The 115,343-nt window shown below is 55.6% G+C and carries 96 protein-coding genes and 2 pseudogenes (2 of these 98 running past the window's edge); 31 read left to right on the top strand and 67 right to left on the bottom strand.

The window, feature by feature from the left end; all coding sequences use genetic code 11:
- The 7 genes from srtB to NYE69_RS08250 form a co-directional block, all read right to left on the bottom strand.
- On the bottom strand, positions 1–282 hold the 5' portion of the coding sequence (gene srtB / locus NYE69_RS08280; RefSeq protein WP_340925764.1) for a class B sortase. It extends 576 nt beyond the left edge of the window; only the first 282 of its 858 coding nucleotides appear in the window; the start codon lies at positions 280–282; the stop codon falls past the left edge of the window.
- Positions 206–976: an ABC transporter ATP-binding protein gene (locus tag NYE69_RS08275; RefSeq protein ID WP_340925763.1), complete on the bottom strand. Its 771-nt coding sequence runs from the start codon at positions 974–976 to the stop codon at positions 206–208. Before NYE69_RS08275 ends, srtB begins: the two co-directional genes overlap by 77 nt.
- Positions 966–1,958 (bottom strand): FecCD family ABC transporter permease, encoded by a 993-nt coding sequence (locus tag NYE69_RS08270; protein WP_340925762.1) that lies wholly within the window; start codon positions 1,956–1,958, stop codon positions 966–968. Before NYE69_RS08270 ends, NYE69_RS08275 begins: the two co-directional genes overlap by 11 nt.
- Before the next feature lie 44 nt (positions 1,959–2,002).
- Positions 2,003–2,908: a heme ABC transporter substrate-binding protein IsdE gene (gene isdE / locus NYE69_RS08265; protein WP_340925761.1), complete on the bottom strand. Its 906-nt coding sequence runs from the start codon at positions 2,906–2,908 to the stop codon at positions 2,003–2,005.
- Between the two features lie 176 nt (positions 2,909–3,084).
- Complete coding sequence (locus NYE69_RS08260) at positions 3,085–5,544, bottom strand: NEAT domain-containing protein (RefSeq protein ID WP_340925760.1); 2,460 nt, start codon at positions 5,542–5,544, stop codon at positions 3,085–3,087.
- 36 nt (positions 5,545–5,580) lie between these two features.
- On the bottom strand, positions 5,581–6,354 hold the full coding sequence (gene isdC / locus NYE69_RS08255) for a heme uptake protein IsdC (protein ID WP_155620822.1): 774 nt from the start codon (positions 6,352–6,354) through the stop codon (positions 5,581–5,583).
- A gap of 34 nt (positions 6,355–6,388) precedes the next feature.
- Complete coding sequence (locus NYE69_RS08250; protein ID WP_340925758.1) at positions 6,389–6,850, bottom strand: NEAT domain-containing protein; 462 nt, start codon at positions 6,848–6,850, stop codon at positions 6,389–6,391.
- A gap of 386 nt (positions 6,851–7,236) precedes the next feature.
- Between NYE69_RS08250 and NYE69_RS08245 the strand changes: the two genes are divergently transcribed.
- The 5 genes from NYE69_RS08245 (at position 7,237) to NYE69_RS08225 (ending at position 11,676) form a co-directional block, all read left to right on the top strand.
- Positions 7,237–8,193: an ABC transporter substrate-binding protein gene (locus NYE69_RS08245; RefSeq protein WP_124333280.1), complete on the top strand. Its 957-nt coding sequence runs from the start codon at positions 7,237–7,239 to the stop codon at positions 8,191–8,193.
- Positions 8,193–9,188, top strand: coding sequence for a FecCD family ABC transporter permease (locus NYE69_RS08240; protein WP_340925756.1), 996 nt, complete (start codon positions 8,193–8,195; stop codon positions 9,186–9,188). Before NYE69_RS08245 ends, NYE69_RS08240 begins: the two co-directional genes overlap by 1 nt.
- Positions 9,188–9,988 carry an ABC transporter ATP-binding protein gene (locus NYE69_RS08235; RefSeq protein WP_340925755.1) on the top strand — a complete coding sequence of 267 codons (801 nt, stop codon included), beginning with the start codon at positions 9,188–9,190 and terminating at the stop codon, positions 9,986–9,988. The genes NYE69_RS08240 and NYE69_RS08235 overlap by 1 nt, the downstream gene beginning before the upstream one ends.
- The gene (gene isdG / locus NYE69_RS08230; RefSeq protein ID WP_124333246.1) at positions 9,985–10,305 is read left to right on the top strand and encodes a heme oxygenase; all 321 of its coding nucleotides are present in this window, start codon (positions 9,985–9,987) and stop codon (positions 10,303–10,305) included. Before NYE69_RS08235 ends, isdG begins: the two co-directional genes overlap by 4 nt.
- 96 nt (positions 10,306–10,401) lie before the next feature.
- A complete protein-coding gene (locus tag NYE69_RS08225; protein ID WP_340925754.1) occupies positions 10,402–11,676 on the top strand; it encodes a vWA domain-containing protein in 1,275 nt (424 codons plus the stop codon).
- Positions 11,677–11,755: 79 nt separating this feature from the next.
- On the opposite strand, the gene NYE69_RS08220 is transcribed toward NYE69_RS08225, so the two are convergent.
- From NYE69_RS08220 to NYE69_RS08210, 3 genes are all read right to left on the bottom strand, one after another.
- Entirely contained in the window at positions 11,756–12,601 is an 846-nt protein-coding gene (locus NYE69_RS08220) for a hypothetical protein (protein WP_340925753.1), read from the bottom strand.
- The gene (locus NYE69_RS08215; RefSeq protein ID WP_124333249.1) at positions 12,598–13,173 is read right to left on the bottom strand and encodes a sigma-70 family RNA polymerase sigma factor; all 576 of its coding nucleotides are present in this window, start codon (positions 13,171–13,173) and stop codon (positions 12,598–12,600) included. Before NYE69_RS08215 ends, NYE69_RS08220 begins: the two co-directional genes overlap by 4 nt.
- 692 nt (positions 13,174–13,865) lie before the next feature.
- A complete protein-coding gene (locus tag NYE69_RS08210) occupies positions 13,866–14,087 on the bottom strand; it encodes a transposase (protein ID WP_340925752.1) in 222 nt (73 codons plus the stop codon).
- Between the two features lie 422 nt (positions 14,088–14,509).
- Here NYE69_RS08210 and NYE69_RS08205 point away from each other — a divergent pair, with 422 nt between their 5' ends.
- Together NYE69_RS08205 and NYE69_RS08200 are read left to right on the top strand one after the other, a co-directional pair.
- On the top strand, positions 14,510–14,866 hold the full coding sequence (locus NYE69_RS08205) for a hypothetical protein (protein WP_340925751.1): 357 nt from the start codon (positions 14,510–14,512) through the stop codon (positions 14,864–14,866).
- A 227-nt stretch (positions 14,867–15,093) separates the two neighbouring features.
- Positions 15,094–15,747, top strand: a complete 654-nt coding sequence (locus tag NYE69_RS08200; RefSeq protein WP_340925750.1) for a metallophosphoesterase — start codon at positions 15,094–15,096, stop codon at positions 15,745–15,747.
- A gap of 91 nt (positions 15,748–15,838) precedes the next feature.
- Here NYE69_RS08200 and guaA read toward each other — a convergent pair whose 3' ends face one another.
- From guaA to bcp, 7 genes are all read right to left on the bottom strand, one after another.
- The gene (gene guaA, locus NYE69_RS08195; RefSeq protein WP_340925749.1) at positions 15,839–17,377 is read right to left on the bottom strand and encodes a glutamine-hydrolyzing GMP synthase; all 1,539 of its coding nucleotides are present in this window, start codon (positions 17,375–17,377) and stop codon (positions 15,839–15,841) included.
- 77 nt (positions 17,378–17,454) lie between these two features.
- The gene (locus NYE69_RS08190) at positions 17,455–19,839 is read right to left on the bottom strand and encodes a DUF4129 domain-containing transglutaminase family protein (RefSeq protein WP_316560610.1); all 2,385 of its coding nucleotides are present in this window, start codon (positions 19,837–19,839) and stop codon (positions 17,455–17,457) included.
- Positions 19,826–21,133, bottom strand: a complete 1,308-nt coding sequence (locus NYE69_RS08185) for a DUF58 domain-containing protein (RefSeq protein ID WP_316560609.1) — start codon at positions 21,131–21,133, stop codon at positions 19,826–19,828. Before NYE69_RS08185 ends, NYE69_RS08190 begins: the two co-directional genes overlap by 14 nt.
- The gene (locus tag NYE69_RS08180; protein WP_316560608.1) at positions 21,130–22,098 is read right to left on the bottom strand and encodes an AAA family ATPase; all 969 of its coding nucleotides are present in this window, start codon (positions 22,096–22,098) and stop codon (positions 21,130–21,132) included. Before NYE69_RS08180 ends, NYE69_RS08185 begins: the two co-directional genes overlap by 4 nt.
- Before the next feature lie 133 nt (positions 22,099–22,231).
- A complete protein-coding gene (locus NYE69_RS08175; RefSeq protein ID WP_340925747.1) occupies positions 22,232–23,788 on the bottom strand; it encodes a polysaccharide deacetylase family protein in 1,557 nt (518 codons plus the stop codon).
- A 379-nt stretch (positions 23,789–24,167) separates the two neighbouring features.
- Positions 24,168–24,476 (bottom strand): hypothetical protein, encoded by a 309-nt coding sequence (locus NYE69_RS08170; protein ID WP_340925746.1) that lies wholly within the window; start codon positions 24,474–24,476, stop codon positions 24,168–24,170.
- A gap of 110 nt (positions 24,477–24,586) precedes the next feature.
- Positions 24,587–25,096 (bottom strand): thioredoxin-dependent thiol peroxidase, encoded by a 510-nt coding sequence (bcp, locus tag NYE69_RS08165; protein ID WP_340925745.1) that lies wholly within the window; start codon positions 25,094–25,096, stop codon positions 24,587–24,589.
- 130 nt (positions 25,097–25,226) lie between these two features.
- On the opposite strand from bcp, the gene NYE69_RS08160 reads away from it, so the two are divergent.
- The 4 genes from NYE69_RS08160 to NYE69_RS08145 all read left to right on the top strand — a co-directional run bounded on the left by NYE69_RS08160 (position 25,227) and on the right by NYE69_RS08145 (position 31,282).
- Complete coding sequence (locus NYE69_RS08160; RefSeq protein WP_340925744.1) at positions 25,227–26,351, top strand: LCP family protein; 1,125 nt, start codon at positions 25,227–25,229, stop codon at positions 26,349–26,351.
- Between the two features lie 404 nt (positions 26,352–26,755).
- The gene (locus NYE69_RS08155; RefSeq protein ID WP_340925743.1) at positions 26,756–28,069 is read left to right on the top strand and encodes a glutamate-1-semialdehyde 2,1-aminomutase; all 1,314 of its coding nucleotides are present in this window, start codon (positions 26,756–26,758) and stop codon (positions 28,067–28,069) included.
- A gap of 526 nt (positions 28,070–28,595) precedes the next feature.
- The gene (locus tag NYE69_RS08150; protein WP_340930324.1) at positions 28,596–29,564 is read left to right on the top strand and encodes a bile acid:sodium symporter family protein; all 969 of its coding nucleotides are present in this window, start codon (positions 28,596–28,598) and stop codon (positions 29,562–29,564) included.
- A 596-nt stretch (positions 29,565–30,160) separates the two neighbouring features.
- On the top strand, positions 30,161–31,282 hold the full coding sequence (locus NYE69_RS08145) for a 5-methyltetrahydropteroyltriglutamate--homocysteine S-methyltransferase (protein WP_340925742.1): 1,122 nt from the start codon (positions 30,161–30,163) through the stop codon (positions 31,280–31,282).
- Between the two features lie 157 nt (positions 31,283–31,439).
- On the opposite strand, the gene NYE69_RS08140 is transcribed toward NYE69_RS08145, so the two are convergent.
- The 5 genes from NYE69_RS08140 to NYE69_RS08120 all read right to left on the bottom strand — a co-directional run bounded on the left by NYE69_RS08140 (position 31,440) and on the right by NYE69_RS08120 (position 38,141).
- Positions 31,440–32,897 (bottom strand): ABC transporter substrate-binding protein, encoded by a 1,458-nt coding sequence (locus NYE69_RS08140; RefSeq protein ID WP_340925741.1) that lies wholly within the window; start codon positions 32,895–32,897, stop codon positions 31,440–31,442.
- Between the two features lie 140 nt (positions 32,898–33,037).
- Complete coding sequence (locus NYE69_RS08135) at positions 33,038–33,904, bottom strand: carbohydrate ABC transporter permease (RefSeq protein ID WP_036626133.1); 867 nt, start codon at positions 33,902–33,904, stop codon at positions 33,038–33,040.
- 1 nt (position 33,905) lies between these two features.
- A complete protein-coding gene (locus NYE69_RS08130) occupies positions 33,906–34,856 on the bottom strand; it encodes a carbohydrate ABC transporter permease (protein ID WP_445744761.1) in 951 nt (316 codons plus the stop codon).
- Positions 34,857–34,950: 94 nt separating this feature from the next.
- Positions 34,951–36,276 carry a response regulator gene (locus tag NYE69_RS08125; protein ID WP_340925740.1) on the bottom strand — a complete coding sequence of 442 codons (1,326 nt, stop codon included), beginning with the start codon at positions 36,274–36,276 and terminating at the stop codon, positions 34,951–34,953.
- 20 nt (positions 36,277–36,296) lie between these two features.
- Positions 36,297–38,141 (bottom strand): sensor histidine kinase, encoded by a 1,845-nt coding sequence (locus tag NYE69_RS08120; RefSeq protein WP_340925739.1) that lies wholly within the window; start codon positions 38,139–38,141, stop codon positions 36,297–36,299.
- A gap of 919 nt (positions 38,142–39,060) precedes the next feature.
- Between NYE69_RS08120 and NYE69_RS08115 the strand changes: the two genes are divergently transcribed.
- A complete protein-coding gene (locus NYE69_RS08115) occupies positions 39,061–40,194 on the top strand; it encodes an asparaginase (RefSeq protein WP_340925738.1) in 1,134 nt (377 codons plus the stop codon).
- Positions 40,195–40,290: 96 nt separating this feature from the next.
- Here the strand turns inward: NYE69_RS08115 and pgmB are convergent, their stop codons facing one another.
- From pgmB to NYE69_RS08050, 13 genes and pseudogenes are all read right to left on the bottom strand, one after another.
- Positions 40,291–40,926, bottom strand: a complete 636-nt coding sequence (gene pgmB, locus NYE69_RS08110; RefSeq protein WP_340925737.1) for a beta-phosphoglucomutase — start codon at positions 40,924–40,926, stop codon at positions 40,291–40,293.
- A gap of 47 nt (positions 40,927–40,973) precedes the next feature.
- Positions 40,974–41,252: a glycosyl hydrolase family 65 protein gene (locus NYE69_RS08105; protein ID WP_340930320.1), complete on the bottom strand. Its 279-nt coding sequence runs from the start codon at positions 41,250–41,252 to the stop codon at positions 40,974–40,976.
- A 57-nt stretch (positions 41,253–41,309) separates the two neighbouring features.
- Positions 41,310–43,405 (bottom strand): annotated as a pseudogene (locus NYE69_RS08100) (glycoside hydrolase family 65 protein); the annotation flags it as partial.
- 62 nt (positions 43,406–43,467) lie between these two features.
- Positions 43,468–45,774 carry a glycoside hydrolase family 65 protein gene (locus NYE69_RS08095; RefSeq protein WP_340925736.1) on the bottom strand — a complete coding sequence of 769 codons (2,307 nt, stop codon included), beginning with the start codon at positions 45,772–45,774 and terminating at the stop codon, positions 43,468–43,470.
- Positions 45,775–46,048: 274 nt separating this feature from the next.
- On the bottom strand, positions 46,049–46,438 hold the full coding sequence (locus tag NYE69_RS08090) for a hypothetical protein (protein ID WP_340925735.1): 390 nt from the start codon (positions 46,436–46,438) through the stop codon (positions 46,049–46,051).
- 252 nt (positions 46,439–46,690) lie between these two features.
- Complete coding sequence (locus NYE69_RS08085) at positions 46,691–48,391, bottom strand: stalk domain-containing protein (protein WP_340925734.1); 1,701 nt, start codon at positions 48,389–48,391, stop codon at positions 46,691–46,693.
- A 983-nt stretch (positions 48,392–49,374) separates the two neighbouring features.
- Positions 49,375–49,623 carry a hypothetical protein gene (locus NYE69_RS08080; RefSeq protein WP_124333255.1) on the bottom strand — a complete coding sequence of 83 codons (249 nt, stop codon included), beginning with the start codon at positions 49,621–49,623 and terminating at the stop codon, positions 49,375–49,377.
- A 157-nt stretch (positions 49,624–49,780) separates the two neighbouring features.
- On the bottom strand, positions 49,781–50,650 hold the full coding sequence (locus NYE69_RS08075) for an inositol monophosphatase family protein (protein WP_340925733.1): 870 nt from the start codon (positions 50,648–50,650) through the stop codon (positions 49,781–49,783).
- A 210-nt stretch (positions 50,651–50,860) separates the two neighbouring features.
- Positions 50,861–51,631, bottom strand: a complete 771-nt coding sequence (gene fabI / locus NYE69_RS08070; protein WP_036626160.1) for an enoyl-ACP reductase FabI — start codon at positions 51,629–51,631, stop codon at positions 50,861–50,863.
- 94 nt (positions 51,632–51,725) lie between these two features.
- Positions 51,726–52,727, bottom strand: a complete 1,002-nt coding sequence (uvsE, locus tag NYE69_RS08065) for a UV DNA damage repair endonuclease UvsE (RefSeq protein ID WP_340925732.1) — start codon at positions 52,725–52,727, stop codon at positions 51,726–51,728.
- On the bottom strand, positions 52,724–53,047 hold the full coding sequence (locus NYE69_RS08060) for a hypothetical protein (RefSeq protein ID WP_328273737.1): 324 nt from the start codon (positions 53,045–53,047) through the stop codon (positions 52,724–52,726). The genes uvsE and NYE69_RS08060 overlap by 4 nt, the downstream gene beginning before the upstream one ends.
- Positions 53,048–53,301: 254 nt before the next feature.
- Positions 53,302–54,399 (bottom strand): D-alanine--D-alanine ligase, encoded by a 1,098-nt coding sequence (locus tag NYE69_RS08055; RefSeq protein WP_340925731.1) that lies wholly within the window; start codon positions 54,397–54,399, stop codon positions 53,302–53,304.
- Between the two features lie 70 nt (positions 54,400–54,469).
- Positions 54,470–55,471: an amidase domain-containing protein gene (locus NYE69_RS08050; protein WP_340925730.1), complete on the bottom strand. Its 1,002-nt coding sequence runs from the start codon at positions 55,469–55,471 to the stop codon at positions 54,470–54,472.
- 222 nt (positions 55,472–55,693) lie between these two features.
- Here NYE69_RS08050 and acnA point away from each other — a divergent pair, with 222 nt between their 5' ends.
- From acnA to NYE69_RS08030, 4 genes are all read left to right on the top strand, one after another.
- Positions 55,694–58,411: an aconitate hydratase AcnA gene (gene acnA, locus NYE69_RS08045; protein ID WP_340925729.1), complete on the top strand. Its 2,718-nt coding sequence runs from the start codon at positions 55,694–55,696 to the stop codon at positions 58,409–58,411.
- Positions 58,412–58,871: 460 nt separating this feature from the next.
- Entirely contained in the window at positions 58,872–59,267 is a 396-nt protein-coding gene (locus NYE69_RS08040) for a GntR family transcriptional regulator (protein ID WP_340925728.1), read from the top strand.
- Positions 59,268–59,269: 2 nt separating this feature from the next.
- The gene (locus NYE69_RS08035) at positions 59,270–60,370 is read left to right on the top strand and encodes a DUF1648 domain-containing protein (RefSeq protein WP_340925727.1); all 1,101 of its coding nucleotides are present in this window, start codon (positions 59,270–59,272) and stop codon (positions 60,368–60,370) included.
- A gap of 45 nt (positions 60,371–60,415) precedes the next feature.
- Complete coding sequence (locus tag NYE69_RS08030; protein WP_340925726.1) at positions 60,416–62,026, top strand: alpha/beta hydrolase family protein; 1,611 nt, start codon at positions 60,416–60,418, stop codon at positions 62,024–62,026.
- Between the two features lie 798 nt (positions 62,027–62,824).
- Here NYE69_RS08030 and NYE69_RS08025 read toward each other — a convergent pair.
- On the bottom strand, positions 62,825–63,571 hold the full coding sequence (locus NYE69_RS08025) for an IclR family transcriptional regulator (protein ID WP_340925724.1): 747 nt from the start codon (positions 63,569–63,571) through the stop codon (positions 62,825–62,827).
- Positions 63,572–63,904: 333 nt separating this feature from the next.
- On the opposite strand from NYE69_RS08025, the gene NYE69_RS08020 reads away from it, so the two are divergent.
- Together NYE69_RS08020 and NYE69_RS08015 are read left to right on the top strand one after the other, a co-directional pair.
- On the top strand, positions 63,905–64,912 hold the full coding sequence (locus NYE69_RS08020; protein WP_412761792.1) for an alpha/beta hydrolase: 1,008 nt from the start codon (positions 63,905–63,907) through the stop codon (positions 64,910–64,912).
- Between the two features lie 64 nt (positions 64,913–64,976).
- The gene (locus NYE69_RS08015) at positions 64,977–66,800 is read left to right on the top strand and encodes a Fe-Mn family superoxide dismutase (RefSeq protein WP_340925723.1); all 1,824 of its coding nucleotides are present in this window, start codon (positions 64,977–64,979) and stop codon (positions 66,798–66,800) included.
- An 85-nt stretch (positions 66,801–66,885) separates the two neighbouring features.
- Here the strand turns inward: NYE69_RS08015 and folE are convergent, their stop codons facing one another.
- The 6 genes and pseudogenes from folE to NYE69_RS07985 all read right to left on the bottom strand — a co-directional run bounded on the left by folE (position 66,886) and on the right by NYE69_RS07985 (position 71,385).
- Positions 66,886–67,479, bottom strand: a complete 594-nt coding sequence (gene folE / locus NYE69_RS08010) for a GTP cyclohydrolase I FolE (protein WP_036626194.1) — start codon at positions 67,477–67,479, stop codon at positions 66,886–66,888.
- 119 nt (positions 67,480–67,598) lie between these two features.
- On the bottom strand, positions 67,599–67,835 hold the full coding sequence (locus tag NYE69_RS08005; protein WP_036628819.1) for a YneF family protein: 237 nt from the start codon (positions 67,833–67,835) through the stop codon (positions 67,599–67,601).
- 86 nt (positions 67,836–67,921) lie between these two features.
- Positions 67,922–68,962: an HD-GYP domain-containing protein gene (locus tag NYE69_RS08000; RefSeq protein WP_340925722.1), complete on the bottom strand. Its 1,041-nt coding sequence runs from the start codon at positions 68,960–68,962 to the stop codon at positions 67,922–67,924.
- A 102-nt stretch (positions 68,963–69,064) separates the two neighbouring features.
- Positions 69,065–70,222, bottom strand: a pseudogene (queG, locus tag NYE69_RS07995) (tRNA epoxyqueuosine(34) reductase QueG); the annotation flags it as partial.
- A gap of 96 nt (positions 70,223–70,318) precedes the next feature.
- On the bottom strand, positions 70,319–70,759 hold the full coding sequence (rnhA, locus tag NYE69_RS07990; RefSeq protein WP_036626200.1) for a ribonuclease HI: 441 nt from the start codon (positions 70,757–70,759) through the stop codon (positions 70,319–70,321).
- Between the two features lie 182 nt (positions 70,760–70,941).
- Positions 70,942–71,385, bottom strand: coding sequence for a GNAT family N-acetyltransferase (locus tag NYE69_RS07985; protein ID WP_036626203.1), 444 nt, complete (start codon positions 71,383–71,385; stop codon positions 70,942–70,944).
- Between the two features lie 583 nt (positions 71,386–71,968).
- On the opposite strand from NYE69_RS07985, the gene NYE69_RS07980 reads away from it, so the two are divergent.
- Entirely contained in the window at positions 71,969–72,583 is a 615-nt protein-coding gene (locus tag NYE69_RS07980) for a superoxide dismutase (RefSeq protein WP_340925720.1), read from the top strand.
- Positions 72,584–72,617: 34 nt separating this feature from the next.
- Entirely contained in the window at positions 72,618–72,833 is a 216-nt protein-coding gene (locus NYE69_RS07975; RefSeq protein WP_036626209.1) for a hypothetical protein, read from the top strand.
- A gap of 112 nt (positions 72,834–72,945) precedes the next feature.
- Here the strand turns inward: NYE69_RS07975 and NYE69_RS07970 are convergent, their stop codons facing one another.
- The 3 genes from NYE69_RS07970 to acpS all read right to left on the bottom strand — a co-directional run bounded on the left by NYE69_RS07970 (position 72,946) and on the right by acpS (position 76,345).
- A complete protein-coding gene (locus NYE69_RS07970) occupies positions 72,946–73,725 on the bottom strand; it encodes a family 16 glycosylhydrolase (protein WP_326045020.1) in 780 nt (259 codons plus the stop codon).
- 710 nt (positions 73,726–74,435) lie between these two features.
- Positions 74,436–75,926 carry an A/G-specific adenine glycosylase gene (gene mutY / locus NYE69_RS07965; protein WP_445744760.1) on the bottom strand — a complete coding sequence of 497 codons (1,491 nt, stop codon included), beginning with the start codon at positions 75,924–75,926 and terminating at the stop codon, positions 74,436–74,438.
- A 17-nt stretch (positions 75,927–75,943) separates the two neighbouring features.
- On the bottom strand, positions 75,944–76,345 hold the full coding sequence (gene acpS / locus NYE69_RS07960) for a holo-ACP synthase (protein WP_036626218.1): 402 nt from the start codon (positions 76,343–76,345) through the stop codon (positions 75,944–75,946).
- A 788-nt stretch (positions 76,346–77,133) separates the two neighbouring features.
- Between acpS and NYE69_RS07955 the strand changes: the two genes are divergently transcribed.
- Positions 77,134–78,045 carry an AraC family transcriptional regulator gene (locus tag NYE69_RS07955; RefSeq protein WP_340925719.1) on the top strand — a complete coding sequence of 304 codons (912 nt, stop codon included), beginning with the start codon at positions 77,134–77,136 and terminating at the stop codon, positions 78,043–78,045.
- An 86-nt stretch (positions 78,046–78,131) separates the two neighbouring features.
- Here the strand turns inward: NYE69_RS07955 and NYE69_RS07950 are convergent, their stop codons facing one another.
- From NYE69_RS07950 to NYE69_RS07935, 4 genes are read right to left on the bottom strand one after another with little or no spacing between them, the layout of a single operon-like run.
- Positions 78,132–78,908 carry a VOC family protein gene (locus NYE69_RS07950; protein ID WP_340925718.1) on the bottom strand — a complete coding sequence of 259 codons (777 nt, stop codon included), beginning with the start codon at positions 78,906–78,908 and terminating at the stop codon, positions 78,132–78,134.
- Positions 78,905–79,720, bottom strand: coding sequence for a pyrroline-5-carboxylate reductase (gene proC / locus NYE69_RS07945; RefSeq protein WP_340925717.1), 816 nt, complete (start codon positions 79,718–79,720; stop codon positions 78,905–78,907). Before proC ends, NYE69_RS07950 begins: the two co-directional genes overlap by 4 nt.
- An 18-nt stretch (positions 79,721–79,738) precedes the next feature.
- Positions 79,739–80,563 (bottom strand): MetQ/NlpA family ABC transporter substrate-binding protein, encoded by an 825-nt coding sequence (locus NYE69_RS07940; protein ID WP_316561096.1) that lies wholly within the window; start codon positions 80,561–80,563, stop codon positions 79,739–79,741.
- A 2-nt stretch (positions 80,564–80,565) separates the two neighbouring features.
- Complete coding sequence (locus NYE69_RS07935) at positions 80,566–81,591, bottom strand: uroporphyrinogen decarboxylase family protein (protein WP_340925716.1); 1,026 nt, start codon at positions 81,589–81,591, stop codon at positions 80,566–80,568.
- A 226-nt stretch (positions 81,592–81,817) separates the two neighbouring features.
- Here NYE69_RS07935 and NYE69_RS07930 point away from each other — a divergent pair, with 226 nt between their 5' ends.
- From NYE69_RS07930 to NYE69_RS07920, 3 genes are all read left to right on the top strand, one after another.
- Entirely contained in the window at positions 81,818–82,852 is a 1,035-nt protein-coding gene (locus NYE69_RS07930; RefSeq protein WP_340930316.1) for a methionine ABC transporter ATP-binding protein, read from the top strand.
- On the top strand, positions 82,846–83,505 hold the full coding sequence (locus tag NYE69_RS07925) for a methionine ABC transporter permease (RefSeq protein WP_036626235.1): 660 nt from the start codon (positions 82,846–82,848) through the stop codon (positions 83,503–83,505). The genes NYE69_RS07930 and NYE69_RS07925 overlap by 7 nt, the downstream gene beginning before the upstream one ends.
- 408 nt (positions 83,506–83,913) lie before the next feature.
- On the top strand, positions 83,914–84,522 hold the full coding sequence (locus NYE69_RS07920) for a 3'-5' exonuclease (protein ID WP_340925715.1): 609 nt from the start codon (positions 83,914–83,916) through the stop codon (positions 84,520–84,522).
- Between the two features lie 144 nt (positions 84,523–84,666).
- On the opposite strand, the gene nadE is transcribed toward NYE69_RS07920, so the two are convergent.
- The 3 genes from nadE to NYE69_RS07905 form a co-directional block, all read right to left on the bottom strand.
- A complete protein-coding gene (gene nadE, locus NYE69_RS07915; protein ID WP_036626240.1) occupies positions 84,667–85,476 on the bottom strand; it encodes an ammonia-dependent NAD(+) synthetase in 810 nt (269 codons plus the stop codon).
- A 171-nt stretch (positions 85,477–85,647) separates the two neighbouring features.
- Complete coding sequence (locus NYE69_RS07910) at positions 85,648–86,082, bottom strand: BrxA/BrxB family bacilliredoxin (RefSeq protein WP_036626242.1); 435 nt, start codon at positions 86,080–86,082, stop codon at positions 85,648–85,650.
- 199 nt (positions 86,083–86,281) lie between these two features.
- Positions 86,282–87,982, bottom strand: coding sequence for a two-component system sensor histidine kinase NtrB (locus tag NYE69_RS07905; RefSeq protein WP_036626244.1), 1,701 nt, complete (start codon positions 87,980–87,982; stop codon positions 86,282–86,284).
- Positions 87,983–88,172: 190 nt separating this feature from the next.
- On the opposite strand from NYE69_RS07905, the gene NYE69_RS07900 reads away from it, so the two are divergent.
- Entirely contained in the window at positions 88,173–89,459 is a 1,287-nt protein-coding gene (locus tag NYE69_RS07900; RefSeq protein WP_340925714.1) for a BaiN/RdsA family NAD(P)/FAD-dependent oxidoreductase, read from the top strand.
- Between the two features lie 463 nt (positions 89,460–89,922).
- Here the strand turns inward: NYE69_RS07900 and NYE69_RS07895 are convergent, their stop codons facing one another.
- The gene (locus tag NYE69_RS07895) at positions 89,923–91,194 is read right to left on the bottom strand and encodes an ABC transporter permease (protein ID WP_155620832.1); all 1,272 of its coding nucleotides are present in this window, start codon (positions 91,192–91,194) and stop codon (positions 89,923–89,925) included.
- A 14-nt stretch (positions 91,195–91,208) separates the two neighbouring features.
- Positions 91,209–91,913, bottom strand: a complete 705-nt coding sequence (locus NYE69_RS07890) for an ABC transporter ATP-binding protein (protein WP_227872940.1) — start codon at positions 91,911–91,913, stop codon at positions 91,209–91,211.
- A gap of 263 nt (positions 91,914–92,176) precedes the next feature.
- On the opposite strand from NYE69_RS07890, the gene NYE69_RS07885 reads away from it, so the two are divergent.
- Positions 92,177–92,647, top strand: coding sequence for a MarR family winged helix-turn-helix transcriptional regulator (locus NYE69_RS07885; protein ID WP_036626252.1), 471 nt, complete (start codon positions 92,177–92,179; stop codon positions 92,645–92,647).
- 65 nt (positions 92,648–92,712) lie between these two features.
- Here NYE69_RS07885 and NYE69_RS07880 read toward each other — a convergent pair whose 3' ends face one another.
- The 3 genes from NYE69_RS07880 to NYE69_RS07870 all read right to left on the bottom strand — a co-directional run bounded on the left by NYE69_RS07880 (position 92,713) and on the right by NYE69_RS07870 (position 94,879).
- Positions 92,713–92,886 (bottom strand): hypothetical protein, encoded by a 174-nt coding sequence (locus NYE69_RS07880; protein ID WP_164815280.1) that lies wholly within the window; start codon positions 92,884–92,886, stop codon positions 92,713–92,715.
- A 21-nt stretch (positions 92,887–92,907) separates the two neighbouring features.
- On the bottom strand, positions 92,908–93,252 hold the full coding sequence (locus NYE69_RS07875) for a hypothetical protein (RefSeq protein WP_036626254.1): 345 nt from the start codon (positions 93,250–93,252) through the stop codon (positions 92,908–92,910).
- A gap of 97 nt (positions 93,253–93,349) precedes the next feature.
- Positions 93,350–94,879, bottom strand: coding sequence for an MDR family MFS transporter (locus tag NYE69_RS07870; protein WP_445744759.1), 1,530 nt, complete (start codon positions 94,877–94,879; stop codon positions 93,350–93,352).
- Between the two features lie 482 nt (positions 94,880–95,361).
- On the opposite strand from NYE69_RS07870, the gene NYE69_RS07865 reads away from it, so the two are divergent.
- Complete coding sequence (locus NYE69_RS07865) at positions 95,362–97,293, top strand: hypothetical protein (protein ID WP_340925709.1); 1,932 nt, start codon at positions 95,362–95,364, stop codon at positions 97,291–97,293.
- A gap of 1,448 nt (positions 97,294–98,741) precedes the next feature.
- Here the strand turns inward: NYE69_RS07865 and NYE69_RS07860 are convergent.
- The 4 genes from NYE69_RS07860 to NYE69_RS07845 form a co-directional block, all read right to left on the bottom strand.
- A complete protein-coding gene (locus tag NYE69_RS07860) occupies positions 98,742–100,430 on the bottom strand; it encodes an ABC transporter ATP-binding protein (RefSeq protein ID WP_340925707.1) in 1,689 nt (562 codons plus the stop codon).
- Positions 100,427–101,029: an ECF transporter S component gene (locus NYE69_RS07855; protein ID WP_340925705.1), complete on the bottom strand. Its 603-nt coding sequence runs from the start codon at positions 101,027–101,029 to the stop codon at positions 100,427–100,429. Before NYE69_RS07855 ends, NYE69_RS07860 begins: the two co-directional genes overlap by 4 nt.
- 95 nt (positions 101,030–101,124) lie before the next feature.
- On the bottom strand, positions 101,125–101,877 hold the full coding sequence (locus NYE69_RS07850) for an energy-coupling factor transporter transmembrane component T family protein (protein WP_340925703.1): 753 nt from the start codon (positions 101,875–101,877) through the stop codon (positions 101,125–101,127).
- Between the two features lie 17 nt (positions 101,878–101,894).
- A complete protein-coding gene (locus tag NYE69_RS07845; RefSeq protein WP_124333267.1) occupies positions 101,895–102,461 on the bottom strand; it encodes a GNAT family N-acetyltransferase in 567 nt (188 codons plus the stop codon).
- A 225-nt stretch (positions 102,462–102,686) separates the two neighbouring features.
- Here NYE69_RS07845 and NYE69_RS07840 point away from each other — a divergent pair, with 225 nt between their 5' ends.
- Positions 102,687–103,649, top strand: a complete 963-nt coding sequence (locus NYE69_RS07840) for an alpha/beta hydrolase (RefSeq protein WP_340925699.1) — start codon at positions 102,687–102,689, stop codon at positions 103,647–103,649.
- On the opposite strand, the gene NYE69_RS07835 is transcribed toward NYE69_RS07840, so the two are convergent.
- Positions 103,631–103,831: an aspartyl-phosphate phosphatase Spo0E family protein gene (locus tag NYE69_RS07835; protein WP_051985710.1), complete on the bottom strand. Its 201-nt coding sequence runs from the start codon at positions 103,829–103,831 to the stop codon at positions 103,631–103,633. The two genes, NYE69_RS07840 and NYE69_RS07835, sit on opposite strands and share 19 nt — an antisense overlap.
- 208 nt (positions 103,832–104,039) lie before the next feature.
- Between NYE69_RS07835 and NYE69_RS07830 the strand changes: the two genes are divergently transcribed.
- Positions 104,040–104,546, top strand: coding sequence for a GAF domain-containing protein (locus NYE69_RS07830; protein ID WP_340925696.1), 507 nt, complete (start codon positions 104,040–104,042; stop codon positions 104,544–104,546).
- 508 nt (positions 104,547–105,054) lie between these two features.
- Here NYE69_RS07830 and NYE69_RS07825 read toward each other — a convergent pair.
- Positions 105,055–107,364: an endonuclease MutS2 gene (locus NYE69_RS07825; protein ID WP_340925694.1), complete on the bottom strand. Its 2,310-nt coding sequence runs from the start codon at positions 107,362–107,364 to the stop codon at positions 105,055–105,057.
- 593 nt (positions 107,365–107,957) lie between these two features.
- On the opposite strand from NYE69_RS07825, the gene NYE69_RS07820 reads away from it, so the two are divergent.
- On the top strand, positions 107,958–109,832 hold the full coding sequence (locus NYE69_RS07820; protein ID WP_340925693.1) for an LTA synthase family protein: 1,875 nt from the start codon (positions 107,958–107,960) through the stop codon (positions 109,830–109,832).
- A gap of 178 nt (positions 109,833–110,010) precedes the next feature.
- Here NYE69_RS07820 and NYE69_RS07815 read toward each other — a convergent pair whose 3' ends face one another.
- Positions 110,011–111,423, bottom strand: coding sequence for an MATE family efflux transporter (locus NYE69_RS07815; protein ID WP_340925691.1), 1,413 nt, complete (start codon positions 111,421–111,423; stop codon positions 110,011–110,013).
- A gap of 151 nt (positions 111,424–111,574) precedes the next feature.
- On the opposite strand from NYE69_RS07815, the gene NYE69_RS07810 reads away from it, so the two are divergent.
- Positions 111,575–112,480 carry a helix-turn-helix transcriptional regulator gene (locus NYE69_RS07810; RefSeq protein ID WP_340925689.1) on the top strand — a complete coding sequence of 302 codons (906 nt, stop codon included), beginning with the start codon at positions 111,575–111,577 and terminating at the stop codon, positions 112,478–112,480.
- A 309-nt stretch (positions 112,481–112,789) separates the two neighbouring features.
- Here NYE69_RS07810 and NYE69_RS07805 read toward each other — a convergent pair whose 3' ends face one another.
- The 3 genes from NYE69_RS07805 to NYE69_RS07795 form a co-directional block, all read right to left on the bottom strand.
- Positions 112,790–113,926 carry a phosphodiester glycosidase family protein gene (locus NYE69_RS07805; RefSeq protein WP_445744758.1) on the bottom strand — a complete coding sequence of 379 codons (1,137 nt, stop codon included), beginning with the start codon at positions 113,924–113,926 and terminating at the stop codon, positions 112,790–112,792.
- A gap of 222 nt (positions 113,927–114,148) precedes the next feature.
- Positions 114,149–114,913: an SDR family oxidoreductase gene (locus NYE69_RS07800; RefSeq protein ID WP_340925687.1), complete on the bottom strand. Its 765-nt coding sequence runs from the start codon at positions 114,911–114,913 to the stop codon at positions 114,149–114,151.
- A gap of 101 nt (positions 114,914–115,014) precedes the next feature.
- Positions 115,015–115,343, bottom strand: partial view of a TetR/AcrR family transcriptional regulator gene (locus tag NYE69_RS07795; RefSeq protein ID WP_340925685.1) — the 3' portion only. It continues 253 nt past the right edge of the window; 329 of the gene's 582 nt are visible here — the last part of the coding sequence; the start codon falls outside the window, past its right edge — the gene reads right to left on this strand; its stop codon occupies positions 115,015–115,017.

The raw sequence follows: 115,343 nt of genomic DNA, 5'->3' as shown, positions 1-115,343 counted from the left end.
CGGGGAATCCTGGGGGGCGGCGGCAGCGTCCGATCCGCCGGCTCCGCCGATGCCGGGACCTGCTTCCGTATACAGCCAGTGAGTTTCGCTGCGGAGCTGGCTGCTGTGGACGCTGTCGAGCGTTAGGTGCGCCAATTCGTATCCGGAATACAAAAATACGCTCCAGCATAACACCGAAAAAAATGTTTTCCGAATCTCCTTCACCTCAAATTCCGATGGGAACGATGTATAATCCCGCTTCGGGATCGGTCCGCAGCGCAACGTCCACGCCGTAAACCGCATGGACGGTTTCTTTGGTAATCACCTGTTCCGGCGGCCCCGAGGCCACGATTTCCCCGTTTCTCATGACGATGATTTTATCGCTGTACCGGATCGCCTGATTGATGTCGTGCAAGACCATCAAAATCGTCAACCCGTGCCGGACGTTAAGCTGCCGGATCAATTCCAGAACTTCCATCTGGTAATAAATGTCCAGATAGGTCGTAGGCTCATCCAGGCACAAAAACGGTGACTTCTGGGCCAGCGCCAGCGCAATCCAAACCCGTTGCCGCTCTCCGCCGGAAAGCTCCCCGACCAGGAACTGCCGCTTATCTTCCAAATTCGTGCATGATAACGCCCAGTTTACGGCCGCCTCATCCGCTTCGCGATCCGATTTCAGCAGCCCTTGGTAAGGCAGCCTGCCGTATCGCACCAGCCGCTCCACCGTCAGATCGTCCGGCGCTTCGTTATGCTGATGGACAATCGCCAGCCTGCGCGCCAGTTCCTTTGGTCTGTAGCTGTTCAGCCTTTTTCCGTCCAGCATGATTTCTCCCCGGTTCGCCACATAATTGGTGGAAATGACGCCAAGCAGCGTTGACTTTCCGCAGCCGTTCGGACCGATAATCGTCGTGATTTTCCCTTGTTCGATGTTCTCGCTAATCCCGCGCAGGTGGTCGTATATCCGATTGTACGAAAAAGTAACCTCTTTAATTTCCACGGACTCGCCCGCCCTTCCTCAACAAAAATATTAAAACAGGCCCGCCGATCACCGACATGATGATCGAGGACGGCAATTCGTTGGGCGGCACCAGCGTTCTTCCCAGCGTATCGGCCGACAATATCAGCAGCGCTCCGGCAAGCGCGGAAAATGGAATCAGCGCCCGGTGATCGGAGCCGACCAATCTGCGCGCAATGTGGGGAATCAGCAGCCCCACAAAGGCGATGATTCCGGCCACCGCCGTGGTCACGGCGGCCAGGAATACGGCGACAGCCGAAATGATCAGACGGGCGCTTGTGACGTTCAGGCCAAGATTGTGCACCGTTTTATCTTGAAGCGACAAAAGATTGCACCAGGTGCTGAGGCACAGCGAGGCCAAAAGCCCCAAGCTTCCGTAAAGCAGCATGATGCGGACATCGTCCCAGGTTTTGAGAGAAATATATGCGGTATAGGAAGCGGCTTCGGCGCTCAGTCCGGTTTGCAGATAGCTGCAAATCGCCAGAAAAGCTTCGTTTAAACCGCTGAACATCGCATTCACCGCAACGCCGACCAGAATGATCCGAATGGGACTGAGCCCGGACTTCCATGAAAGCAGGAACACCAGCGCGCAGGCGACAACGCCCCCCAAAAAAGCAAACAACGGGGACCAGAAAAACCACTGGGGCAATAAAGTCACCAAAATGAGGGATGAAAACCCCGCGCCCGAGGAAATGCCGATCACGCCCGCATCCGCCAGCGGATTGCGCATCACCGCCTGAAACAGAACGCCTGCGACCGCCAGAGCCGCTCCCGAAAAAACGGCGATAATGATCCGGGGCAGCCGCAGATCGCGGATAATCTCAACCTTTTCGTTCGTTCCCGTAAACAGGCCCTGCACGAGTTCCCATGGTCCCGCCTGCAAACTCCCTGTAACGGCAGAATATACCGCCATCGCAAGCAGAAGCGCGGTCACGGTTATGAAACTCCAAGTTATTTTGTTCATGATGGAAATTTTTCTCCTTATTAGTACAACCTCTTTTATATCGCTCATGGGTACATCATCGCCTTCAGTTCCTCCAGCGCCTCGGCGGCGGCGAGGTTGCCCGTCGTCCCGAACAATCTTTCCTCCAGATCGTAGACTCTGCCGTTTTGGACAGCGCTGAAATGTTTCCAAACCGTATTGGTTTGAAATTCTTCATTGAACATTTCCACCACTTCATCCGGCATCCCGTGCGCCGCCCGCAAGATGATGTCCGGATTGGCCTGCTGCAAATACTCCGTATTGGAGGCCAAATACTCCACTTCTTCGCCTTGAACGATATTTTTTCCGCCGAGCCTAGCGACCAGATCGCCGATGTAAGAGTGCTCGGTGGCTACCAAATAACTGCCGGGAACACCAAGCAAAATCAGCACCGTCGGAGCTGGCCGATCCGCCACTTCCGCCTGGATTTCCTTCAGTTTATCGTCCACGGATGCAACCAGCGCCCCGGCGGCTTTCTGGCGATCATATTGCTCGCCAAGATCAAGAATGGCCTGCTCCATCCGCTCCAGACTGGTTAAATCAATAAACTTCGCTTCTATGCCGGCGTTCGCGAATACAGGTTTCAGGTCATATTGCAGTGTAGTCACCGACAGCACCTCCGTTGGAGCAAGTCCTTTAATGATCTCCATATTCGGATTCATTGGGTTCCCAACCTCTGTGACCCCTGCATACCGTTCGGGCAGTTCCTTCGAACTCGTCGGAATCCCGATCAGTTCCACTCCAAGCGCGTCCATAATTTCCGTGATCGCAACCGTCGTCGCGACAATGCGGTGGTCGGCAGCCTTAGGTTCGGCGGAAGCCGTTTCGGCCGATCCCGTTTGGTTCTTCTGCTCCGTCGCTTGCCCGGATGAGCATCCCCAGAGCAGGCACAGTAAAGCCAGGCTGCAAATGACGCCAACGGCCGTGCGCATGTTTTCTCACAGCTCCTTTTCGCCTTATGTAAATGCTAAGGTATCGTCATCAAAAAAAGGCTGGAAGGACACCTGTTGTCCGGCGCCCTTCCAGCTAGAGGACAAACTTGCCCCGCGTTTCTTCAAGCTCTATCGCTTTTTCAATAGGATTTCGGTAATATAAACCTGAGTAATGCTCAGCTCTGATTTTGCGTATCCAGCATGTTAAGAATCAGAGTAACCGCTTCAGCGCGTGTTATTTGAGCGTTCGGCGCAAACAACTGTTGCGGTCCTCCTTGCACCAAACCTAGCCGGGCGGCAGCGGAGACTTGCGGAAGTGCCCATTCCGGTATCTCGCTGACGTCTTTAAAGCCGGGTTTGCCAGCGTTGCCTTCGGCGCCATTTATGGCGCGGACGATCATGACGGTCGTTTCCGTACGGGTTACTCTTGCTTGCGGGCGAAACGTTCCGTCTTCATAACCGGAAATGATCCCCGCGCTAACGGCCCGGCCTATTCCTTCCTGGCTCCACCCAGGAAAGTTGTCCTTATCGGCAAACGGCAAGGAGGGTTCCCTGCTATCCAGCTGCAACGCCCGGCTGAGCATTACCGCCAATTCCGATCTGCTTGCACTGATATCAGGGCGGAAAGAACCGTCGGCATAACCCGTAACGATGCCTAAAGCGGCGGCCCGGGCAATATTTTCCTTGGCCCAATGCCCTTCCGTGTCCGTAAAGTTCCTGGACTGCGGGGAGGCAGCCGGTGCATTTGCTGTTTCTTCCTCGGTATGATCCGTAATATCGGGATTAGTGGCATTCACTGCGGCGGATAGCGGAGCAATGCTGTCCACATCAAACTTGACTTGCAGATCATACTCGTTAAAGTAGCCTTCGGGCCGCTTGATTTTCACCCAGGCATCGAGCGCGCTCGATAAATTCGCGGCTTCAAACCCGACAACTCTCGTATTGTTCGCTTTATCCTCGCTTAACGTCTTAGTCTCGGCTAAAGTTCCGTTTTGTTTCGTTTTAAAGCTGACGATTTCCTTGCTCTGCTTCATCTCAAAAGAGACCTGCTGCTTGCCGTCCTGCACCGCAAGCATACCGGGATGTACAACGTATTCGTCGATCTCTGCGGTTTCCAGAGTACCTTTCTTCAAGATGGTATAACCGATAGAATATTTTCCGTCCTTCAGCACGAAATCTTGTTTGGCAACGGGTGTTACCATGTTCCCGTTTAAAAGGGTAAAGTCGTCAGCTGCGTCAAGCTCGCCGATCGAATCCGGATAAAATTGAATCTGCACATCATACGAATTGAAGTAATTGTACTCCGGCCATTCGATCTTAACCCAGGCATCCGCGATTTCTTTCAGGTTATCCACTCTGAATTTCACGACCCGCGTATTCGCCGTTTCATCGGTGCCGACCGTATCAACTTCCTCGTCCCCGACTTTAAAACCGGTAATTTCTTCGCTTTGCTTAAAAGTCATGTAGATATAATAATTACTTCCGCTTACTTCCAAAATCGCGGGATGCTGCACGTACCCGTCCATCACGGATGGACTACTCGTTCCGTATTTCAAAAACTTGAACATGATGGTGTATTTTCCGTTTGCCAAATTGTCTGGATCGATGGGACCCTCCGGCGGATTGACAACCGGTGGATTAACAACCGGTGGATTAACAACCGGTGGATTCCCGGTCGACGGATTGCCGCCCGGATTTCCGCCATTATCGATCGGCGTAATGTTGTCCGTGTCAAACTTCAGGTCGACATCATAGGAGTTGAAATAGTTGAATTCCGGCCATTCAATGGTGACGTACCCGTTTAACGCCGCCGATAGATCATCCACTTTAAACTGGATGTCCCGCGTGTTCTCCGCTTCATACGTGCTAAGCGTGACCGTCTCTTGGAGTTGACCGTCCTGCTCCACCTTGAAGTTCGTAATTTCCTTGCTTTGCTTGAGCGTAAACGATACATACTGCACGCCGTCCTTCACCGTCAGCGTCCCCGGCTTCACCGTATACTCGTCCATGACCGAAGTTTCAGCCGTGCCATCCTTCAAGATCGTATAGCCGATGCTATACTTTCCGTCCGCTAATCCGCCATCCGATGGAGTGTCGTCCGGCGGGGTACCCGTTGATGGATCGTCATCCGGGTTGCCGGTGGATGGATTGTCATCCGGATCGCCGCCCGAAATGAGCGTAATGCTGTCCGTGTCAAACGCCAGATCAACGTCATAGGAGTTGAAATAGTTGAATTCCGGCCATTCGATGGTGACGAAACCGTTTAGCGTCGCGGACAGATCATCGACTTTAAACTGGATGTCCCGCGTATTCCCCTCTTCATAAGTACTGAGTGTAACGGTTTCCTGCAACGCGCCGTCCTGCTCAACCTGAAAGCTCGTAATTTCCTTGCTTTGCTTGAGCGTAAACGACATATACTGCACCCCGTTCTCCACGGTCAGCGTCCCTGGCTTCTCCACATATGTTTCCATGACCGAGGCTTGGGTCGTACCATCCTTCAAAATCGAGTAATCGATGCTGTACACTCCGTCAGCCAGGTCGGACGCCGCACGAGCCGGGGCTTGAGGGAATAAGGATAACAATAAAACTGCAATCGCAAAAACGGCTGCCGCCGATTTACTAAACAACTTGTTCAAATTCTGGCCTCCTGCTCATACTGATTTTCGAACGTACTATTTTTTGTTCCTCTCGGCTGTTAACACCTGCCGGAAAACAAATACCGACGAAACGATAAACAACAAAATAAGCGCCAAAACCGGAGTCCTGTCTCCTGTTTTCGGATTCGGAATTTCCCGGTCGCCCGAGCCCGTTTCGCTCGCGGAATCCCCCGTCTCGTCACCTGCGTTGTTCAAAGCCGCCGATTTGCCGGTCCGTTCGCTCGCGGGCTTCTCCGGGACGGCAGCTGCCGAGCCTGGAGATGGAGAATTTCCTTTGTCCACGGAAGCTTCCGCTTTTGAACTCGCCGCGCTTTCGCTTTCCTTCAGGCTGTCTTCGTCAAAGCTTAAGCGAATCGTATAGTCATGGTCGTAATCGACGGATTCGACCGTCACATGAATCTTTGATTCCAACGGAACGGTTAAATCGGCCACCGGAAAACGCACCAACCGTGTGTCCGCGGCCGGGTCTTCTTTCACGACCTCCACATCTGCAAACCCACCGTTTGAAGGCGCCTTATATTCCGTAATCCATGCGCTGTGGTTCAGCGTTACTTCGACCTGCATTTTCCCGTCCTTGACATGCACCGTTGCCGGCTTCTCCCAATAATCGTTTGCCATCGACACCGAATCATTTTCCGCTTTCAACACCGTGTAATCAATCGTGTATGTACCGTCCCGGAGGACGGATGCGGCCTGAGCCCTGCTTGTGAACAGCAAAATTGCCAGCAAAAACGCGCAGGTAAGAAACGCAGCAACTCGAAGCGGCGAAATAGTGCTTTGATGCTTCATGACTTCCTCCTCTTAAGCTGCAACACTCCACAAATTATTGGGCTGCAGCCGAACTTTCGTCAAAAGCCAAGCGAATGTCATAATAGCCGGAATATCCGATCGCCGGAATGGAAACGGTAATTTTGGCATTCGTCGGGCTCGTTAATCCTTCGAGCGGGAATTGAACGACTCTTGTGTTGGCGGCGCTGTTTGAGCTGACGGTTTGCGCTTCCACAAACGTTCTTCCTTGTTCCACCTCAAGCTTTGTAATCCAACTGCTAGAGTTCAATTGAACCTGCGCATAAACCTCTCCGTTCTCCACAACAACAGTAGCGGGTTTGGCGAAATAGGTATCGGCCATCGATGCCGTATCGCTGTCCGCTTTAAGTACTGTATAATTTACCGAATAAGTCCCGTCTGCCAAGTTGACGGCAGCCAATGCCGCCGGGATAACCAGCAGTGACAAAATACCGGCAAGCACCAATGCGGAAAACCGTTTACCCAACCCTTTTATCATGAGAAAAACCTCCCTAATTCAATAATTAATTCAGTTAATAATGATAATCATTCTCAATAGATGCTTAAAAAAAAACCGCCCTATTCACTTCGATTTTCAGCCTCTCCGACAACGAACGACAACCAAACAAACTCATATGCGCTTACCCATTTAATCCCTCCAATCCCTTGCAATTAGCCACACCGACAAAACTAACCGTGTGCTGTCTCAAATGCTATCTCAACCATTTCGAATTTGTCAATATTAAAATTTTTAATTTAAATCCTGTCTTTTTCCAAAAGTAATTATTAAAATTTTATTGACAGTGAGAATGATATTCATTATCATTTGTCTTGAAAAATTCACATGTCAGTTTCTAGGAGGTATACGTGAAAAGCCGTTGGTTTATGCTTGCCGCCATTTGGCTAAGCTTATCCGGATGTCAAGCGCCGGGGTCCATCCCCCCCTCCGAGTCGGGCGAACACAGCCCGGCCGGGGCCGCGGTAGTGATCGAGGATTTTGCGGGAAGACGGATTACATTCGACCGGGTGCCACAAAAGATTGTCGCCCTAAGCGGCGGGGATTTGAATATCGCCTATGCGTTGGGCGGGATGATCGTGGGGCGGCCGACGGTCAGCGAAACTAGCGGAATTTCAGAGCCTTTGCCGGGTTCTCTGAAAAAGGTGGAACAGATCGGGACATCGCATGAGATCGATTTTGAAAAAATCGCCATGCTGGCCCCCGATGCCGTGCTTGGCAACGCCGCGCTCAACGCTCAGGACGCCGCGGTTATCGAGAACCTGGGCTCCCAAATGGTGCTGACCTCTGCCAACTCGATTGCGGACATCAAAGAGCAGATTCGGCTGTTCGGACAAATGCTGCGGCAGACCGAACGGGCAGAGCAACTGGTCGCGGACCTTGATGAACAGTTGGCCGCCTATCAAGCCGCCGCGGAGGAAACAGATAAGCCGAAAGCGCTCCTGGTCTACGGCGCTCCCGGCACATACATGGCCGCGCTGCCGAACTCGCTCGGCGGGGATATTTTGGCTTACGCGGGCGGCGCCAACATCGCCGGGGATTTTCCCGGACTCGACAAATTCCCGCAGTACGCCCAATTAAACGTCGAGCGGATTGCCCAAGCCAACCCGCAATATATTTTTATCATGACCCATGGCGACGCCGGCAAAGTCAAGCAGGGTCTGCTTAAAGAACTGCAGCAAAACGAAGCTTGGAGCGGAATCGACGCCGTCAAGCATAACCGGGTTGAAGTGCTTCCGGCGGATCTGTTCGGCACCAATCCAGGTATCCGGGTGACCGAATCGGTCGAGTTGCTCCACAGTTTGCTGAAAGGCGGAACCTCTTGATGGGCCGGCTGAAACAAACAAAACGGAAATATGTCCTGCTCATTCTTGCCCCGGCGGTCCTCCTGATGCTTATTGCTTACGGTTTGTCTTACGGCTCGGTCCCGGTTCCCCTCTCGTCCGTTTGGCAGGCGCTGACCTCCGAAAGCACGGCGCAATACGAGACGATTATCGTGAACCTCAGGCTTCCCCGCGTGTTGATTGCCATGCTGGTCGGCGCTTGCCTTGCGGCAGCGGGGAGTCTTTTGCAGGGGGTGATGAAAAATCCGCTGGCCGACCCGGGCATTATCGGCGTGATGTCGGGCGGCGGGATCGCGGCCATTGCCGGCATGCTGATTTTTCCCGAATGGAGCTATATGCTGCCGCTCATTGCGTTTGCCGGAGCGCTAATAACCTCCCTGGCTGTTTATCTGCTGTCCTGGGATAACGGTACCTCGCCCTTCAAGATCATTCTGGCCGGGGTTGCCGTCAACGCCCTGCTCGGCGCGGCCATGAATGCGGTGATGGTGATGTACAGCGATCGGGTTCAGGCGGTGCTCCCCTGGCTGGCGGGAGGGCTGAGCGGGCGAAGCTGGTCGCATTTGCTATTCATGCTGCCCTACGCGGCCGCCGGTCTTTTGCTCAGCATCCTGGCGATCAAACCGGCCAACCTGCTGCTGCTTGGCGACGATGCAAGCCGTCTGCTGGGTCAACGGGTCGAACTGCATCGGTTTGTCCTCATTGCTCTTTCGTCGCTGCTGGCCGGCGCAGCCGTCAGTGTCGCCGGTCTGGTCGGCTTCGTCGGTCTCGTCGTGCCGCATGCCGTTCGCATGCTGGCCGGGGAGGATTACCGCTTTCTGCTGCCGTTATCGATCCTTTGGGGAGCGGCGCTGGTCCTGTTCGCCGATATCGCGGCCCGCTCCTGGTTCGATCCGATTGAGCTGCCGGTCGGCGTGCTGCTTGCCGGATTGGGAGCGCCCTTTTTCCTGTTCCTGCTAAAAAAACGGAGGATGATGTAATGACGGCCTTAGAGACACTGGAAATTTCCGCGAGTCACGGCATGTTTTCGCTGCGCGAAGTTTCCGTTGTTTTTCCGAAAGGAAAGATGACGGCGATCGTCGGGCCCAACGGTTCGGGCAAATCGACTCTATTAAAAACACTGTCCCGTCTGCTCAGGATTCACGGCGGGGATATCCGGATGGACGGCAAACCGATCCGTCAATACGGGAGCGCCGAATTCGCGCGAAAATTAACGATGCTTCCGCAAAGCGGCGCGTTTCTTCCGAACTTGACCGTGCGCGAGCTTGTCGCTTACGGGCGGTACCCATACAAACGCTTATTCCGCCAGCGAATGAACGATGAGGACCGGCGGATCATCGAGTGGGCGATGAGCGTTACGGGCACCAGTGGGCACGCGGATCGGCTTTTCCATACTTTATCGGGAGGTGAACAGCAAAAGGTACGCATCGCCATGGCGTTGGCCCAAAAAACGGATATGCTCCTGCTTGACGAGCCGACCACCTACCTGGACATCGCACGTCAGCTGGAGATTCTCGAACATTTAAAGCAAATCAACGAAACCTTCGGAATCACGATGGTTATGGTGCTGCACGATTTGCAGCAGGCCGCCAGATATTGCGATTACCTGATCGCCATGAAACAGGGCGCAGTCGTGGCGAAGGGGCCCCCGCAGGAGGTGCTTACCGCAGCTTTTTTCCGGGGCGTTTATGACATTGAAGCCAGAGTCAAATTTGAGGAAAACGAACTGGTCGTTATTCCTTTGCATTCCATTTCCGATAAGGAGGAGAACTCGAGATGATTATCGTTACGAACACAAGCCAAATTAAAAAAGGGGAAGCCGGCAAGCTCATCGAGCGTTTCAACAAAACCGGCAAGGTGGAATTGATGGAAGGCTTTCTCGGCCTGGAAGTGATGCTGACCGAAAACACGAAAGAATACGATGAAGTAACGGTCAGCACCCGCTGGAACACGAAGGAGGATTTCCACCGGTGGACGCAAAGCGACGCCTTCCGCGAATCCCACTCCGGACGAAACAGCATGCCGGATTATATTTTGAACAATAAAATTACGTTTTACGAAGTTAAAATCGTCCGCGACCCGATCGCCGTTTCCTGAAGACAGATCCGGCCAAACAATTGACTTGTGGAAACATTTCCCTCAGAATCTATATAGCTACTAATAATCACCAGTAGAGGAAGAGGCGAAATCACAATGGAAAATCCTATCGTTAGCCTAAATACGGGACAAAACACCGGCCTTCATGAATCGGATCAATTGCAAATCACCATTCAATGCGCCTCGGCTCCGTCAGCGCTCGATGTCAGCTGCTTTATGGTGAACGAGGGCGGCAAGGTGCCTGCGGACGACTATTTTGTTTTCTATAATCAAACTGCCGATCCGCAGCGGAGTGTGGTTTTGCAGCAGATCGAAAATTTGAAAAGTTCTTTTGCGGTCGATACGCACAAGCTTCGTCAGGCTCCCGTGGAAAAATGCGTATTTACCGCTACCCTTGAAGCGGGAACCTTCGCGCAGGTGCAGAAATGCCAAGCCATTGTTCGAGCCGGCTCCCAGCAAGTAGTTTATGAGATTACCCAGGCTACGCAAGAAACGGCCCTTATTTTCATAAAAATCTATAAATACCAGGGCGGCTTCAAAGTCCGCGCCATCGGACGGGGATTTTTCGGAGGACTGAAGCCACTCGCCGAGTCGTTTGGTGTGGAGGTGGAGGATAACGCTGCAGCCGAAGCGGCTGCGGCATCGGCGCCGGCTGCTCCTGCCCCCGCTCCAAGCCCGAATCCTGCGCCCGCACCTCTGAATCTGTCCAAAATCGATCTGCTCAAACGAAAAGTAACGCTGACTCTCGAGAAAAAGAAAATCGAGCCGATCAAAGCGCGTGTGGCCGTTGTTTTTGACGCGTCGGGCTCCATGTATCACCTGTACCGCAAAGGTATCGTGCAGGAAGCCTTTGAACGCATACTGGCGATTGCCGCGGCGTTTGACGATAACGGCGAGCTGGATGTGTGGTTTTTCGCCAAAGATTATTTGCGGGCGCCGAGCGTTACGGCCAGAGACTATGAAAATTACATTGCCCGTACATATACTTTAGGCAGCAAAGGCGGCACGAACAATGAGCCTCCGGTGATGGAGGATATTATCCGCAAGTACACGGTGGAAGAGCCTAATGTAAGTTTACCGACTTACATTATCTTCTTTAGCGACGGCGGAGTTGGCCAAAAAAATAAAATTTCCCGGCTTATTACCGAAAGTTCCACCAAAAATTTGTTTTGGCAATTTGTCGGCTTGGGACGGGCCAATTACGGGGTGCTGCAGAAACTGGACGAAATGCCCGGGCGCTATATCGATAACGCTAATTTCTTTGCGCTGGACGATATTTCGAGCATCAGCGACGAAGAGCTGTATGACCGGCTTCTCAACGAATTTCCGGCATGGATCAAGGAAGCCCGGGCCAAAGGCATATTGGCCTAGTTCGTAAGAAAAACGGAAAGACGCTACCCAAATTGCTGGCAACGTCTTTCCGTTTTTTGGCTTCACTTTATTTTGCGCCTCAATCTACGGCCGGGGCCGAGGCAGCTACTGCACCTTTGCTCTTCTCCACATTCTTATTCACCACGTCAGCCTCTAAGGGCTCAACCGGAGCGCCAATGCTAAAGCTGCCGATGATTTTCCCGAGTGTGGTCTTGTCAAAATCGGTTTGGGAATACAGTTCAACTGTAAAGCCTTCCTCTTCCCAAATCACAATTCCATTGGCAAAATAGACCGTAGTCCCGTTAATGTCCTCTACTTTCACATCTTCGGTAGTGCCGATTCCGTTTTCTCCACCCTTGGAAATCAGAAAGTTGACAGCTTTATCCCCTGAATTGTATTGCAATTCGACCATGCTGGTGCCCTGAAGAACACTGTTTACAAACTTATAGTCTGCCACCCAATCCGGGGCCGGAAAGTTCATTCCAAGCGCTGCACGGGCTTCATCTATCGTCAGTTTGGCCGCAGCCGGCAATTCAATAACGCCGTCTCGCTCGCCTCTTCCATCTTCAGATGGAGTGAAAGACGTAGAAGCAGGAGGAATTTCCTTATCGTATTGCGTGATTTCGAGATTCCCCACCTTAAACTTTGCCATGATGGACTGGAACATTTCCTGTGCATAGCTGGTTGTAGAAAATGCCCCGCCCAAACAAATTACCGCACCGCCAATCACCGCCGCTGTTCTCCAACTGCTTTTTTTCATCGTTATCCCGTCCTTTTCCCTTGATTGGGGTTTAATAGCTTCATGATCCAGCTTGTATATCAAGCGGTTATAAATCCTTTCTTTGGAGGTGCCGCTCTCCTGTTCTGCCTTCTCAAGCAGTTCTATGGTCTTGCTGAATTCTGTGAGATTATTTTTTTTGTTCATATTTTGAATCCCCCCGCCTGTAAGGAAAGATGCAGTTTTTTTAGGCTTCTGTACAGTACAACGCCAATGTTGGACTCACTGACACCCATGATCTGTGCAATTTCTGAATTTTTCAGTCCAGCCCCGTATTTCATTGCAATGATGTTACGCTCCTTCTCTCGCAGCTTAGCGAGAGCCTTGAACAGTGCCTGGTTATTATCCTCGCGAATCGCCAGCTCCTCAGGAGACGGCTTGGGAAAAATCAGTTCCAGCAAAGAATCCAGTGAGGAGTGGTTTCTTTTCTTCTGAGCCCTGAAGTAGTCTGTTACAGCGTTTCTTACAATAGCAAACAACCACACTTCAAAATTGGATTTTTCCGGTGAAAAGCTGTAATACTTGCATATAACGGTCTCAAACACCTGACTGCAAATATCCTCCGCCGCATGGTGGTTATTAATGCGATAATAGATATACTTGTAAACGCGTTTGAAATACGTATTGTATATCTGTGTGAATTCCTCTTTTGACATGATCGCCGCACGTGATTCTTCTGTATTTTGGTAACGTTCCACTTTACTCTGGATAACTTCCATCCACACCCTCCTTCCACCTTACCTTCACCGGCAGCTATACAAATTGCGCAATTTGTAATGAAGGAACTCACATATGTTAATACGTAAAATGAGCAAAAGCATTAACAATCTTTCCTAGCGATATTAAAAAAACGCCTGACGGCGTCCTTTAATGGCTCTAAATTCTACTTTGGAGCGCTAAAACAACTGCCAAACGAAGTAAAGTATCCTTTGCTTGGGGTGGGCGGCAGATCAATACTTGCTGTCCGGAGATTTTGCACGATTATCCCGTTTGATCAGGTAGTAGAGAAACAGACAAGCTCGGGAGAAGAAAATATTGGGTGAAGAAGCAGATAGGTTCGAGATAATTTAGACTGGCTTAGGGGAAAGAATCAGGTTTAGGGGAGGTGAAACAGACCGGACAAGAGATCAAGGACAAGACGCGAGGGAAACGAAAAGACCGTGATTTTGCTGTAGCCTGAATCCATTTACAGCAACGCCCGCACTGTTCATGCTACCTCCTACCCATTAAGTTGATCTGCATCAAACTCCTCTCGGCGTTCCAGTTTCTCGATCAGGCCGCAGCTGCAAGGGGCTGGTTCGGTTGGCGCGCGCTCAACCGGCGGTAAGGAAGCGCTGGAATCGCCGCACACATACGCAGTAATTTCTGTCGAATCGTTTCTTTCGCTCGGGGCAGGGGCAGATGCGTTTCTTCAAAAATCGTGCCGACTAAAGCCGACGTTTGATGCTTGAACTTTCCGTACTCGAATCAAGGGGATATGCCGGGAGGTCAAACGGCTGCACCGGGTGTGAGCGCAACGCGGGCAGACGAAGCCGTTTGGCCACTGCATTGCGATCAGCGCCTTCATGCAGTCCTGCTCGCTGTTAAAACGGCTGCTGAATGGCTGAAGTTCCGTTCCCGCATTGATCTCCATGTTCACTCGCCCACGAATTAAGAAATTACGAACATATGTTCCGTTTATTTCATTATACCAAACTCACGTTCTCTTATCAAGCCGAAAAACTCACCTGAACCGCCTCATTTTTTCCTCATCTTTTTTGTTTTTTCTTCTCTCTTTTTTGGAACCCTGCTCTAGCCCCCCTGCTCCCTGCTCCTGAACGAAGGGGATAATCCTGCAAAGGCAGCAGTAGGCAGGGACACCAAGACACGAACCTTTTAGACAGCCCCCTCACCTGGCGTTGATTTATGAAAGTGATATAGATATTCTTTAGTATGTTCTTGACAAATTGGAAGAAATTATTTAAACTTATTTCCAGGTTATGGTGACATAAGTGGTGACATAAGTGGTGACATAAGTGGTGACGTAGACTACAAAAAATGAAAGGAAGGTTAGATATGACCCCGAGGATACAATTTCGAGTTAACGAAAGTGAATATGAAGCCCTTTTGCAAGAGGCAGAAAAACAGGGTTTTCCAGATGTGACCTCCTACGTTAAGGATTTAGTCTTAGCTACAATTGCTAAATCGTCAATTTCGAAGCCGTCAGTAAGTTTTATTGACCTTTACAAAGAAGCGGTAAGTACGATTAACAGTTTAGAACCTGGGTCTGAATTCGTACTGCGAGATATAATCTCGAATCCGCCTGCATTGCTTGGTAGATATATTTTTGAAGCAGTGGAAAATGGAAATATCAAAAATGTATCATTTGAGGGCAAAGACGGACTTGGTGCTATAAAGTATAAAAAACATTGAATTAACCCCGCTAACAAAATGGAGAAGTTAGAAAGTGCTAAACAAAACACCTTTTAATTGATGTTGAGAAAGGAGGTGGTGTATCTAATTTTCAAAGTGTGGCAATGATACATTAAAATGAATGAGTTTGACACTTCCCTTTGCGCTCTGCTCGATCTACCACCTGAAAACAAAGCGGACTTTGATCTCCAATCCATTTATTAAACGATGCTACGGAGGAATCCATAATGGTACATATCTACGCTATGAGCGACATACATGAGGAACTGGACCTGTTCAAAGAAACGCTTAGTTTAGTTGATTTGAGCGAAAATAATCAGTTGATTCTATTGGGTGACTACATCGATATTCATTCGCAAGATTTGTCAATTCTATATTTCATTAAAGAAATACAAGAAAAGCATAAAGATCAGGTAATTGTTTTAGCAGGAAATCATGAGTTTATGTTACTAGAGGATATAGAATCCAAAGCCAGTTCGTTTAATGATGCTGCTCTTATAAATTGGCTTAAAGGCTTGCCTTTCTATTATGAAACAGACACGCAAATATTTGTTCATGCAGGCATTGATGAAGAAGCAGAAGAACTTTGGAAATGGGGATCAGAAGATTATTATTTCTGTAGTAAATACCCTCATACAACAGGCAAATTTTTCAAAGATATTATTGCAGGGCATGTATCAACATCTGAAATTAGTGGCAACACCGATTATCATAACGTTTTTTGGGACAAGCAAAGCCACTTCTATATCGACGGTAATACTCGTGTTAGCAAGACAATACCCGTTCTGAAGTATGATACTGCTTCAGGCAAATACTCAAGTTTTAAGAAGATAAAACAAGATGATGGTAGCTTTGTGTGGCGGGAATACGCAATAAAATAAGGTTAAATTGGGATTGGTTGCAAAATGGTTGCTGATAGACAAGAACAGAGCGTGAAAGCCTTATAAATAAAGACCTTCACGCTCTTACAATCTATTCCCACTCGATCGTCGCCGGCGGTTTCGACGTAATGTCGTACACGACCCGGTTGACGTTATCGACTTCATTTACGATCCGTACCGAAATTTTCTCCAGCACGTCCCACGGGATGCGGGCCCAGTCGGCGGTCATGCCGTCGATGGAGGTCACCGCGCGAATCCCTACGGTGTAGGAGTAAGTCCGGGCATCGCCCATAACCCCTACGCTTTTCATGTTCGGCAGGGCGGTAAAATACTGCCAAATCTCGCGATCCAGCCCCGCTTTGGCGATTTCATCGCGCAGGATGTAGTCGGAATCGCGGACGATTTTCAGCTTGTCCTCCGTGACTTCGCCGAGGACGCGAATCGCCAGGCCCGGGCCCGGGAACGGTTGTCTCCACACGATCTCCTTCGGCAAGCCGCACTCTTCGCCGACTTTACGGACCTCGTCCTTAAACAGCGTCTTCAGCGGTTCAACGAGCTCGAACTTCATGTCCTCCGGAAGTCCGCCCACGTTGTGGTGGGATTTGATCGTCTGCGCCGTGGCGGTGCCGCTTTCTACGATATCCGTATACAACGTGCCCTGCGCCAAAAATTTAAAATCGTCAAACCGGCGCGACTCTTCTTCAAACACGTAAATAAACTCGTTGCCGATGATTTTCCGCTTTTGTTCCGGATCGTCGACACCGGCCAGCTTGGACAGGAACCGCTCGCGCGCGTCAATCTTGACGACCTTCATGTCGAACTTGCCGACAAACGTCTCCATTACGCTTTCGGCTTCGCCTTTGCGCAGCAGGCCGTGGTCGATGAACATACAGGTCAGCTGATCGCCAACCGCTTTGTGAATCAGCATCGCCACGACCGACGAATCGACGCCGCCGCTTAACGCGCACAGCACCTTGCTGTCGCCGACCTGGGCGCGGATGTCGCGAACCGCGTCCTCGATCCATGTCTCCATGCTCCATTTGCCTTCGCAGCCGCAGATTTCGTACAAGAAATTACGGATCATTTCATTGCCGTGGATCGAATGCCGGACCTCCGGATGGAACTGCACGCCGTACATTTTGCGCTCGGCATTGGCAAAGCCGGCGATCGGGGCATGCTCCGTGGAGGCTTCCACCACAAAACCTTCGGGAAGTTTCGTCACGTGATCCCCATGGCTCATCCACACCGTTTGCTTGGCCTGAAGCCCGCGGGTCAGCACCGAATTTTCGGCAAAATCGACATCCGCTTTCCCGTATTCTCTTTTTGCCGCGCGTTCCACTTTCCCGCCAAGCTGATGCGCCATCAGCTGCATGCCATAGCAGATGCCCAGGATCGGCACGCCCACATCGTACACGGCCGGATCGATATGCGGCGCGTTTTCGGCGTAAACGCTCGACGGTCCGCCGGAAAACACGATCCCTTTCGGCGCCAGCTCCCGCAGGCGCTCCACCGGCGTATTAAATGGCAGTAGTTCGCTGTAAACGCCCAAGTCGCGGATCCGTCTGGCAATCAGCTGGTTGTATTGCCCTCCGAAATCAAGAACGACAATCATTTCATTTGGCTTATTCATGACCGAGCCTCCCTCAAATTATGACACCTATTATACGAAACGACGAAAGAGGTCGTCAAGGAAGCCAGGGCCGGGAATCAGCGGCGCCGAAAGGCCAAATTCCGGCAATGCTTCAGAAACTTCATGCTTTCCCTGCGCTCAGGCTGCCGCCCTCCGTAATAGAGGTTTTCCCAGATCGCCACAAACTCTTCGGCCGCGCCGGTTAAGCCCGGTCTGCCCTGCAGAGCGGACCGCAAATATTCCCTGGCCGTCATCGCCGGCGGTTTGGGCCCGTAACACTTGTCAAGCTCCCGCCACACCCGGTCGGCGGCCGTCAGCAATTCGCTTCGTCCCGGGAAGCTGCGGCGCGGCCGGCGCAGGTACAGCCACAGCTGCAGCCGATTTCCGCGCCAGACGATCTCCCGGGCGATCAAAACCGCCAAGCCGGCGCCAAGCAGCGAGGCCGTCCAAACGAATGGATTCGGCACAGGCTGCAGCTTTTCCCGCCAGCCGGCGGCGATTTCGGCAGCGGCCGATGTCCATTCGGCCGCCAGCTTTTGCGCGCTGGCCGCCGCCTGGTTCAGCCATTCGAGGAGCTCCGTGCCGGTGTTCCCGCCGGCCGCGTTGCCGGGGCTGCCGGCGCCTGCCGCAAGCGCATCGCCGAATCCGGGCGTCGGATCAAAAGGCACCCAGCCGGCCTGCGGAAAATAAACCTCGACCCAGGCATGGGCGTCCGCGTAAGTCACGGTAATCCGCCGCATCGTTTCGTTCTGGCCAGCACGGCCTGCCGCTTCGGGTTCGCCCGGCGCAAAGCCCTTCACCCATCTCGCCGGAACGCCGCCGCTGCGGAGCAGCACCACCATTGCGCTGGAAAAATGGTCGCAGTAGCCGATTTTGTCCTCGAACAAGAAACGGTCGACAAAGTCGGCGTCCGCCGGCGGGCGCCGGGTATCCAGGTTGTAGGCATAGTTCTTCTTCAAATAGCTCTGCACGGCCAAAGCCGTATCATAGCGGCTGCTTGTGCCGGCTGCGAGCTCTTTTCCCAAATTCCGCACCCGTTCCGGCAAGGAATCGGGAAGCTGCAGATAACGTTCGGCGATGCCCTCTTCGTCGGGGCCGTGATCGTCTCGCAAGGCGGGGCCCGGGGGCGTTTGCGGCAGCGCGGTCACTTCGTAGCCGTAGATTTGCTCGGCCGCGGCAGCGTAATCGATCACCAGCGCGTCGGCGAGCGGGTCGAAACGGGGCTCCACCTGAACCCGGGGAGTTTGTTCGCCGCCAAAAACAAATCCGGAACGTACGGGAATGCCGCCGGAAAGAAGCGCTACCCGCCCGGTCAGCGGTTCTTTAAACATCACCGTCTGGCGGATTTCTTCCGTGACCGGTGCGGTGCCGGGATTGGCAGGCCCGGAGGCCGGCGTAACGGAGGCCGCGGCGCTCGGTGTCTCCCGCGTCTCCGCACTTTTCGCGCCATCCCCCGCAGCAGGCTGAATCCAGCCCCGTCCCGTGTAGACGCTTTTGCTTTCCCCGCGCCAATACGTATTCCGCGGCGACAGCGCCGTGAAATACACATCGTGCCGAAGCTGTAAAGGAGCCCCCAGTTCGGCGTCGCTGCGGCTGTACCCGGAAACGCTAAAGACCGCCGCCGTTTCTTGCGCTGCAGTCAGCTCGGCGCCGCTCCACTCGGACAAACTCCGGGCAATCTGCTGCCAGGATACCGGGCGGATTGGCTGCACCGGAAGCTGCGAGCTCAACAGTGCGGCACCGGCCACGCAAACCAAGACAATCCCCGAGCCGATCAGGCCTCCCCGGCCGAAGGCGCAGCCCGGCCCCCGCTTGCCGAACACCAATGCCTGCAAAATCAGGCCGAGCACCGCGGTTCGAATCAGTCCCAAGTACAGCTCGACACCCCCGGCTGTCTCCAGAACGATCAAGTAAAGCAGCGTCACCGCCAGGAACAGCAGAATGTTTTGTCTGCCGAGCGTCAGCATTTGCACGGACACGACCAGCAGCGTCCAGCCGATCAGCAGCAGCAATGTGCGGAATTCCATGCTGGCGCCGCTCAGCCGTCCGGTTTGCATAAATTCGGCCAAATCGGCGCCAAACTGTTTTCCCAGGTCGATAAACCAGATCCCGCCATCCGCCTGCCCATGGAGATAAAATAAAGAACAGACGACCAGAAGCGAAGGGATCATGGCATATAAAAAAGACGGCAAACGCAAACATCCGGCGCATAACAGCAGTCCCGTCAGCACGAAAAAAAGCGTAACCGTGTCCGCTTGGCCATTGGCGACAAAAGCGTACAGCGGATACAGCCATTCCCCAAACAGTCCGAACAAAAATGCCGATAAAACGAGCCGCAATCCGAAGGCCGGGGCATCGTCTTTGGGGACGGCTCCGAAAGATGCCTCCGGACGCGAAATCCCTCCCTCCGCAGGGGCGACGGCCAAGGCTGCCGCTTCTTCCTTTGAACTAGGCGCTGGCATGTTCCGCTCCCTCCTTTCGCGGGAGTCCAAGATGCCGGGGCGTCAGGCCAAAAACGGCTACGCCATGTTGCCGCAGGCGGGAGGCAAGCGCATCATCAAGCTCCGCCCCGGCCGGCGGGCACGCGCACCACAGCTCGGTGGAGACCCCCGCTTCCGCTAGCCGCAAAACAGCTTCCGTCAAACCGGGTCTGAGCTGTCCGGTAATGACCGTGACAGACCGTCCCTGCGCGGACAACTCCGGCCAGTCCCGCTCAAGCACCGCCTCCGCGGGCAACCCTTTGCCGAAATCAACCCCGGCCAGCAGTTCCATACCGTAGGCTAGTCCTTCATACCCGGATAACTCGGCGATACCATCCATACCGCCATGGCTAAGCAGCAGCTCCCCCGGTTTCCCGTACCGGGCTTCCCGCTGCAGCCAGGACGCCGCGGCGGATACCGCCAGTTCAAAGCGATCGGCTTCCACGGCCCAGGCCGCCGGCGCAGCAGCGGACCGGTCCTTGCCGGCGGAGCGCCGCTGGCAATGAGCCTGGCCCCGCGGCAGGGCGTAATCCGCTTCATCCGTTCCCAGAAGCAAATAACGCGGCACGTTCCCCTGCTCCTCCGGAATCCGGGTCAGCAGCGTTCCCGTCTTCGCCGAATGCTTCCAGTGAATGCGGCGCAGCGGATCCCCGGCCATGTACGGCCTCAACCGGCCGGGTGCGGACGGCGCTGCCGCCTGCCGGCGGTACGGACCGCCACCGCCCTCATCATCGCCGTACGCCTCGGGCGTTTGCGAAGGATAGGAACTTAACGGCCGCGGGGGGACGATCAAAATGTCTTCCGTTTCCACCCGCAAGCTGCGCTTAAACCAGCCGAGCGCATCGCCCCACGTCAGCCGCACCGCGATGTTTTCGTAAATCCCCCGGTTGATTTCTTCCATATGATAAGTCCCGCTGTAAACCCTGCCAAATCCGGAGAAATACAATTTGCCTGCTCTGCTGCTGTTACGCACCACCGAAACTTCTGCCGCCAGCTCATCTTCCACATGCAGCCACAGCGGCGGCAATCCGCTTAGACAAGTCACGGTCAATTTCATGGCGAGCCCATCCCCGTCCGCCGGACGGTCCGGCTCCCAGGAGCGCACCACTTTCATGTGCTTCGGACCGCACCATAATGCCAACGCGCCTTGCAGCATTACGAACCAAGACAGCAGCGCCAAAAAGAAAGAAGACGCGCCTCCGCGCCATAAATACCATGCCGTGAGCAGCCCCGTTGCCGTCAGGGCCGCCGCCCATCTCCAAATCCCGCTTCTCATGACGGCACTCCTGAGACCCTTGCAAAAATCGGCACGTCCACTTTAGCGAGCAATTCCCTAAGCACCCGTTCGCCGCTGATTCCGGCGATTTTGGCTTCGGTTTTTAACACGATCCGGTGGACCAGCACCGCTTCCGCCACCGCTTTGACATCATCGGGCGTGACAAACGAGCGGCCCTTGAAATAAGCCATCGCCTGCGAAGCCCCCATCCAGGCCAGCGTGCCGCGCGGGCTGATGCCGAGGGAAACTTGCGGGTGACGGCGCGACGCGTCCGCCAGGCTAACCATATAGCGTTTGACGACATCATCCACCAATACGCTCCGCACCTGCCGCTGCATCGCGGCGATTTCGTCGGGCAGCAGCACCGGCTTCAGCTCGGCGAGGGGATGCTGCTCCTGCAGCCGGCCAAGCATCTCAAGCTCCTGCTCCGGATTCGGGTACCCCAAAGCCAGCCGCATCAAAAAGCGGTCCAGCTGCGCCTCCGGCAGGCGGTAGGTCCCCTCGTATTCCAGCGGATTTTGCGTGGCCAGCAGCAAAAAAGGTTTCGGCAAAGCCCGGGTGACTCCGTCCACGGTCACCTTCCGCTCCTCCATCGCCTCCAGCAAAGCCGACTGCGTTCTTGGAGCCGCGCGGTTGATTTCGTCGGCCAGCACGATATGGGAAAATACCGGGCCGGGCCGAAATTCAAACTGTCCGCTTTGCGCATGATAAACCGTGACTCCGGTAACATCGGAAGGCATCAAATCGGATGTGAACTGGATGCGGCCAAACGAACCGCCGAGGCAAGCCGCCAGGGTCCGCACCAGCATCGTTTTGCCGACGCCGGGAACATCCTCCAGCAAAATATGGCCTCCGTACAGCATGGCGACAACCGCCAGCTCGATTTCCCTTTTTTTCCCGACAATGACACGATCCACCCGGCTGACCAGCCGCTGCAGCAGATCATGTGCCTGTTCCTGATTCATCGTATCTCCTCCGTTTCTAGGCAGGCGGAAAACTTCCAGCCAATCTATCTACCAGTTTCCCCAGAAACTAGCGGAAATAGACGTGAATGAGAGATACGGGCAAAACAGTCCTGTCCCGTTCAAGCCGTGCCGGTTACAGCGCGGTCACCCGGCGTTCATCCTCGCGCAACGTGAGCGAAGCGATCGGATGACCCGCCGCCTCCATAAGAATCCGCAGCGGCACCCATAGCGATTCGTTTTTGCGTTCGAAAATCAGGTCATATTTGACCTGGAGTTTTCCTGTAAGCTCCGAGGTCGCCGTGCCGGTGTTCGGATCGAAGGTCGCTTTCGCATTCCCCCATACGACGACGGCGCGTTGGTTGTCCCCGTCCCAATGGACTTTGGCCCCAAGCCGTTCCATCGTTGTCCGCAGCGGGACAATATATTGCCCATCCTGCAGCCGGTACTCCCCGCTGTCCAGCCGGGTTTGCACGCCTCCCGCCTCTACCGTTAACGGCAAATCCGGACCGAACAAAGCGGCGTTGGGCACAACATTGGCTTTTACCCAGGCGTCGGACGGGATGGTTCTATGTTTCTTTTTCATGGAAGGATCAAGATGAAATTGCACAGGCGGCTGATCGGGGGAAATCGCACGAAACGCGTACCCCTGCTTCTTATAATGTTGAATGATTTTCGGCAGCGCCTTGACGGATTCCCCATGTCCCGCGCCATCGTGCAGGAGCACGACGACCTGATTTGGTTGGTTCGCGGATACAACGTTGTTTACGATTTCGGAAGCCGGGACTCCTTTTCTGCGGGAATCCCCACTGTCCACGTTCCAGTCGAATACCTTATAGCCCCCAAGCTCCAACAGGTTGAAATACGTTTCGTCAAAATGGCCGTACGTCCCCCCCGGAGCGCGCACCAGCGGCGTGCGTTCACCGGTGATTCCGCGCAGCACCTCTTCGGTGGCTTTGATCTGCTTCCAAAAATGGCCGAAGCTGTCGTAAAGCTCCTTGTATTCATGGTTATAGGTATGGTTGCCGAGCGTATGCCCGGCTTCCTCGATCCGCCGGATCATCTCGGGGTAGCGTTTCGCCTGCTCGCCCAGCACAAAGAAAGTTCCCGGAACGTCCTCTTTTTTCAAAATATCCAGCACTTCATCCGTAAGCGAACTAGGCCCGTCGTCAAAGGTAAGATACACCACTTTGCCGTCGGTATTATCGGCGGTTTTATTGGTGGCTTTATCGGCGGTTTTATCAGCGGTTTTATCAGCGGCTTTAACAGTCGCTTTACCGTCCGCCGGTTTGGCCTTGGCCGTCTCATTTGCTGCAGCCTGCGCCGGCGTTTCCGATGCCGCTGCGGCTGCCGTTCCCCCCGCCGCCATGACTGTCCGCGCAGCAGTTGCTGCCCCTCCCTCCAGCCGCTCGGGAGCCGCCTCGTTCGCCTCGACTTGTTCGGCCGCCGCCGCAAGCGGCACAGCATTCGCTTTCAGCGTCCCCGTCTCTTTTTCCCCGGTATGTTCCCCCGCTTTTGCCGTACCCTTATTTGTTGCCGGCGCATCTGCCGGCGGCTGGGCCAGCGCATGCGCCGCGATTTCCGGCCACCCCTGCGGCTTGGCGCCAAGCGGGGCACTAACGACCCAAATCAGCGCCGTTAAAAGCAATACCGTACGAATAACCATTAGACCGGATTTCCATTTTTTGTTCATCGTTTTTTCTACCTCCGCCGCTATAAGTAAAATGAAATTATATGAATCGTTTGGCTTTCTGGTAGATTGTATGAAGCTAGAAACGGAAATAGACTTCTTGTAACGGACCGTAATGACCTTGTTTGCTCCTTTCCCACACTAGCGCCTGCATTAAATCCGCCAAGATATAATTTCTCGCCACCACATTTTAACGGTTGCCACAGCCGCTATTTGCTCCAATATTCGCCGTTTTCGAATTCTAACGGTTGCCATAGCGCTTATTTAGCTAAAACCCGGCGATTTGGGCTCAGATTAGAGCAGATAACCGCGCTCACAACCGTTAAAATTTAGAAAGGGTCTTTTTGGGCAAAATAGCCACTAATAAAGGCTTCTGAGTCCGTTACAATTTTACATTCTGCATTTTGCGGCGAATAAAGTCTCTGGTGTCCGTTAGCGAAGCGTGGAAGCCCGAAGCTTTCAACATACGGCGGCTGGCTGGACTGCAGGAGTCCCGGATAAAAGAAAAAACCGCCGGGGAAATGGCGGTTTTTGATGGTCCCCTGTAGGAAAGGTGATCTGAGCTTAGGCGGGCAGTTTTAATTGGAAAAATCCAATAGATCGCCGGAAATCGCACGCCATTTGGAGTTCTCATTGGAAATATCCAGCAGATTTCGCTCAAATCGCCCATTTTACCACCGGCAAAACTCATCTATTGGAAATATCCAATCAAGCGGCGTTTTTCCCATTCAGTGTCCAATTCTATTGGATATATCCAATGAAATGCCGATACCTAGGCCAAAACTTAGCGGAAATGTATCTTCATCTCTGCCTTCCGGAGCCAGTTCCCCGCCCACCGGCCGCCTCTTTAACGGCCTCCAGCACCTCGTCGGCATGGCCTTTGACCCTGATGCCGCGCCAAGCCTTCAGCAGCTTCCCTTCTTCATCGATCAAAAAAGTGGAACGGACGATACCTTCGAATTCGCGGCCGTACATTTTTTTGAGCTGCCAAACGCCGTACTGCCGGCAAACTTCATGATCCTCGTCCGCGAGCAGCGGAAAGGTGATTCCCTGCTTTTGGCTAAAGCGGTCGTGCGATTTAACCGAATCCCCGCTGATCCCCAGCACGGCCGTGCCGTATTCGGCAAACAACGCGCCGAGATCGCGAAAATCGCAGGCTTCCTGGGTGCAGGCCGGCGTGGAATCTTTTGGATAAAAATAAAGGACGACCTTGCGTCCGCGAAACTGCTTCAGCGATACCTCTTCTCCCCCGCTCGCGGGAAGCCGGAAATCCGGAACGGGCTTGCCCGCCTCCAGTTGATGCTCCGTCATATGCGTATCCTCCTTAAAGCTCCTAAACCTAAAATTGATTGTATTTGTAAAAAAAATTATAATGTAATGATATTAGGATATCTATATATGAAATTCGAACTTATCGTTTTTTCTGAAAGGAACGAACATAATGACGAAACGCACAAAACGCGCGATCCTCTGGTCGGTGATCGGAGTCGTGGTCGCAATCGCCGCATTCGTGGCCTATTATTTTATCGCGATATATAATCAGGTGGACAATTTTAAGAAAGAAGGAGAAGACTCCCCTTTCTATAATGTTCAGCCTACCGAAACCAAAGCCGAAGAGCCTCCGAAATGGGAAGGAACGGAACGGGTCAACATTCTGCTGATGGGCGTGGATGCCCGCGGCCTGAAAAAAGGGGAGATCCCCCGCTCCGACACGATGCTGGTCGCTTCCCTGGATCCTGTCACCAAAAAGGCCTATCTCTTCTCTATTTTGCGCGATACCTATACGAATATTCCGGACTACGGCAAGGAACGGATCAATACGGCGATCACCCACGGCCCCAATACGGCGATGAAGGCGGTGTCCGATTTGCTCGGCATCCCGATCCAGTATTATGTTTACACCGATTTCCAAGGCTTTATCGAGCTGGTGGACGCGGTCGGCGGCGTCGATTTTTACGTGGAAAAAGACATGCGTTACACCAGTAAAGCGGATAACCATGAATACGACATCGATCTGAAAAAAGGCCAGCAGCATCTGGACGGCAAAACGGCGCTGCAATACGTGCGCTTCCGCCATGACGCCATGTCCGACTATACCCGGACGGAGCGGCAGCGCAACTTCCTGAAAGCCGTCGCGGATAAGCTGAAGTCGACGACTTCGATCATGATGCTGCCTTCGATTTTGGAGAAGGTGAATCCTTATATCGACACAAACCTGTCCGTGCAGGATATGTGGAAGCTGGCTACCGTCGGCTACGACAGCCAGCTGGCAGCAAGCGAACAGATTCCCCCGATGGAGCTATTGAAGGAAGAAACCGTCGGCGGATCGGACGTACTGGGCATTCGCAGCGAAGACGAACTGAAGCAGTACGTTCAGGATGTGTTCAACAAGGCGGAAGAATCCAAACCGGAGGACGGCAGCCAAAATTCCACGGAGGACAGCGGCGGCTCCGATAGCGGCAGCGATAAAGGCAACGCCGGAAACAGCGGCAATACAAGCGCCGCAAACAGAACGGGGAGCAGCGCTGACGGCGGCGGAACGGCGGCGGTAAAGCCGGCGTCTTAGGCTTAAGCTCTTAAACTTAAGCCGAGGATCACGCGCCGAAACACATCCGGCGGGAGCCAGGGGATCAAGGCTCCGCCGGATGCGATCCTCCCGGAACCCCCCGGATTCTGCGAAACTGAGTTGTTTCAGGGACGCGGCTCCGGGGTTTTTCAAATTTTTTTGAACAAAATTAGGTTCAACCTAATAATCAGCGCTTGAAAGGGAAGGCCGGTGGGTTGGTCGGCAGATCAACATCCGCTGTCCGGACGCTTTGCACGGGACAATCGTGCAAAGCAACATGCAGGGATACCAAGACACGAAAAGCTATAGACAGCCACCTCAGAGCCAAAGTCATAATTTATTTTGTCAAGCAATGATTCTCGGGTTTTGAGCCAAAAATTATCTTCGAAAGGAAGTTTTGCTTTATGAACCGATCGCAATCCGAACATCTATATGAGGAAGCGCTCAAACATATCGTCGGCGGCGTCAACAGCCCTTCCCGGTCTTTTAAAGCGGTGGGCGGCGGGGCGCCCGTTTTTATGAAAAAAGCCGAAGGCGCGTATTTTTGGGACGTGGACGGCAACCGCTACGTCGATTATTTGGCCGCCTACGGGCCGATCATTACCGGACACGCCCATCCGCATGTGACGCGGGCCATTCAGGAGGCGGCGGCGAACGGGACGCTTTACGGCACACCCACCGAGCTGGAAATCCAGCTTGCCAAAATGCTGAAAGAAGCGATCCCTTCGATGGACAAGGTCCGCTTCGTCAACTCCGGCACGGAAGCCGTCATGACGACGATCCGCGTCGCCCGCGCCTATACGAAGCGCAACAAAATCATCAAATTCGCCGGCTGCTACCACGGCCATTCCGATCTCGTGCTGGTCGCGGCCGGCTCCGGCCCGTCCACGCTCGGCATTCCCGACAGCGCCGGCATTCCGACGAGCATCGCGCACGAGGTGATCACCGTGCCGTTTAACGATGCGGCGGCGCTGAAGGATGCGCTGGACCGGTGGGGCGACGACGTTGCCGCGGTCATGGTCGAGCCGATCGTCGGCAATTTCGGCATGGTGATGCCGAAGCCCGGCTTCCTGGAAGACCTCTGCCGGCTGGCGCGGCAGTACGGCGCCCTCGTCATTTACGACGAGGTCATTACGGCCTTCCGCTTCCATTACGGCTCGGCGCAAACGTATGCCGGACTTGAGAACCACGAGGCGATCCGGCCGGACCTGACCGCGCTCGGCAAAATCATCGGCGGCGGCCTGCCGATCGGCGCGTACGGCGGCAGCAAGGAGATCATGGAGCAGGTGGCGCCGCTCGGTCCGGCCTATCAGGCCGGGACGATGGCCGGCAACCCGGCCTCCATCTCCGCCGGCATCGCCTGCCTGGAAGTGCTGCAGGGCGTCGGCGTCTACGCAGAGATGGACCGCCTCGCCGCGAAGCTGACGGACGGCCTGGCCGGCTCGGCCCGCCGGCACGGGGTGCCGCTGACGATCAACCGCATCCGCGGATCGTTTTCGACGCACTTCTGCGATCACCCCGTCACCAATTATGACGAGGCCCAAGACACCGACAGCGAGGCGTTCGCCGCTTTTTTCCGGGCGATGCTAAACCGCGGCGTCAATCTCGCGCCGTCGAAATTCGAAGCCTGGTTCCTGACGACCGCGCATACGGAAAGCGACATCGATTTTACGCTCGAAGCCGCCGAAGCGGCGTTTAAGGAAATCGCCGGCAAGTAAAAGAATCGCGCTTTCGGCGTAGAAACCGCGCCTTTTTGTGGCTCAAAACCAAAAAAGGCGCTTGGCAGCGCAATCAGGCATAAAAATCAGGTTGTCCAAGAAACTCCGGGGAAAATATAGAGGCAAAAAATGTCCCTATTTCAGCGCTATCCGTTCATTCGAGAGAAATAGAGGCGATTTATGTCGCTATTTTCCCCGGTCGCAAGGAAATACCAGCGTTCTGGACCGTTCACAGGAAAATAAGTACATAAAATGCCGCTAAAGGGGATGAACAAGTTAGGTTTCGGATAATAGGTACTTAAAGTGCCGCTATTTTGACGATTCCGTTGACGACGTGATGACGACGGTTGGCGCCGATCCAATAGCTGGCTGTCAAACACCGATTTCTAGGTTGAGCGCCCTTTTGTTTCTTTTTTCGGTTTGATTTTCACCGGGCGGTCACAAATGGCGGGCGCTGTCCCATTTACGATTCTCTCAGGGCGGGTCTATACTAGAAGAAGCAGAAGTATAAAGGATGTTGCTGGAAATGCTGCAAACCGTAAACCGACAACTGAACCGGATGATGCCTTTGATTACCCCGACCAGTATCTTGATCGGGGTGTTGTGCGGCGGCAGCTTGGCCGCTTATACGTACTTGTCCCCGTGGCTGTTCGCTTTTATGACCTTTGCCGGGAGCATCAGCCTGAGCTTCAGGGACTTTTTGAATGTGCTCAAAAAGCCCCTCCCGCTGATCCTCTGCCTGTTCATCCTCCATTTGGCGATGCCTTTGATCGCCATGGGCTTGGGGCATCTCGCGTTCCCCGGGGATTTTTACACGATTACCGGATTTATTCTCGCCGCCGCCATTCCGACCGGAGTCAGCAGCTTCGTATGGGTCGGCATTTACAAGGGCAATATCGCCCTCACCTTGTCGATTATCCTGATCGACACGATTCTGGCGCCTTTCGTCGTTCCCGGCATCCTGTCGCTGTTGGTCGGCACAAACGTCCAGCTCGACGCCGCCGCGATGATGGGCAGCCTGTTCTGGATGATCGTCGTCCCCTCGCTGCTCGGCATGCTGCTGAACCAGTGGAGCAAAGGGGCGGTCATCGCGGCTTGGAGCCCGTGGCTGAACCCGTTTTCCAAGCTGGCCATGGCCATCGTTGTGGCGATCAACGGCGCGGTCGTTGCCCCTTATTTGATGAATTTCAGCCTGCGGCTGTTGGGTCTTGCGGCCATTATCGTTTTGCTGGCCACGATCGGCTACCTGCTGGGCTTTGGCTTTTCGGGGGCGATGCGCTTGAACGAAGCCGACAAGGTTGCGCTCGTCTTCAACGGCGGCATGCGCAACATCAGCGCCGGCGCGGTGCTAGCCGTTACGTACTTCCCCGCTCCGGTAGCCGTTCCGGTCGTGCTTGGCATGGTGTTCCAGCAGATGATGGCCTCTCTGGTCGGCTATGTGCTCGGCCGTCAATCCCGTACGCAGGAGCGGACCGACACAGCCTCCGCTGCCTGACGCTGGGCCTTCCGCAATCTGTACAACTGCAGAATCCGCCTAAAATCCGCCTAAACTCTGCTGCATAAGAAGTTCACGCCGGCCCTGCGTTTTTTTGCTAATCCGTTTTACGCCCCACAGCTTTCCGATCCCACAGTTTGTTTGACCTCCAGTTTTCGCCCTTTGTTCCAAAAACGTTGATTTCAAATTGTAACGGTTGCCATGGAGCTTATTTCATTGAAAACCGGTAATTTTTGCTCGGATCCAGGCTAATAACGGCGTTCGCAACCGTTAGAATTTCGAAAAGGTCTTTTTTCGGCAAATAATCGCTGCTGCAACCGTTAGATTTCCGGCGGGCGGACAGTATCGATTCGAAAGCCAACGCTTATAAAGAAACCTTGAGCAAAAGTTAATGCAACGCCTGTGACCTTGCCAGTTACTTTCTTCTGCTTTGCTGCTGTTCTTCATCAGCGCTTTTCCGTATAATAGAATACAAACTATATAAGTTGATGCATTCACCCGCCCTTTCAATAGTTCAACAAGAAACTAATAAAGGGCACTGTACACGGCCTTCGGGCCAAAAAACAGCGAAATCTTAGATAAAGGATGGGAGTACTTTGAATCAATCCGCAGCAAAATCCCTAAAACGCAGCATTCCTCCGTTTCGGGCCGATCAGGTCGGCAGCCTGCTTCGGACCGCAGCGATCAAAACAGCCCGCGAGCAGCGTGCAGCCGGCAGCATTTCGGCCGAGCAGCTGCGGGAAATCGAAAACGAAGAGATCCGGCGCATCGTGGACAAGCAGAAGGAAATCGGCTTGCAGGCCGTCACCGACGGCGAATTCCGCCGGGCATGGTGGCATTTTGATTTTCTCGAAAATCTCGACGGCGTGGAAGGTTATGAACCGGAAACCGGCATTCAGTTCCACGGGGTGCAAACGAAAGCGCACAGCATCAAAGTGACGGGCAAAGTCGATTTCAGCAACCACCCGATGCTGGAAGATTACAAATTCCTGCACGGCCTGGCTGGTTCGCATACGGCGAAAATGACCATTCCGAGCCCTAACATGCTCTATTACCGGGGGAAAATCGAAACGCCGCTTTACGAGGATAAAGAAGTCTTTTTCCATGATCTGGCCGAGGCCTACAAAAAAGCGATCCGCGCTTTCTACGACGCAGGCTGCCGTTACCTGCAGCTGGACGATACCTCTTGGGCCGCCTTCTTCACCGAGGAGTCCCGGGACAAGCTGCGCGCGGAAGGCAAAGATCCGGAAGCAATGCTGGAGCTGTCGGCCAAAATGGTCAACGAAGCGATCGCAGGCCGCCCGGCGGACATGGCGATCACCATGCACATCTGCCGCGGCAACTTCCGCTCCACCTGGACGTCCTCCGGCGGTTACGACGCGGCCGCGGAAACGATTTTCGGCGGCCTGAACCTGGACGGATTGTTCCTGGAATTCGACGACGAACGCTCCGGCGGATTCGAACCGCTGCGTTATGTCAATAGACCGGATTTACAGGTTGTGCTGGGCCTGATCACCTCCAAATTCGGCGAGCTCGAAAATCCGGACACGATCAAGCGCCGCATTGACGAAGCCTCCCGCTACGTGGGCCTCGAACAGTTGTGCCTCAGCCCGCAGTGCGGCTTTGCTTCCACCGAGGAAGGCAACCTGGTCGCCGAGGAACAGCAGTGGGCCAAGCTGCGCCACGTCGTGGAAATCGCCGCCGACGTGTGGAAGTAACATCATCAGCCGGCATCGTCCTTTGGCGGGCCATCTAAATTAAAAAAGCCGTCCCCGGTCTTTCGGGACCGCCCCTGTCTTCACAGACAAGGGCCAGTCCCTTCAAGCTAAGACCGATGGGACGGCTTTTCATTACAAGGAGGTCAATCCCGCCCGCTTACTGCTGCGGAGCCTTGTCGAAGAAATTCTCCTGCACGTATTTGGCCGCGATATCAAGCTGCTGTTTGGAGTCGGTGTCCTTTTTCGAGAACGACTCCTGCACGACATTGGACATGGTTGCATAGTAGTCCTGTGTGCCGAATTGCGCTTCCGGCTTGCCTTCCAGCAGGCTGAACAGCTGCGGATCGTATTTGTACACGTTGTCGTATTTGTCGTAGATAGCTTTGACTTTTGCGGCGTATTCCGAATCGTCGCTGAAATATTCGAGCGGCGTCGGGATGTAGTATTTGCCTTCGTCCTTGCGGGCTTTGATCGTATCCTCCACCGATTTCAACGCATCGTCCGTGAAATAATCAAACGTAATATAGCGGAATGCCATTTCCTGCTCGTCTTTCGTCGCGTTCGGGTTGATGACGAGGTAGTTCCCGCCCAAAATTCCGTAATGCTTGCCGCCCTTCTCCGCCGCAGGCATCGGATAAGCGATCACGTCCTCCGGCTTCATGCCGCCTTCGTTCAGCGCCGCCTGGATCACGTCAAACGCCCCGGCGATCACCATCCCCGTCCGTCCTTGCTTAAACGAGCTGATCGCATCGCCCCAACCAAGCGCCCAGTCCTGCGGAATCGCGTTTGCTTCCCAGCGCAGTTTTTTGTAGAAGTCCAGCGCTTTGACCCCGGCTTCGGAGTTGAACACCGCCGTCAGCTTCCCGCCTTCGCTCGTTTGGATGTCGCCGCCGGCTTCAAACAGGAAATTCGTCCAGTTCCAGCCCGCTTCATTGCCTTTCCCCATCGGCGCGATGCCGGAGATGCCTTTTTTCGGATCGGCCACGCCTTTGGCCGTATTGTACATGTCGTCCCACGTCCAGTCGAGCGCCGGAATCGCCACGCCCTTTTCAGCGAGCAGCTTTTTGTTGATGACCGTCGAGGTCACGTAGCCGTTTTGTGTAATACCGTACACTTTGCCGTCGACGATAAACTGGTTCTGCAGCACGGGATTGATCTCGTCTTTGTACTCCCAGTTGTTCCAAAGCTCCGTGATATCGGCCACCCAGCCGCGTTCCACGAGCAGCTGCGCTTCGGTCGCCCAGGTATTGTAGAACGTAGGCGCTTCGTTGGAGGCCATTTTTGCGCCGATTTCGTTTACATTATACGCCCAATCGTCCTTGATGATCGTCACGTTCGGATATTTCGCCTGGAAGCGGGCGATTTTATCGTCCTCCTGCTTGCGCAGCGTCGTTTCGTCCGGCAGCGGATAGTGAATTTTCAGCGTGACCTTGCGCTGCGTAATATCGCCCGCTTCCCCCGCGGTCCCGGCGTCGCTGCCGCCATTGCCGCTTGTGCCGGCGGCTTCGCCATTTCCGGTGCCCGCCGCATTTTTATTGCCTCCGCCTCCGCCGCAGGCCGCCAGCAACGAGCCAAACAGCACGAGACACATCAAAACTGCTGAAAACTTTCGCATTGAAACTCCCCTTTTCGCAAAATTGTTTGTAGAGGTTGTTCACTCGCACTTGAATGACATCTTCATCTTAAAAGAGAACTCTTGAGCAATCGATGTGCAATCGTATTCCTTTCGTGTGCAGGCCTACGATATTGAAAACGCTATCCTTTCACCGCGGACAAGCTGACGCTGCGCATGATGAATTTCTGAAAGAACAGGAAGATGAAGATCGGCGGAATCATCGCCATGAACAGGATCGTAAATTTCACGTTGGTGTCCAGGCTGCGCGCGCCTACTACATATTTGTATATGGCTGTCGCCAGCGTGTATTTATCTTCGGTCTGCATCACGAGCGACGGCCAGAACCAGTCGTTCCAGGCGGTGGAGAAAATAAAGATCGCCAGCGTGGCGAAAATCGGCACCGACAGCGGCACGGCGATCCGGATGAAGCCGGTCCATTCCGAAGCTCCGTCGATGCGGGCCGCCTCAAAAATTTCCGGGTGGATGCCGTCGAAGAAGTTTTTGATCAGCAAAAAATAGTAGGCGCTCGCTCCCGCCGGAAGCCAGAAAGCCCAGTAAGAGTTCAGCAATCCAAGCTCCTTCAGGTTGACGAAGTTCGGAATCATGTAGCTGGAAGCCGGGATGAACAGCGTCATCAGAATGAAAAAATAAATCCCCCGGCCAAAAGGCACGCCGATCCGCGAAATGCTGAACGCAGCCAGCCCCAGCACCAAAACGGTCATAAGCAGATTCCCGGCGAAAATCAGCAGCGTGTTCTTTAGGTAAGTCGGCAAATCGATAAACGTCCAGCCTCTGGCGTAATTTTCCCAATGCCACTCCTGCGGGAAAAACCGCGGTGGAAACGAGTTGACCTCCGGGTTGCTTTTGAGCCCGTTAAACAGCGTCATGGCGATCGGATACAGCATCGTAACGACCATCACGGCGATGCATAACACCATCAATCCGTAGACGGCTTTGTTCAACGGCTTCCGCAGATCGGACGGCGACAAAATCCCTCTTTCTTTCATGCTAGTACTCCTCCCTGTTCAGCTTGAATTGCGCAATCCCCAGTACGGCCAACACCAGGAACATCAACACGCCAAGCGCCGTCCCCGCCCCGTAATCCAATTGGGTGAACGCGTATTTCACCGTCAAGAGAGCATAGGTGAGCGTCGCTTTGTTGGGCCCGCCGTCCAGCATGGCCAGTTGCGACTGGTAGGCCTGGGAGGTTCCGATCAGCTGCAGGATCAGCATCAGCACGATCAAATTCCGCAGCGAAGGCAGCGTAATGTATCTGATCCGGCTCCAGACGCCGGCGCCGTCGATTTCCGCCGCTTCGTACCAGTCCCGCGGGATGCTCAGCACCCCGGCTAAATAGATCAGCATGGCCGAGCCGAACTGCTGCCACGTTTCCATGAACACCAGTGAAAACATCGACCACTTCGGGTCGGAGACAAACGCGATCGGATCGGCGCCGAAAACACTAAGCAGCGCGTTGATCGGCCCCACCGGGTCGTACATCCAGCGCCACAGCCCGTACAACACGACGCCGGGAACGACATAAGGCAGATAGGCCGCAATCCGCGCGAATCCCTGGAAAAATTTCAGCTCCGAAATGGCGATGGAAGCCGCAATCGGCACCCAGAACCCGATCACCAAACAGAGCAGCATGTAGTAGAGCGTATTCCGGATCGAAAGAAGCACATCGGGATTGTTCAGCACCTTGATATAGTTGTCCAAACCTACGAACGTATTCCCGTTGACAAAATCGATATGGTAAAAGCTATAAATCATCCCCTTAACGATCGGAACCCATAAAAACACGATAAAAATGGCGATCGCCGGTACGAGGAACAAATACCCCATCATGTATTTTTTCCAATTCGAACCCCGCCGCGGAGCGGTTTGCACCCCCGGTGCCGGCGCAGGCTTCACGTTCCGCCGCTGTCCACTTTCCGGCGAATAAGCCGTTTCCCCCATCGGTCTCCCTCTTTTCTTCGCAATGTCTAATCCTTATTGTAGAAAAGAGGGCCATCCGCGAACATGTCTAAAACTATGTGAACTATAACCGATCTTACTTCTTCAGTTCACTGGGGCTGACGCCAAAATATTTTTTGAAAATTTTGCTAAAATGCTCGGGCGACTCGTATCCGACCCGCTCGGCGATCTCGTACCGGCGCAAATCGGTGTTCAGAATCAGCGCTTTGCTTTCTTCCATCCGCAGCTTAATGACGTACTCCCACAGGTTGTACCCGGTGTTTTTCTTGAACAGGTAGCTTAAATAGTTGGGACTGACGTGGTTTTTCTTGGCCACCTCGTGAATCGTCAGCCCCTTTTGGCTGTAGTTTTGCTCGATATATTCCTTGGCGCTTTCGACGATCCGGTTGTTTTGCGTGTTGAGTTCCTCCCGGGAAGGGTCCCGGGCATAATTGTGCCAGTTGAAATCGCCATAATAAAACACATGGTAATCGCCGTGCTCTCCGCTCCACAGCATCGCCTTGTCCGCCTGACGGCTTAACAGGCCAAGAAAGCCGGCGCCTTGCATAATTTGGCTGATCCCGACGGTGCACAAAATGCCGAGATATTTATGGACGTGATGATGCAGGCTGCGGCCGATCATTTCGAGCTGGTGGATTTTGTTGACGCTGGGCTCGGCATATTCCGCTTCGCTCCACTGTACGATGACCGCAATCTCCAGGTCCCGCGTATAAAACGCCAGGGCATTCCACTCCCCGTGCAGCAGCTCTTTGACGATGTTCAGCGCGGCATATTGAAACAGCCGGACATCCCGCTCGTTCCGATTCTTTTCTCCGGGAAGCGCCAGCTTCATTTTGATCACGGAAAAATAAGGCCCGCTAAGCCCCAGCTTCCGCAGTTCTTCCGTTTCCTCGTCCGGGTCCGCCGCGGCCGGTTCGTTCGCTTCCGTCAATAGGCGGTTCAGCTTTTCGGTTTTCCCGGGTCCCAGCTCCTCCATCCGGAAATGCTCCCGCTCGCGTGACAGCCATTCCTCCATCTGCGGCGCCGGCTTATCCATTTTCAGCAGCGCATTGCGCACGGAATCGAGAAACTGCTCGCTGTTCAGCGGCTTGACCAGGTAATCCTTGGCCCCCAGCCGGATGGCCATCTGGGCGTACTGAAACGTCTCGTGGGCCGAAATGATGATCGTCTGCACCCACGGCTTGAGGATTTTCGCCTGATGCATCAGCTCGATCCCGTCCATCTCGCCCATCCGGATGTCCGTCACGATCAGGTCGATATTCTCCATCCTGACGTAATCCAACGCCTCATGGCCGCCCTGGGCGGTGATGATTTGGCCGATCGCCAGACCCGAGGACGTCAATAGCCCGGCCAATCCTTTGCAAATGAGCGGCTCATCGTCTACGACCAAGATGTTGTACATGCCTGAATTCCCCCTTTTCGTTATTCACCGGAAATTTCCGCGATGGGCAGCGTGATCGTCACAACGGTCCCGCCATCCGGACGGGCCGCATAACTCAGGCCGTAATCGGCCCCGAAATGCAGCCGGATCCGCTGATGGATGTTGCGGATGCCGTAGCCGACGGACGGGCTGGGATTCTCGCCGTTCAGCAACCGGTCGATGGCCGCGAAATCCACCGCTTTGTAGCCGTTGTCCGCGATGGTGATGAATACCCTATTACCGTTTTGGAGCGCCCGGATCACGATCTCGCCGTCTTCCCCCATATTTTTCACGCCGTGAATAATAGCGTTCTCAATCAGCGGCTGGAGCGTAATTTTCGGAATTGCGCACGGATGCAGCGCCGGTGGAACGTCCCAGGTCACCCGAAAACCATACTCGTACCGGTGCTCCTGCAGCTTAATGTACGCGGAAGCGTGCTGCAGCTCTTCCTCCAGCGTAATCAGTTCCCGGCCGCGGCTTAAGCTGATTTTCATCAGCTTGGACAACTCCTTGATCATTTCCGCCGAGGACGTGCCGCCCTCCATCGTACTTTTCCAATAAATGCTTTCCAGCGTGTTGTACAGCAAATGCGGGTTGATCTGCTGATACAAAATTTGCAGCTGCGCCTCTTTTTGTTTGATATCCATCTGATATTTGTAATGCACCAGCCCGTTCAAACGGCGCGCCATCCCATAGATGCTGGAGACGAGCACGCTGATTTCGTCGTTCCTCCGCCATTTCGGCGTTTCCGGCACCGATTTGCCCGGTTCATATCGGCGCACAAAATAAACCAGCTTCTGCAGCGGGGTCATCAGCCCTCGCCAAAAGTACAGAATCATGATCAGCCCCACCGCAAAATAGGCCACCGAGATCAGCAGAATAATCCGCTTGATTTCGTTTTGCTGCTGAAGCAGGGCTTTCAGCGGAACTTTGTAGACCAGCTTTTGCTGAAGCACGGCGTTATAATGGATGACATAAATAAAATCATGGGTGATAACATCCTTGGCCCCGATCATCGCGTTCTCCACCGCCGCTTCCGGCGGCAAATCAAGCACCCGGCCCGCCTCGGGCGGCAAAGGCGGCATGGCGAGTCCTCCGGCTGCCCCCGGCAGCGCCGCCGTCAAAATCCGATCGCTCCAATCGGTGAAGTAGAGCTCGCCTTCCGGAATCGATACGGTTTGCAGCGATTCCCCGATCCGCCCCTCCACGTTCGAGACGACCAGCACGCCGATCGTTCCACCCTTGTCGATGTTGTTGATCGCCCGGACGTAGGCAAGGGTCCGCTGATTTTTTTGCCCTTGGGCCGGGGGCGACAAATGCTCGATTAAGCGCAAATAGCCGTTCCCTTTCTTGGCGACGGCTTCCTCAAACCATTCCGGCTTCTCCCGTTCAAGAAAAAAATAAACCCCGGCTTTCTTGGACTCCGGATAATATGGCGCAAAAGAATACGAGTTCGACGGGTCGTACACGAACAGCGAATAATAAAGCGGCTCATGCTGGCCGGTCTCATCGGAATAACTGTTCAGCAGATTTTCCAGCTTCTCGTAATTTTTCACCCGCTCCGGCATCGTGTTGTTCTCGGACGGGTTTAACTGCTGGACCAGCGGATGCTGAAACACCGTCGATGCCACCTTGTTGATCGATTCGATATCCCGGCTGATCAGCCGGAAATTTTGATTGTTCAGCTCGATGTAGGCGTTGGTGACATTCCGTTTCAAAATTTGATCCGCCCGATAATTTCCGTACGAATTCAAAATAAACAGAGGGACGACCAGTACCAGAAAGACCAGGATTAACTGCTGCTTCAAACCGATCTGCGTCAACGGATTCTTGAATCCCGAATTCATCTGTCATGCACCTCCGGTTACTTTAAATACGAGTTCCAAAAATCCGGCTTTTTGAACGACCTCTTTAAATATAGCAAGCTTGAAAAACCCCAAGGTATGCGTATTACTACGGATATCGTGGCGTTTCCTAAGATTCGCGGATGCGCGCGGGTCTCCAACGCGTTCATTCTCTTCCGAACATGCGGTAGATTCAAACGGGCTATTTCTCAAAGAGTTATACGGGGCCAATGTCGGCCACTTTTCCAGAGCTCGCGCTAATTCAGCGGCAACTGTGGCTTGTCTACTGCCACTGCTCATAGTTTAGAGCATTTTCCGCGTTTTGCCAGCTACAAATTTGAGCTCTCGTTGGAATTATCCAATAGAATCGGAAAGTCTCTTCCAAAATCGCGGATTGATTGGATTTTTCCAATAGATTCAGTCGAAAACCAAATATACAGCCTGATCGAAGCAAATCTATTGGATATTTCCAATGAACAAGCGGAATTGCCGTTACTCAGACCGATCTATTGGATATTTCCAACCAGTGATGATGTGGAATCCGACACCCTAAAGCCGGATTCATCAATAAGCGAATTTCTCCCAGCAGACAACAACTTGTTAAGCGATAGGAGCGATTTGGGCGGATGGTAATTTGCTATGGCGGTAAGAGCTGCTTCGGTGATTCGTAACTTGTTATTCCGGTTAAGTCCAAGCTGTGTATTGATAAAGGGCGATTGAAGGCGGCCAATTCAGGGCAACACTAGAACATTACTCAAAATGTTATATATCATAACAAAGTAACTATATAAATTTCTTTTTTTCAGAAAAATATATTAAATTTAGATTCTCGCGAAATAATATATGACATAAATATTGCTCTATTTCATTTTATACTATACTATTGTGTTAATTTATATAACATAATGATAGGGAGGCAGCTATGAAAATTAAAAGGTGGTTTACGTTGTGTTTGCTTGTCGGGGTGTTGTTCTTTACGAGCGTTCCAAGCACATTTTCAGAGTCGGTATCCGGCTCCGCCGAGAATTCCGTGCCGAACGTAACGATTGTCGCAATGGGAGGCACGATTACCAGCACGGCGGTCGGACGGGAAATGTTTCAATCTTACGGCTCCGAAAAAGTTTCAATCCAAAATATTCTCGACCGTCTTAAGCCCGAAATTTCCAAGGTTGCGAACGTCAGCATCAAAGAGCTTGAAAACATCGGGTCCGCCCAAACGACAACGGAACACCTTTACAATCTAAGCTTGGCTATTGACGAGGTACTGGCCGACCAAAAGACCGATGCGGTTGTCGTGACCGCGGGCACCAACATTATGGAGGAGCTGGCTTACTTCGCGGATCTGACCGTACGTAGTCCCAAGCCCGTTGTGTTTACCGGCTCCATGAGGCAATCCAACACCTTCTCGTTTGACGGGGAGGCGAACCTGTTCAACGCAATCCGTTTGGCGGCCAGCCAAGAGACGACTTGTTACGGTACGGTTCTAATGATGAACGATGAGTTTTTCGCCGCCCGTGAAGTCACGAAAACGGACGCCGTCCGTATGGATACATTCGATGGAGGACGTTACGGAGCACTGGGTACCGTTGATGAGGGCCGCATTCGCTCCGTTAGAGCACCAGCAAGAGTGATGGAATGCGGACAGAGCGGCTGGAAAACACCGTTTGATCTATCCACCATCAAGCCAGAGGATTTAGCCAAGGTAGAAATCGTATACAGCTATACCGAAGCCAGCGGTTTACCGATAAAAGCATTGGTAGACGCAGGTGTGGACGGAATCGTCACCGCCGGGCACGGGGCAGGAGGAATTTCGACGGAGCAGCAGGCGGCTCGTGCGGAAGGCGTTGAGAAAGGCGTTGTTTTTGTTACCACTACCCGGACCGGCTCGGGAGCCGTCTATGACGCGAAAACGCCCGGAATTATCGGCGGAGCCGACCTCTTGCCGCAAAAAGCGCGCATTCTGCTGCAGCTCGGACTCACTTTCTCCGACGATCCCGAGCAGGTTCGCCAATGGTTTACCTCCATTGGATTACCCGAGTTCAACATGTCCCACTAGCATAATTAATTGCCGGGGCGTCTCCTATTTAGTTTTCGGACTAAAATAGGAGACGCCTTGCTTGGCCATAAGGCGATGTATCTGGGCGGTTGTCTGTTAAACCATCAGTTCATGCAATCCGCTGACGACTAGATCGGCGGCGGTGAGGATCGCCGGGCTGCCGATGCCGACAACGCCGCAGCCGGCGGCTTTGCCCGCCTGCACGCCCGCTGCCGCGTCCTCGAACACGACGCATTCGGACGGCGGGAGCCCCAGCGCCACGCTGGCGGCCAGGAACACTTCGGGGTCCGGCTTCGCCTTGGACACTTTGGTGCCGTCGATCACCGCGTCAAACAAATCTGCGATACCCAGCCGGGACAAAATAAGCCCAGCGTTTTTACTGGCCGAACCCAAAGCGATTTTCACGCCTTGGCTGCGCAACTGCCGCAGATATGCCTCCGCTCCCGGCAATATCTCCGACGGCTCCAGCCGGGAAATGTAGTCGACATACTCCCGGTTTTTGCTCGCCGCCATTTCCTCGCGTTCTTCCTCCGTGGCCTCTAGGCCGCCAATCTCGAGCAAAATGCGCAGCGACTCCATCCGGCTGACGCCTTTCAGCCGCTCATTATCCGCTTCGGTGAACTCGAAACCAAGCCGGCGCGCCAGCGACCGCCAGGCCAGATAATGGTACTTGGCCGTATCGACGATCACGCCGTCGAGGTCGAAAATCGCGCCTTTCATCGTTTCCAGCATGTTGTGTATTCTCCTTTGGTCAATGATGTGTTCTAGTTCAACTTTGCTCAGAAGCGCCCGGGATTCCCGCCAGCCCCATACGTAACGCGAATCTCCTGTCCCGGAGCGACGCCAAACTCCTGCCCGCCGATAACAAACAGCAGAGGCTGCGGATTTCCCGCTTCCGCCGAAATCACGATCGCTTCCCGCTCGACGCGGATCTGATACGATCCTTGGCGGAGGCGGATCGGGAACTCCACGGCCTGCCAGGAGGAAGGCAGGGCCGGCGCCAGCGTCACCTTGCCGTCATCGTAACGCAGCCCCGCAAAGCCCAGCACCGCGGCCATCCAGGCCCCGCCGTTGGCCGCCGGATGCGTGCCGCCGATGTAAAGGTCGCCGACGTATTGTTTGGAATCCCCGGTCAAGTCGATCGTGGCCGTCCGCATAAAGTATGGGTACGCCCAGTCCGGCGAGCCGATATCCGCCGCCACCAGCGCGTAGATGCAGGAGCTTAAGCTTGATCCGTGCTCGGTCCGCGGCTCGTAGTACTCCCAGTTGGCTTGTTTGACGTTCTGATCAAAACGCTCTCTGAACAGATGCAACAGCAGCACGACGTCGGCCTGCTTCAAAATCTGCGTCGTCGTCGCCAGGCCGTTCCCCCCGCCCAGGTACTCGTGGGGATTCAGCACCCTCGCCTTCAACTCCGCCAGCGGGACGTCCTCCAACGCGTGATACCGGTCAAACTGCTCGATCAGCCCGCTCGCCGCATCCGGCTCCGGTACATACAGGCGGTCGCGCATGTCGCGGATGTGCTCCGGACGGATGGCGCTGCCCGCAAGCAGTTCCTCATACCGCCGAGGGTCGCGGCTCCGCAGCACCTCCAGCGCTTCCAGGGCAATGCCGAGGCACTCTTTTACCATCATATTGGTGAAGGCGTTATTGTTCACCCGCTCATGGTACTCGTCAGGCCCGGTGACATCGAGAATCTCATACCGCTGCTTGCCCGGGTTGAAATAACCGTACGAGTAAAAAAACCGCGCGCACTCCCAAACAGCCTCGGCCCCGCCGTCCAGCAAAATGCTTTCATCGCCGGTAAACATGTAGTACTGCCAGATGCCGTACGCCACGTCCGCGCTGATATGCACCTGCTTGTCGCGGAAGTAGGTGCGCATCGGGCGGCCGGTAAACACGTCGTTCACGTTGAACAGCGTACAGGCGTCATCCCCCGTCTCCTGGCTTTCCCAAGCGTAAAACGCACCTTCATAGCCGTATTCCGCCGCTTTGCGCCGGGCCCCGTCCAGCGTATGCACGCGGTACATCATCAGATTCCGGGCCACCTCCGGCTGGGTGTACAGGAAAACGGCAGCATAAACATTTCCGTGTCCCAGAACACCGCTCCTTTATAGACCTGCCCGGATAACCCGCGGGCCGGGATCGACACTTTCTCCGAACGGTCCGGCGCGATGATGTGCAGCTGGTACATGCTGTAGCGCAGCGCAAGCTGGGCTTCGTCATCGCCTTCGATGACGATGTCCGTTTCGTCCCATTTGCGCTCCCATCGCTTGGCATGTTCGCCTAGCAGCCGCTCATAGCCAAGCTCCCGCGCTTCCCGGCTCGACCGGGCCGCCGCCAAATCGATGTCCAAGGCCTCATCCAACCCGGTAAATACGGAGACGTATTTTACCAGGGTATAGGCCGTTCCGGCCTTGCAGTTCAATCGGATTCTCCGGCGAACCGAGTTTTCCCCGCGCAGCAGCTCTTGCTCCCCGAACCCGCATTCCACCGCCTCCGCCACGGTTACCGGCACGTTCAATTCATGCGTCCAGCCAGTGAGCGTCAGCACTTCGCCGGCCTCGTCCGCACCGCTGGCCAACCGCTCCAAATGCGGACCGTTGATGTCCCAGACATCGCCGTCGATGCCCGTTACAATCTCCAGTTCGCCGTCCCGGCTGCTCTCCACCGTAAACCGGCCCACGATCAGATGCGGCCGCGCCGCGCTGCAAAACCGTTCGGACGTAACCGTCACCTGCGCTCCGTCCGCCGTGCGGAACACCGAACGGCGGCGATGGACCGCCTGGCGGAGATCCAGCATCTGCTCGTGCTCGAGCAGCTCAGCACCGGCGGCTGCGCCGGAGCTCGCCGCAAGCGAATGCTCGCGGCTTTCCCCGCCGCGTTCCCGTCCGCCGCCAGCCTGCGGCGCTTTTTGCTCCCCGCCCGCTAAGTGCGCCTGCCCGTCGCCCGTTAGGTGCATATGCCCGCCGTCAGCTAGGTGCGCCTTCCCGCCGCCGCGCCCGGCGGCAGCCCCGGACCCTGCTTCCAGCACGCTAAGCGGCGCCCCGTCAAAATGCACCGCCGTCGCCAACCCGTTCGGCGCGTTCACCGGCTCGCGCCACTTGTCCCCGACCTTGTCGTACAGTCCGGCGACGATCGTGGCCGTCAGCTCGCTTTTTCCAAACTCCTCCAGCGTTCCCCGGTACCCCAAAACTCCGTTGCCGATCATAAACTTATTGCCGTTCGTCGTGATCCGGCTCGGGTCAAACCCGCTTTCCCGCACGATCCAGCTCATTGAGCTACCGCCTTTCGCAGCGGCACCCGGATGCCCGCTTCGCCCACGCGGCAGGTCTCCCCGTACACCGTGATTTCCGCTTCTCCGCCGGACACCGCCCGGATCGACACCTGCTCCCGGTCAACCTCCACGAGCAGCTTCGTGCCGCGATAGGAGACCGGGAAGCGGTAGCTGTCCCAGCGCTGCGGCAAGCTGGGCTGAAACACAAGCGTGTCTCCGTCCGAGCGCATCCCGCCGAACCCGTACACGATATTCATCCAGGCCGCGGCGATCGACGTCGTATGCAGGCCTTCCCGCGTATTGCGGTTGTAGTTGTCCAAATCGAGCCGGGTGGCGAATTCGAAAAACTTGTACGCCTCCGCTTCCCGCCCGATTTCCGCGGCCAAAATCGAGTGGATCGACGGCGACAGCGACGACTCGTGGATGCAGCGCGGCTCGTAGTAATCGTAGTTCGCCCGCTTCTCCTCCGGCGTAAACTCGCCGCTGTACAGGAACATGAACATCAGTACGTCCGGCTGCTTGATCATATCGTACCGGTACAGGCGATCGTACGACCAATGCGAATACAGCGGAAATTCGCTGACCGGAATCGCATGGATATCGAGATGCGGCAGATCGAAAAAGCCGTCATGCTCCTCATACACGCCCGTTTGCGCATCCCGCGGGATTTTCATATGCTCCGCTTTGTTCCGCCAGTCGGCCCGCTCCTCCTCCGTCAGGCCAAGCCGTCCCGCCAGGCCGTCATAAGCCGCAGGAGCTTCGCTTTGCATGTCGGCGAGTACCTCCAGCGTGTATTCGAACAGTTTTTTGGCCATGTAATTGATATAGCAGTTGTTATTGACCATCAATTGGAACTCGTCCGGCCCCATCACGCCGAAATATCCGTATAATCCCGACTGCTGTCCCCACTGCCCCCGGGTTGCGTAGAAACGGCTGATCTGAATCAGCATTTCCGCCCCTTTTTCAAACAAAAACGCCTTATCCCCGGTGATGCTCACATAATGCCGCAACCCATAGGCTACTGCCGTGCCGACATGCAGCTGCAGGTTGGAATGCTGCCACAGGTCGCAGCTTTCCGTGCCGTCGATCGTGGCGATCGGATAGAACGCCCCTTCACAGTCCAGCTCCCGCGCCCGCTTCAGCGCCTCGGGGAGCGATTTGTAGCGGAATTCGAGCAAGCTTTTGGCCGCCTTCGGGTTGTTGAAAATGTAGAACGGCAAACAATACGACTCCGTATCCCAAAAAGCCAGCCCCCGGTACGCCTCGCCGGTCAGCCCCTTCGCGCCGATGTTGAAGCCGGGATTGTCCCCGTGGTAGGTCTGGTACAGCTGAAAAATACAGAAACGGATGCCCTGCTGATTCTCCGGGTCCCCTTCGATGGCGATGTCCGAGTCCGCCCAAACCTGGGACCAGTAGGCCCGCTGCCCCGCGGCCGCCTCCTCGTAGCCCGCCTGCGCGTGCTGCGCCGTCAGCTTCATTCCCCGCCCCCAAACCGTTTCGTCATCTAAGGAGCGGTTTTTTTCCGCGTAGTTGACGACTTGTTTGTCCAGCACCGTCCGCACACCTTGCTCCAGCTTCAACACCAGGTCCCGGCCGATAAACCGGTCGCCCTCCACGAGCTTGTTCTCCAGCGCCTCCTGCGCCTCGATGCGGAAAGCGGAAAACAGCCGGTTGCCCGTGTTCTCCGTTTGCCCCAGGATGCCCGCGAACCCGCCGCTCCCTTCCCCTTGCTTGAGCGCCTGCCAGTAGCGGCGTTGCTGATCCTCGTGGATGATAGAAAAATCCAGCCCCGTCCGCACGATCACCGTACCCGAAAAATTAAGCGGCTCAAACGTAATCCGCTGGCAGCCGAGATTAGGCCCCTTCATGCTGACCAGACGCTCGAAGGTGAGCTTCATGTCTTTTCCGCCGGATAGGTGCCACACCAGCTCCCGGGTATAGATACCGGTCCTAAAATCCAACTCCCTGCGAAAACCGCTAAACCGGCTGACCGCCAAATCCAGCGTCTCCCCGTCCAGCGCAATCCGCGTATACAGCCAATCCACCGCGTTCACCATGAACCGCAGCGATTTGATGATGCCTTTGTAATGGGCCGTCACCGGGCTTTCCTCGAACAGTCCGTTGAAATAGCTGCCCAGCAGCGAGTCCCCGCCGTACCCTTCCTCCGGGTAACCCCTCACCCCCATATATTCATTGCCCAGCGAAAAAATAGACTCGGACACCCGGTTCCGCCCCGGGTCAAATCCTTCCTCCACAACCTTCCAAGGATCGACCTGCAAATATCTGTCCGCGATTTTCGGCATGCTCCGCCCTCTCCTTCTGTATCATCGCTTGTTTTCGGCCGCTTTGCCGCCGGCAACCCGTGCCGCATGGCTGCTTCGGCCATTCTCCTCCAGCTTAGCGAAACAACCGCCGCGGCCAAATGCCCATGTCTAATGAGCTTATGTGCGATTATACGGAGTTGGGCCGGTAGTGGTGATTTAAGTCCGGAATGCCGAGATGCGGTGGGGCGGCCTGGCTTTGGTTTGGAGCAGCATAAGGCAATGTGGTCACTGCGGTGTGATATACTTTAGTGCTTTAGGGGATGTGACTGGCGGCGATGTGGTTTGCTTTGGCGCGACTGGTGGTGGCGTTACTTGTGATGGTGTGACTTGTGGTGGTGTGGCTGGTGGTGGCGCGGTTGGCGGTGGTGTGACTGGTGGTGGTGTGGCTGGTAGTGGCGCGGTTGGCGGTGGCGCGGCTGGTGGTGGTGTGGCTGGTGGTGGCGCGGTTGGCGGTGGCGCGGCTGGCGGTGGTGTGACTGGTGATGGTGCGACTAGGGGTGGCGCGGTTGGCGGTGGTGTGACTGGTGATGGTGCGACTAGGGGTGGCGCGGTTGGCGGTGGTGTGACTGGTGGTGGCGCGGTTGGCGGTGGTGTGACTGTGTGACTTGTGATGGTGCGACTGGTGGGGGCGTAATTTCACCAAATGCAAAAGTGCATGCGATATTCGTCGAAATTCCTCGAAACGGGTGGTTCAAATGCAAATGTGCAGTTCATTTCCAGTCATAAGCTACTTTTTTATCCAATAGCCCCAAATGAGATACACTTTTGCATTTCAATCGCTCTAAAGCAGAAGTTTGCGGAAAATCAAATGCACTTTTGCAGTTCATTCAAATGCGAAAAACGCCGAAGCTCCTTTGCCCCGGCGTTCCGTCTTTCCAGCTGTAACACCCTTTATTTATTCGTTCACAAACACCGTTTTCATTTTCGCGCTATACTGTACGTCCAACCCTAAGCCTTGCGCCAGTAAGGTGAGTGGCACATAGGTCTTGTGCTCCCCGCCGATGGTTTGCAAAAAAGCAGGCGACGCCGTCGACGCCGAAGTTCCGTTTACCGTAATTTGCCCTGAGCCGATGGGGATGACAGCCGTTCTGCTTCCGTAGACGACGCTGGCGGTTTGCGTCCGGGAATCCCATTTGCTCTCCGCACCAATCGCCTCGGTAATGTCCTTGATCGCCACAAAAGTCTGACCATTTTTAAGCACCGGCGGATACGGCGTTTTCAGCTCCTGCCCTTTAACGACGATAGAAATTGGCGCCGCGCCGCTTCTCGCCGCCGTTTCCCGGTAGATTCCCCAAACGGCCTGCGCGAACACTTTAGCGATCTCCTCATATCCCGCCTGATTCGGGTGGATGTCGGACTCCGCAAAAATATGGGTCAACGACAGCTCGCGGCCTTGGAACGCCGCGGCCACGTGCGCGGCTTGAACCGACTTCGCATCGGCGGCAAACCCGGCGGCGATCCCGTCAACGATCGCGGTGAACTTCCCCGCCATGGCCGTAAGCTCGCCGTAAACGGCGGAGCCGGCCAATTCCGGAACGGGCTGATATTGATCGGCGAGTACGATTTGCGCCGATGGATTAAGCTCCGTCAGCATGCCGATCACCACGCGGACATTTTCTGCATAGGCGTTCAGTATCTCGTCCGCCCCGGAGCGCAGCTCGTCCAGCGAAATATGCTGAACGTCCGGCAGCAGCCTAAGCAGATCGTTACCGCCGATCGTAATCGTGATCAGATCCGCCTGCTGCAACTGGCGTTTGGCCTCGGCCGTCCCCGCTGCCAACGCCGCCATCCGCGGGTCCGCCAGCTTCGGCTGAATCGCGTCGGCCGTGACCGGCGCGCCCGCCCGGACCGCCGCCACGTAGTTTTTGAGGCCTTCGCTGGTCAAACCGAGAATGCCGTAATTGACCGCCCGTGTCCGGCCATGGAACAGCCCTTGCTCCTTGAGCCGTTCCACGAAACCGTACGGAATACCGCTTGCATCCATCCCCGGCTCGTACCCGGCGGTAATGGAGTCTCCGAGCGCGACGATCAGGTAATCATCAGCCTGCGCTTTCACCTGTGTCTGACCATTTACTTGTACATGCGTCGGCTCCTGTACTTGTGGATGTGCCGGCTGCTGTACTTGCACCAGCTTCTGCTCCTGCGCTTGCGTCTGCTGCTGTGCTTGCACCGGCTTCTGCTCCTGCGTTTGCGTCTGCTCCTGTGCTTGCATCGGCTTCTGCTCCTGCGTTTGCGTCTGCTCCTGTGCTTGCATCGGCTTCTGCTCCTGCGTTTGCGTCTGCTCCTGTGCTTGCATCGGCTTCTGCTCCTGCGTTTGCGTCTGCTCCTGTGCTTGCATCGGCTTCTGCTCCTGCGTTTGCGTCTGCTCCTGTGCTTGCACCAGCTTCTGCTCCTGCGTTTGCGTCTGCTGCTGTGCTTGCATCGGCTTCTGCACCTGTACCACCTTCCCCTCCGCACGATCCTGCATACGTCCCTGTTCCGCCCCGGCCACCGCGGAGCCGCCGCTGGACAGCAGTAAAATAAGCGCCGCAACTCCCGCCGGCAACAATCTTCTCCAAAGGACTCCCGCGAGTCTTTTCCCAATTCGGATTTGCACCAATCCCACTCCTTCCCTTGTCCCGACGTTCTGAAAAAACGCCCGCCAGCTTGTCCAACTGGTGTACTCCGGCCAACGAATATGCCAGGCAAAGCCCTTGTTCGAAGCCGGCCGTGTCCGAAAATTCAACGGACGGTAATGACGTTATTCGCTCATTTCCCGGGTATTTCCCAACGTAACGGATAGAGCAGACGCTATCGTGCTATAAATGCAGTCGATTGGGCTGGTATGAGCAAAATAAGGGCGGCCCAGTCCGTTACAATTTTTTTCTCCTCTATTTTGGACAAATAACGCTCCTCAGGTCCCTTAGAATCTCCGAACCCCCAACTTGCGAATTCTCTTGCGCAGCTTGAGCTCGCCTTATCCCGGGGGCGATAATTCAAAAAGCCCGGGACGTTTGCCGCCCCAGGCTAAAGATGCTCTTGCGCCGACCGTTTTGTCGCTTTCCGGCAGTTTGATGAGCCGGCAACCCGTCTTCTCCGGGACACCTTGGCAATGCCTTGTACGACATCTTGCATAACGCCTTCCGAACGCCTTGCACAACGCCTTCACCGACATCTTGCACAACGCCTTCCCACACCTTGCACAACGCCTTCCCACACCTTGCACAACGCCTTCCCACACCTTGCACAACGCCTTCCCACACCTTGCACAACGCCTTCCCACACCTTGCACAACGCCTTCCCACACCTTGCACAACGCCTTCCCACACCTTGCACAACGCCTTCACCGACACCTTGCATAACGCCTTCCGGACGCCTTGCACAACGCCTTCACCGACATCTTGCACAACGCCTTCCGGACGCCTTGCACAACGCCTTCACCGACATCTTGCACAACGCCTTCCGGACGCCTTGCACAACGCCTTCCGGACATCTTGCACAACGCCTTCCGGACACCTTGCACGACGCCGACATCATGTACAATGCTTACCAGACGCCTTGCACAGCCGCCCTTCCCGCAGCCGGGCCGATCCGCCGGGGTTATTCCTTCTTCCCGTCGGCACGCTTGGCTTTTTTCAAGTAATCGTCGTACCTTCCGTCGAGCTCCTTGGCCATTTTCCGGTAAGCAAGCGTCTCCTCCACGATCGGATCCAGCGTCGTCTGAACCCGGATTTCGTATCTTGGAGACAGCCGTCTCCGCTCCTCCTTCCGGCGCTCCTCCTCGCTGCCGTATTCCCCTTCCGTCAGCATCTCGCTGAGCTCACGTTCCAACTCTTTATGATCGCTCATTCCTGGACACTCCTTCCGGTTAAATTGGCTTTATCGGTTGCCTCTTGCGGTGCTATGGGGCTGACGAGCCACCGTATCCACCTTACTCACCGTGCCGCTGCCCACCGGCGCTATGGCTCGCCAGCCCCGGCAAATCGGCCGTATGAGCCGGTAAGCTCTACATCCCCGTGGCGTCCGCGTTCTTCAAAACCCCCAGCAGTTCGTTGTGGATTTTGCCGTTGCTGGCCGCCAGGTGCCGTACGCCGATGTGATAAGGGTTGCCTACGGTATCGGTGACTATTCCTCCCGATTCCGCGACGATCAGCGCGCCCGCGGCAACATCCCAGGCATTCAGCCCTACTTCATAATATCCGCTCAGCCGGCCGGCCGCGACATAGGCCAGATGCAGGGCGGCCGAGCCGGCGGCGCGCAGGCTGCGAACCTCCCCGGACAAGGCGTTCAGGCCGCGCATATTCGCCGGCAGCGCAAACTCCCGGTCGGGGTTGAAGCCGACCGCCACCACGCTGTCCGCAAGCGCCTGCTCCGCCGAGACCTTGCATCTTTGACCGTGCATATAAGCGCCTTTTCCTTTTTCCGCCAAAAACAACTCGTCGCGCATCGGGTCATAAATGACGCCGACGGTAACTTCCCCGCGGTAAGCGAGCGCGATCGATACGCAAAAAAACGGAAAGCCGTGCACAAAATTGGTCGTACCGTCGATCGGATCGACGATCCACAAATATTCCGCTTCGCTGGCCGCGGCAAGCGCGGCCTCCGAAGCCGCCGCCCCGGGAGCGACCCCCTCTTCGCCAAGAATGCTGTGATCCGGGAAGTGCGTCAAAATCAGCTTGCGGATCATCGCTTCGGCGCCTTTGTCCACATCCGTCACCAAATCGCGCGAAGAAAGCTTCGTGCCGAGCTCGCCGTAACCGCCGAGCTTGCTCTTGATCCATTCCCCCGCCTTGGATGCGCAGTTGATCGCCACGGCCGTCGGGCTTTTACTGCCCACCACATATGGTACTTTCGGATTTGATTCCAATGGTTTCACTCTACCTTCATCGTAAACTTGTAATACTTTACCAGTAAATCTATACGTCCCGCAAAGGGTAAAGTTGCGTCCTTTTTCCCTTTCTCATACCTTTTCGCATCAGATACGCGGGATACACCCGGATCGCCGATATGCAAAAAGTTCGCATCCGGAGCGGGCCTCTTCAAGGCCCCGCCGGAAACGAACTTCTTCTTCATGAAATGCGGCGGTTTAAGCGCCGACGATATTGTAGCCGCCATCCACGAAAATAACTTCCCCGGTAATGCCCCGGGAGAGATGGCTGAGCAGGAACATCGCCGTATCGCCCACTTCCGCGGTTTCGGTCGTTTTGCGCAGCGGCGCCTTTTCCTCCACCTGCTTCAGGATGGAGTTGAAGTCGCTGATGCCCTTCGCCGCCAAAGTGCGGATCGGACCGGCGGAAATCGCGTTGACGCGGATGTTTTTCGGGCCGAGATCGTTCGCCAGATAACGAACTGAAGCCTCCAGCCCCGCTTTGGCCACGCCCATCACGTTGTAGTTGCGCATCACGCGCTCCGAACCCATGTACGTCATCGTCATGATGCTGCCGCCTTCGGTCATCAGCGGCGCAAGCCGCTGCGACACGGCCACGAGCGAGTACACGCTAATATCGTTCGCCAGGGCAAAGCCTTCGCGGGAGGTGTCCACAAAATCGCCGGCCAAATCTTCGGCTTTGGCAAACGCGATGCTGTGCACGAGCCCGTGCAGCACGCCGAACTCGCTGCGCAGCGCTTCCGCCAGCGTGTCGATCTCCGCGTCCACCGTTACGTTGCACGGCAGAATCAGCGAATTCGGAATCGTTTCGGCCAGCTTGCGCACGCGGCCTTCCACGCGTTCGCTTTCGTATGTAAACGCCAGGCGCGCGCCCTGCTCCGCAAGGCTTTGGGCGATCGCCCAAGCGATGCTGCGCTCGTTGGCAACCCCCATCACGATAATATTTTTACCTGCCAATAAATCACCCATCATGATCCTCCTCAATAAAGACACTTCATTTTGTACAACTTACCTTATTTGCCGGCTTTTTTCAAGGGATGCGCCGCCGGAGCTTGTCCCATCTTTAAGGCCGAATCCGCACGGTAGCCCCGTCCAGCACCTCTACGCCTTCTCCGCTGTATTCTTTAAGCTCCTCCATCAGCGCGAACAAGGCGCCGTCCTTCAGCTTTGCTTCCAGCATGACGTCCACCCGCCCGGTATGCGGCGCGATGCTGCGCAGAAAATCAAGCAGCGGCCCGGCGGCGACATGGTCGGCATGCCCACGGGGGTCGCCGGCGCTTTTCGGGCTGGACGCATGAATCTTCGGCGGCAGCGGGTCGTCCGCCGGAGAATCCGCCTGGGCGTACGGCGCAGACCACGTCGCCATTACCCGCGGCCACAGCTCGGCCGGGGTCTCGCCGGCGTTGTTCACCCATTGGTGATGGATATCAAGCACCATCGGGATCCCAAGCGCTTCGCACAGCTCCAGCGTCTCGGGGGCATTAAACGTCTTGTCGTCGTTTTCCAACGTCAGCCGCCGCTTGAGGCGGTCCGGCAGCGCCGCGACATTGGCCTGGAAGCGTTCGGCCGCTGCGGGCTTGTCCCCGTAAGCTCCGCCCACGTGGATGTTGTTTTTGGCCCGCGCGTTCAGCCCCATCGCTTCAAACATAGCGGCATGGTATTCCAGATCGCGGATGGAGGATTCAAGCACTTCGGGCCGCGGCGTGCTGAACACCGTAAAATGATCGGGATGAAAAGACACCCGAAGACCCTGTTCCTTCACGTAGTTCCCCACGGCGGCAAACGGTTCCCGCAGCGCTTCGTAAGGATTCCAGTCCGACAGCGATTCATGCGTTGCCAGCGGAATCAGCTTCGAGGAGAAGCGGTAGACCCGGATGCCGCTCGCTACGTTATGCCGCAGAAGCCGCAGCGTATTGTGCAGATTTTCCGCGGCGATCCGCTCGAGGCGCCGGATGGCGGCGTCCCGGTCGGCCAGGCTTTGGAACGTTTTGAACGTCATCGTTTTCGACGGCGAAGCGCCCTGGATGACGGTCGACATGGCCACGTAGCCAAAGCGCACGATCATGAAGCGGACGCTTCTCCAAAAAACATCTCGTAAGCCAGAGCCGTCTGTACCTTGGACTCTTCTTCCGTCAGCTGGCGCACCAGCTCCAGCTCCACCGATGTAACTTCCTCTCCATTGAAATTAATTTCGGCGACGCAGGCGGTGATTTTGACGATGGCCACCGCCTTGTTGCCGGGCGTATAGGCGATCACCTTTTGCCCGGTCGGAAACACCCGCAGCCCCTGCTTCAGCATTTTGCCGCGGCCGTATTCCAGCAGTTCATACAGTTCCTGCTCATTTTTGAATTTGCAGACGGAGTTGAATTCCGTTTGAAAACCCATTGGCTCACTTCCTTTCCTGATTAGTTGGTTAGGGTTAAAGCGGTTGTTCAAAAAGTCATCTTTCCATGACGAAGCCGTTCATGAAGAGGGTTCGGCGTCGAATCTTGAATTCAGCCGGGCCTTCCGTTGCTCACGTAGGCTCACCTACGCTCCGCTACTCAGTCCCTAGCTTCATCCGACCTAAAGCGTTTTGAAAAAACGCACTTCGGAAGCATACGCTTCGGTCCTGAAAACCCGACTTTTTGAACTCGAACTTAAAGCACGCCGCTCTCGAACTCCAGGTTCTGCCGGGCTTCGTAGCGCTCAAGCGCCAGCCCGATCAAGCGGTCCAGCAGCGTTTCGTAGGACACCCCCGTCTCCCGCCACAGCAGCGGGTACATGCTGAACGGGGTAAAACCCGGCATCGTGTTGACTTCGTTGATCCATATCGCCTGATCCGCTTTCCGCACAAAAAAATCAGCGCGGCAAAGCCCGCTCCCCGAAATCGCTTTGAACGCCTTGACGGCCAGGTCCCGGATCCGTTCGGCCAATTCCGGGTCCAGCGGTGCCGGGATAAGCATTTGCGATTTGCCGTCCAAATATTTGGCTTGGTAATCGTAGTATTCACCGGAAGAGACGATTTCCCCCGGGACGGACGGCAAAGGTTCGTCATTGCCGAGCACCCCGACCTCCACCTCGCGGGCGTCGACGAACTCCTCCACGATCACCTTCACGTCATAACGAAGCGCGATCGCGATCGAATTCATCAACTCGTCCCGCGTTCTCGCTTTGGAAATGCCCACACTGGAGCCGAGATTGGCGGGCTTCACGAAGCATGGATAGCCAAGCTCATCCTCGATGCCCTGGACCAGCGTATGGCTTGCCCGCTCCCATTCCGAAGCGGTGAAATAGCAATACTTGCACTGCGCAAGGCCAGCTTCGGCGAACAGCTTTTTCATGATGACCTTATCCATCCCCGCGGCCGAAGCGAGCACGCCGGCCCCCACATAAGGCAGATCGGCCATTTCGAACAGCCCCTGAATCGTCCCGTCCTCGCCGTTTGTCCCGTGCAGCAGCGGAAACGCTACGTCGATGGCCGACTCGCCGGTCGAGAGCTTTCCGAACAGCAGGCTCATCGCCGCCGCCGTATCGCCCGCGCCGCTTTCCAGCTTCAGCTCCTCGAGCGCCGAGAACGGAGCCGACAGCTTGCCGCCCACGCTCCATTTTCCCTGTTTGTCGATATAAAAAGGAAGCAACTCGTATTTATCGTAATTAAACGCCTGCGAAACGGCGAAGGCCGTCTGCAGCGATACTTCATGTTCTCCCGATTTGCCCCCGTAGATAAGCCCTACGGTCAATTTGTCCTGTCCCATGGGTAAACCTCTTTTCTTTTGTTATGCAACCTTCTTGGTGCTGAAAAGCCGACTTTTTGAACCCGCACTTTCAAAACCGGTCCGCGATATGAAAAAAACGATACACCGTATTTTCGCCCCAGGCGTAGGAATCCCGGTAGTCCCAATAGCGGTGTTTGCTTGGCGTCGTATGGGCGTTGACCAGCGGCATCCCGCCGGCGTCAAAGGCGGTGACGATCGTGCTGTGCTGGAACCTGCCGTTGCCGTCCCAGTCGTAGATGATCACATCCCCCAGCTCCAGCTGCTCCGGCCGTTCGCGGATTTCGGCGCGCAGCCCGGCGTCGCTGCGGGCGAGATGGCCGTGCAGCGCATGCGCCACGGACCAGCTGTAACTCCAGGCTTCCCGTCCGCCGACGTAACCTTTGTACCACCAGCCCGATTCTCTTTTTCCAGTATAGTTTATTGGGGCTCCGCCTGCAAAGAGGCATTGCGAGATATAATTGGTGCAGTCGACTTCAAAAGCGGCGAATTCCGGGTTGAACCCGTCCCACCACCGGTCGGCGTACAGCACCGCATCTTCGCGCCGGTAAGCAATCCCCCTTGGCGGGCTCCCCCCAAGCAGCTCGCGGTTTAAGAACGGGCGCGGCGCCGCCGGCCTGCGGCCTTCCCCGGCTTCGTCCGGCGCCGGAAAAGGCAGCGACGGATGGCGCTCCGGCACCGGCAGCTCCACGCGCGAGACGACCCAGCCCGCCCCGTCGCGCTGCAGCGTCAGCCGCTGCTTTTCGATCCGCTCCTCCTGGTGCCGCGCCCCGCCTTTTTCGTAATATATTTTTTTCAACAGCTGCAGATCAACTTCGATCTCGCCTTCCCGTTTTTCGATTTCCCGCACCAGCTTGGCCCGCGTTTCACAGCGCAGCGGCGCCGCTCCCCGGCTGCGATACCACATGTCCAGCTTCCGTTTGCGCTCTCCGCGCCGCAGCAGGTAATCCAGGTCGGTTACGACCGTTCCTGCGCTCGGCGTCCGGTAATCCACTTCATCCTGGTTCTGTTCGTTCACATATATGGACAACGTCTTTCTCCATTCTTCCGCCACTGTTCACGCCTCCTTTTCCATTAGTTCCAAGTATATGAACGCCCGTACGGGAGTATGTTCCCCGAAGGCGGCCATGAAAGCCCATTCAACCGCGTCAATTCGGCAAAATCAGGCGGGGGCGGCCGCAAAAAGTTCTTTACTCTCCAGGTCAGGGACGGTATACTAAATGAAGCGGTTATTTTTGAAATTATGTTTCACCTAATGAAACAAGGAGGTACATTTATGTCAGCGAACGATTTTAACTCCGCAGCCCGTACGCTTGAAGTCGGCGGCAAAAGCTACCGTTACTTCAACCTGCAGTCCTTGGAAGAACAGGGACTCGGCAAAATTTCCAAACTGCCGTTTTCCATTAAAGTGTTGCTTGAAGCGGCTGTCCGCCAGTTTGACGGCAGAGCCATTACCCAGGAGCATGTGAAGCAAATCGCCGGCTGGAGCGAGGGCCGCGATGACAACAAAGAGATCCCTTTTATCCCCGCTCGCATCGTGTTGCAGGACTTTACCGGCGTTCCGGTCGTCGTCGACCTGGCCGCCATGCGCGACACCGTAAAGAAAGCCGGCGGCGATCCGAAACGGATCAACCCGCTCGTGCCGGTCGATCTCGTTATCGACCACTCCGTCATGGTCGACGCCTTCGGTTCCCCGGAAGCGCTCGAATACAACATGAAGGTTGAATTCGAACGCAACGAGGAGCGCTACCGCTTCCTGCGCTGGGCGCAGACGGCGTTCGACAACTTCCGCGCCGTGCCGCCGGCCACGGGGATCGTGCACCAGGTCAACCTGGAGTACCTGGCATCCGTAGCGGCGACCAAAACGGTGAACGGCGAAACGTTCGTCTTCCCGGATTCCCTCGTCGGCACGGACTCCCATACGACGATGATCAACGGCCTTGGCGTCGTCGGCTGGGGCGTTGGCGGGATCGAAGCGGAAGCCGGCATGCTCGGCCAGCCGCTGTATTTCGTGGCTCCGGAAGTCATCGGCTTTAAACTGACCGGCAGTCTGGCCGAAGGCGCAACGGCGACCGACCTTGCGCTGACGGTTACGCAGATGCTGCGCAAAAAAGGCGTCGTCGGCAAATTCGTCGAGTTCTACGGCCCGGGCCTGTCGAACATCAGCCTGGCCGACCGCGCTACCGTGGCGAACATGGCTCCGGAATACGGCGCGACGATCGGCTACTTCCCGGTAGACCAGGAGACGCTGTCCTACCTGCGCAGCACCGGACGCTCCGAGGAGCAAATCGCGCTCGTGGAAGCTTATTACAAAGCGCAAGGCATGTTCCGCACGGACGACACGGAAGATCCGGTGTTCACCGACCTCATCGAGCTCGACCTCAGCACGGTCGTACCAAGCTTGGCCGGACCGAAACGCCCGCAGGACCGCATCGAATTGACGGCGATGAAGGAGAGCTTTAACAGCATCATCCGCACGCCGATCGATAAAGGCGGATACGGCCTCAGTGAGGACAAAATCGGGCAATCGGTGGCGGTCAAACATCCGGACGGTTCCACCAGCGAGCTGAAAACCGGCGCGGTCGTGATCGCGGCGATTACGAGCTGCACGAACACGTCAAACCCGAGCGTTATGGTCGGCGCCGGCCTGCTGGCGAAAAAAGCGGTCGAACGCGGCCTGAAAAAGCCGGGCTACGTGAAAAGCAGCTTGACGCCGGGCTCCCTCGTCGTAACCGAATACCTGCAAAAAGCCGGCCTGATCGAGCCGCTCGAAGCGCTGGGCTTCCACGTCGCCGGATACGGCTGCGCGACCTGCATCGGGAACTCCGGTCCGCTGCCGGAGGAAGTCAGCGCGGCGATCGCCGATAACGACATGACCGTGGCCGCGGTGCTGTCCGGCAACCGGAACTTCGAAGGCCGCGTGCACGCTCAGGTGAAAGCCAACTACTTGGCTTCCCCGCCGCTCGTCGTCGCTTACGCTTTGGCCGGCACGGTCAATATCGACCTGCAAAACGATCCGATCGGCTACGACGGGAACAACCAGCCGGTATATCTGAAGGATATCTGGCCGTCTTCGGCGGAAATCAAGGAAGCGATCGCCGCATCCTTAAGCCCGGATATGTTCCGCCGCAAATACGAGCATGTGTTTACGCAAAACGAGCGCTGGAACGCGATTCCGGTACCGCAAGGCGAACTGTACGAGTGGGATGAAAAATCGACGTACATCCAGAACCCGCCGTTCTTCGAGAAGATCGGCGAAGGCCTGTCCGATATCGCCGATATTCGCGGTGCGAGCGTACTGGCCCTGCTCGGCGATTCCGTGACGACCGACCATATTTCCCCGGCCGGCAACATTTCGCCAAGCAGCCCGGCAGGCAGCTATTTGAGCGAGCGCGGCGTCGAGCGCAAGGATTTCAACTCCTACGGCTCCCGCCGCGGCAACCATGAGGTGATGATGCGCGGCACGTTCGCCAACATCCGCATCCGCAACCAGGTGGCGCCGGGCACGGAAGGCGGCGTAACGAAATATTTGCCGGAGGATGAAGTGATGTCGATCTACGACGCCTCGATGAAATACCAGGCGAACGGCCAGAACCTCGTCGTCATCGCCGGCAAAGAGTACGGCACCGGCAGCTCCCGCGACTGGGCGGCCAAAGGCACGTACCTGCTGGGCGTCAAAGCCGTCATCGCCGAAAGCTTCGAGCGGATTCACCGCAGCAACCTGGTCGGCATGGGCGTTCTGCCGCTGCAGTTCCAGGAAGGCACAAGCTGGAAAGCGCTGGGCATCGACGGCACGGAAACGTTCGATATCGCCGGCCTCACGGGTGACGTGAAGCCAGGCCAGGAACTGACCGTAACGGCGACCCGCCAGGACGGCAGCACGTTCCAGTTCCCGGTCATCGCCCGCCTCGACAGTATGGTCGACGTCGATTACTACCACAACGGCGGTATTTTGCAAACCGTGCTGCGGCAGATGATCGCGGCAGGCGTGTGATTTTTGCGGAAATCTCCAAGATAAAAGTTTGAATGATAAAGCGCGAGTGCGAAGGGCTGAACGCCCCTTGCAACTCGCGCTTTTGTTTTCGTTTATGCAGTCTGCGGGATCATATCGGTTAAGGGCAAAAGATGGCGTTATCCCAGCGATATCAGGCAATTTGGGAGAAATAGAGGAAATTTATGTCGTTATTTTCTCGAATCGCAAGGAAATGTCCATAATCTGGACCATTCATAGGAAAATAAGGACAAAAGATTCCGCTAATGAGGATGAACATGCTCTACTCCGGATAATAAGAACATAAAGTTCCGCTATTTTATAGGCCGACGGTTGGTCGTTCCAATAGCCGGGAAGACGAACCTTCTGCGATTCATTCATTTAGAGATCGGGACTTTTCATCCTCCAGTTCCATGTGTTATATTATAACTATAACAGTTGTAACAAAGGAGATGCCTTATCCTTGATCATGAAATTGGATTTGCAGTCGGAGGTTCCCATTTATACGCAGCTGGTGAACCAAATCATCGAGGGGATTGCCAGCGGTAAGCTGAAATTGGGCGAACCTCTCCCCTCGGTGCGCAGCCTGGCCTCCGATATCGGCGTCAACCTGCATACGGTCAACAAGGCCTATACCCTGCTGAAGCAGGAAGGTTACATTCAAGTCCACCGCCAAAAAGGCGTCGTCGTCGATCCCGTCGGCATGCCGCCGGTTACTGCGGAGTTCCTGGAGAAGCAGGAGCGGGAAATACGGCCGATTGTGGCGGAAGCCATTTGCCGGGGCATGAACAAGGAAGAGCTTCTGCAGATGGTGGAACGCATTCACCACGAAATTACCCAATCCGAAAGGAGCGAATAAAGATGCAATGGATGTCCGCTTTGATGCTGATCTTGATGTTTGTGCCGCTTTTGGCTTCACTCGCTTTTATGCCCTACTTGACGAGGGAAACGGTCAGCTTCGGGGTGTCCGTCAGCGAAGAGCAATATCGCAGCGAACCGTTGCGCCGGATGCGCAAGCAGTACGCCGTCCTCAGCTGCGCGATCTATACGGCCCTGCTTCTGTTTTGTATCGCCGGAATGCTAAGCGTGGAAGGGAACGGGCAAGGCGGAGTATTCGCCATATTTGTCACGGCTACGATCGTCGTTTCGATTTTGCTGAATTTAAGCTTTTATTTCCGGATGAAAAAAATCCGTCCAACGCTTCCGTCCGTCCAGGCGCATAAAGCTCTGTTGGCGGTGGACACCGGATTTCACCGGCAAAAGCTGACCTTTTCCGGCAGATGGTTTCTGATTCATGTCCTGATCATAGCCGTAAGCGCCGCGATCATGCTCATGAACTACGAGGCCGTTCCCGATCCGGTCGCCATGAAGTTCGATTTCGCGGGCAATGTCGTCAGCAGCGCGGCCAAATCGTACCGCGTCGTCCTGTTTCCTAGCGTCATGCAGGCGATCATGACCCTGTTGTTCTGGTTCGTCAACTGGAGCATTCAAAAGAGCAAGCAGCAAATCCACGCCGGCAACCCCGAGCAATCGGTCCGGCAAAATGCGGCCTTTCGCCGCAGATGGTCGCTGTTTACGATTTTGTCGTCATTGGCGCTTGTGTTCATGTTTTCGTTTATACAGGTTAATATGATTCATCCGCTTGACACAAACATCGTCACGCTCGTCAGCCTGATTGTGCCGGTTTTTACCGTGTTGTTTGCGATGGTGCTGTCTTTTGCAACGGGCCAAGGCGGAAGCCGGCTGGGAAGATCGGCCGAAGCTTCGGCGGCCGCGCCGCTGAACGATGACCGCTATTGGAAGCTCGGAGCGTTTTATTTCAACCCGCAGGACCCTTCCGTTTTTGTGGAAAAACGATCCGGCATCGGCTGGACGCTCAACTTCGCAAACCCGGTCGGCTGGTTTGTGCTTGCCGGGCTCGCCGCCGTGATTATCGGTTCCAGTCTGTTTTTCAAGAACTGACCGGCCAAATAAATGAATTAAGAGGTAAATCCCAAGGAGGAGACGATGATGAACAAACATCCCAAAAAAGTAAACCACGCCGTTGCCGCTACCCTGGCTTTAAGCCTCGCCGTGCCCGCAGCATCCGCGTTGGCCGCCGAGCAAAGCAGCGCGGCGCTTGAGCCGGTAAGAGAAACCGCAACAAAGCTTGGCGCCGAGGTATCGTGGGAACAAAGCACCCGCACGATTACCGTAACAAAAGGCAGCCATGTCCTAAAGCTTGAGGCCGGCTCGGACCGGGCGGTTCTGGATGGCGAAACCGTCGCCCTTAACCAGCCGGTCCGCCTCTCCGGCGGTCGGACGCTGACCGACGCCGGTCTGATCGCCAAAGCGTTCGCCGGCGATAACGGGCAAACGGAGGATACGGCCGATTTGTTCCTCGAAGCATTGCAGGCCGGAGACGGGGCGAAAGCCGCCGAATACGTAAGCGAAGCATCCGCCTACGCGCTGCCGGCCGCCCTGCTGGACCGGCTGTGGAGCAACTACGAGGCCATGTTCGGCAAAACAGCGGGCGAGCCAGCCAAAAGCGAAAGCTTGAACACGGTGCACCGGAATGTGACGTACTCTTTCCAAAGCACCATCGTTCCGTTTCAAGTTACGCTTCGTCTGGATCAGAACGGGAAGATCGATGATTTATATATCGCCGCGGCCTCCGCTTCCGCTTATCAAAAGCCGGCTTACGACAATCCCGCAGCTTATAGCGAACGGGAAGTTACCATCGGAAGCGGCGCGTTGGCGCTGCCCGGCACCTTAACCGTGCCCGCGGGCAACGGCCCCTTCCCGGCGGTTGTGCTCGTCCACGGCTCCGGCCCGCACGACCGCGACGCCACGATTCTGGGCGCCAAGCCGTTCCGCGATCTGGCCGCCGGCCTCGCCGCCAAGGGCATCGCCGTTCTGCGTTACGACAAGGTGACCTACGAGCATTCCTTCAAGGTGGCGGCCGATCCGAAATTTACGCTCAAGCAGGAAAGCGTTGACGACGCTTTGGAAGCAGTGAAACTGCTGCAAAACACGTCCGGCATCGATCACTCCCGCATTTTCGTCGCCGGCCACAGCCAGGGCGGCTACGCCATGCCGCTGATCAGCGCCGCCGCCCCGGATGGAGGCATCGCCGGAACGATTCTTCTGTCCGCTCCAAGCGGCAAATTCGCCAACGTGCTGGCCGAGCAGCAGGCCGAGCTGGTCCGCCGCGTCAAACAGCTAGGGCTTGATTCGACGCTGTACGAGCAGCAAGCCGCGATGTATACGTCGATCGCCGATATGGTCAACGACCCTGAATATACGGTTGACCATATGCCTGAACAATTCCCGCTGCAGCCTGCCTACTGGTGGTTCGAGCAGAAAAATTACGTGCCGGCCGAACTCGCCAAAACGCAAACCGGGCCGATGCTCGTGCTGCAGGGCGAAAACGACTGGCAGGTGACGATGAAGCAATTCGAGGGCTGGGAAACGGCGCTGAAAAACCGTGGGGACGTCGAGTTCAAGTCTTACCCCAAGGTGAACCATCTGCTCGCCGAATATGACGGCCTGTCCACCGGGACCGAATACGGCAAGCCTTCCAATGTGTCCAAGGCCATCATCGACGATATTGCAAATTGGATTCATGCCGTGAAATAATGCAGATAGGCAAAGGCCGTCCCAAAACAGTCAAATTTACTGTCGGGACGGCCTTTACCGCGTCTAGCTTATGGTCTGGCTTACCGGGCTGGCTGCGTTCTTGGCATCGATCGAAACCTTCATTTGCAGCTCTTTAATGTATTCCTTTTTCTGCCCCTTGTCCGTTTTCTTATCCGCATACGGTTTCAAGGTTACCGATTTCGGCGTTGTTTGAAACGGCTAGATTTTCGAATCAAAATAGGGTATACCGGAAATCTAACGGTTGCAGCAGCGGTTATTTTCCAAAAAAATACTTCTTCTAAACTCTAACGGTTGTAATGGCCGTTATTTGCCTGATCTTAAGCGCAATTAGCCGGTTTTCAGTGAAATAAGCGTGATGGCAACCGTTAGAATTCGAAATCAAGGTTCTTGGAACAAATAGCGCTTGTGGCAACCGTTAGAATAGTTGTGTGACTAGAAAATGTAACTTGTCGGATAAGACTTGATGCAACGCCAGTGGTGAAGTATAGAAAAATAGCTGAATTTTCCGGAAATTTCCGGCATATCGCAACAAACGGCGTTTCGTATGAAAAAGTTGCATTTTCTACATTTATCCGGAAGGTGGGCAGCGATAATTGCCATCTAATTGCAAATCATGCAGTTAAACAGGTCTAGCCGGAACCCCGCTCTGACTTCAGCAGCTTTAGTTGTACCTTTCGCAATTATTTTCCGCTCAACCGCAAATCCCGCCCATTTAAATGTACTTTTTGCACTTACTACTCCTATTGCCATAGGTGCTGCCCCAAACGGCCAACGGGATCAGCCCTGGATCATCATTCCCATCTCCCGGGCCGCTTCGATCAGCACCGGGCCGTATTCTTCCAGCCGTTCCGGCGTCAGGCGGCTGACCGGCCCGGACACGGACAAGGCGGCGGCGATTTTGCCGCCCCGGTCGAAGATCGGCGCGGCGACGGCGGAAACCCCCGGCTCCCGTTCCTCATAGCTGGTGGCGTATCCGCGCTCGCGGACCTGCCGCAACTGGGACACATAAGCCGCCGGGTCCAGCCCTGCCGGCCAGTCGGGGCTGTCCAGGACCGCCCGCGTCACCGGCTCGTCGGAATAGGCGACAAGCACCTTGCTGGACGCCCCGACATACAGCGGCAACCGCGCCCCGACCTGGGCCACCCGCCGGATCGCCTGATTGCTCTGCACGGCCTGGATGCGCAGCCGGTCGTTGCCGTCGCGCAAATAAAGGCTGACCGTTTCCCCCAAGCGGTCGCGCAGTCGCTCCATCAGCGGCAGCAGCAGAACGGCCGGATCGTCGTTATGCGACAAATGCGCCGACAGCTCCCATATTTTCAGGCCCAGGCGGTATTTCTCCGTCGCCGGATCGCGCACGACGAATCCACGCTCTTCCAGCGTGGTCATCAGACGGTGCACCGTGCTTTTATGTAAACCGATCTCGCCGGCAATCTCCGTTAACCCCAAATCGCTTCCTTTCGTAAAACACATCAATATATCCAGCGCCCTTTCGACGGCGCGAACCGTTAGCTTCCGGTCTTCCATCCGGCATCCACTCTCCTTAGGATGTTTCACTATATGAAACTCGGTTACATAAATTATATGAAAGACCGTGGATTCCGTCAATGAACGGTTACGGTCCTGCCCATGCCCCGGTTTTCCATTGACTTTACGGCACCCCGGACTTACGATAAATTAAAGGGTGTCGCCTTATTTCGACATTATCTACGTAATTTGCTCGTATCGGCAGTATCAATATATTGGACTTATCCGTAAACTGCCGCTTTTTTCATCATATACTCTAATAAACGCAATTTTAAAGATTTTAAAGAAACAGGAGGGAAGCCTATGAGCCACACCGGCCGCAACGACCTTCCCATGCCTTCGGCGTTCCCTAACAACGATATTCCCGCAACGGCAAGCCGGCGCATCAGCATCAAGCATATTGCCGTGGCTTTGCTGCTGTCCATTTTGTTTTTCCTGATTTTCTGCTTTGTTTCTCTGCACGGATATATCGCCTGGGTGCTGTCCAATCCAACGGTGGCCCCGCTTTATTCCAATCCGAAGCTGGCCCAAAATCTGGATTACGAGAACATCACATTTCCTGCCGCAGACGGGAGCCGAATGATGCAAGGGTGGTATATCCCCGCTGAAGATTCCGCCAAAACGATCGTTTTTAGCCACGGTTACGGCGCCAATCGCGAGGAATCTTGGATTCCGATGTACGAGTTGGCCAGTTTTGCCCACCGGCTGAATTTTAACGTCTTAATGTTCGACTACGGCTTCGCCGCCCAGAACAGCAAAGAAGTGGCCACCGGCGGCAAAAAAGAAGCCCAGCAACTGCTGGGCGCCATTGATTACGTGAAACAGCGCGGGGCGCGGGAAATTGTTGTCTGGGGGTTCTCGATGGGCGCCGGCACGGCGCTTCAGGCGGGACTAACGAGCAGCGATATCGACGGCATGATCCTCGACAGCACGTTTCTGCTTGAGCCGGACACGATGTACCACAACATCCGCCAGCAAATCGACCTGCCGCGGCATCCGTCGCTGGAAATCATCGGCATGCTGCTGCCGGTGCTGAACGGCACGAGCCTGCGGCAAATTCCATACACGCAGGTCAAATCGGAGGACTACCCGTTCCCGACCTTGTTCATTCATGGGACGGAAGACGAGAAGGCGCCTTATCCGATCGCCGAGAAGCTGGCCGCCAATCAGACGAACCCCGATTCGGGCGTTTGGATTGTCGAAGGCTCGCATCATGAACTGATTTTTCGTGAACATCCCAAGGAATATTTGCGGAAAGTGTCGCTTTTCCTCAGCCGGATCAAAACCGCCGCTTCCGGCAGCGGCAGCGAAAGCGCCCTTACCGGGTCCGCAATCGAATAGCATAGGCCAAACCTCCCCGCGAATAAGCTGGTAGTAATGACTAAAGCAAGGGGAGGTTAACCGGATGCTGTTCGTTTACGGGCCTTATCTGCCTGTACGCATTTTGGAAGAAATCCGCTTCTGGAAGCAGCAGGAAGCGGAGCATACGGAAGTGATCAAAGCGATCATTCCCAATTTGGAGCACCACTACGTTAAGCTGCTGGACGAGTGGAAGAAGGTGTTTACCGCCACGGAGGCGGCGGCCGACCGGCTGCTTCAGCACGGTCTGACGTCCAAGGAAGCGGCCTCGAGCCCCCAGCTGATCAAGCAAACCGAGCGGCTGCTCGGCGCCGCCTTTCAGCAGTCGAAGGAATTTATCCGCCAGCTGCACCATATTCTCGACCGGAGCGAGGCGGTCAAAGGCGTTCCGCTCGCCCCCGTCGTACTGATGCACATTATCCGCGAATCGGAGTATTTCCTGGCCGTGCTGGAAAGGCTGAACCGCCCCGGAGAGATCGCGGGCTGTGTCGCCGGCGATCCGCCGGTGTACGACCCGTATCATCAAGGCGGGGGAACGCAGGCCTATGAGTCTTACCAGCAGCCCACCGGACCCGCTCCCTATGGGCCTTACCAGCAGCCTGGCGGACCCGCTCCTTTCGGGTCTTACCAGCAGCCTGACGATCCGCCGCCTTATGGGCCTTACCAACAGCCTGGCGGACCGGCCCCTTTCGGGCCTTACCAACAGCCTGGCGGACCCGCTCCTTTCGGGCCTTACCAGCAACCTACCGGACCCGCCCCTTTCGGGCCTTACCAGCAACCTACCGGACCGGCCCCTTTCGGGCCTTACCAACAGCCCACCGGACCGGCCCCTTTCGGGCCTTACCAACAGCCCACCGGACCGGCCCCTTTCGGGCCTTACCAGCAGCCTGGCGGACCCGCTCCCTTCGGGCCGACGACAGGCGGACAGCCGCCTTATTACGGGCCAACCGGCACGAGAGCGGAGGAGGCGGCCGGAGGACGAGCAGAAGAACCCGAGGAATCCTGGCCGCAGCACTCGCCGCATCAGCAGGCGATTTCACCGGAGGAGGCGAATTCCGGCTTCGAAACACCAACTGTTTCGAACGCGGGGCTTGAAGCGGAAGCGGCCGCGCCAGCCGAAACTCTGCCGAATGACAATGCGGCGGAAAGTTTGGCAGAAAGAAATGCCGATGAGGCAGCCGGCAATGAAAACCTGCGGTATGAAAACGACGCGCCTTCCGGCGCCTCCCGTATCCCCGAGCGTCCCGTCCCGATCGGCGGGCATACGCTTCCGCCCCTGCCCTACCCTTATAATGCCCTCGAGCCTTACATCGATGAGGCAACGATGCGCATCCATCACGACAAGCACCATAAAACCTACGTCGATGACTTGAACAAGGCGGAAAAAAAGCTCCAGGAGGCCCGCAAAAACGGAAACTTCGAGCTGGTTAAGCATTGGGAACGGGAACTCGCCTTTAACGGCGCCGGCCATTATCTTCACACCATCTTTTGGGAGATCATGAACCCGAAGGGCGGCGGAAGACCGGAGGGCGAACTGCTCCAGCAAATCACCCGCGATTTCGGCAGCTACGACGCTTTCCATCGGCAATTCTCCGAAGCGGCCGCCAAAGTGGAAGGCGGCGGCTGGGCGATCCTCGTCTGGAGCCCGCGCAGCCACCGGCTGCAAATTTTGACCGCGGAGAAGCACCAAAACCTGTCGCAATGGGACATCGTGCCCTTGCTTCCGCTCGACGTTTGGGAGCACGCTTACTATTTGAAGCACCAAAACGTGCGGGCCGACTACATCAAGGACTGGTGGAACGTCGTGTACTGGCCGGCCGTGGCGGAGCGCTACGAAGCCGCGAAAAAACTAAAATGGCAGCCGTATTAATACGGCTGCCATAATGCGGAAGACTCCCCCGCAGGCGCGCTCGGTAAACCCTCAACCTTTGTAACGGACGGAGCGCGGCTTTCCGTTATTCCTTGATCAAGGACAAAAACTCCGCTCGCGAAGCTGCGTCCTTGCGGAAGCTGCCGCGCACCGCGGACGTGACCGTTTTGCTGCCCGGCTTCTTAACGCCGCGCGCGCACATGCAGAGATGCTCGCCTTCCACAACGACCATTACGCCCTGCGGGTTCAATACTTCTTCCATAATGTCGGCGATCTGCGAGGTGATCCGCTCCTGCACCTGCAGGCGGCGGGTTACCGCCTCCACCAGGCGGGCCAGCTTGCTAAGCCCGGCGATTCGGCCGCTCGGAATGTAGCCGATATGCACTTTGCCGAAGAAAGGCGCCATATGATGCTCGCATTGACTGTAATAGACGATGTCCTTAACAATGACGAGCTCCTCATGGTTCTCTTCAAACGTTACCCCAAGCACGTCGCGGGGATCAACCTCATAACCGGCAAAAATCTCCTCGTACATCCGGGCAACCCGGGCGGGAGTATCGAGCAGCCCTTCCCGTTCGACGTTTTCCCCGATCAGCTTTAAGATTTCACGAACATGATGTTCGATTTTCTCGTGATTTTCTCCAACCTGCTTGTTTACGTAATCTTTAAGTCCAGCCATTTAAGCGCCTCCTCCTTTCAAAAAAAGCATGGCGATGACGCACCCGGCGCCGGTTATATGCTGACGCCGCGAATTGCGAACAGGCCACACTTTTTAAGACTCTTCATTTGAGCCGATGTTTATTTTTTCTTTCGCGGCCGTGCCCCTCCGGGAACCTGGCCCTGGTTTTTCATCATTTGCTGCGCGCGCTGCATCTGCTTGCTGTTCAGATTATAACCCATCTGTTTCGCCACTTTTTGCAGCATTTCCGGATCGTTTTGCATTTTTGTCATCTGCCGCCGCAAATAAAAAACACCAATCAGAAAACCGCCGACCAATCCGACGACAAGCGTAATAATTGGAATTACGATATCCATCATTCAGCCACCCCTGCATTAATATCCGTGCAGCCCCCCGTTTGGCTAACGCACTCCAAATATAATAGCATTCACCCTGCCGCGATTCAAGCCAGAACCGTTTCGATAAACAGCGTTGTTTCCGTCGCCAGATCCACTTCCTTCACGTCCAGTTCATCCCCGGCGCCGCGCGCGATGCGGATGACCGGGCGGCCCGGCAGGCCCCGGTGCTGGCTGACGACCACGCCGGTTTCCTTCGTCGACAACCTTACCGCCGTACCGTTCGGGTAGACGGATACGATGCGGGTAAACTCCACCAGCACGTCGTGATCCAACTCATGCTCCGAACAGGCCATCAGCTGCTCGCAGGCCTCGTGCGGCAACAGGCCCCGCTGCGATCCGTCTTCACCGCCGCCGCTGATCAGATTGTCGTACATATTCGCAACGGCGATAATGCGGGGAAACAGGTGAATTTCGTCCCCTGCCAGGCCGCGGGGAATCCCGGTGCCGTTAAGGCGTTCATGATGCTGAAGCGCCGCATGGGCGATAAGCAGATTAAATTCGCGTTTTTGCTTCAGCATTTCATATCCTCGCCACGTGTGATGATGCTTCGGATCGTCCTCCGCCGCGCCTTCCGGCAGAGGAACGGATTTGCCGATATCGTGCAGCAGCGCTCCGATCGCCAGATCCTTTAACTGGGAATAGCCCAGTCCCATGTTCAGGCCGATCATGGACGAGATCAGGCAGACGTTAACCGCATGCAGATAAGCCGCGTTGTCCGCCGTGCGAATATCGGTCAGCTGCAGAAGCACTTCCTTGTTGTTCAGCACGTCCGTCAGCAATGAATCCACGCTGGAGTTGATCTTTTTCGTGCTCCATTCCTTCCCCGACCGGATCGCTTCCTGCGTCTCCACCATTTCGTGAAATACCGCTTGTTTGGTCGATTCGCTGATCACATCTTCGATTTCGATATCGTCGTAATCGGCATCTTTGATGTACAGCATCGTAACGCCGATCCGTTTAAGCGTATTGATCATAAATACGGTCAGCTGAATCCCCGCCGACAATAGCACGGTGCCGTTTGCGGAATAAACCGTTTTTCCCAAGTATTGCCCTGGCTCGATATCTTCAATACTGATGAAACGCATCCTTTCATCCCCCTTGACGGCAATCGCTTCCCGTCATCGTTGTCAATCCGGTTTGCTTTCCTTCACCGTCGGGCGGCTTTCTCCAGGCGATGCTCCCCCTCGCAGCTTCCGGTCCGCCGCCTGGAGACGCTCAAGCACTTCCTCATCCTGTTCGCTCTCCAGCGCCCGGCTCACCGCCTCCGCCGCCGCTTCTCCCCCGATCCGGGCGAGCGCCCAAGCGGCCGTGCCGCGCAGCACCGGACGAGGATCATGAAACAGTATATCTATTAATTTCGGCACGGAAGCGTTATCTTTGAAGTTGCCGAGCGCAATCACCGCATTCCGCTGGATCGGCTTCTTCCCTCTCCAGGCCGCCGCGCTGTCGCCGAAGCGCTCTTTAAATTCCCGGTTGCTGATATCGAGCAGCGGCAGGAGCAGCGGCTTGACCGTCTCCGGATCGGGCTGCAGCTCCGGCCGGTGGTTCCAGGACTTGCCCCTGTTTTTCGGACAAACGATCTGGCATGTGTCGCAGCCGTAAAGCCGGTTGCCGATTTTGAGCATGAATTCTTCTTCCACAAACCCTTTCGTTTGCGTCAAAAAGGAAATGCACCGCTGCGCGTTCAGCACGCCAGGCCCGACCAGCGCCCCGGTCGGACAGGCGTCGATGCATTTCGTGCATTCGCCGCAATCCTCGGTGACCGGGGAATCCGGCGGAAAAGGAATGTTGGTAATCATCTCGCCAAGGTAAATCCACGATCCCCATTTAGGCGAGATGATCGCGCAGTTTTTCCCTTTGAAGCCGATTCCCGCCCGCTCCGCCACCGCACGGTCGACCAGCGCTCCAGTGTCCACCATGCTCTCGATCCGCGCTTCCGGAACCCGCTGGCGGATGAAATCCTCCAGCTTGGCCATCGCCTCGCGGAGCACCTGGTGGTAATCACGCCCCCAGGCCGATCTGGCCAATATCCCGCGCCGCTGCCCCGGCTCGGACTTCGGCGGGTTATCCATCTTGGACGGATACGCCACGGCGATCGAAACCAGGGAAGCCGGCTGTTCGAGAGACAGCTCGGGGTAAATGCGCTTATCGATATCCGGTTCCTCAAACCCGGATTCGTATCCTTTTTCACGCCGGTCCAGCAAAATGGCCTTCAGCGAAATAAAAGGGTCCGCGGAGGCAAAGCCGATATCGTCAATGCCGAGCGAAGCCGCGTTTTCCTTAATTTCGCGTTTCAAATCCGCCCACGCGCCGGCGTTTGCAGAAACGACGCTGCCGTCGTGTATTGTCTTTGCCACTCCCTTCCCCTCCTTGATGTGAATTTTACGGGCGACAAACGTTCCCCATCCCCCATATCGTTGTTGTTTTTCGAACGAAGCCAATCAGGAAGACAGCCGCTTAATCGCTTCCCGGGCCAACATATCGCAATGATTGTTGAGCTCATTGTCGCTGTGCCCTTTGACCTTAACGTATTCGACCTGATGGATGCCCATCAGCCGCCACAGCTCCTGCCACAGGTCTTTGTTTTCCACCGGCTGGTTTTTGCTGTTTTTCCAACCGTTTTTAAGCCAGCCGCGAATCCAACCCTGTTGAAAACAGTTCACCACATAGGCGGAATCGCTGTAAACTTTGGCCCGGCACGGCTCCTTCAGTTGACTGAGCGCCGAAATAACCGCTTGGATTTCCATCCGGTTGTTTGTGGTCATTTTCTCGCCGCCGGACAGATCCTTGCGATGCCCGTTAAATATTAATACAGCGCCCCATCCCCCAGGGCCCGGGTTTCCGGAACAGGCGCCGTCGGTATATATCGTTATCTCCTTCACCGTTCATCCTCCAAGATTCGCAGGCCATAAACCGCGGATTTTGTCGTCAGGCCAAAACATGGACTCGGCCTAGCCGACGATTTGGTCAATCTATAAATAGAAAAGCATATCCCGCACCCATTTGCAACGGATGGAAGATATGCTTCAATCATTCCTCTTCTTACCTGTCTATAATTTAAAAATCAATTAGACCCCGATAAAGAACGTGCAGCAGCGATGCCAAGCTTCTGGAACGCCTCTAAAAATTTGCTTGCGCCGTAGCCCATCGCTTCGTACAGCGGCATAATCGCTTTGTTATGCTCGTCTCCGGCCACCATGATCCGGCGGACATTGCGCTGCTGAAAACGTTGTTCCATCGCGGAAACGAGGCTTCTGCCTACGCCGCGCCGGCGATAATCCGGGTGAACGGCCATCCGGTAAATACACCCGGTATGCTGATCGATCGTTCCGATCAGGACCCCCTGAATTTCTTCCTCCGCTTCCGCAACTAGAATCAGTTCGGAATCCCAGGCCAATTGTCTGGCAAAAGCTTGTTTGGTGTCCTCGTAGCAAGCCTCGGACAAGGATACCTGCAAAAGATCCATCACTTGATTCACATCACTCAACTGAAAGGAACGAATAAGCATGCTATGATCTCCTTTTTCCTTAACACTAGATAGATTCATGCTAAAGGCGCGGCCTTTATTTTTACATCAAGCAAATAATTAAAACCAGACAAAAAACGAGAAAAAAACTGCTTCTTTGTCCATTAAACCATATAAATCAACGAAATACACCAATTTTCTTCTGAAAGCGCTTAATGTTAAGCGTTTACATTTATTTTTTGTGAATTTCCCTTCACAAAACAGGTTTTCATACATATATTTTGATCATATGTAAATAATAGGTTTTGTTTCGAGTATGTAAATGCGATCGACATTTTAAGTGCGTGTTCAAAAAGTCGGGTTTTCAGCACCGAAGCGTATGCTTACGATGTGCGTTTTTTCAAAACGCTGTAGGTCGGATGAAGCTAGAGACGAAAGGAGCGGTGCGTACGTTTTGGGTGCGTGAGCATCTGAAATGTTTCCGCAGGAAACATGCTACGGAAGCGTATGCTACGGCCCGGCTGAATTCAAGATTCGACGCCCGATCCACTTTTTGACCTGCTTCATGATCAAAAGACGACTTTTCGAACAACTCTTTAACAAAAAAATCGGGAGGTTTTCCGTTATGGTCCATGAATTGCCTGCTTTACCCTATCCGGCAAACGCGCTTGAACCTTACATCGATGAGCAGACGATGAACATTCACCATGATCGTCACCACAATACGTACGTGACCAATCTGAACGCCGCACTGGAAAGCGCCCCGGCACTGCAGAACAAAAGCGTGGAAGAGCTCATTTCCGACCTCGGCAGCGTTCCCGAAAATATCCGCACGGCCGTGCGCAACAACGGCGGCGGCCACGCCAACCACAGCTTGTTCTGGACCGTGATCGGCCCCGGCGGCGGAGGAACTCCAAGCGGCGCGGTCGCTTCCGCCATCGACAACGATCTTGGAGGGTTCGACAAATTCAAAGAGGAGTTTACAAAAGCGGCGGCGACCCGTTTCGGCAGCGGCTGGGCCTGGCTGGTCGTCGGCAAGGACGGCAAACTGGCCGTAACGAGCACGCCAAACCAGGACAACCCGCTCTCCGAGGGGCAAACGCCCATTCTTGGCCTGGACGTCTGGGAGCACGCCTACTATTTGAAATATCAAAACAAACGTCCGGATTACATCGCGGCATTTTGGAACATCATCAACTGGGACGAAGTCAACCGTCGTTACGAAGCCGCCAAGAAATAAGGGCGATTGACGATCGCCGGAAGGAGGTTACACTATGGCCGAGCAAAAGCGTAAGCTGACCAACGATCCGGAGGAGCTGCTGAAAGCCAAGCACGCGGAAGACGAGCATAAGCAGCAGTTCACGAACTTCGCGCACAGCGTTACCGGTGGAGCCGAGGCTGCGGATCCGGGCAAAGTGGTGGGCGAAGAACACCGCGAACCGGATACGCAAAACTATATGAAAACGGTGGAAAACCGTATGCTGGAATAGTGACGATAAAAAGTGGTCTCCCTTTGGAAGGGGGGCCTCTTTTTATCGGCTATGGTATGAAAACGACCGGCGCCAGCTTGAACCGGCGCACGGCTTGATTCTTACTGGGCCGCTATTCCGCCGGGGTATACTTGATCCAGTCATAGTACGCCCGAACCGGGGACCCGGGATAAATGAATTTCCCCGTCCAAGTTTTGGCAGCATCGCCCGCGCCTGCCCAGAAGTTGACCATAATGCTGCCCGGATGGCTCGGCAGTGGTCCGCGGGAACCGTCCTCGGTATGCACCAGCTTGCCGTCGACATACCATTTGATCGAGGCCGGCGACCATTCAAAAGCATAGTCATGGAAGTCCAGCGATGCATCGAAGCCAAGATCAATGACCGTGCTGTGATCCCCGTCTCCGGCCGTATAATAGTTGGTCTCCAGTTTCGTCGGATCTTTTCCGAGAATTTCAATATCAATTTCGTCATTCTCTTCCGTGTCCGGATCCGGATTGAGGTCATAATAAGTGAACAGTGAAGTGACCAGTCCCTCGCCTTTCGCAACTTTCATTCGCGCCTCCACACGCCCGTAGCCGTAGTCTTCCCCAATGGTCGCATATTCGCCGGAGGCGTACTGCTCGCCGGAACATCGGCTTGGACACCCCGACTTGTCCAGTCGAAGGGCCATGACTCCGTTATTGAATTCGATATTGTTCGCCCGCCACCCTACTCCGAAATCCTCTCCGTTCTCCCAGCCGTCCGAAGCATAAAACATGCTCCCGTTAAAAGCGTTCAGCGGCTCCGCAAACCCGTCCGCCGCCGCCGCCGGGACCGCCAGCAGCAGGCTGCAGCCTATCAGACAGACTCCCAAACCGCCGCGGACTTTTGGCAAAAACGTAAACTTTTTCATTATATCCCTCCTCATAATTTACCGCGTCATGAATTGCCGCGTCGTAAATGCCGCAAAAAAATCGCGGGAAATAACGACGGTTTGCTCCAGCATTTCCGCTGGAAAGCTCCGCTCCCTCCTTTGCGCAATGTATCCGCCATGCCGATCCAAGCTGTCTATTATATGCATAAATGTACCATAGAAGAAAGATGTTGGGTATGAGCAGGAAGTAGCAGCATCCAGTGGAGTAGCATGATAAAGCAGTACTAGAATTTTCAGCGGCACGCGGACGTGGCACGCAGACGTGGCACGCGGACGTGGCGCGCGGACGTGGCACGCAGCATGGGATTCTGCTATGCGGAATTCGTGGTGCGAGGTTCGTGGTGTGAGGTTTCGCGGTGCAGGGTTCTGCGGTGCAGGGGTATGGCGGTGCAGGGCTCCGCGGTGCGTGGGAAAGACCAATGGTTTGGTGAAAGTAGCTCAACTGCAAAAGTGCATCTCATTTTCCCGTAACCTGCCTATTTGGGGCGTATGAAATGCAAAAATGCATCTATTTTGAAACTATTCGGTAACAAAGAGAATTTTAAACAGAAATGGACTGCACTTTTGCATTTGACGAGCCATTTTCGAGAAAGTTCGACAAATACCGCATGCACTTTTGCATCTCGCGGAACCCCATATTGCGGAAAAGAAAACCGCACCCAGGTACAACACCCACGTGCGGTTTTTGCCTATACTTGTTTAAAATACCGGTTTAATATCCGCAAAAAAACGTTCGGAAACGCCAGACTTCCCATATCTTCCTTGGTGATCCAGCGGTATTCCGCGGAGTCCGCGGCCAGATCGAAGCCCGCTTGCTTGACCCCGCCCCCGGCCGGCGATGCCGCTTCCGGCTTGGCCGCACCCGTAGACGCGCTCGCTTCGCCGGCCTGATTCGCCCCCGCCTCATAAGCCGCGGCGGTTTCGGCGGCGAATAAGCCGGCCGAACCGGCTGCCGCCTGATGCTGCGCCGCCGAATGGACGTTGCCGGCGTACGGGACGGAATTCGGAGCGGCAACGGAGGCCCCGGCATAGGGAGCCCACCCGTATGCGGCCTCGGCGGTGCCGGTCATACCGTCGGTCCCGCCCGTCACTGCCCCACCGTTTTCGGCCACGTCGTTCTCGGCCACATCGTTTTCGGCCACGTCGTTCTCGGCCACACCGTTCCCGGCCTGGCCGGCGGCATCCTCCGCAGCGAACCGGAACACGCGGAGGTTCCAGTGAATGTGGCTGAACGTATGCTCCGCGTTCATCCACGCTTCCCCCGGCCGCACCGGCATGCCCGCGGCGGCCAGCGCCGCTGCCAGCCGGTCCATCGCCGGACCGTCCGGCAGCCCGGCGCCTTCGCCCGGCACGGCGTCGGCCGGGATATGGGGCAGCTCCCACATCCGCGCGAGCAGCCCCGTATCCGGCCGCCGGCGCACGAGCACGCGGCCCCCAAGCGCCCCTCCGCCCTCCACGAGGGCGACGAGCCGGTATTCCGGCCGCGGCGGCTTCGCCTTGCTCTTCACCGGAAGGCGCTCCTCCGCGCCCGCAAGCCGCCCGGCGCAGCGGGCCATGACCGGGCAAATCAGGCATTGCGGCGACTTGGGCGTACAGACTAACGCTCCCAGCTCCATCAGCGCCTGATTAAAATCCGCGGCCCGGCCCTCGGGGATCAGTTCCGCCGCCAGGTCCTCCATCAGCGTGCGGGTCCCGGTTTTCATGATATCCTCTTCGATCAGGAAATACCGCGACAGCACCCGCATAACGTTCCCGTCGACGGCCGGCTCGGGCCGGTTAAAGGCGATGCTCATGATCGCCCCCGCCGTATACGGGCCGACCCCTTTCAAGGCCGACACGTCGGCCTTGTTGTCCGGCACAACCCCGCCGTGCCGCTCGACCACCTGGCGTGCGGCCGCCTGCAGGTTGCGGGCCCGCGAATAATACCCGAGTCCCTCCCAGCATTTCAGCACCTCTTCCTCCGGGGCTTCCGCCAGGTCCCGAATCGTCGGAAACCGCTCGATGAACCGGTGGAAATACGGGATCACCGTATCCACGCGCGTCTGCTGCAGCATGATTTCCGAAACCCAAATATAATACGGATCGCGGTGCCTGCGCCAAGGCAAGTCCCGCTTGGAGCGCTCATACCACTCCAGCAGCCCCGTACTGAAGAAAATCTTGTTTTCCCTGCTCTCCTGCATCGATCTATGTTCTCCTTCTATGTCCCCTGTTCAATGCGTTCCACCACGGCAAAGGCGGACGCCAAATTCCGTTCGTGCGTAATGCTCAAATGGACCGTATACCGGCCATGGCCCGTCAACCCCAGCCGCTCCCAGGCTTCCGGCGGCATAAATACGCACGGCTTGCCGCTCGCATCCGGCAAAATCTCCATGTCGGCAAACCCGAGCGTCCTGCCGATGCCGCAGCCAAACGCCTTGCTGACGGCCTCCTTGGCGGCGAACCGCCCCGCCAAAAACTCTGCCGCACGCGCGGTTTGCCCCGGCAATTGCCGTTCGGCCGCGGTCAGGATGCGCCGCGTCAGCCGCTCGCCGACCGAACCGCTTAACATCCGCCGGACGCGTTCGATTTCGACAACATCATGTCCGATTCCGTAAATCAACGTAAGCCCTTCTTCCTCATACGGTTGGGATTATAGCCAGGCTTGCCTTACAAGCCGCCAATCACATTGTAACAGGGAAGCCGCTCCGGCGCGAGTCCGGCAGGGACAAAACGGCGCCTGCCTGACACCCGCCGCCTTCCTAAGCGAGTAGCGGTGCAGGTGTAGCTCACGAAGTGCGGTGCGATTCCAAAAACTCCCCCGCTTCCCTCCCCCGGACTAGCCCCAGCCATTTTAGTCTTGATATACTAGTGGACAAATGAAATAGTTGCAAAATGTACAGTTACTTATCCGGAAATGCTGCCACAGCGCTCGATTAAGTGTAATACCTGCAGTTGCAGTTCTCCGCTATCTTTCGAAAAATGGGGCTAAAAACGAAGAAATACATGTACGAAATGCAATTAAACGAATGATTGGATAAATGGTTATAAAGTTAGTTGTATGATTTGCAATTAACGGTCAGAGTGGGGCCGATCAAGCGCGCTTTTGCCCCGCCATCCGACGAGGCGAAAATAAATAGGCAGCGGTGGTTTACTGTTTTTTAAGGCCAAGATTTTATTCGTGCTCCGTTTATACAGCATCAGCGGTTAAGAAAAATCCTGTTATTTTCCCTAATCCCAAGGAAATGGCCATTTCTCGCGCCACGTTATTTCCGGTTCCTTTTACTGGATTGGTTGGCGGAGCAACCGCGGTTCCGGCCCCGCCCCCGATTTCCCGGAAAGCAAGAATGATCAAGAAGAAGCGGCGCCCCCCATTTATACTAAGCACATAGACCGGTCTGGAGGATGTTCATGAACGCTGTCAGCACTATCAAGCAAAGCATCGACTACATTGAAGAGCGGCTCGGCGAAGAGCTGACGCTAAGCAGGATCGCCAAAGCGATGTTTTATTCCGAGTACCATTTTCACCGCACTTTTTTGTACTTTGTCGGCGACACGGTCACATCCTATGTGCGGAAACGGAGATTGTCGACGGCGGCGGAGCTGCTGACCGAAACCGACTTGAAGGTGCTGGAGATCGCGCTGCGGTGCGGCTTCGGCTCCCATGAAGCCTTTACCCGGGCGTTCCGGAAAATGTACGGCATCCTGCCGACAGAGTGCCGCAAGCTGGGCCGTCCGCCGTTTCTTGTGCCGCGCGCCGCGCCTCTTCCGACCATCGAAACGCAAATAACCAGTGATTGGGGAGATCAAATCATGCAATACCGTATCGAACAACTGCCCGCCATGCGGATTCTGGGCTGCGCGATGCAAAGCACCATCGTGGAAGGCAAAAACCACGACGATATTCCGGCATTCTGGCAAACGTACATGCAGGAGCGGCTCGGAGAACGGATTCCCGGCAAAAAAAATCCAAACGTCGAGCTTGGCGTTTGCTCCCCTACCGACGAAGACGGAACCTTCCAATATATCATCGGCTTTGAAGTGGACGAAGCGGCCGAGGTTCCGGAGGGCGTAACGGAATATTTCATTCCGGCGGCTACCTATGCCATCTTTACAACGCCTCCGGCCGGCGAGGACAATTTCAGCACGTCCATCCAAACGACCTGGGACGGGATTTTTGCGAACTGGTTCCCTGCATCCGGTTACGAGCAAATCAACGCCCCCGATTTCGAATGGTACGATGAACGCTGTTGGCCGAAAGAAGGCAAGCAGATCGATATCTACATTCCCGTCCAGCCGGCGAAATCCAAGTCGGAAGCTTAAGTAGCCAACAACGCAAACAAAACGACAAAGAGGCTGCCTCGTAAGCCGCTGCGGCTAACGGGACAGCCTCAATATTTTCATTCAACTCATTCCGGCAAAAAGACAAATTGCGCTTCGCCGATTTCCAGCGTCCTGTTCTGCAAGCCCGGCGCGCCGGTCTTAAAAACAAGCTGCGTTAACCGCTCCGCGTCCCCCCGCTTGAACAGAAACGACTTGTCTCCGATGCCAAGCCGGGCCGATTCGCCGCCAGGTTCCGATTCCAGCAGCGGCAAACCGAACAACGCTTGCCAGTGTGCGGCCGCGGCCGCCGGATCGGAGACCGCGAACACGGCGCTGTGAATGTCCACTTCTCCCGCGGGATGATCTTGGATAATCCCCGATGCTTTCAGCCCCGACAAGCGCTCAGCATCCGTACCGTTCCATTGCAGGATAAACGGATAATTTAGGCCCCGGTAATGCCCGTCGATCGTAAACATCCGCCATTCGATCCAGTTCCCTCGCGCATCGAGCCTCCGCCCGTCCAAAATCGGCGAGAGTTCAAGGCCTTGGCCCTGTAGACGGGACGCCAGCCCATCGATATCGTCCGTGCGCAGCGCGACCCGGCTGAACGCTTCGCGGGCAGGCAACTCCACCAAGGCGTCGCGGACAACCGCGTTGGGCGTATCGATTTTTTCCGCCAGCGCCCGGTCCTCGATCCCGAGAAATTCGATATACGTTAAGCCAAAATAGCTTAGTGCGTTATACGTCCCCCAGAACTTATGGGAACCGCCTTTAAACGCCGTCAGTCCCCATTTCGCAAACGCCTCAACCGGCGTATCCAAAGCGTTGACATACTGCACGGTATGGTCCCACTTCAGCATCATCGGGACACTTCCTTTCCGAGTTCCGTAGTCCGTCTGACCGCCGTCAGCACGCTTCGCTGCAACCCGGCGGCAAAATCGCTGCGGTTCAGCTCGTGCAAGGCGTTAATGCCCACGCCGCCGGGGGAATTGTTGATGTCGAGAAGCTGGCGCGGATGCAGCCCGGTATGCCGCAGCATCGCCACCGCGCCTTCAACGTTCTCCAAAGCGATCCGCCAGGCCTGTTCCCGCGGCAGTCCGGCGAGCACCCCCGCATCGGCAAGGGATTCGATGAAATAATAAACATAATTCGGTCCGGCCACGCCGTAACCGGTAAAAACGTCAAGCAGCGCTTCGTCCACCACCTGCACTTTGCCAAACCCGCTCAGGAATGCTTCCACTTGGGCAAGTTCCGCATGCTCGTTAAACGCCACTCCGCTGTATCCGAAGCCGGTGTCCGTAAGCGTGTTCGGAATAACCCTGACAACGGAACGCTCGGAGCCGACATAACTTTCAAGTTTGGCTATGGTCACGCCCGCTACGATCGATACGACAACGCCGTCCTTGCCGGCAAACTCGCGGATCAATCCGCCGACCCCGGCCAAATCATCCTGCGGCCGCACGGCGATCACGATCAGCTCGGCCTCCGCCAGCGCCTGTTTCGGTTCGTCCGCGGCCCGTATACGGTAGGTTTCACTTAAATATCGTACGCGCTCCTCCCGAACATCCGCCGCGCTGATCAGATGGGCCGGCACCGTCCCACTGCCGACAAGCGCCCGGATGATCGCTTCGGCCATCTGCCCTCCGCCGATGAAATGAATGCGTTGCTGCGCCATTTTACATTACCTCCTCTATTAATTGTTCTCCCATGCCGCCGGCAAAATAAATCCGTCATACTTGTCCTGGGACTTGATGTACTCCTCGAACTCCGGGGATTCATAAGCGGCTTTCAGGTCTTTTGCCCATTGCGTGTTTTCGTCGGCCTTGTTTATAGATACGATAATCCGGTGCTGCTCAGGCGTATTTTCGATTTTTAGAGCCTCGGTAATTTTCCGTTTCGCATTCGCGATATAGTTGCCGTTCACCACCCCGAAATCGACATCCTTCAGCGACACCAAAATTTGCGCCGGATCCAGCACCTGAATGTCGATAGCGTATTGCCCCGGCGACACGCTGTTCAAGTTGAAGTCGGTCGTGCCGGCATTCTCGGCCACCTTCACCCAGCCCAGCTCCTCCAATATCCTGACGGCGCGCTCCTGATTCACCGGATCGTTGGGAACGGCCACCGTGCTGCCGTCCTTCACTTCGTCCAAAGACTGATGTCTCTCGGAATACAAGCCCTGCGGCGCGCTGGGAACAAAGGCGATGCCGGTCATGTCCATATGCAGCTCGTCATTGATCCCTTCCATGTATGCGGTGCTCTGGAACACGCTGGCATCGATAGACCCTTCCTGCATCGCCGGATTCACCTGCATATTTTGGGAAAAAGTTTTGATGTTCACCTTGTACCCTTTTTTCTCAAGGATCGGCAAGATGCCCGCCCGGAATTGTTCCTCATAGGTTCCGACGCCGAAGCCGACCGTAATCTCCTTTTTGTCTTGGCCGGCGGTGCTTTGTTTGCCGCAGGCGGAAAGCACCAGCAACAGTCCGATCAATAAAACAGCCGAAAATTTCTTCATGTTTACAACCCCTCTTCAAGTGAATTGCGCAATTGGTATAAAGCAGCGTCCGTCGCATTCACGGGCACCGCGCAGTTCGGCGCCAGCAGGAACGGTTGGCCCCGCATCAGCGAAAGCGCCTCGCGGGCTTGCGCGCGAATGCGCTCAAGATCGCCGCCGGCGAACAGGGCATGGTCGATCCCTCCCACCTTCGTTGCCCGGAGCGGAGCGTCCAAACCGGCGTTGCCGGCGGCGTATGTATCCCAACTGATCCCCTCGATAGGATAATCGTTAAACCGTTCAGGCTGGGAATGAGCTCCGCAAGTATGCAGAATCCGTTTGCCGAAACTTGCCGCTTCAAGCACGATGTGATCATAAGGCCTTGAGAACTCGTTAAAAGCGGATTCGTCGAACAATCCCGGATGGGCGGTTCCCGTCACCGCGTAAAAAATGCCATCGATCCCGATCCGGCCGAGCTCCTCCACATACTCCGCCAAAGTTACCGCGATGGCGTGCAAAGCGCGGTGCACTCCGGCCCGCTGCCCGCCGAATAAAGCTTCGAGCGGGACGGGCCGTTCGCTGCCGTAAACCGTATCGTTCACGTAAGCCGACTGCCCCGCCAGAAACAACAATACCGTCAGCGGCGAGAAGACGGTTTGCGTCAACGGCGTATCCGCCAGTCCGGACCGGATCAGCCGGGCCGCCTGCAGCTGCTCCGCCAGTGGGGCCGATTCCGCCGCCCGCCGCGCCTCAATCCGCCATACATCGGCCGCCTCCCGAATGGCCGCCGCGGTCTGTTTGGGAAATACCGTGCGGTAATCGCGGAAATCGTAGCTGTTTCCCCAAGTTTCCGCGTAATAGGTCGCCCGCGGATTGATTTTGACCCAATCCCAAGCGAATTTCCGCGTAAAAGCGATCGTCGCTTCCGCCAAGTCCCCGGCATTTTGTTCTTTATTCAAAAAATGATGCCAGCCGCTGACAATCGGACGATCCGCCGTTTCGCCGGACAACAGGGCCCGAAATCGGGCCGTTTTATTCCAGTCTGCCATGTCGTTGTTCTCCCTCCAGCAATTCCGAGTTATCAGGTTGGATAAGTTTAAATCATACTAGCATACCAAAAAGTTTGACGTCAATGTGATTTTTAATTGACACTCCTTCATTGATGGGGTTATATATATTTGAAAATACTATAAAGTTCATCGGAAAAGTATGCATACGAGCATCAATGAATCAGGAGGAAGCCACATGACTCTAAACTCATCGGCAGGACGGCAAATGATTGAGATCAGGGATGTTTACAAAGTTTTCGAACGCAAAGGAATTTCCAGCACCGCACTGCAAGGGGTAAGCTTAACCGTGGAAAAAGGGGATATTTTCGGGGTAATCGGCTACAGCGGAGCGGGCAAAAGCACCTTAATCCGCTTGGTCAACCGCCTGGAAAGACCCACCGGCGGACAAGTATTTATCGAAGGGCAGCCGCTTGATTCCTTAAATGCCGAGCAGCTGCGGGCTTTGAAGAAACGGATCGGCATGATTTTTCAGCATTTCAACCTGCTGGAGTCGGGGACGGTTTATCATAACGTGGCCATTCCGCTCATCCTGCAAAAAAAGCCGAAGCAAGAGATCCGGGAACGGGTCAGCGAGCTGCTGGAATTCGTCGGCCTTGGCGACAAAGCCGCAAGTTATCCGAGCGAACTGTCGGGCGGCCAAAAACAGCGGGTCGGGATCGCCCGGGCGCTGGCCTCCAATCCGTCCATTTTGCTGTGCGACGAACCTACCTCGGCGCTGGACCCGCAAACCACGCAAGCGATTTTGCAGCTGCTTAGACGCATCAACGCCGAATACCATATTACGATCATGATTATTACGCATGAAATGGCCGTCATTCAGGAAATTTGCAACCGCGTCGCCGTAATGGAGGCCGGCCGGATCGTCGAACAAGGCCCCGTGCTGGATGTGTTTGGCCGCCCGCAGCATCCGACGACGCGAAGCTTCGTGCAGACGGTCATTCACGACCGCCTGCCGCAAAGCGTTAAAATAAGCCTCGACCGGAAAGCGGAGAAAGCCCGCCTGTTTAAGCTGGGGTTTGTCGGGGCCGCCGCATCTTCCCCGATTATCAGCAGGCTGATTCGCCATTTTGCCGACATGGAGGTTAATATTTTGTTTGCCTCCACCTCCGAAATTCAAGACACGACACTCGGAAGCATGATCCTTCAGCTCCAAGGACCAACCCGTACCATCGATGAAGCGGCCTGCTTCCTTCATGCCCAAGGCGTTCAAATTCAGGAGGTGACCGATACCGTATGTTAAGTACAACCATTACCCTCGATCAATTTATGCAAGCCATCTATGAAACGATTTACATGGTCAGCTTCTCTTTGCTGCTTGGGGCATTGCTGGGCATACCGCTGGGTATTTTGCTCGTAGTAACGCGGCCCGGAGGTTTGCTGGAAAACAAAGCGGTGTACGCCCTGCTTAATCCGGTCATCAATATCGTCCGTTCGCTGCCGTTTATCATTTTGCTCGTCGCTATCATCCCGTTGACTCGGGCGATCGTTCAAACCTCCATCGGCACGAACGCGGCCATCGTTCCGCTGATCATTTATATTGCCCCGTATATTGCGCGGCTGGTCGAGAACTCGCTGCTGGAAGTAAATCCGGGAATATTGGAAGCGGCGGAAGCTATGGGGGCGACGCCCGCGCAGGTGATCTGGCACTTTCTGCTGCCCGAAGCGTTCGGCTCGCTTATTTTGAGCCTGACCACCGCAACGGTCGGATTGATTGGCGCAACCGCGATGGCCGGAACGGTTGGCGGGGGCGGCGTCGGGGATCTGGCCATTTCGTACGGATACCAGCGTTTCGACGATGTGGTGATGGTGGCTACGGTTATCGTGCTCGTTTTGTTCGTTCAGGGGCTGCAATCCCTCGGCAACTGGCTGGCGCGTAAAGTAAGACGCCGCTAGTGCGCGGCGAAGCGGCCGCATAAAACAAGCTCAACCTGGAAGCCGGCACTTTAACAGCCGATTAGCGGAACGGCCGGCCGTCGGCAAGCAAAATAGCGGCATTTTATGTACTTATTTCCCTATGAATGGTCCAGAACGCGGGCATTTTCCTTGCAACCGGGGAAAATAGCGGCATAAATCGTCCCTAATTCTCTCAATTGAACGGATATCGCCGGAATAACGCGCTTTTTTGTCCTTATTTTTTGCCGGATTTGCCAAGGCAGGATGTATGCCTGATCGTTCAGCGTCCAAACGCAGTTTTGGGGTGCCGGATAAAAAGATGTTCTTATCCTCATAGCGCGGATTATATTTGCCTCCTATACTATTAAAGTAGAGACTGATATACCTGATTGATAGGAGGATGTACCGGTGAATTTTACAGCCATTGATTTTGAGACCGCCAATGCAAGCCGTTCAAGCGCCTGTTCCCTTGGGCTGGTTCAAGTTAGAAATGGAGTGGTGACGGCAGAACATGTCTGGTTGATCGATCCGCTCCAGCCGTTTGACAGGATGAATATTGCGATTCACGGAATCACTCCTTCCATGGTTGAGGGACAACCTACCTTTGCAGAGCTTTGGCCTATTGTGGAGCCGCTGCTTCAAGGAGAAGTCGTCGTGGCCCATAACGCCGTTTTTGATATAAGCGTGCTGCGCTATTGTCTGGATGCCGCGGAATTGCGCTACCCTGATTTCCAGTACTTATGTACATACCGCATTGGAAAGGCGATGCTCCGGGAGCTTCCTTCCCATAAACTAAATATCGTCTCCAAGCATTTCGGCATCAGCTTCAAACATCATGATGCGCTTGATGACGCTAAGGCATCCGCTTATATTCTATTGAAACTAATGGAGCAACAGCAGCAGGCCGATCCGCTCCAGCTTGCCGTCAGTCAGGGTTACAATCCCGGAACGATGTATGCGGGCGGTTATACTCCCTTTAAAGCTTTGCCCAAAAAACAGCAAAAAGTCGGCCAATGAAATGCAGGCAAAGAGTCAATTTTGGGGCATCCCGCCTGCCGGAAGACCATCGCACAAGGCAAAAAAAGCCAAGCAAAGGGACTTTAAATAAATTCATCCTCTTTAGCTTGGCTTCCTGCAAGCGCACATGCCGGCCGGCTAATGTCAGATCCCCGGGATCGGGCTGCGCTTATGCTCCGTTTTCAAATAGAACGATTCCAGGCGCTCCCGAACGGCCGGATCGACCTCTTTGCCTTCCAGATAGTCGCTGTTGTCTTCGTAGCTGATTCCCAGCTCCTTCTCGTCCGTCTGGCCTTCCCACAGCCCGGCGGTCGGCGCTTTGTCCAGCACGCTCTGCGGCACGCCAAGGCGGGCGGCGAGCTGGCGGACCTGGCGCTTGTTCAGGGAACTGAGTGGGGTAATGTCGACCGCGCCGTCCCCCCATTTCGTATAAAATCCGGTGATCGCTTCGGAGGCGTGATCGGTGCCGACCACCAGCAAATTCAATTCAAAGGCGAGCGCGTATTGCATCACCATTCTCGTCCGCGCTTTGACGTTGCCTTTGCCCGGCGCGCTGAGATGGCGCGGTTTGCCGATGTTTTTGAGGCCGTGCTCCACCTCCAGCGCGATTTCGTCCACAGCTTCCTCGATGTTCGTCTCCACGGTATGCTCGAGTCCAAACGCCTTGGCCACCTCGTAGCTGTGCTCAATGTCTTCCTGCTGCCCGTAAGGCTGGAACACGCCAAGCGTCATGTAAGGCTGGCCGGTTTCCTGCGTCAGCTCATCCGTCGCCCGTTTGCACAAGCCGGCCGTCACGGCGCTGTCGATGCCGCCGCTAATGGCGATCAGCAGACCGCTCGTCCGCGAGCTTTTCACATGCTCCTTCAAAAAATCGACGCGCTTACGGATTTCCGCATCGACGTCAATGACGGGCTTTACGCCCAAACGCTCAATAATTTCCTGCTGCAGACTCATTCCTTATCCCTCCAACTCCAATATCTTTTTTGCCATGTGCCATGTGCCATGAGCCCGTTTGGAACTCGCGCTACTATGTAAAAATGCCCCTGCGGTAACGGATTTAAGCCGAACCTCGGGGCGCTTGCGGCGCTGGGCGGATAGCCCTGCCGCGGATTGCAAACATGCGGATTACCGGCAGAAGCGGTCGAACGCGCTGGTCAGATCAGCGGCGATTTCCTCGGCCGAGCGGTCTTCGATTTGATGACGCTCGATAAAATGCACCAATTCCCCGTCCTTCATCAGCGCGATGGAAGGCGAGGACGGCGGATACGGCGCGAAATATTCGCGGGCTTTGGCGGTTGCTTCCTTATCCTGTCCGGCAAACACCGTAAACAGATGGTCCGGCGTCAAATCGTGCTGCAGCGCCTTCGCCACGCCCGGACGGCATTGGCCCGCCGCACAGCCGCAGACGGAGTTCACGACGACCAAAGCGGTTCCTTTCGCTCCGGGCAGCTTCTCCTCAACCTCTTCCGGCGTCCGCAGCTCCTGAATCCCCAGTACGGTTAATTCGTCTCTCATCGGTTGAACCATGTCTCTCATATATTGGTCAAATGACATAGACATTCAAATCACTCCTTGTGCATACGAAATAAGTGGCACCCGCAGCCTTGCCGTACCTATAGCTCCCGGCTTACGGATTATATCTATTATACATTCATCAAGTTGGAAAGCAAAGACAAACGGCGCAAGATTGAACCCTGCGTTGACCGGCCCGTTCCTGACGGCGCCCAACTTCTTGCGGAGCGGTTCTTCACTAGGCGCTTTACGTCTCGGCGAACGGAAAAAAGACCGTAAACGTCGTTCCTTCCCCTTCCCCGGAGCGGACGCTGATTTTGCCCCGGTGGCGTTCGATGATGCTGAGGCATAAGGCCAGTCCAATCCCCGTCCCCTTCTCTTTCGTCGTATAAAACGGTTCGAACAGCTTCGCCTGTTGACTTGGCGGTATTCCCGGACCCGTATCGGTCACGAGCAGCTCCACGCCGGAATCGGCCAGCCTCGTTTCCATCGTCAGCTGCCCTTTTCCCTCCATCGCTTCCATGGCGTTGCGCGCCAAATTCAGGATCAGCTGCTTGATCTCCTTCCCGTTCAGCAGCAGCGCCGGCACCTGCTCATCCAGCTTGACCTCGATCGTCTGTCCGCGCAAATTGGCGTCCGCCCACAGCAAAGGCGTCAGCTCCATGATGATGTCGTGCAGATCGCACAGCTCGTTTTCCATCGGGCGGTTTTGCGCCAGCGAGAGAAAATCGTTGATGATGCCGTTGGCCCGGTCGAGCTCGTCCAACACGATCCGGTAATAGTGGTCCAGATTGGACGGACTCTTCTCCCGCATCAGCTGCAGAAAGCCGCGAACGACGGCCATCGGGTTGCGGAGCTCATGCGTAATGCCGGCCGCCATTTGTCCGACGAGGCTCAGCCGCTCGACATGTCCCCGCTCCATGCGGAGGGTTTCCAGCTCCGTAATGTCCTGGACGATAGCCACGGCGCCGATGATTTCCCGGCTTTTTAGGATCGCCGAAGCGCTGGTAAAATAAATATGGTCATCGCTTTGCAGCAGCTCGGACGTTTTCGACTTTCCGGCAAGCGCACTTTTCACCCGGGAAGCGAGCTTGCCGATCGGCAAGCCGCCGAGGACGTCCTCCAGCTTGCGCGAGATCAGATCCGCGCGCGCCGCCGTTTCCGCCTGCTCGTTGCGGTGCATTCCATATAACTGGAGAAACGTATCGTTTACCGAGATAATAAAGCCTTGCTGATCCAGCAGAACGATGCCAAGCGGCGCGGCATCCATCATCTGCTGCAATCTCTCGGCTTCGCGGAAATATTCGCCCGAAAGCTGCGTAACCTGCTCGCGGAGTTTTTCCTTTTCCAGCGTGTTCTCCACCATATGGACAAACAAGCTGCCAACCGCCATCGCAATGCCGACATTAAGCAGAGTGGAAATTAAAGCGCTTAAATCCGAAATCAGGGATAAATCCCCCGTCAGGAACGGAGATCCGCCGCTCATCAGCCCGCCGCCCATGAAGCACAGCGAAAGAATCGCAACTTTGCCGTGCCGTTCGGTCCTTCTGAAATAACGGGAGGCTAAAAATACAAGCGGATAAAGCGGCAGCCCCGTCTCCAGTATAATTCCGGCCAAGGTGTGGTTTATTGTATACAACGGATAGATTATAATATGAAGCGCCGCAAGGATCGCTCCGCTCCGAAACCTGCCGTAAAGAATGAGCGCGAACAGCGGCAGTATTCCGAAATTAAGCGGGACCGCTTCCCACAGGCGAGAAGCGAACAAGGCGCAGAGCAGCATGCTGAACATACACGTAAACGTAAGTCCCTGGACGTAGGGCGTCCCTTTAGCAGCGGCACCATTTTGCTGTAAATGACAATTTCTTTTTTCATACGACAACGGAAACAGAAGCGCAGGCAAGCTGGCAATGAGCACCTGCAACACGATTTCTTTTACAGCCTCCACGTTCTCCCTCCTCAGGCGGAAGAATACCATTCTAGTTCGATTAAAACATAGGCGACAAAGTTTTACAATAATGCTTGGTTCAGAAAAATATAAATTATTTTAGGGCACAGGTGGATGAGCCTCGCAGTGTTGCATCGTCTCAAGAGTTTTAAAAATAAGTAAGAAAGTACAAACGGAAAGGAACGACGGCATGAAAAAATACGACGTTATCGTCATCGGAGGGGGGCCTTCCGGATTAATGGCGGCGATCGCCGCGGCCGAACAAGGCGCAAATGTGGCCCTGCTCGACAAAGGGGACAAGCTCGGACGCAAGCTCGGCATTTCCGGGGGCGGCCGCTGCAACGTAACCAACAACAAGGACATCGACGAGCTGATCGCTTATATCCCGGGGGGCGGCCGTTTCCTGTACAGCGCCTTTTCGCTGTTCGGCAACCGGGACATTATCGCTTTTTTTGAGAATTTGGGGATCGCCCTGAAGGAAGAGGACAATGGACGGATGTTTCCGGTGTCGGACAAAGCGAAGACGGTGGTCGACGCGCTGATCGGCAAAGCCCGCTCGCTCGGGGTAAAGCTGCTCGTCCATCATCCCGTCGGCGCAATCGAATACGGGGCGGACCGGGTGCGCGGGGTAAAGCTGGCCTCCGGCGAAAAGCTGCCCGCCGCCTCGGTCATCGTGGCAACCGGCGGCAAATCGGTGCCGCATACCGGTTCCACCGGGGACGGATACCCTTGGGCCGCCGCCGCCGGCCATACGATTACTGAACTATATCCGACCGAGGTGCCGATCGTTTCCCGGGAGCCGTTTATTCAAAGCCGGGAGCTGCAGGGCCTGTCGCTGCGCGACGTGGAGCTGTCCGTACTGAACCCGAAAGGCAAACCGGTTGTTTCCCACCGGGGAGACATGCTGTTTACCCATTTCGGGTTGTCCGGCCCGATCGCCTTGCGCTGCAGCGGATTTATCCGGGGCGTCAAACAGAAAAACGGGGGCGCCGACGTCACGATGGCCATCGATCTGTTTCCGGGCGAAAAAGCCGGCGAATTGGAGCTCCGCCTGCGGCAGCTGGCTGCGGCGAAACCGAAAAAAGCGCTGAAAAACGTGTTTAAGGGCACCTTGCCCGAACGCCTGCTGCCGCTGTTGTTCCAACGGACCGGCCTCGCCGCCGATACGACTTACGAGCATCTGCCCAAGGAGCCCTGGCAGCAATTTGTCGCCGTGCTCAAAAACTTTACGCTTAAGGTCACGGGAACCCGCTCGTTTGAGGAAGCGTTCGTCACCGGCGGAGGCGTCAACCTTAAAGAAGTCGATCCGCGGACGATGGGCTCGAAGCTGATGCCGGGGCTGTATTTTTGCGGCGAAATCTTGGACATCCACGGCTATACCGGCGGCTATAACATCACGGCCGCCTTCGCGACCGGCTACACCGCGGGGCATCACGCCGGGCTGGCGGCGCTGGAGAGCGCAGGAAGGGATGCCTAGTAGACGATTCTGAAAATAACGTTAGCATGATGGCAAGTGAAGACTTGAGAAAACGGAAAAATGGCCTATTGAAGATCTCGGGTGACAACATCAAGGAAAAAAAGGGCGCTATTTCCGCGACATCCCCTATGTTGCGTAAGTATTGAGGAATTTTATGGCGCTATTTTCACGATTTAGTGGCAAAAGGCCGCCTTTCGACATGTTCATCGAAAAATAAGACCCAAAAGTTCCCCTATGGTGATGAATAGGCCCAAATTCGGAAAATAAGCCCCTAAAGTTCCGCTATTTCATGGGGATAATACTGTGCACAAGATGGCCCCCGTCCGCAGATAAGCCATATTATTTCCGGATCATTCTACTAGTAGAACGATCCTACAGTAAGCCAATCCTAGCTAGCCTCCTTGCAGTCAGATCGTCCGTCACCAACGTTCATGATTTCGGGAGGCAGATTTTACGCTCTGTTTTACGCTCTGCGCAAAAGCAAGATCCCGATTTTTCCATAAAAGCCGCCCAGCACGATCGCCAGCAAAACGCCGCAGAGAATCGCCCCCGGGCCTCCCCAGAGCGGCGGATACAAGGTGAGCCCAAGCCCGGCCGTAAAGCAAACCAGTCCGGGAAGCAGCAGCAGGGTCATCGCCGGAACCGCCGTGCGGTACTCCAGCATTTCCCCGGGATTCAGCATCCTCATGGCATCCCTGGCGAAAAAAGCGCGCAGATGGCCGCTTAACCAATACATCAGCAAAAAAATCAGGGCGATATACACGATGGCATTCACCGGATAAGGGGGAAGCACAACCGCGGCCAGGCCGGCCAGGACCAATTGCCCGTACAGCTTCAGCTCGCCGCCGCGAAAAAAAGCTTTGACGAGCGCTTCCGCGGTCCGCGCCTGCGGGCTGCGCGACGGCAGCAGCTTGCGCCAGCGCCGGAACAGCCAGGGCCTCGCCCCCGGCTTCGGCGCTTTCGGCGCATCGACGGCAGGAACCAGCAAAAGCGCGATCAGCTTCGTTTTTTGCCGCTCCTCTTCGCGGACTTCGGCATCAAACCGCCCTTTCAGCCGGAACCTCCACCCTGCAAGCACCGCCGCTAACAGCGCGGCGGCCAGCAGCGCAAGCAGGAAGTTTGCCGCTTCCTCTGACGCCCCCGCAGCGAAGGCCCAAACCGAAAAAACGGCGCTCAGCAAGCCGTAGGACAGCCAGCTATATATGATGCGCCGCCAGCCTGTGGTCAAGACGCCCAGCAAATTGGCCAGCAGCATCTGCACGGCTTTGAGGCCGTACGCCACGGCACACCAGGCGGCGACGGAGGGCCAGCTCATCCCGAACACCCGAACCAGCAGCGGGCTTAACACCGCAAAAACCGCGCACAATACCGCGGCCTGCCTTGCCATGGACAACATCCATCCGCGCAGCAGCAGCCCCTTGACCCAGCGGGGGCGCTGCCTGAGAAACAATACGTCGGCGGCTTCGATATAAAGGGACAGCCCGCCAATGGAGTACACCAGGAACAGCAGCAGCACCGGAACGGCCGCAAACGGCAGCGAAACGAGCCAGGCCGGGAGCTCGTCCCGCCAGAGCCCGTAGTAGGCCCGCCCCCCCAGCAGCAGCCCGGGGATGCCGATATACAGCAAGATCGTCAGATCAAAAGTGCTGCGCAGGGCGCCGAGCTGCAGCCCCAAACGATCCCTCCACCTGCGGAAGAACAACCGGTTTACGGTTATGGAAGTAATATTTTTCATGCGGCATTGTCTCCTTAAGTCAAAGCGTCGAAGCAGTCGAACAGCGACGCCCCCGGCAGCGAAGCGGCGGCGCGGATATCGTCCAGCGTCCCGCCGGCTTTGGTGCGGCCGTCCGACACGAGAATAAAATCGTCGCAGATCCGCTCCGCCGTATCCAGGACGTGCGTGGACATCAGCACGCCGGCGCCGCGCCGCCGCTCTTCTTCCAGCAGGCCGAGAAAATCCTTGGTCGCCCGCGGATCCAGCCCGATAAAGGGCTCGTCGACGATATAAACGTCCGGGCGGCCGAGAAATCCGACCATCAGCATCATTTTCTGGCGCATGCCCTTGGAGAACCCGTCCGGAAGATGATCCTTCACTTTCGTCATACGGAACTTTTCCAGCAACAGCCCCGCCCCCTGTTCGAAGCTATGCTCCTCCATGCCGTAAACGGCCGCGGCCAGGCCCAGATGCTCCCATAACGTTAACGTGTCAAAATAGACGGGATGCTCCGGAATATAAGCGTACCGCTCGGACCCGCCGCGAAACCGCACCTCGGCTTCCGCGTAAGGCAGCAGGCCGAGAATGGCCTTTAATGTCGTGCTTTTCCCCGCCCCGTTGGGGCCGATCAGCCCGGTCAGCCGCCCCGGCCTCACCTGAAGCGAAACGTTCTCGATCGCGGCCTTCCCGGGCTCGTATCCGGCCTTGCGGATCGCCACGTCCAATAGTACATCTGTCACATCTTTCACCTGCCGTAAACTGTAATATTACGATTATACCTTAAACCGGCAGCGGGACACGAGGACAGGCTTCAAGCGCCCGGCGCCGCCGCTTCCCCTTGAGTGTGGTCGCGGTGCAAACGGTTCGCAAAATTGTAACTTTTTTACATTAAAAAACCGCAAATTGTGATAAATTATATTTTTTTAAAATTCCGATTGTTTTAAGATAGCAATAATTCACCCATGTAAAAATATTCACAAATATAAGATAAGGCGGGATGTATATGTTGAAAACCGAGGAAATCGGCACGGATTTGTCCATGCATTTGTACCGGGTTTTTGCCAAATCCTTCAAAAGCGTCAATGAACACGCCGTGACCGGAAGTAAGATCCAGGGCTTCAACCCGACGGCCTTTGCCGTGTTGGAGGTGTTGTATTACAAGGGCTCGCAGCCGATCCAGCAAATCGGCGCCAAGCTGCTGCTGCAAAGCGGCAACGTGACTTACGTGATCGACAAGCTGGAAACGGCGGGTCTGCTGCACCGCACCCCCTGCCCGCGCGACCGGCGCGTTATTTACGCGGAGCTTACCTCCAAAGGGCAAGCGCTGATGGACCAGCTGTATCCCGAATTTGCCAACCGGATCGATTATGCCTTAAGCGGCCTGAACGATGAAGAGAAACACATTATGATCGATCTGCTGAAAAAGATGGGACGCGAAGCGGAAAAGCTGGCCCCGCTGGCGCGTAAAGGTTAAGCTGACGCAAAAAAGCCTGCGCTCTTGTGTGTGTAAACCAAGAGACGCAGGCTTTTTAATTACGGCTAATGTGTAGGGTCCATATCCTTGTTTTTATGGCGGTTCAGAGCGTCCCGGTGTCTCCGGTCATTGACCGCTTGCTGCATTTGCTGGGCCTCATGACTGTTTGCCGGATCACGCTCCAAATCGGAAACGACGTTGGTCAGGTTTTTGTCCACCCCTGCCTTGCCTTTGGCCATTCGCTTATCCTCGCTTTCTCGTCATGGGTTCGTGAGCTGCCCGAGAGCTTGGGCGCATTCGTGGATATGACGGACGTAATCCCCCGTCAGCTCCTGGATTTGCTCGGTGTGTTCGGAGATCGTCTGTCCGCCGCGTTCGACATCGACCAGTTCTACGTTAACCTCGCGCGGATCCATGTAGGAGCATGAAAAATCAAAGGAATACATTTGATGGCCCGCCGCGTCGATATGAATCCGCAATCCTTGGGGATTCGCCATGTCGGCCAGCACCTCGGCCGAATCTCCGGGGTTCAGGTATTCCGGAAGCTGTTTTTTCCACGCGTCTACGAGCGTGTTTTGGTCCACGTTCATATGTTCCTTACTCATGGTAACACCTCCCCTTTCCCGTTAAGATGCGGAGGAGAGGCCATTTTTATACCGTGCCGGGGACTAAAACGGGCACTGGCACGCCGCCCTTTCCCGGTTAAACTCCGCAAGCGTCCGGCGATTCGGCCCCGCCTTCCTCCTGCTCCTCGTCCGTACCCGGAGCCCGGTTTCGCAGCCCCAATACGATAAGCACGCCGATCACGGCCAACACCGCCATCACCAGAAACAACGAATGCAGGCTGGCTCCAAGCACGTGTTTTAACTCGCTCCACAGATCGCGCGGCAGCAGATGCACCTTCTCCGGGGACAGCAGCTGGTCGATGTCGTTTTGAGAAACCTCGATCCCGGAAGCGGCGAGGTCTTTGGTTTTGGCGGCGATTTGCAGATTGATCAGCGTGCCGAAGGCGGTGACGCCGATCGTTTGCCCAATCGATTTGACGAACGAGTTCAGGGCGTTGGAAGCGCCGCGCAAGCTATACCCCACCGACGACTGGGCGATGATCGTAAACACGGCGAACGAAAAGCCAAAGCCGATTCCGTACAAGGCGTTAAACAGCAGCAGCGGAAGCAGCGGCGTCCCCTCCGTCATGAACGCGAGCCCGCCCGCGCCGGCGGCGACCACCGCCATCCCGATCAAGGAGGTCAGGCGCGAGCCGCGGGTAATGATCATCCGGCTGCCCAGCACGGAGCCAAGCATCCAGCCGATGGACATCGGCGCCAGGATCAGGCCCGAGGCGGTGGCGCTTTCCCCGCGCACCCCCTGCACCCACAAGGGCAAATAGGAGGTCAGCCCGATCAGCAAGGCGCTGGCCACGAGACTGGCCAGGTTCGAGTAAGCGATGTCCCGCACCCGGAACAGCTTCAGCGGTACGAGCGGTTCGGAGGCTTTTTTCTCGACGATAAAAAAGAGGATCAGCGCACAAGCCGCGAGCGCCAGAATGAAGATCATCCACGGCGAACTCCAGGGGAGCTGCTGGCCGCCGGTCGCCAGTCCGATCAATAAAGCGCCGACGCCGATCGTTAACGTTATCGCGCCCGCAACATCGATTTTGACCTTTCTCTTCTCCACACGCTCCCGCAAATATTTGATGATAAAAAATAACGACAGCAAGCCGAACGGTATATTAAAGTAGAACACCCACCGCCAGTTGAGCGAATCGACGAAATACCCGCCAAGCAGCGGCCCGACGAGCGAGGAAATCCCCCATACGGAGCTGATCCAGCCCTGGATTTTGGCGCGTTCTTCGATGGAAAAAATATCGCCGATGATCGTAAACGTCACCGGAAGCAGCCCGCCCGCGCCGATCCCCTGCAAGGCCCGGAATCCGATCAGCTGCTCCATGTTTTGGGCGATCCCGGACAACACCGAACCGGCCAAAAACAGCAGCGAACTGATGACGAACACCGGCCGTCTTCCGTATAGGTCGCTGATTTTCCCGAAAATCGGCGTCGCCACGGTCATCGTCAGCAAATAAGCGGTAAACACCCAGCTCAGCAGATGCGCCCCGCCCAGATCGCCGACGATTCTCGGCCCGGCCGGCCCAATCACCGTTCCTTCGATCGCCGCCAGAAATGTCGAAAGCAGCAGCCCCAGCAAAATATAATTGCGTTGCAACCCGGTTTTCAAAGATAAAACTTCCTTTCTTCTTACAATGCGTGTCATTAATCCGTAATCTTTAATTATAGTGGAACACGCTGGAAAAGAAAAGGACAGCGGTCCGCAGTGATTTTCTCCGCTCCGCCGCCCGGTTTGGTGCAGGCGGACGTCCGGCTTCTAACATCATATGGCTTGCTTTACGGCCACAGGAAGCTTGGACTACTAGCCCGGACAACTAGCTCGGACAGCTAGCCGGACTGCTAGCCCGGACAGCTAGCTCGGACAGCTAACCCAGACAGCTAGCACGGACAGCTAGCACGGACTGCTAGCACGGACTGCTAGCCCGTTCCCGCCCGGTTGTTTAGTCCCGGCTTCATTACCCTTATATGTCCGGATGACCATTTTACAGCTTTCTGGAAATAAGCGTTTAGCGGGATTCCTTGCCCGCTCGGCTTCCTCGATAATGAAATGGAGGAATATTCCTTGAAAACCATTTTGAGAGGAGATTACTGATGTCGCTATTTTTGAAAAGACTAACTGCAATATCCCTTAGCTGCCTGCTGGCCTGGACCGGTTGGTCGGGGGGCGGTATGGCCGCCGCGTCTGCGGAGCAGCCGGATCCGGGGACGCCGAAAGTCGAGTGGAGCTTCGATTACGGACAAGCTTTTAGAACGGCAAAAGGAAAAGCAGTTGTCTCCGCTGCGGACGGAGGATACGTTGCCGTCGGGGATGTATCCACCATTTCCAATTCTTTTGGTTACGTCATAAAAGTGGATGAACATGGCCGCACCCTATGGGAGAAAACCTTGAATGTTGAAGGAGATCCCGATATAGAAGACGTTTCGGTCTCTGAGATCATTCCTGTACGCGATGGCGGTTATTTGGTAGGCGGGTCAACGATGGACCGGACGGAAAGACCGGCAACCACCATTCCCTATTTGGCCAAGCTGGACGACCAGGGAAACGTCGAGTGGTCCCGCTACTACCACCTTTTGGACTACACTCACTTTTATGCTGGATCCGTAAGCGAGACTGCGGATGGCGGGTTCGTTGTTACGGGGTACAGCGCCAATTCCGGGTTTTTGGCTCCGGTTTACCTGCTGAAAGTGGATCGGGAAGGAAATGAGGTGTGGCATAAAACCTGGTGGATTGGTGACAACCAGTTTTTTAATGAAGTATTAAGCACTTCGGACGGAGGGGTACTGGCAGTCGGAAGAATCGACAGTACGGCAACTTCGGATTCCGACGCCTCCCTGGTCGTTAAAGTGGACGCGAACGGCAATGTGGAATGGGAAAAACAGCAAGTTTTTCCCGGCAGCGGCCGCTCCGCTTGGTCCGCACAGATGACGCCGGACGGGAACTTTATCATTTCCGGGACGATGCTTCAAGACGGAAAGCAGGTTCAGTTCGTATTCAAAATGGATAATAGCGGAGAGATCCTGTGGGAAAAAACCTACCCGTTTGCGGAGGGAAGACATTTCTTTGAGCAGCTCGTTTCGACCCCGGATGGCTATGCATTGCTGGGAAGTTACACCACCGGCGACTATCCGGATCAGCAGACGCAGTATCAAATTTTGCGGATCGACAACGACGGGGAAGTAACCGGAGATCTTCGGTTTGCAAGCCCGGGATTGGACTCGGTCGGGAAAGGTATGTACACCGCGGATGGCGGTTTTCTCATGACGGGTGAAATTAGAGAAAAGAACGGCCTTCCCTTGATGCAACTAATTAAGGTGGCGGGCGAAGGCCAGCAGCCTCCGGCAGATTTGCAGGAACTCCGGTTTGGCGAACCGGCCCTGGAGCTTGGCGTCGGCGAACGCCGGCCTAGCGTCGTTCAAGCGGTTTATGCGGATGGAACCGCGGTGGTCATTACGAACCAGGACGTACTTACCTCGCTTAATCCAGAGATCGCCGCCGTGGATAGTGACGGATTCATTACCGGCCTGTCCCCCGGGAAGGCGGAAATCGTCGCCGAATATGCAGGCTTCTCCGCAAAGCTGCCGGTGACGGTGGCTGTGACGGATAACCCCTCCGAAACGCCCGGGCGGTTTTACCTGGATTCGGAAGATTACTCACTAATGACAGGCGGTGAACTCGATATCCAAGCCCTCTTTACCGACGAGGCAGACCAAACCTCGATCGTCAACGGGGAAACCCGGTTTACGATCGCCGATCCCGACATCGCACAAGTGGACGAGCACGGCTATCTTCTCGGCCTCAAGCCAGGGCTCACTTCCGTGACAGCCGTTTACCGGGAGCATACCTTTACGGCCAGCGTGCTGGTCGTAAAGCCGTATGCACCGGTGCCGGTGCCGATGCCAGCGCCGGCCGAACCGGCCGCTGTGGAGCCGGCGGCTCTCAAAGCGCCGGAAGTGAACGATGGGCCTGAGGTAGACGAAGAGCCTGCAGTGGATGAGCCTGCAGTGAGCAAAGAACGGAAGTGAGTAAAGAGATGGTAGTGAGTAAAGACGGTAGTGTGTAAAGACGGTAGTGTGTAAAGACGGTAGTGTGTAAAGACGGTAGTGTGTAAAGACGGTAGTGTGTAAAGACGGTAGTGTGTAAAGACGGTAGTGTGTAAAGACGGTAGTGTGTAAAGACGGTAGTGTGTAAAGACGGTAGTGTGTAAAGACGGTAGTGTGTAAAGACGGTAGTGTGTAAAGACGGTGGTGAGTAAAGAGACGGTGGTGAGTAAAGACGGTAGTGAGTAAAGAGACGGAAGTGAGTAAAGAGCTAAAGTGAGCACACTGCCTGTGGTGGATGAAGAGCCGGAGATGGCCGCCGAGTCTCCTGTAGAAGGGGGTTCGGCGACGCCCGCGGGCCCCTGAAACGGCGGACGGCTTAATGCGTCCAGCCTTGACAATAAGCCCGAACCAGGACAACAAGCCCAAGTCTGGTTCGGGCCTGTTCCTTTTGCTGCGGACTCACGGAAGTTCAAATTGCGCAGAGAAAACCTGCACAACCGTGCTGCCTTCCCCTGAGAAACTCCAGCGAAAACATGAGCCACAGGATATTGAGCCACAGTTAACCGCGGACGGCCTTGTGGTAGTACATAAGAGCAAAAATTGTCCTTATTCTGCGATAACCGTCCACTTGAGGGAAATAGGGGCATTTTAAGTCGCTATTCTCTTTGGTCGCCAGGAAATGCCCGTATTCTGGACTATTCCCAGGAAAATAAGTACATAAAATGCCGCTAATGGAGATGAAAAAGCCAAGCTCTGGATAATAAGTACATAAAGTGATGCTATTTTGAGGGAGGACGATCGGATAGTAGGTTGGGTGTTAGGTAAGTCGCTAAGTTGGTCGTTAGGTAGTCGTTAGGTAGTCGTTAGGTAGTCGTTAGGTAGTTGCTAGGTGGTCGTTATGTGATCTGGTCGTTAAGTAGTCGCTAGGCTGTGCTAGGTGGTCGCTAGGGGGCATTAAATAGTCGTTAAAGTAGCCGGGGGTAAAGCATCTATTTCTGTTTTTAGCCAAAACGGTGTCACAACACAAACATCGGACCTTAACCGTGTGGCAACAGCGTAAAAGAGCACGAAAAAATCTAACGGTTGTGAGCGATGCTATTTGGGCAAAAACGAACGGATATAAAATGTAACGGTTGTCAGCGAGCTTATTTCCCGTTTTTTCAGGAAAAATAGGGCGTTTTGCCTAAATAAGCCCGATGACAACCGTTAAAAAAGAAACCTCTGCTTTGTAGCTCGAATAAGCGCGATGGCAACCGTTAGCGTAGAAAACGTTACCGGATAACTTGATCCTTCGAGATTAACACATTAGTCAAGTGGCGATTTTCAGGTCAAGTCACAGGGTACAGCATATCCAAAAGTTTCGGTTTGTCAAAATAGCACGGTTAAATTCGAATCACACCATTTCTGCGGTTGTCTGATGCCGTTACGGTTCAATCGGCTGCCTCCAGCCTGCCTTCGCGCATCGACCACTGACGGACCGGGTTCCCGGCGAAAAGTCCGGGCTCATGGGTGATTACGATCAGCGAAGCGCCGCCGGTCAGAGCCTGACAACAAAGAGCGATCAGCATACGCACGCCGTTATAATCGATGCCTGCCGTTGGCTCGTCGAGGATATACAGTTTTTTGGGGCTGATCATCGACGCTGCGATGCTAAGCAGACGCTTCTCCCCTCCGCTCAGCAAATACGGCGAAACATCGGCCTTATCCCGAAGCCCGATCGTTTCGAGCAGCTCGAGCGCCCTTTGGCGCAGCTCCTCCGGCAGCGGATCGCGTTTCCTTAGGCGCAGCTGGCAGCGCGGTCCATACAGCAGCTCGTCCCACACGGTCGCGGCAACGAACTGCTGCTCCGGCTGCTGGAAGACGTAGCCGATGTCCGACGCGAGCTTGTACAGGGACAGTCTGGCCGCATCCTTGCCCTGCCAAAAGACGGCGCCTTTGGGCGGACGGAGCAGCCCCATGAGGAGCCGGGACAAGGTCGTTTTGCCGGAGCCATTTTCACCACAGAGCAGCCGCCATTCGCCCGGGCCTAACGTCAGGTCGATGCCTGTGAGCACCGGCGCGCTTTTTGGAGCGTAAGCGAAGGTCAGGCTCCGCACCTCGAGCAGCGGGGCGGCGGCGGGGGCAGTCGGCGCGGCGGGCTCGGACGGCGCGGCGGGCACGGGCGGCGCAGCGGGCTCGGACGGCGCGGCGGGCTCGGACGGTACGGCGGGCACGGATGGCGCGGCAGGGGCGGGCGGCGCGGCGGGCTCGGACGGCGCAGCAGACACGGACGGCGCGGCGGGGGCAAGCGGCGGGTGCGGCAGGCCGGCCGCTTTAGATGCCGCCAGCAGCGGTACAAGGTCCGCCGCGCCCGCGCCCGGGGCTGCTGCTGCGCCTGGCGGCAGCAGCCCCAAACGCTCCATCCGCGCGCGTTCGCCGCGGATGAGCTCGCCCGCCGGACCGTCCATGACGACGGTGCCGGCGTCCAACACGACGAGCCGCGGCGCCGCCGCCGCGAGCTCGTCGATCCGGCCGGACAGCGTCACGACGGTCCGGCCTTCGCGGTGCAGGCGGCGCAGCAGCGCCAGCAGCCGCGTCCTCGCGGCGGCGTCCAGGCTGGCCGCCGGCTCGTCCAACACGAGCAGCGGCGGCTCCAGCGCCAGCGCCGCTGCAATCGCGGTGCGCTGGCGCTGGCCGCCGGACAGCGCGTGCACGCGCGCCATCCGCTGCGGCGTCAGCTGCACCGCCGCCAGCGCCTCCGCGACCCGCCGCTCGATACCGGCGGCGGGCACGCACAGGTTTTCCGGGCCGAAGGCGACCTCGTCTTCGACCCGGCCCTGCACGAGCTGCGCATCGGGGTCCTGAAACACGACCCCGATGCGCTGGGCCGCGGCGGCGATGTCCGCCTCCGCAGGGTCCGCGCCGAAGACGAGCAGCCGGCCCGTCCGCACGCCGCCCCCGGAGCGCGGGAGATACCCGCTCAGCAGCTGGGCCAGCACCGATTTGCCGCTGCCGCTTGCTCCCGCTACGGCAATCCATTCCCCGGCGTCCGCGCGGAGCGTTACCTCCTGCAGCGCCGGCATTGCCCCCGCCTCAAAGCTGTAGCCGACCCGCTCCAAATCAAAGGCCGGGGCCGTCATGTCAGGCTTTTCGCCCCTTGGCCGGCCGCAAACCGGCGCAGCAGTCCGCTGCGCGCCAACCCGTCGCCGATCAGTTTCGTCAGCAGCCCGCACAAAACAACTCCGCTCAAAGTCCGGACCACGAGCGCGATCAACAGCACCCCGGTTCCCCATTTCGTATAGCCGAACATCTGCGCGGCAAAGAAAAACCAAACCGGCACCATCGCGCCTCCGGCCGCCAGCATCACCGGCCAGCCCCAATTTTTATAACGCGTCAGCGCAAAAATCCCCTCGGCAATCACAAGATAACACGCCGCGGCGGCAAAACAGGAAACGATGCCGTAGGCGGAACCCATAAACGACTGCACCACCGCCCCGATCCCGTAGGTGATCAGCCCTGTCCCCGGCTTGCGGATAATGTAATAGGCCAGCAATCCGTAAATCATGTACAAACCGGTAATCGTCGAAGTGGCGATAGGTCCCCCCAGCCCGTTCAAAGCTTGATTAACCGGCGACAAATACACGGTCATCACCGCGTTCGCTGCCGCCAGCATAGCCATCAGCACGATATCCAGCGTGGTAAATTTGGCAAAAGCGTTTTTTTTCGTCGATTCGTTCATGTCTGCTTCGTCATCCTCTCGCAATCAATTGTTAACCATAATTTAAAATTTAGGTTAACAATCATGGCACGTCAAGTCCTTTTTTCGGACTTAACCTAAATAAACCATAATCCGGCGCCGCAAATCACGCTGACCGCCATCAGCCACACCCCGCCCCGGGACAAAGCCGCCTCCCGCAAAAACGTCCGCTCCGGATAAGCTCCAAAGCCCTTGGCGTCCATCGCTCCGGCGGTCTGCTCGATCCGGCGGAGCGCCCCGGCGAACACCGCCAGCAACCGGCCCCGAAGCTGCGCCAGACGTTCCGTGAGCCCTCTGGGCGCTCTGGCGGAGCGGATTTTGCGCGCATCGGCGGCAACCCGCCCCTCCTCGGCCAGCAGCGGCAAAAACGTCAACGCCATCGACACGCCGAACACAAAGCGGTAAGGCAGCTTGAGCCGGGTCGTCATCATGACGACGAATTGTTTGGGGTCCGTCGTTTCAATGTAGATCAGCGAGGACATAAACAGGCAGAACATCCGCAAGCATACCGCCGCCGCCGCAGAGACCGAGTTTAACGGGATTGACAGGAACCCGGCGGAAATCTGCTCCCCGGAGGAAGGTGCGGCCAAGGCGGTGACGGCAAACAACGGCACGCCGAAGCCGGCGATATACCCCATTCGCCTTCCCAACTTGCCCCAAGGCATCCCGGCCCCGAACCTGGCGGCCCCTGCCAAAAAAAGCAGCATGACGCTTAACGGCGCCGCCTTGTCCCAATGCATGCTCAGTGCCGCAACGCACAGCAGCGCGACCAGCTTGCTCAGCGGGTCCAGCTCCTGAAGCGGCACGCCTGCCGAACGCAGCTTTTTCACCGCTATCACCTCGTCCGTTAAATACTTTTTACGTACTCTTTTTTGAGCAACGAGTACATCAGCAGGTCGACAAACCCCTTTTCCGTCTGCTGATATTCCCGCAGCAGCCCTTCCTCCTTAAACCCAAAAGATAGCAACAGCTTGAGCGATCCGGCGTTTTCCGGTTCCACAAGCGCTTCGATCCGGTTGAGCCCCATCGTGTCGTAGCCATAGGCCAATAGCAGCCTTAGCGCCTCCGACATATATCCGCGACCCCAGTATTCCCGCCCAAGATCATATCCGATCTCGCCGCGGTAAGCCCCGGACAGTTCCCAAGCATTATATCCGCAGCTGCCGATCAGCTTCCCTTCTTCCTTCAGCTCGATGCCAAAACGCATCGCATCCTCGCTTTCGGACAATCCGTTCAGCAAATTGATCATGTCCCAGGCTTCCTCCACGGAAGCAAACGCTGATACGTTCATGTACCGGGTCACTTCCGGATCGCTCCAATAACGGAACATCACCTCGGCGTCGCCGCGCTCCATTCTCCTTAACCTCAGCCTTTCGCTTTCCAGGACAGGGATATTCCCGCCGCATTTGTACATATGCTATTCTCCTCTCTTTACTTGAAACACAAAACCGGAGGATTCGGCAAACGCCCTCCCCTCCCCGGCATGATTATAGCTAACCATATCGAAGCGATCCCGTCAAAGGTAAAAGGCAATTTTTGCAGACTATGATTTTCTTGCCGTCTTTTCGGTGATACTATGGTCTACAGATAGAGCATTTACGGATAGGTATCAGCTCAAAAATAAGGAGGGAACACCCGGATGATCTACACTTTCGGCATCGCCATACTGCTGCTGGCCGCGCTGATCTCCGGCGGCCTGCCGCGCTACGCCCTTCGTCAGATCACCCAAATGAAACTGCAGACGAAAGAGCGCATTTATGAATATTTGGAGAAAACGGGCGTCTATTCCATGGAACGGTTTGACCGTCTGAACAAACGCCAAGTGCAGGCCACGTCTCAGGACGGCTTGCTGCTCAGCGGATATGTGCTGGAATTTTTTCCGGAAAGCCGCCGCTGGATGATCATCGTTCACGGTTATACGGTTTCGCTCCACGCCTCAACGCAATATATCGACATGTTTCGCGACGCGGGCTTCAACATTTTGCTGATCGATCAGCGGCGTCACGGCGGCAGCCAAGGCAAATACACGACTTACGGGTATTATGAAAAATATGATGTGCAAACCTGGGTAAATTGGATTTTGGAACATTACGGGGAACAAACCGAAATCGGTCTGCATGGCCAATCCCTTGGCGGAGGAACCGTGCTGGAATATCTAAGCATCGCGCATCCGAACGTGAAGTTCGTCATTGCCGATTGCCCTTACTCCGATTTGACGGAGCTGATGCGGCATCAATTCACGAAGCTGAACAAGCTGCCGGCGTATCCGCTGCTGCCTTTGGTGAACAGGCTTTTGCAGCGCAAAGCAGGCTTCCGGCTCGACCAGGTCAGTCCGATCAAAGCGGTAGAAAAAAGCCGCCTGCCCGTTTTATTCATCCACGGAACGAAAGACAACTACGTTCCTACCTACATGAGCAAAGAAATGTTCCGGCATAAACCGGAACCGAAAAGATTGCTGTTAATCGAAGGCGCGGTCCATGCCAACGCCTACGGCGTTGATCCGAAACGCTACAAAGCGGAGGTTCATTCCTTTATTCATGAAGTTCTTGGCGCGGAAATGGCGGCGGAAACAGTAACGGCGGCTTATTTGCCCAGCATCTGATTTTGGGCCATCACGATGTAATGATCCAGACGCTGGCTTAACTCCAATATAGCGCCGCTGCTGAAGTTGTCCTCCACCGCGGCGTTCATCAGCTCAGAGCGCAGATTTTCGATCGTCGCTTTGAGCTCGTTGCTTACTTTTTTATGTTTTGGTCGGGTTTCTCTATACATTGATGTCGCCATAAAATCACCTTTTCTACGATCTTTCCCCTATTTTACCTCATGATGCCAAAAAACATATTTTGCAAAATTGATAAAAAATAGCACACCGTGTCGGAGTTTGTAAAATGAACGCACCTACCCTTCGGACGCGAGCTGGCTTATAATAGCTTTATCGCGTAGCGCGTTTCCGGGCTTGATCCGGAAACGAAGTCAAGGAGGGAATACCCGTATGTTTCACGCAAGCGAATACTCGGGCTCCCGGGAAGAGCGGCAAAACGCCGTATTGTCGCAGCTTCGGGGCTTGATTTATGAGGAGAGCAGCAACGTGGCGAATTTGGCCAACGCCGCCGCGCTGCTGAATTTTTATTTGGACGATATCAACTGGGTCGGGTTTTATCTGTATGATGGCCGGGAACTGGTGCTCGGACCGTTTCAAGGACTGCCGGCCTGCATCCGTATACCGCTGGGCAAAGGAGTCTGCGGTACCAGTGCACAGCGCCGGGAAACGCTGCGGATCGACGACGTGCACGAATTCCCCGGGCACATCGCCTGCGACGCGGCTTCCAACAGCGAAATCGTCGTGCCGATCGTCAAGGACGGGCAGTTGTTTGGCGTGCTCGACATCGACAGCCCGATCAAGCGGCGCTTCGACGAGGCCGATCAGGCTTTCCTCGAGCAGTTCGTGGCCACGCTGGCCGAGCAGCTCACCGCTCCGGCTGGGGTTAACCGGGGTTAAAAACATAATAATGCGGCAATGCGGCCTGGCACTGGCACAATGTATCTGATTGGAAATATCCAATAGAACTGGAAATCGAGCTGGAAGACAGCGGCTTGATTGGATATTTCCAATAGATTAACTCAGTAGGGGGCAAAACGGGCGGTTTGAGCGAATTCTATTGGATATTTCCAATGAGATCTCGAAATTGCCCGCGATGTCCTTTAATCTATTGGATTTTTCCAATCAGAGGCGGGGCGGCAATCAGGTTGGGGGGAGTTCCGGCGTATGATGCGCGATCATCCTCACGATCATTCTTGCGATCATTCTAGTGGTTGGTAAGCTGCACTATATAGTTGCATGGCGCACAGCCCCCCGCCGTCCAATCGGTGATAAACTAGTTTTACTGCATCCCATTCGGGTCTGCAATCCTTCCTCCCGTTAGAGCAATAAAGGGACTCCCTGCTGAAACAGAAGAAGCATCCTCACCGCCATACGGCGGATCGGGATGCTTCTTTAGTTATTCAACCTAGTTCTCGCCCGGTCTCCGGACGATCTCCAAGCCTTCTACGTGCCCTTTGCCCATCAGCTTCCGCTTTTTGCGGTTTTCCTTGGTGTCGAACACGATATCGAAATCGTAATCGTCGGGATACAGTTCTTCTTTTTTGATGTAGGGCTTGAGCCGCTTATGGTTGACCTTGATCCGCTGCTTCTGCACGAGCACCTCGACGATGCCCCGGTTGTCCTGCGGCGCGCTGACGATGCCGATCTTTCCGATCGAAGTGACCATCACCGCATCGCCAACCTCGAAGGCCTGGGGTTTCTTTTTCGCTGGCTGCCCCGGGTCAGAAGAGGCAAGTTCCGGCTGGCCCGGCTGCCCGCTCTTGTCCGGCCCGGCTTGTTCCGGTCCTGGCTCGAAGGCAGCTTGCCCGGGTGAGGCATACCCCGGTGAGGCAGGCCAAGCTAAAGCAGGCCTGACTGTGGCAGGCCCGGCTGAAGCTTGCCCGGCTGCGGCAGGCCCGGGTTTCGCGCCGGCCGCAGCCCCTCTAGGCCCCGCCGCTTCCACTGCATCAGCCCGCAAAGGCTGCGGCGGCTCCGGTGGTGACACGGGGCGTACCGGCCTCTGCGCCAAGTCCAGCGCAAGTTCCTGCGCCGGCTCCGGCGTCGGCGTCTGCATCGACCACGTCGCCGAGCCTTGCTCCATCCCATGCGCCAGCTCCTGCTCCGGCGACTGCGCCAGCCCCCGCCCCGGTGGCGGCACAGGCTCCGGCAAAATGTCGTCCCATAGCACCGAGCCTCCGGTCCCCTCGGCTGCCTGACGGCTGACGATATGCTGCGACCGCTCCACGATGCCCGGGGCGATCCCCAGCCGGCTCGCGATCTCCAGCGCGTAGCTGCGGCCGGCCTGGCCGATCGTCAACCGGTACAGCGGACGCAGCGTCTCGGCGTCGAATTCCATGCGCGCGTTCTGGAAGCCTTGCGCCCGGGAGGCAAACGTCTTCAGCTCGTTAAAATGCGTCGTCACCAGCACCGTCGCCCCTTTGCGGGCGAACTCCTCAAGGATGGCGATCGACAGGGCGATGCCTTCGCCGGGGTCGGTTCCCGCCGCCAGTTCGTCGATGAGCAGCAGCGTGGACGGCCCGGCTTCGCGCAGCATTGTAACAAGCGCGCTGATTTGCGCGGAAAAGGTGCTGAGCGACTGCTCCAGGTTTTGCCCGTCGCCGATCACGGCCATAATGCCGCGGTACACCGCGAACCGGCTGCCGGGGGCCACCGGCACGAGCAGCCCGGACTGGACCATCAGGGCCAGCAGTCCGAACGTCTTCAACACGACGGTTTTGCCGCCCGTATTCGGTCCGGTGATAATCAGCGTCCGGTATGACCGGCCGATCTCCACGTCCAGCGGAACCATCGCCTGCAGCAGCTTCGGATGCTTGGCCTCGCGAATCACGGTGTAACCGTCCTCGCAGATCTCCACCGCCCTGCCGCCGATCGCCGCCGCATATTTCGCTTTGGCGAAGATGAAATCGTACGTCCCCGTAATTTCAATATTCCGGTATATCGCCTCGGCTTCCCGCTCGACCAGCTCCGCCAGGTAGCCGAGCACCTTGGCTTCCTCCCGCGCCTCTTCTCCCTGCAGCAATTCCAGCTCGCTTTGCAGCGCCGACACCTCCTGGGGCTCGATAAACACCGTTTGCCCGCTGGTGGACTGGTCCAGCATACGGCCGTTCACCTGCTTGTAGTAATCCTTCCTGACCGGGATGACGTACCTGCCGCCGCGCACGCTGACGATGTTTTCCTGCAAAATCGCGGCATGGCGGGCCATCACGGACTGAAGCTTCTTCTGAATCCGCTCTTTCACGACCGCGATCCGTTTGCGGACTTTCTCCAGCTCCCGGCTCGCTTCATTCGTGATCACCCCGTGCCGGATGCAGCGCAAAATTTCCTGCTGCAGCGCGGGCAAATCCCGCAGATCGTGCGCGTAAACGCCGATTTGCCAGGCCAGCTCGCCTTTGGAGGCCATATACTTCTTCAGTTGGCCGCAGCTGTGAAGAAAGGTTTGCACCGCCGTTAAGTCCTGCTCGGTGAACAGGTAGCCGGTGCCCAGCAGCGAGGCTACCAGCTCGATTCCATCCAGCGAAGGGAGCGGAACGCTGGCCCCTTTTCCATATAGCGCAAGCGCCTCCGCCGTTTCCGCGATCGCCCGTTCGATCAGCCGTTTCTCCTCCAGCGGCGTCAGCTCCGCGATCCGGTTTCGCCCTTCGTACGATACGGCGTAGCTCATCAGCTCCTGTTTGATGCTTTCGTATTCCAGCATGTGCAGCGAAAATTTTTCCATGTCCAAAACCTCCTCATTTTCGGTTCATCCTTCTATCCGAGAGCACAAAAAAAGGCAAAGGACAGCACGAATGCCATCCTTTGCCCACACCTCTTCCGCTATATGCCTGCGTTCCCGCAAAATGCAAAAAAGCCGCGCTGAATACAGCACGGCTTTACATTCCACAAGCAGGCAGCGGCCAAAGGCGCTTGCATGATGTTCCGCGTGTGTTCTTAACTAAATTCAACAGACCGAAACAAGAGTACGTTCAAACAGACGTATGCTCCTAAGCTCAAACGGCCGCGAAGTCGCCCTGAATGCGTCCCTGAAAACCTGCTTTCGGTCCATATGAAATTGATTAGTTAAGAACATTCACCGACATTAAAATCTCTCCCGTCAGAAGGATACCTCTAATTTAGCAAAAACCGCCGTAACAAGTCAATAATGAGAACTAACGCGATGTTAACGAAGCCATGTTTGGGGTATCTTGTTAAATGAGTGAATTGAATTATTTTATTCTTTCTCCTAATTCATGTATTATATTAGGGGTGTAAAAATGTAAAGCCAGTATTAAATAGCGAACTACGTAACAAAGCGGAAAGGAAGGAAACGTCGTGTTACAATTCAATCGCATCCGGCTGGCCAACATTAAGCCGTTTGTCTTTTTCTCCGTCATCATGATATTGAAAATTTACGTCGTTTGGATCACCATCTTTGACGAAGTTCCCGCCTGGGGGCCTCTGCTGAGGGAAATTCCTTTCATTTGGGCGCTGTTTTGCCTGATCGAATGGTTTTCTTCCAAGCGTAAAATCGGCCTCTATCTGACCGTCAACTTCATCGTCACCGCCATATTTTTCGCCGCAGTTATGTATCATAAATATTACGGGGTCATTGTTAATTACCATGCCCTGGAGCAGGTCAATCAGGTTACCGCGGTCAAACACAGCGTATTTTCCTTGCTGGCGCCGTACTATCTGCTGATTTTTCTCGATATCGTCATCATCAGCTACTGGCTGCTGCGCAAAAAAAGAGCCGAGCAGCTCAAAAGCTTTTTCAATTTAAAAAAGACCAGCACCGGCGTAATCGCGGGTATTTTTGCTGCTTCGGTCCTCCTGTGTATCTTCAACGTATGGCCTAACCGCGCCAGCATGAACGAAATTAAGCAAGCGGAGAAAATGGGCATCCTGAACTACGAAGCGTACACGATTTTTTCCGGCAAAAAAGAAGATCTCGTCGACAGCAAACAGATTAACCAAACCAAAATCGACCAGCTTAAAGGGATTGCGCAGCCGGCCCACCCGAAATATTTCGGCGCGGCCAAAGGCAAAAACCTGATCATCATCCAACTGGAATCGTTCCAAAACTTCCTGATCAACCTGAAAGTCGACGGCCAGGAAGTGACGCCGGTCATGAACCGGCTCGTGAAGGACAATACCTATTTCAAGCATTTTTATCAAATGGTCGGACAAGGCAACACCTCGGACGCCGAATTCGTCGTGAACACCTCGTTCTACATTCCCTATAATGAGGCGGCCACGCAAAACTATCCGGACAAGGAGCTGCCTAGCCTGCCGAAATTGATGAAGTCGCAGGGGTACGACACCGCTACCTTCCACACCAATGCGGTCGATTTCTGGAACCGCGGGGAACTATACGCCGCTCTAGGCTGGGACCGTTACTACGACCAGAAGTTTTTCGGCACGGAGGATACGGTTTTCTTCGGCCCTTCCGACGAAGTGCTGTACAAGAAAACCGAGGATGAGCTGGATAAAATGCAGCTGGGCGGCAAGCCATTCTACGCTCAAGTCATTTCGATGACGGCGCACCATCCGTTTACGACGCCGCATGAAAAGGACAAAATCCAGCTGCCGGAACGATATCAGGACAATATGGTCGGCGACTATTTGCGGGCGCAAAGCTACGCCGATTACGCCCTCGGCCAGTTTATCGACGATCTGAAGCAAAAAGGCATTTGGGATAACAGCGTTGTGGTCATTTACGGCGACCACCTCGGCCTGCCGATGTATTCCCTGGACAAACACGGCCTGGAGCTGATGCAGGAAATCTATGGCCGGGAATACAGTTATATCGACATGATCAACATCCCGCTGATCATTTCCGTCCCCGGCCAATCTCCGAAGGAGATGGAGAACGTCGGCGGCCAGGTTGATATTTTGCCGACGGTCGCCAACCTGTTGGGGGTTTCGCTCGACGATCACATTCATTTCGGCGAGGACATCCTGAATCAAACGGAATACAATCTGCTGCCGCAGCGTTACTACCTGCCTTCCGGTTCGTTCCTCAACAACATGGCGTTGTTTATGCCGGGGGTTTGGTACAACGACGGGACCCAATACCCGCTGGCCAAAGACGGCGTAAGCCAAGCTTTGACGACGGAAGACGAATACAACCGGTCGCTGGAGCTGCTCCGCCTCTCCGACAGCTACGTCCAGCAGCTCCCGGACCGTGTTAAGGAAGAGAAGCAATAACTTATAAAATGAAAGCTGCCCCATGCGCTAGGCGAGCTGCCTCTGTTGTAAAACAGGAGACCGCCGCTCCAGGCTGGGGCAGCTTTTTTGTTTCGCCCGGGTTTGGGGCTCGGCTTGGTACTATATCTTCGCGAAGCTGCGGATTCTAACGGACACCAGCGCCGCTTCACAATGCCCTTCACAATGCCGGGCTCGCCACGCCGTCCAGCGGGGCGCCTCCCGGCGGCTGCTCTTCCCGGCTCAGGTCGGCTTCCTTCATCCGCAAATATTTGCGGCCCCGCCAGCGGAAGTACGAGAGGATGCCGCGCACGTATTCATCGGTGATCATGCTAAGATAGATCGCGATGATGCCCCAGCCCATGGAAACGCCAAACCAATAGGAGCAGCCGGTGGCGATCAGCCACATGAAGATCAGGGAGATGACCATCGTATATTTCGTGTCCCCGACCGCGTTCAGCGAGTTGCCGATCGCCATGTTGACCATTTTGCCCGGCTGGAGCAACAAATTCAGCCACAGCAGCGAAACGCAAAGCGCCAAAATCTCCGGATCTTTCGTAAACACGCCCATCAGCGCCGGGCCGATCAATACGAGAATAAAAGCGTTGACGATCACCAGCGGAAGTCCGAAGGCCAGCACGCGGTAGACCGCCCGGTAAGCCTCCTTTGTTTTGCCGGCGCCGTACAGGTGGGCGATCTGGATTTGCGCCGCCATCGCCAGAGAGAAGCCGAGCATGAAGCAAAACGATTCCAGCGTGTTCATGTACGTCCTTGCCGCGAGCTCGGTGGAACCGAGGATAGCGAGGAACGAGAAGATCGCAAGCTGCGAAAATACCCAGCTGGCCGAATTGACGCCCAGCGGCCAACCGATGACCAAAATTTCCTTGAACAGTTTGCGGTCGAAAACCGGTAAATCCCTAAATCCGATGCGCCGCTGAAAGGTGCCAAGGAAAATCAGCAGCAGGACCACCGTTGCAATCAGCCGGCTGATCACGGTCGAGATGGCCACCCCGGTCAATCCCCACTGCGGAAAACCGAAGGCGCCGAAAATAAAGCAATAGTTCATCGCGATATGGATGATGTTCATCCCCACCGCCGTGTACATCGGTCCTTTCGTGTTTCCGGTATTGCGGATCGCCGTTCCGAGCATGGAGATCATCGCGGTCAGGATCATGCCGCCGCCCACGATCGAAATGTACACCTCCGCCATCGGCAGCAATTCTTCCGGAAGCTGCAGCGCCCGGGCGATCGGTTTCGGCACGGCGATCAGCAACACGCTGAGGAAGATGCCGATATACGCCGTTACTTTAAAGGCGATAATCGCTACGGTCCGGGCGTCCTCTTCCCGGCTGGAGCCTATTTTTTGCGCGATCACGATGCCGGCGCCGCTGGCGATGGTGGCAAACAGCGTCGTAAGCGCATTAAACAGCTGATTGGAGAAACCGACGACGGCAACCGCGTTGTCGGAAATCCGGCTGACCATCAGCGTATCGACGGTGCCGAGCAAAATTTGCAGAAACAGCTCGATAAAAATCGGCCAGGCGAGCAGCCAAAGGGAGAACCGGTCTCTTTCGCCACCCTTGATTTTCTTCATTATTACAACCTCCTGTAGTACGGGGAGCGGATAATCGCGCTCACTTCTGTCTTGTTAGCATGAAACACATTATAAATGCTATATTGTAATTAATGTATCAACGAATCAACTCAAACTTTCAATATTCCAACCTCAGAGGAGCTGGCGTATTATGCCTCCGATCATCGAATTTACCGCGCCTCCCCTGCCGCATTATATCGTCAGCGGCTCTACGCTGCTGCCGGTGGGGGGCAAACATCCCAGCCGGCAAAATATCGGCGCGTTCGACCTGCTCGTCGTCGTTTCCGGCTGCCTGTACGTCGGGGAGGAGGGCAGAGATTATGAAGTCGAATCCGGCCACGCCTTGATCCTCCGTCCGGATTGCTATCATTACGCCGTGGAGGGCTGCCGGGAAGAGACGCTGCATCATTGGCTGCATTTTCAAATTCTCGGCGATTGGCGCGTCGTCGAAGAGGAGGAATACCGGCAGCAGCAGGGAAGCTATGCGGACAAGGAAACGCCGGGGCCGCCGGCTTTACGCCCTTTCTCCGTGGCGCCTTATACGGTTCCGCTTCCCCAGTTCATGAAGCTCGCTCAACCGCAAAAGCTGGCCGCCGCGATCGGCGAGTTGACGGAGATGAACCGGAGCATCCATATAAGCGGCGTCCGGCTCAGGCAGCAGGCCTTGTTTCAGGAGGTTATCGTCCAGCTTTCCGCCTCCGCCGGCGGAGACGCGCCGTCCCCGCAATCGGTTTGCGCGGAAGCGGCCGCCTCCTACCTGCGCAAGCATTACCGCGAGCCCTTTTCCGCGACAAAGCTGGGCGAAAGCATCAACTTCCATCCCGTCTATATCGCCCGCTGCATGCAAAAGGTGTTCGGCTGCCCGCCGGCCGTATATTTGCTGCGCCTGCGCATCCAGCAGTCCAAGCTGCTGCTGCTGCAAACGGACCTGACCGTGGAGCGGATCGCCGAGCAGGTTGGCTTCAACACGGCCTCCTATTTCACCGCCTGCTTCACGAAAATGGAAGGCCTGTCGCCGCGCAAATACCGGCAGCGCTTCTTTTGGAACAAGCATTAGCTAACGGTTTTAAAACCCAAACGAAAGCATAAAGGGAAAAAATGTCGCTATTTCGGCGGCATCACCCATTTTTAGATAAATAGAGGAGTTTAATGGCGCTATTTTCTCAAGCCGCAGGGAGATGGCTGCTTTTTTCACTGTTCATTGGAAAATAAGGCCAAAAGATTCCGCTAAGTGCAATGAACACGCTTCATTCCGGAAAATAAGACCATAAAGTTCCGCTATTTTATGAAGGGGGCTTCTCTCTAAGACAAAAAAAAGGCCGCCCAACAGCAGATTTGTCTGCTTGGACAGCCTAGACGCCGGATTTTATTTTTTGCCCGGGTCGATATCCTGCGGCCGCAGCCCTTCCCAAATATTGGGGATGTCGACCTGTTCCGGGTGCTCGAAGACGAGAAAGGCGGTAGGGAGATACCGTTCCCCGTATTCCGAGGACGGTTTGTTGACGATTTCCCCGCCTTCTTTCACCAACACGGTGGACGACCCGCCGTCCAGATTGGCGGCGATGACCGCGCCATGCTCCAGCATGACCTGCTGCACGTCGTACAAGCTTGCACCGATGCTGTAGCCCGGCTGGCGCCCGTCGATCACGACGAACAGTATCGCCCCGTCTTCCCTTTGCCCCATCGCCGTTCGCGGTGCGATGCCCCAGCCTTCTTTTTGATTGCGGATCTGTCCCTTGCCGTTGACGATGATCCGCGGCTGGAACGTGACGGCTTCCTGAATCCCAAGCTCTTCCAACTCTTTCAGTGTATATTTTCCGGCGATCATCTTCCCCTGCTTGTCCAGCCCCACCACCTGGGTGGACGTTTTGGAGCCGAGGCCGTTGTAATAAATCTTGCCTTGCGAAATCACGACCCCGATCGGCTTAAAGCCGTTGCCTTTCCAATTCGGGTCGGCAAATCCCCCGCCATTGACGCCGGCGACGGCTCCGGTCCGCTGCACCATGCTGGACACCTTCTCGCCTTTGCCGCGTTTGGCCGGAACGCCAAGCCGGATTTTCGTCGGATCGTTGACGGTCAAGACGTATCCGTGATAGCCGCTGCCTGAAACCTCTTCGATTTCGACAAGCGGTTTTTCTTCTTTGGTTTCTTCCTGCTGCGGGGCCGCGATCGTATGGGTATCCTTCTCTTCGCCCATCTGCTCAAACTGGGCCTGATAGGCGGCCACCCGCTTGTCCAGCTCCGCTTGCCCGATAATATATTTGGCCCAATGGCGGTGCTGCGTCGTAATCAAGGTATCGGCCATAAGGAACCGGACGTTATTGCCGGAAGGCGTAAAGAACAGCCATATCATGGCCGCCATTCCGATCCATAACATCACCAGAATCGTTAAAGAGGAAAAATAGACAAAGCCGCGTTTTCGTCTTTTTGGCGTTTTCTTGCGTTTTTGGCCCCGTTTCCCCCGTTTAACCGAGGTCCGGCTGGGCAAAGATGCTGTGGGCATGTCGATTTTCCCCTTACCTTGTCTATGATCGAATGATGCTAATATAACGAATTCTCCGGGACGAAAGTTTCAGCGACCTTATAATTGCCACACTTTTGTCCCGTTCTTAGCATGATTCCATCCTAATTATAGGAGGTATAAACGCATGTCCGCAATCCAATTCGCAAGTTAGCCCGGGTTGCTGCGGCCTTACGAAGCCCGGGTGTACAAGTATACTGTGTCTTAAAGATGCGATCCCCCGCTGGCGTCGATCAGCTGCCCCGTAATCCAGCGGCTGTCTTCGGAAGATAAAAATGCGGCGATATCCGCGACATCCTGCGGCTGCCCCCATCTTCCGAAGATGGAATAGTCCGCGCCAAATTGACGCGAGTCCAAATCCTGGAGCATCGCGGCGTTCATTTCCGTCTCCACGAAGCCCGGCTGGATGGCGTTGATCGTAATACGGCGCGGGCCAAGCTGGGCGGACAAGGACAACGTCAGCGCGTTGATCGCCCCCTTTGTCATGCTGTAGGCGGTAACGCCGGGTAAAGAGATTCGCGTCACGGCCGACGACAGGTTAATAATCCGTCCCTCGTCCCGCAGCCGCGGCAAAGCTTGCTTGACCAGGAAAAACGGTACTTTCACGTTAATATCCATAAGTTCGTCGAAAACCTCTTCTGTAGTTTCCTCAATCGGCAGCGTGGAGGCGATCCCCGCGTTATTCACCAAAATATCGAACCTGGTATCGTACGTGCGTGTTTTTAGTGCCTCGTCCAATGCCTCATAAAACGCCCCCACGCTTCCGGCATCGCTGAATTTTTGACCTATCGCAAATGCGGCTCCTCCGCTTTGCTCGATGGCGCGGACGACCTCTTCGGCCGCTTCCCGGCTTTGCCCGTAATGGACGGCTACCAAGGCCCCTTCTTGCCCCAGACGGATCGCAATGGCTCTGCCGATGCCTCGGCCGGCTCCGGTAACCAGCGCGGTTTTTCCTGTCAATTTCCCCATGTTCCATAACCTCCGAAAATTTAAGTTTAAATTCAAATAGATTATGGCATAGGGCGGATTTTGTTATGTTGCTCTCTCATTCATGCCTAACGGAATGCGCGTTAATCCAATAAAGACAATATAACCGATACGGAATTGTCGGCAAATGACCTTTCAGGACGCGATTTCAGCAGCACGGTAAGGCCGATGAGCGATACGACCAATGTCTGAGCTAGAGCTTGCGCATTCAAATCCGCTTTAAGCTCGCCGGATTGTACGCCTTGTTCAAGCTTCTCCTGGAATATTACGGCAAGATACATCTCATGTTCCCTCGTAAGAACTTCAAATTTCTTGTCATGCGGCGCCAGCTCCACCATCGTATTGATGCAAAAACACCCGCGATTCTCCCCCCCTTGGTATTCCGCCTCCACCAGACTCTCAAAGTAGGAGC

It is taken from the genome of Paenibacillus sp. FSL R5-0527 (genome assembly GCF_038008055.1).
Taxonomy (GTDB): domain Bacteria; phylum Bacillota; class Bacilli; order Paenibacillales; family Paenibacillaceae; genus Fontibacillus; species Fontibacillus macerans.
Note: the sequence above shows the minus strand (reverse complement) of the source record. Positions and strands in the feature narration are given on the sequence as shown.

Bases quoted from the DNA above. Each gene is read 5' to 3' on its own strand.
- NYE69_RS08270 (WP_340925762.1), bottom strand. From the start codon at position 1,958: ATGAACAAAATAACTTGGAGTTTCATAACCGTGACCGCGCTTCTGCTT.
- isdE (WP_340925761.1), bottom strand. From the start codon at position 2,908: ATGCGCACGGCCGTTGGCGTCATTTGCAGCCTGGCTTTACTGTGCCTG.
- isdC (WP_155620822.1), bottom strand. From the start codon at position 6,354: ATGAAGCATCAAAGCACTATTTCGCCGCTTCGAGTTGCTGCGTTTCTT.
- NYE69_RS08250 (WP_340925758.1), bottom strand. From the start codon at position 6,850: ATGATAAAAGGGTTGGGTAAACGGTTTTCCGCATTGGTGCTTGCCGGT.
- NYE69_RS08245 (WP_124333280.1), top strand. From the start codon at position 7,237: ATGCTTGCCGCCATTTGGCTAAGCTTATCCGGATGTCAAGCGCCGGGG.
- NYE69_RS08240 (WP_340925756.1), top strand. From the start codon at position 8,193: ATGGGCCGGCTGAAACAAACAAAACGGAAATATGTCCTGCTCATTCTT.
- NYE69_RS08235 (WP_340925755.1), top strand. From the start codon at position 9,188: ATGACGGCCTTAGAGACACTGGAAATTTCCGCGAGTCACGGCATGTTT.
- isdG (WP_124333246.1), top strand. From the start codon at position 9,985: ATGATTATCGTTACGAACACAAGCCAAATTAAAAAAGGGGAAGCCGGC.
- NYE69_RS08225 (WP_340925754.1), top strand. From the start codon at position 10,402: ATGGAAAATCCTATCGTTAGCCTAAATACGGGACAAAACACCGGCCTT.
- NYE69_RS08220 (WP_340925753.1), bottom strand. From the start codon at position 12,601: ATGAACAAAAAAAATAATCTCACAGAATTCAGCAAGACCATAGAACTG.
- NYE69_RS08215 (WP_124333249.1), bottom strand. From the start codon at position 13,173: ATGGAAGTTATCCAGAGTAAAGTGGAACGTTACCAAAATACAGAAGAA.
- NYE69_RS08210 (WP_340925752.1), bottom strand. From the start codon at position 14,087: ATGGAGATCAATGCGGGAACGGAACTTCAGCCATTCAGCAGCCGTTTT.
- NYE69_RS08205 (WP_340925751.1), top strand. From the start codon at position 14,510: ATGACCCCGAGGATACAATTTCGAGTTAACGAAAGTGAATATGAAGCC.
- NYE69_RS08200 (WP_340925750.1), top strand. From the start codon at position 15,094: ATGGTACATATCTACGCTATGAGCGACATACATGAGGAACTGGACCTG.
- guaA (WP_340925749.1), bottom strand. From the start codon at position 17,377: ATGAATAAGCCAAATGAAATGATTGTCGTTCTTGATTTCGGAGGGCAA.
- NYE69_RS08190 (WP_316560610.1), bottom strand. From the start codon at position 19,839: ATGCCAGCGCCTAGTTCAAAGGAAGAAGCGGCAGCCTTGGCCGTCGCC.
- NYE69_RS08185 (WP_316560609.1), bottom strand. From the start codon at position 21,133: ATGAGAAGCGGGATTTGGAGATGGGCGGCGGCCCTGACGGCAACGGGG.
- NYE69_RS08180 (WP_316560608.1), bottom strand. From the start codon at position 22,098: ATGAATCAGGAACAGGCACATGATCTGCTGCAGCGGCTGGTCAGCCGG.
- NYE69_RS08175 (WP_340925747.1), bottom strand. From the start codon at position 23,788: ATGAACAAAAAATGGAAATCCGGTCTAATGGTTATTCGTACGGTATTG.
- NYE69_RS08170 (WP_340925746.1), bottom strand. From the start codon at position 24,476: ATGAGTTTTGCCGGTGGTAAAATGGGCGATTTGAGCGAAATCTGCTGG.
- bcp (WP_340925745.1), bottom strand. From the start codon at position 25,096: ATGACGGAGCATCAACTGGAGGCGGGCAAGCCCGTTCCGGATTTCCGG.
- NYE69_RS08160 (WP_340925744.1), top strand. From the start codon at position 25,227: ATGACGAAACGCACAAAACGCGCGATCCTCTGGTCGGTGATCGGAGTC.
- NYE69_RS08155 (WP_340925743.1), top strand. From the start codon at position 26,756: ATGAACCGATCGCAATCCGAACATCTATATGAGGAAGCGCTCAAACAT.
- NYE69_RS08150 (WP_340930324.1), top strand. From the start codon at position 28,596: ATGCTGCAAACCGTAAACCGACAACTGAACCGGATGATGCCTTTGATT.
- NYE69_RS08140 (WP_340925741.1), bottom strand. From the start codon at position 32,897: ATGCGAAAGTTTTCAGCAGTTTTGATGTGTCTCGTGCTGTTTGGCTCG.
- NYE69_RS08135 (WP_036626133.1), bottom strand. From the start codon at position 33,904: ATGAAAGAAAGAGGGATTTTGTCGCCGTCCGATCTGCGGAAGCCGTTG.
- NYE69_RS08130 (WP_445744761.1), bottom strand. From the start codon at position 34,856: ATGGGGGAAACGGCTTATTCGCCGGAAAGTGGACAGCGGCGGAACGTG.
- NYE69_RS08125 (WP_340925740.1), bottom strand. From the start codon at position 36,276: ATGTACAACATCTTGGTCGTAGACGATGAGCCGCTCATTTGCAAAGGA.
- NYE69_RS08120 (WP_340925739.1), bottom strand. From the start codon at position 38,141: ATGAATTCGGGATTCAAGAATCCGTTGACGCAGATCGGTTTGAAGCAG.
- NYE69_RS08115 (WP_340925738.1), top strand. From the start codon at position 39,061: ATGAAAATTAAAAGGTGGTTTACGTTGTGTTTGCTTGTCGGGGTGTTG.
- pgmB (WP_340925737.1), bottom strand. From the start codon at position 40,926: ATGCTGGAAACGATGAAAGGCGCGATTTTCGACCTCGACGGCGTGATC.
- NYE69_RS08105 (WP_340930320.1), bottom strand. From the start codon at position 41,252: ATGGCCGCGGTGCTGGGCTTTGCGGGGCTGCGTTACGATGACGGCAAG.
- NYE69_RS08095 (WP_340925736.1), bottom strand. From the start codon at position 45,774: ATGCCGAAAATCGCGGACAGATATTTGCAGGTCGATCCTTGGAAGGTT.
- NYE69_RS08080 (WP_124333255.1), bottom strand. From the start codon at position 49,623: ATGAGCGATCATAAAGAGTTGGAACGTGAGCTCAGCGAGATGCTGACG.
- fabI (WP_036626160.1), bottom strand. From the start codon at position 51,631: ATGGGTGATTTATTGGCAGGTAAAAATATTATCGTGATGGGGGTTGCC.
- uvsE (WP_340925732.1), bottom strand. From the start codon at position 52,727: ATGATCGTGCGCTTTGGCTACGTGGCCATGTCGACCGTCATCCAGGGC.
- NYE69_RS08060 (WP_328273737.1), bottom strand. From the start codon at position 53,047: ATGGGTTTTCAAACGGAATTCAACTCCGTCTGCAAATTCAAAAATGAG.
- NYE69_RS08055 (WP_340925731.1), bottom strand. From the start codon at position 54,399: ATGGGACAGGACAAATTGACCGTAGGGCTTATCTACGGGGGCAAATCG.
- acnA (WP_340925729.1), top strand. From the start codon at position 55,694: ATGTCAGCGAACGATTTTAACTCCGCAGCCCGTACGCTTGAAGTCGGC.
- NYE69_RS08035 (WP_340925727.1), top strand. From the start codon at position 59,270: ATGCAATGGATGTCCGCTTTGATGCTGATCTTGATGTTTGTGCCGCTT.
- NYE69_RS08030 (WP_340925726.1), top strand. From the start codon at position 60,416: ATGATGAACAAACATCCCAAAAAAGTAAACCACGCCGTTGCCGCTACC.
- NYE69_RS08025 (WP_340925724.1), bottom strand. From the start codon at position 63,571: ATGGAAGACCGGAAGCTAACGGTTCGCGCCGTCGAAAGGGCGCTGGAT.
- NYE69_RS08020 (WP_412761792.1), top strand. From the start codon at position 63,905: ATGCCTTCGGCGTTCCCTAACAACGATATTCCCGCAACGGCAAGCCGG.
- NYE69_RS08015 (WP_340925723.1), top strand. From the start codon at position 64,977: ATGCTGTTCGTTTACGGGCCTTATCTGCCTGTACGCATTTTGGAAGAA.
- folE (WP_036626194.1), bottom strand. From the start codon at position 67,479: ATGGCTGGACTTAAAGATTACGTAAACAAGCAGGTTGGAGAAAATCAC.
- NYE69_RS08005 (WP_036628819.1), bottom strand. From the start codon at position 67,835: ATGGATATCGTAATTCCAATTATTACGCTTGTCGTCGGATTGGTCGGC.
- NYE69_RS08000 (WP_340925722.1), bottom strand. From the start codon at position 68,962: ATGCGTTTCATCAGTATTGAAGATATCGAGCCAGGGCAATACTTGGGA.
- NYE69_RS07985 (WP_036626203.1), bottom strand. From the start codon at position 71,385: ATGCTTATTCGTTCCTTTCAGTTGAGTGATGTGAATCAAGTGATGGAT.
- NYE69_RS07980 (WP_340925720.1), top strand. From the start codon at position 71,969: ATGGTCCATGAATTGCCTGCTTTACCCTATCCGGCAAACGCGCTTGAA.
- NYE69_RS07975 (WP_036626209.1), top strand. From the start codon at position 72,618: ATGGCCGAGCAAAAGCGTAAGCTGACCAACGATCCGGAGGAGCTGCTG.
- NYE69_RS07970 (WP_326045020.1), bottom strand. From the start codon at position 73,725: ATGAAAAAGTTTACGTTTTTGCCAAAAGTCCGCGGCGGTTTGGGAGTC.
- mutY (WP_445744760.1), bottom strand. From the start codon at position 75,926: ATGCAGGAGAGCAGGGAAAACAAGATTTTCTTCAGTACGGGGCTGCTG.
- NYE69_RS07955 (WP_340925719.1), top strand. From the start codon at position 77,134: ATGAACGCTGTCAGCACTATCAAGCAAAGCATCGACTACATTGAAGAG.
- NYE69_RS07950 (WP_340925718.1), bottom strand. From the start codon at position 78,908: ATGATGCTGAAGTGGGACCATACCGTGCAGTATGTCAACGCTTTGGAT.
- proC (WP_340925717.1), bottom strand. From the start codon at position 79,720: ATGGCGCAGCAACGCATTCATTTCATCGGCGGAGGGCAGATGGCCGAA.
- NYE69_RS07940 (WP_316561096.1), bottom strand. From the start codon at position 80,563: ATGAAGAAATTTTCGGCTGTTTTATTGATCGGACTGTTGCTGGTGCTT.
- NYE69_RS07935 (WP_340925716.1), bottom strand. From the start codon at position 81,591: ATGGCAGACTGGAATAAAACGGCCCGATTTCGGGCCCTGTTGTCCGGC.
- NYE69_RS07930 (WP_340930316.1), top strand. From the start codon at position 81,818: ATGATTGAGATCAGGGATGTTTACAAAGTTTTCGAACGCAAAGGAATT.
- NYE69_RS07925 (WP_036626235.1), top strand. From the start codon at position 82,846: ATGTTAAGTACAACCATTACCCTCGATCAATTTATGCAAGCCATCTAT.
- nadE (WP_036626240.1), bottom strand. From the start codon at position 85,476: ATGAGTCTGCAGCAGGAAATTATTGAGCGTTTGGGCGTAAAGCCCGTC.
- NYE69_RS07910 (WP_036626242.1), bottom strand. From the start codon at position 86,082: ATGTCTATGTCATTTGACCAATATATGAGAGACATGGTTCAACCGATG.
- NYE69_RS07900 (WP_340925714.1), top strand. From the start codon at position 88,173: ATGAAAAAATACGACGTTATCGTCATCGGAGGGGGGCCTTCCGGATTA.
- NYE69_RS07895 (WP_155620832.1), bottom strand. From the start codon at position 91,194: ATGAAAAATATTACTTCCATAACCGTAAACCGGTTGTTCTTCCGCAGG.
- NYE69_RS07885 (WP_036626252.1), top strand. From the start codon at position 92,177: ATGTTGAAAACCGAGGAAATCGGCACGGATTTGTCCATGCATTTGTAC.
- NYE69_RS07880 (WP_164815280.1), bottom strand. From the start codon at position 92,886: ATGGCCAAAGGCAAGGCAGGGGTGGACAAAAACCTGACCAACGTCGTT.
- NYE69_RS07875 (WP_036626254.1), bottom strand. From the start codon at position 93,252: ATGAGTAAGGAACATATGAACGTGGACCAAAACACGCTCGTAGACGCG.
- NYE69_RS07865 (WP_340925709.1), top strand. From the start codon at position 95,362: ATGTCGCTATTTTTGAAAAGACTAACTGCAATATCCCTTAGCTGCCTG.
- NYE69_RS07860 (WP_340925707.1), bottom strand. From the start codon at position 100,430: ATGACGGCCCCGGCCTTTGATTTGGAGCGGGTCGGCTACAGCTTTGAG.
- NYE69_RS07855 (WP_340925705.1), bottom strand. From the start codon at position 101,029: ATGAACGAATCGACGAAAAAAAACGCTTTTGCCAAATTTACCACGCTG.
- NYE69_RS07845 (WP_124333267.1), bottom strand. From the start codon at position 102,461: ATGTACAAATGCGGCGGGAATATCCCTGTCCTGGAAAGCGAAAGGCTG.
- NYE69_RS07840 (WP_340925699.1), top strand. From the start codon at position 102,687: ATGATCTACACTTTCGGCATCGCCATACTGCTGCTGGCCGCGCTGATC.
- NYE69_RS07835 (WP_051985710.1), bottom strand. From the start codon at position 103,831: ATGGCGACATCAATGTATAGAGAAACCCGACCAAAACATAAAAAAGTA.
- NYE69_RS07830 (WP_340925696.1), top strand. From the start codon at position 104,040: ATGTTTCACGCAAGCGAATACTCGGGCTCCCGGGAAGAGCGGCAAAAC.
- NYE69_RS07825 (WP_340925694.1), bottom strand. From the start codon at position 107,364: ATGGAAAAATTTTCGCTGCACATGCTGGAATACGAAAGCATCAAACAG.
- NYE69_RS07815 (WP_340925691.1), bottom strand. From the start codon at position 111,423: ATGAAGAAAATCAAGGGTGGCGAAAGAGACCGGTTCTCCCTTTGGCTG.
- NYE69_RS07810 (WP_340925689.1), top strand. From the start codon at position 111,575: ATGCCTCCGATCATCGAATTTACCGCGCCTCCCCTGCCGCATTATATC.
- NYE69_RS07805 (WP_445744758.1), bottom strand. From the start codon at position 113,926: ATGCCCACAGCATCTTTGCCCAGCCGGACCTCGGTTAAACGGGGGAAA.
- NYE69_RS07800 (WP_340925687.1), bottom strand. From the start codon at position 114,913: ATGGGGAAATTGACAGGAAAAACCGCGCTGGTTACCGGAGCCGGCCGA.